130 protein-coding genes, 1 tRNA gene, 1 pseudogene, 1 riboswitch and 1 other annotated feature (1 of these 134 running past the window's edge) are annotated in these 115,343 nt (G+C 31.6%); of the genes and pseudogenes, 17 read left to right on the forward strand and 115 right to left on the reverse strand.

All coding sequences use genetic code 11. The annotated features are described in order from the left end of the window. Positions 1-208: 208 nt before the first annotated feature. From ACREV6_RS19395 to ACREV6_RS19540, 30 genes are all read right to left on the reverse strand, one after another. On the reverse strand, positions 209-559 hold the full coding sequence (locus tag ACREV6_RS19395; protein ID WP_431579693.1) for a hypothetical protein: 351 nt from the start codon (positions 557-559) through the stop codon (positions 209-211). Positions 560-688: 129 nt separating this feature from the next. Further along, positions 689-850: a CD1375 family protein gene (locus ACREV6_RS19400; RefSeq protein WP_431579694.1), complete on the reverse strand. Its 162-nt coding sequence runs from the start codon at positions 848-850 to the stop codon at positions 689-691. Between the two features lie 20 nt (positions 851-870). Continuing rightward, a complete protein-coding gene (locus tag ACREV6_RS19405) occupies positions 871-1,164 on the reverse strand; it encodes a hypothetical protein (RefSeq protein ID WP_431579695.1) in 294 nt (97 codons plus the stop codon). A 15-nt stretch (positions 1,165-1,179) separates the two neighbouring features. Further along, positions 1,180-1,938, reverse strand: a complete 759-nt coding sequence (locus ACREV6_RS19410) for a hypothetical protein (RefSeq protein ID WP_431579696.1) — start codon at positions 1,936-1,938, stop codon at positions 1,180-1,182. Beyond that, entirely contained in the window at positions 1,938-2,276 is a 339-nt protein-coding gene (locus ACREV6_RS19415; protein ID WP_431579697.1) for a hypothetical protein, read from the reverse strand. The genes ACREV6_RS19410 and ACREV6_RS19415 overlap by 1 nt, the downstream gene beginning before the upstream one ends. Further along, positions 2,276-3,136, reverse strand: coding sequence for a hypothetical protein (locus ACREV6_RS19420; protein ID WP_431579698.1), 861 nt, complete (start codon positions 3,134-3,136; stop codon positions 2,276-2,278). The genes ACREV6_RS19415 and ACREV6_RS19420 overlap by 1 nt, the downstream gene beginning before the upstream one ends. Continuing rightward, a complete protein-coding gene (locus ACREV6_RS19425; protein ID WP_431579699.1) occupies positions 3,137-4,234 on the reverse strand; it encodes a siphovirus ReqiPepy6 Gp37-like family protein in 1,098 nt (365 codons plus the stop codon). Between the two features lie 2 nt (positions 4,235-4,236). After that, positions 4,237-5,100 carry a phage tail family protein gene (locus ACREV6_RS19430; protein WP_431579700.1) on the reverse strand — a complete coding sequence of 288 codons (864 nt, stop codon included), beginning with the start codon at positions 5,098-5,100 and terminating at the stop codon, positions 4,237-4,239. Positions 5,101-5,113: 13 nt separating this feature from the next. Beyond that, a complete protein-coding gene (locus ACREV6_RS19435) occupies positions 5,114-9,652 on the reverse strand; it encodes a phage tail tape measure protein (protein ID WP_431579701.1) in 4,539 nt (1,512 codons plus the stop codon). A 1-nt stretch (position 9,653) separates the two neighbouring features. Beyond that, a complete protein-coding gene (locus ACREV6_RS19440) occupies positions 9,654-9,962 on the reverse strand; it encodes a hypothetical protein (protein WP_431579702.1) in 309 nt (102 codons plus the stop codon). Then, positions 9,929-10,273 (reverse strand): hypothetical protein, encoded by a 345-nt coding sequence (locus ACREV6_RS19445; RefSeq protein WP_431579703.1) that lies wholly within the window; start codon positions 10,271-10,273, stop codon positions 9,929-9,931. Before ACREV6_RS19445 ends, ACREV6_RS19440 begins: the two co-directional genes overlap by 34 nt. A 37-nt stretch (positions 10,274-10,310) precedes the next feature. Continuing rightward, positions 10,311-11,135, reverse strand: coding sequence for a hypothetical protein (locus ACREV6_RS19450; RefSeq protein ID WP_431579704.1), 825 nt, complete (start codon positions 11,133-11,135; stop codon positions 10,311-10,313). Positions 11,136-11,148: 13 nt separating this feature from the next. Next, positions 11,149-11,466 carry a hypothetical protein gene (locus ACREV6_RS19455; protein WP_431579705.1) on the reverse strand — a complete coding sequence of 106 codons (318 nt, stop codon included), beginning with the start codon at positions 11,464-11,466 and terminating at the stop codon, positions 11,149-11,151. Beyond that, entirely contained in the window at positions 11,456-11,848 is a 393-nt protein-coding gene (locus ACREV6_RS19460; RefSeq protein WP_431579706.1) for a hypothetical protein, read from the reverse strand. The genes ACREV6_RS19455 and ACREV6_RS19460 overlap by 11 nt, the downstream gene beginning before the upstream one ends. Then, a complete protein-coding gene (locus ACREV6_RS19465) occupies positions 11,845-12,171 on the reverse strand; it encodes a hypothetical protein (protein WP_431579707.1) in 327 nt (108 codons plus the stop codon). The genes ACREV6_RS19460 and ACREV6_RS19465 overlap by 4 nt, the downstream gene beginning before the upstream one ends. Continuing rightward, entirely contained in the window at positions 12,161-12,463 is a 303-nt protein-coding gene (locus ACREV6_RS19470) for a hypothetical protein (RefSeq protein WP_431579708.1), read from the reverse strand. Before ACREV6_RS19470 ends, ACREV6_RS19465 begins: the two co-directional genes overlap by 11 nt. A gap of 16 nt (positions 12,464-12,479) precedes the next feature. Then, a complete protein-coding gene (locus ACREV6_RS19475) occupies positions 12,480-13,676 on the reverse strand; it encodes a phage major capsid protein (protein ID WP_431579709.1) in 1,197 nt (398 codons plus the stop codon). 1 nt (position 13,677) lies between these two features. After that, positions 13,678-14,421, reverse strand: a complete 744-nt coding sequence (locus ACREV6_RS19480) for a head maturation protease, ClpP-related (protein WP_431579710.1) — start codon at positions 14,419-14,421, stop codon at positions 13,678-13,680. Beyond that, the gene (locus ACREV6_RS19485) at positions 14,422-15,585 is read right to left on the reverse strand and encodes a phage portal protein (RefSeq protein WP_431579711.1); all 1,164 of its coding nucleotides are present in this window, start codon (positions 15,583-15,585) and stop codon (positions 14,422-14,424) included. A 69-nt stretch (positions 15,586-15,654) separates the two neighbouring features. Next, positions 15,655-15,804, reverse strand: a complete 150-nt coding sequence (locus ACREV6_RS19490) for a hypothetical protein (RefSeq protein ID WP_431579712.1) — start codon at positions 15,802-15,804, stop codon at positions 15,655-15,657. Between the two features lie 42 nt (positions 15,805-15,846). Next, positions 15,847-17,511, reverse strand: coding sequence for a terminase TerL endonuclease subunit (locus tag ACREV6_RS19495; protein ID WP_431579713.1), 1,665 nt, complete (start codon positions 17,509-17,511; stop codon positions 15,847-15,849). Continuing rightward, on the reverse strand, positions 17,501-17,806 hold the full coding sequence (locus ACREV6_RS19500; RefSeq protein WP_431579714.1) for a P27 family phage terminase small subunit: 306 nt from the start codon (positions 17,804-17,806) through the stop codon (positions 17,501-17,503). Before ACREV6_RS19500 ends, ACREV6_RS19495 begins: the two co-directional genes overlap by 11 nt. 129 nt (positions 17,807-17,935) lie before the next feature. Next, the gene (locus ACREV6_RS19505; protein ID WP_431579715.1) at positions 17,936-18,247 is read right to left on the reverse strand and encodes an HNH endonuclease; all 312 of its coding nucleotides are present in this window, start codon (positions 18,245-18,247) and stop codon (positions 17,936-17,938) included. Continuing rightward, the gene (locus tag ACREV6_RS19510; RefSeq protein ID WP_431579716.1) at positions 18,247-18,678 is read right to left on the reverse strand and encodes a hypothetical protein; all 432 of its coding nucleotides are present in this window, start codon (positions 18,676-18,678) and stop codon (positions 18,247-18,249) included. The genes ACREV6_RS19505 and ACREV6_RS19510 overlap by 1 nt, the downstream gene beginning before the upstream one ends. Positions 18,679-18,694: 16 nt before the next feature. Beyond that, positions 18,695-19,174 (reverse strand): Xaa-His dipeptidase, encoded by a 480-nt coding sequence (locus ACREV6_RS19515; RefSeq protein WP_431579717.1) that lies wholly within the window; start codon positions 19,172-19,174, stop codon positions 18,695-18,697. A 265-nt stretch (positions 19,175-19,439) separates the two neighbouring features. Then, the gene (locus ACREV6_RS19520) at positions 19,440-20,081 is read right to left on the reverse strand and encodes a tyrosine-type recombinase/integrase (RefSeq protein ID WP_431579718.1); all 642 of its coding nucleotides are present in this window, start codon (positions 20,079-20,081) and stop codon (positions 19,440-19,442) included. Positions 20,082-20,085: 4 nt separating this feature from the next. Further along, complete coding sequence (locus ACREV6_RS19525) at positions 20,086-20,283, reverse strand: hypothetical protein (protein WP_431579719.1); 198 nt, start codon at positions 20,281-20,283, stop codon at positions 20,086-20,088. Between the two features lie 494 nt (positions 20,284-20,777). After that, complete coding sequence (locus ACREV6_RS19530) at positions 20,778-21,293, reverse strand: hypothetical protein (RefSeq protein WP_431579720.1); 516 nt, start codon at positions 21,291-21,293, stop codon at positions 20,778-20,780. 12 nt (positions 21,294-21,305) lie between these two features. Further along, positions 21,306-22,295 (reverse strand): site-specific tyrosine recombinase/integron integrase, encoded by a 990-nt coding sequence (gene xerA, locus ACREV6_RS19535; RefSeq protein ID WP_431579721.1) that lies wholly within the window; start codon positions 22,293-22,295, stop codon positions 21,306-21,308. Between the two features lie 159 nt (positions 22,296-22,454). Then, a complete protein-coding gene (locus ACREV6_RS19540) occupies positions 22,455-22,658 on the reverse strand; it encodes a helix-turn-helix domain-containing protein (RefSeq protein ID WP_431579722.1) in 204 nt (67 codons plus the stop codon). A 102-nt stretch (positions 22,659-22,760) separates the two neighbouring features. On the opposite strand from ACREV6_RS19540, the gene ACREV6_RS19545 reads away from it, so the two are divergent. Beyond that, complete coding sequence (locus ACREV6_RS19545; protein WP_431579723.1) at positions 22,761-22,898, forward strand: zinc ribbon-containing protein; 138 nt, start codon at positions 22,761-22,763, stop codon at positions 22,896-22,898. On the opposite strand, the gene ACREV6_RS19550 is transcribed toward ACREV6_RS19545, so the two are convergent. From ACREV6_RS19550 to ACREV6_RS19690, 29 genes are all read right to left on the reverse strand, one after another. Beyond that, positions 22,888-23,208 (reverse strand): hypothetical protein, encoded by a 321-nt coding sequence (locus tag ACREV6_RS19550; protein ID WP_431579724.1) that lies wholly within the window; start codon positions 23,206-23,208, stop codon positions 22,888-22,890. The two genes, ACREV6_RS19545 and ACREV6_RS19550, sit on opposite strands and share 11 nt — an antisense overlap. A gap of 41 nt (positions 23,209-23,249) precedes the next feature. Next, complete coding sequence (locus ACREV6_RS19555; protein ID WP_431579725.1) at positions 23,250-23,504, reverse strand: hypothetical protein; 255 nt, start codon at positions 23,502-23,504, stop codon at positions 23,250-23,252. Positions 23,505-23,537: 33 nt separating this feature from the next. Further along, complete coding sequence (locus tag ACREV6_RS19560; RefSeq protein WP_431579726.1) at positions 23,538-23,918, reverse strand: hypothetical protein; 381 nt, start codon at positions 23,916-23,918, stop codon at positions 23,538-23,540. A 47-nt stretch (positions 23,919-23,965) separates the two neighbouring features. Then, positions 23,966-24,277: a hypothetical protein gene (locus ACREV6_RS19565; protein ID WP_431579727.1), complete on the reverse strand. Its 312-nt coding sequence runs from the start codon at positions 24,275-24,277 to the stop codon at positions 23,966-23,968. A gap of 39 nt (positions 24,278-24,316) precedes the next feature. After that, complete coding sequence (locus ACREV6_RS19570; RefSeq protein WP_431579728.1) at positions 24,317-24,475, reverse strand: hypothetical protein; 159 nt, start codon at positions 24,473-24,475, stop codon at positions 24,317-24,319. Then, positions 24,456-24,725, reverse strand: coding sequence for a hypothetical protein (locus ACREV6_RS19575; protein ID WP_431579729.1), 270 nt, complete (start codon positions 24,723-24,725; stop codon positions 24,456-24,458). Before ACREV6_RS19575 ends, ACREV6_RS19570 begins: the two co-directional genes overlap by 20 nt. Before the next feature lie 35 nt (positions 24,726-24,760). Then, complete coding sequence (locus ACREV6_RS19580; RefSeq protein ID WP_431579730.1) at positions 24,761-25,000, reverse strand: hypothetical protein; 240 nt, start codon at positions 24,998-25,000, stop codon at positions 24,761-24,763. A gap of 40 nt (positions 25,001-25,040) precedes the next feature. Next, complete coding sequence (locus ACREV6_RS19585) at positions 25,041-25,289, reverse strand: hypothetical protein (protein WP_431579731.1); 249 nt, start codon at positions 25,287-25,289, stop codon at positions 25,041-25,043. 40 nt (positions 25,290-25,329) lie between these two features. Continuing rightward, positions 25,330-25,587 carry a hypothetical protein gene (locus ACREV6_RS19590; RefSeq protein WP_431579732.1) on the reverse strand — a complete coding sequence of 86 codons (258 nt, stop codon included), beginning with the start codon at positions 25,585-25,587 and terminating at the stop codon, positions 25,330-25,332. A gap of 2 nt (positions 25,588-25,589) precedes the next feature. Then, complete coding sequence (locus ACREV6_RS19595) at positions 25,590-25,793, reverse strand: hypothetical protein (protein WP_431579733.1); 204 nt, start codon at positions 25,791-25,793, stop codon at positions 25,590-25,592. Beyond that, positions 25,790-26,116: a hypothetical protein gene (locus tag ACREV6_RS19600; RefSeq protein WP_431579734.1), complete on the reverse strand. Its 327-nt coding sequence runs from the start codon at positions 26,114-26,116 to the stop codon at positions 25,790-25,792. Before ACREV6_RS19600 ends, ACREV6_RS19595 begins: the two co-directional genes overlap by 4 nt. Before the next feature lie 45 nt (positions 26,117-26,161). Further along, positions 26,162-26,320, reverse strand: coding sequence for a hypothetical protein (locus ACREV6_RS19605; protein ID WP_431579735.1), 159 nt, complete (start codon positions 26,318-26,320; stop codon positions 26,162-26,164). Positions 26,321-26,344: 24 nt separating this feature from the next. Beyond that, entirely contained in the window at positions 26,345-26,491 is a 147-nt protein-coding gene (locus tag ACREV6_RS19610; protein WP_431579736.1) for an ORF6C domain-containing protein, read from the reverse strand. Further along, positions 26,491-26,808 (reverse strand): ORF6C domain-containing protein, encoded by a 318-nt coding sequence (locus tag ACREV6_RS19615; protein ID WP_431579737.1) that lies wholly within the window; start codon positions 26,806-26,808, stop codon positions 26,491-26,493. Before ACREV6_RS19615 ends, ACREV6_RS19610 begins: the two co-directional genes overlap by 1 nt. After that, positions 26,798-27,817 carry a DUF3102 domain-containing protein gene (locus tag ACREV6_RS19620; RefSeq protein WP_431579738.1) on the reverse strand — a complete coding sequence of 340 codons (1,020 nt, stop codon included), beginning with the start codon at positions 27,815-27,817 and terminating at the stop codon, positions 26,798-26,800. The genes ACREV6_RS19615 and ACREV6_RS19620 overlap by 11 nt, the downstream gene beginning before the upstream one ends. Positions 27,818-27,833: 16 nt before the next feature. Next, entirely contained in the window at positions 27,834-28,250 is a 417-nt protein-coding gene (locus tag ACREV6_RS19625; protein ID WP_431579739.1) for a hypothetical protein, read from the reverse strand. A gap of 53 nt (positions 28,251-28,303) precedes the next feature. After that, positions 28,304-28,594, reverse strand: a complete 291-nt coding sequence (locus tag ACREV6_RS19630; protein WP_431579740.1) for a hypothetical protein — start codon at positions 28,592-28,594, stop codon at positions 28,304-28,306. Positions 28,595-28,604: 10 nt separating this feature from the next. Beyond that, positions 28,605-28,817 (reverse strand): hypothetical protein, encoded by a 213-nt coding sequence (locus ACREV6_RS19635; protein ID WP_431579741.1) that lies wholly within the window; start codon positions 28,815-28,817, stop codon positions 28,605-28,607. Between the two features lie 67 nt (positions 28,818-28,884). Continuing rightward, positions 28,885-29,139 carry a hypothetical protein gene (locus ACREV6_RS19640; protein WP_431579742.1) on the reverse strand — a complete coding sequence of 85 codons (255 nt, stop codon included), beginning with the start codon at positions 29,137-29,139 and terminating at the stop codon, positions 28,885-28,887. 19 nt (positions 29,140-29,158) lie between these two features. Next, the gene (locus tag ACREV6_RS19645) at positions 29,159-29,299 is read right to left on the reverse strand and encodes a hypothetical protein (RefSeq protein WP_431579743.1); all 141 of its coding nucleotides are present in this window, start codon (positions 29,297-29,299) and stop codon (positions 29,159-29,161) included. Between the two features lie 23 nt (positions 29,300-29,322). Beyond that, positions 29,323-29,493, reverse strand: a complete 171-nt coding sequence (locus tag ACREV6_RS19650) for a hypothetical protein (protein ID WP_431579744.1) — start codon at positions 29,491-29,493, stop codon at positions 29,323-29,325. Beyond that, a complete protein-coding gene (locus tag ACREV6_RS19655) occupies positions 29,483-30,352 on the reverse strand; it encodes an ATP-binding protein (RefSeq protein WP_431580044.1) in 870 nt (289 codons plus the stop codon). Before ACREV6_RS19655 ends, ACREV6_RS19650 begins: the two co-directional genes overlap by 11 nt. Next, complete coding sequence (locus ACREV6_RS19660) at positions 30,243-31,058, reverse strand: phage replication initiator YdaU family protein (protein ID WP_431579745.1); 816 nt, start codon at positions 31,056-31,058, stop codon at positions 30,243-30,245. Before ACREV6_RS19660 ends, ACREV6_RS19655 begins: the two co-directional genes overlap by 110 nt. Positions 31,059-31,081: 23 nt before the next feature. Then, the gene (locus tag ACREV6_RS19665; RefSeq protein ID WP_431579746.1) at positions 31,082-31,555 is read right to left on the reverse strand and encodes a hypothetical protein; all 474 of its coding nucleotides are present in this window, start codon (positions 31,553-31,555) and stop codon (positions 31,082-31,084) included. Positions 31,556-31,642: 87 nt separating this feature from the next. Then, the gene (locus ACREV6_RS19670; protein ID WP_431579747.1) at positions 31,643-31,825 is read right to left on the reverse strand and encodes a hypothetical protein; all 183 of its coding nucleotides are present in this window, start codon (positions 31,823-31,825) and stop codon (positions 31,643-31,645) included. Next, positions 31,800-31,967 carry a hypothetical protein gene (locus ACREV6_RS19675; protein ID WP_431579748.1) on the reverse strand — a complete coding sequence of 56 codons (168 nt, stop codon included), beginning with the start codon at positions 31,965-31,967 and terminating at the stop codon, positions 31,800-31,802. Before ACREV6_RS19675 ends, ACREV6_RS19670 begins: the two co-directional genes overlap by 26 nt. A gap of 27 nt (positions 31,968-31,994) precedes the next feature. After that, positions 31,995-32,297, reverse strand: a complete 303-nt coding sequence (locus tag ACREV6_RS19680; protein ID WP_431579749.1) for a hypothetical protein — start codon at positions 32,295-32,297, stop codon at positions 31,995-31,997. Between the two features lie 89 nt (positions 32,298-32,386). Further along, positions 32,387-32,740: a hypothetical protein gene (locus tag ACREV6_RS19685; RefSeq protein ID WP_431579750.1), complete on the reverse strand. Its 354-nt coding sequence runs from the start codon at positions 32,738-32,740 to the stop codon at positions 32,387-32,389. Between the two features lie 54 nt (positions 32,741-32,794). After that, positions 32,795-33,010: a helix-turn-helix domain-containing protein gene (locus tag ACREV6_RS19690; protein WP_431579751.1), complete on the reverse strand. Its 216-nt coding sequence runs from the start codon at positions 33,008-33,010 to the stop codon at positions 32,795-32,797. 218 nt (positions 33,011-33,228) lie between these two features. Between ACREV6_RS19690 and ACREV6_RS19695 the strand changes: the two genes are divergently transcribed. Both ACREV6_RS19695 and ACREV6_RS19700 read left to right on the forward strand, forming a co-directional pair. After that, positions 33,229-33,639, forward strand: a complete 411-nt coding sequence (locus ACREV6_RS19695) for a hypothetical protein (RefSeq protein WP_431579752.1) — start codon at positions 33,229-33,231, stop codon at positions 33,637-33,639. Positions 33,640-33,657: 18 nt separating this feature from the next. Then, positions 33,658-34,743, forward strand: coding sequence for a tyrosine-type recombinase/integrase (locus ACREV6_RS19700; RefSeq protein WP_431579753.1), 1,086 nt, complete (start codon positions 33,658-33,660; stop codon positions 34,741-34,743). A gap of 156 nt (positions 34,744-34,899) precedes the next feature. Here the strand turns inward: ACREV6_RS19700 and ACREV6_RS19705 are convergent, their stop codons facing one another. The 19 genes from ACREV6_RS19705 to ACREV6_RS19795 form a co-directional block, all read right to left on the reverse strand. Beyond that, positions 34,900-36,597, reverse strand: coding sequence for a penicillin-binding transpeptidase domain-containing protein (locus tag ACREV6_RS19705; protein WP_431579754.1), 1,698 nt, complete (start codon positions 36,595-36,597; stop codon positions 34,900-34,902). 60 nt (positions 36,598-36,657) lie between these two features. Then, on the reverse strand, positions 36,658-37,293 hold the full coding sequence (gene udk, locus ACREV6_RS19710; RefSeq protein ID WP_431579755.1) for a uridine kinase: 636 nt from the start codon (positions 37,291-37,293) through the stop codon (positions 36,658-36,660). Further along, the gene (locus ACREV6_RS19715) at positions 37,293-38,516 is read right to left on the reverse strand and encodes a peptidase U32 family protein (protein ID WP_431579756.1); all 1,224 of its coding nucleotides are present in this window, start codon (positions 38,514-38,516) and stop codon (positions 37,293-37,295) included. Before ACREV6_RS19715 ends, udk begins: the two co-directional genes overlap by 1 nt. A 5-nt stretch (positions 38,517-38,521) precedes the next feature. Next, positions 38,522-39,190: an O-methyltransferase gene (locus ACREV6_RS19720; RefSeq protein WP_431579757.1), complete on the reverse strand. Its 669-nt coding sequence runs from the start codon at positions 39,188-39,190 to the stop codon at positions 38,522-38,524. 93 nt (positions 39,191-39,283) lie between these two features. Further along, complete coding sequence (mltG, locus tag ACREV6_RS19725) at positions 39,284-40,282, reverse strand: endolytic transglycosylase MltG (RefSeq protein WP_431579758.1); 999 nt, start codon at positions 40,280-40,282, stop codon at positions 39,284-39,286. A 21-nt stretch (positions 40,283-40,303) separates the two neighbouring features. After that, the gene (gene typA / locus ACREV6_RS19730) at positions 40,304-42,127 is read right to left on the reverse strand and encodes a translational GTPase TypA (RefSeq protein ID WP_431579759.1); all 1,824 of its coding nucleotides are present in this window, start codon (positions 42,125-42,127) and stop codon (positions 40,304-40,306) included. Positions 42,128-42,375: 248 nt separating this feature from the next. Then, a complete protein-coding gene (locus tag ACREV6_RS19735; protein ID WP_431579760.1) occupies positions 42,376-42,828 on the reverse strand; it encodes a Fur family transcriptional regulator in 453 nt (150 codons plus the stop codon). 163 nt (positions 42,829-42,991) lie between these two features. After that, a complete protein-coding gene (locus ACREV6_RS19740; RefSeq protein ID WP_431579761.1) occupies positions 42,992-43,249 on the reverse strand; it encodes a DUF1292 domain-containing protein in 258 nt (85 codons plus the stop codon). A gap of 71 nt (positions 43,250-43,320) precedes the next feature. Next, positions 43,321-43,740 (reverse strand): Holliday junction resolvase RuvX, encoded by a 420-nt coding sequence (ruvX, locus tag ACREV6_RS19745; RefSeq protein ID WP_431579762.1) that lies wholly within the window; start codon positions 43,738-43,740, stop codon positions 43,321-43,323. 76 nt (positions 43,741-43,816) lie between these two features. Then, positions 43,817-44,074 (reverse strand): IreB family regulatory phosphoprotein, encoded by a 258-nt coding sequence (locus tag ACREV6_RS19750; protein WP_125004709.1) that lies wholly within the window; start codon positions 44,072-44,074, stop codon positions 43,817-43,819. A 180-nt stretch (positions 44,075-44,254) separates the two neighbouring features. Further along, positions 44,255-46,900, reverse strand: coding sequence for an alanine--tRNA ligase (alaS, locus tag ACREV6_RS19755; protein ID WP_431579763.1), 2,646 nt, complete (start codon positions 46,898-46,900; stop codon positions 44,255-44,257). An 89-nt stretch (positions 46,901-46,989) separates the two neighbouring features. Continuing rightward, positions 46,990-47,182 (reverse strand) — a binding site (T-box leader). Between the two features lie 85 nt (positions 47,183-47,267). Further along, positions 47,268-48,296, reverse strand: a complete 1,029-nt coding sequence (locus ACREV6_RS19760; protein ID WP_431579764.1) for an AI-2E family transporter — start codon at positions 48,294-48,296, stop codon at positions 47,268-47,270. Then, positions 48,283-48,789 carry a PRC-barrel domain-containing protein gene (locus ACREV6_RS19765; RefSeq protein WP_431579765.1) on the reverse strand — a complete coding sequence of 169 codons (507 nt, stop codon included), beginning with the start codon at positions 48,787-48,789 and terminating at the stop codon, positions 48,283-48,285. Before ACREV6_RS19765 ends, ACREV6_RS19760 begins: the two co-directional genes overlap by 14 nt. A 126-nt stretch (positions 48,790-48,915) precedes the next feature. Then, a complete protein-coding gene (locus ACREV6_RS19770; protein ID WP_431579766.1) occupies positions 48,916-49,386 on the reverse strand; it encodes a hypothetical protein in 471 nt (156 codons plus the stop codon). A 474-nt stretch (positions 49,387-49,860) separates the two neighbouring features. Next, positions 49,861-50,256 (reverse strand): Fe-S cluster assembly scaffold protein NifU, encoded by a 396-nt coding sequence (nifU, locus tag ACREV6_RS19775; RefSeq protein ID WP_503417275.1) that lies wholly within the window; start codon positions 50,254-50,256, stop codon positions 49,861-49,863. Positions 50,257-50,353: 97 nt separating this feature from the next. Then, on the reverse strand, positions 50,354-51,430 hold the full coding sequence (gene mnmA / locus ACREV6_RS19780) for a tRNA 2-thiouridine(34) synthase MnmA (protein WP_431579767.1): 1,077 nt from the start codon (positions 51,428-51,430) through the stop codon (positions 50,354-50,356). Positions 51,431-51,440: 10 nt separating this feature from the next. Beyond that, complete coding sequence (gene nifU / locus ACREV6_RS19785) at positions 51,441-51,869, reverse strand: Fe-S cluster assembly scaffold protein NifU (RefSeq protein WP_431579768.1); 429 nt, start codon at positions 51,867-51,869, stop codon at positions 51,441-51,443. 1 nt (position 51,870) lies between these two features. Further along, positions 51,871-53,055 (reverse strand): cysteine desulfurase NifS, encoded by a 1,185-nt coding sequence (nifS, locus tag ACREV6_RS19790; protein ID WP_431579769.1) that lies wholly within the window; start codon positions 53,053-53,055, stop codon positions 51,871-51,873. Beyond that, positions 53,048-53,488: an RrF2 family transcriptional regulator gene (locus ACREV6_RS19795; protein ID WP_431579770.1), complete on the reverse strand. Its 441-nt coding sequence runs from the start codon at positions 53,486-53,488 to the stop codon at positions 53,048-53,050. The genes nifS and ACREV6_RS19795 overlap by 8 nt, the downstream gene beginning before the upstream one ends. A 385-nt stretch (positions 53,489-53,873) precedes the next feature. Here ACREV6_RS19795 and hisS point away from each other — a divergent pair, with 385 nt between their 5' ends. From hisS to ACREV6_RS19810, 3 genes are all read left to right on the forward strand, one after another. After that, positions 53,874-55,190: a histidine--tRNA ligase gene (gene hisS / locus ACREV6_RS19800; protein WP_431579771.1), complete on the forward strand. Its 1,317-nt coding sequence runs from the start codon at positions 53,874-53,876 to the stop codon at positions 55,188-55,190. A gap of 93 nt (positions 55,191-55,283) precedes the next feature. Then, positions 55,284-56,468, forward strand: a complete 1,185-nt coding sequence (locus ACREV6_RS19805) for a S41 family peptidase (RefSeq protein ID WP_431579772.1) — start codon at positions 55,284-55,286, stop codon at positions 56,466-56,468. A 92-nt stretch (positions 56,469-56,560) separates the two neighbouring features. Next, positions 56,561-57,910: an aminotransferase class V-fold PLP-dependent enzyme gene (locus ACREV6_RS19810; protein WP_431579773.1), complete on the forward strand. Its 1,350-nt coding sequence runs from the start codon at positions 56,561-56,563 to the stop codon at positions 57,908-57,910. 105 nt (positions 57,911-58,015) lie between these two features. Here ACREV6_RS19810 and ACREV6_RS19815 read toward each other — a convergent pair whose 3' ends face one another. Further along, on the reverse strand, positions 58,016-58,924 hold the full coding sequence (locus ACREV6_RS19815) for an AEC family transporter (protein ID WP_431579774.1): 909 nt from the start codon (positions 58,922-58,924) through the stop codon (positions 58,016-58,018). Positions 58,925-59,102: 178 nt separating this feature from the next. On the opposite strand from ACREV6_RS19815, the gene ACREV6_RS19820 reads away from it, so the two are divergent. Further along, the gene (locus ACREV6_RS19820; protein ID WP_431579775.1) at positions 59,103-59,315 is read left to right on the forward strand and encodes a hypothetical protein; all 213 of its coding nucleotides are present in this window, start codon (positions 59,103-59,105) and stop codon (positions 59,313-59,315) included. Between the two features lie 87 nt (positions 59,316-59,402). On the opposite strand, the gene ACREV6_RS19825 is transcribed toward ACREV6_RS19820, so the two are convergent. From ACREV6_RS19825 to ACREV6_RS19860, 8 genes are all read right to left on the reverse strand, one after another. Further along, complete coding sequence (locus tag ACREV6_RS19825; RefSeq protein WP_431579776.1) at positions 59,403-60,176, reverse strand: histidinol phosphate phosphatase; 774 nt, start codon at positions 60,174-60,176, stop codon at positions 59,403-59,405. Positions 60,177-60,231: 55 nt separating this feature from the next. After that, positions 60,232-61,302 carry an ornithine racemase Orr gene (gene orr, locus ACREV6_RS19830; RefSeq protein ID WP_431579777.1) on the reverse strand — a complete coding sequence of 357 codons (1,071 nt, stop codon included), beginning with the start codon at positions 61,300-61,302 and terminating at the stop codon, positions 60,232-60,234. Positions 61,303-61,540: 238 nt separating this feature from the next. Beyond that, the gene (locus ACREV6_RS19835; protein WP_431579778.1) at positions 61,541-62,539 is read right to left on the reverse strand and encodes a Gfo/Idh/MocA family protein; all 999 of its coding nucleotides are present in this window, start codon (positions 62,537-62,539) and stop codon (positions 61,541-61,543) included. Between the two features lie 30 nt (positions 62,540-62,569). Next, positions 62,570-63,379, reverse strand: coding sequence for an SWIM zinc finger family protein (locus tag ACREV6_RS19840; RefSeq protein WP_431579779.1), 810 nt, complete (start codon positions 63,377-63,379; stop codon positions 62,570-62,572). Positions 63,380-63,396: 17 nt separating this feature from the next. Continuing rightward, positions 63,397-66,087 (reverse strand): DEAD/DEAH box helicase, encoded by a 2,691-nt coding sequence (locus ACREV6_RS19845; RefSeq protein ID WP_431579780.1) that lies wholly within the window; start codon positions 66,085-66,087, stop codon positions 63,397-63,399. Positions 66,088-66,282: 195 nt separating this feature from the next. After that, on the reverse strand, positions 66,283-67,116 hold the full coding sequence (locus ACREV6_RS19850) for an ABC transporter permease (RefSeq protein ID WP_431580045.1): 834 nt from the start codon (positions 67,114-67,116) through the stop codon (positions 66,283-66,285). Between the two features lie 97 nt (positions 67,117-67,213). Next, complete coding sequence (locus tag ACREV6_RS19855; RefSeq protein ID WP_431579781.1) at positions 67,214-68,173, reverse strand: ABC transporter permease; 960 nt, start codon at positions 68,171-68,173, stop codon at positions 67,214-67,216. Between the two features lie 136 nt (positions 68,174-68,309). Beyond that, the gene (locus ACREV6_RS19860) at positions 68,310-68,753 is read right to left on the reverse strand and encodes a hypothetical protein (RefSeq protein ID WP_431579782.1); all 444 of its coding nucleotides are present in this window, start codon (positions 68,751-68,753) and stop codon (positions 68,310-68,312) included. A gap of 269 nt (positions 68,754-69,022) precedes the next feature. Here ACREV6_RS19860 and ACREV6_RS19865 point away from each other — a divergent pair, with 269 nt between their 5' ends. Beyond that, the gene (locus tag ACREV6_RS19865) at positions 69,023-70,825 is read left to right on the forward strand and encodes a thiamine pyrophosphate-dependent enzyme (RefSeq protein ID WP_431579783.1); all 1,803 of its coding nucleotides are present in this window, start codon (positions 69,023-69,025) and stop codon (positions 70,823-70,825) included. Position 70,826: 1 nt separating this feature from the next. Continuing rightward, positions 70,827-71,399, forward strand: coding sequence for an indolepyruvate oxidoreductase subunit beta (locus ACREV6_RS19870; protein WP_431579784.1), 573 nt, complete (start codon positions 70,827-70,829; stop codon positions 71,397-71,399). A gap of 83 nt (positions 71,400-71,482) precedes the next feature. Here the strand turns inward: ACREV6_RS19870 and ACREV6_RS19875 are convergent, their stop codons facing one another. The 3 genes from ACREV6_RS19875 to ACREV6_RS19885 all read right to left on the reverse strand — a co-directional run bounded on the left by ACREV6_RS19875 (position 71,483) and on the right by ACREV6_RS19885 (position 75,483). Beyond that, complete coding sequence (locus tag ACREV6_RS19875) at positions 71,483-73,714, reverse strand: ABC transporter permease (RefSeq protein ID WP_431579785.1); 2,232 nt, start codon at positions 73,712-73,714, stop codon at positions 71,483-71,485. After that, positions 73,714-74,421, reverse strand: a complete 708-nt coding sequence (locus tag ACREV6_RS19880) for an ABC transporter ATP-binding protein (protein ID WP_431579786.1) — start codon at positions 74,419-74,421, stop codon at positions 73,714-73,716. The genes ACREV6_RS19875 and ACREV6_RS19880 overlap by 1 nt, the downstream gene beginning before the upstream one ends. 103 nt (positions 74,422-74,524) lie before the next feature. Continuing rightward, positions 74,525-74,618: riboswitch (NiCo riboswitch) on the reverse strand. Between the two features lie 139 nt (positions 74,619-74,757). After that, a complete protein-coding gene (locus ACREV6_RS19885; RefSeq protein ID WP_431579787.1) occupies positions 74,758-75,483 on the reverse strand; it encodes a YybI family spore inner coat protein in 726 nt (241 codons plus the stop codon). A gap of 133 nt (positions 75,484-75,616) precedes the next feature. On the opposite strand from ACREV6_RS19885, the gene ACREV6_RS19890 reads away from it, so the two are divergent. Further along, positions 75,617-75,709 carry a rubredoxin gene (locus tag ACREV6_RS19890; RefSeq protein ID WP_431580046.1) on the forward strand — a complete coding sequence of 31 codons (93 nt, stop codon included), beginning with the start codon at positions 75,617-75,619 and terminating at the stop codon, positions 75,707-75,709. Between the two features lie 59 nt (positions 75,710-75,768). Then, on the forward strand, positions 75,769-76,413 hold the full coding sequence (locus ACREV6_RS19895; RefSeq protein WP_431579788.1) for a superoxide dismutase: 645 nt from the start codon (positions 75,769-75,771) through the stop codon (positions 76,411-76,413). Positions 76,414-76,548: 135 nt separating this feature from the next. Here the strand turns inward: ACREV6_RS19895 and sstT are convergent, their stop codons facing one another. Then, a complete protein-coding gene (gene sstT / locus ACREV6_RS19900) occupies positions 76,549-77,781 on the reverse strand; it encodes a serine/threonine transporter SstT (RefSeq protein WP_431579789.1) in 1,233 nt (410 codons plus the stop codon). Positions 77,782-78,473: 692 nt separating this feature from the next. Here sstT and ACREV6_RS19905 point away from each other — a divergent pair. Continuing rightward, positions 78,474-78,677, forward strand: coding sequence for a DUF6440 family protein (locus tag ACREV6_RS19905; RefSeq protein WP_431579790.1), 204 nt, complete (start codon positions 78,474-78,476; stop codon positions 78,675-78,677). A 133-nt stretch (positions 78,678-78,810) separates the two neighbouring features. Here the strand turns inward: ACREV6_RS19905 and ACREV6_RS19910 are convergent, their stop codons facing one another. The 9 genes and pseudogenes from ACREV6_RS19910 to ACREV6_RS19950 all read right to left on the reverse strand — a co-directional run bounded on the left by ACREV6_RS19910 (position 78,811) and on the right by ACREV6_RS19950 (position 87,957). Beyond that, a complete protein-coding gene (locus ACREV6_RS19910; protein ID WP_431579791.1) occupies positions 78,811-79,152 on the reverse strand; it encodes a zinc ribbon domain-containing protein YjdM in 342 nt (113 codons plus the stop codon). 542 nt (positions 79,153-79,694) lie between these two features. Next, a pseudogene (locus ACREV6_RS19915) lies at positions 79,695-80,237 on the reverse strand (glutathione peroxidase); the annotation flags it as partial. A 338-nt stretch (positions 80,238-80,575) separates the two neighbouring features. Further along, positions 80,576-81,673: an ABC transporter permease gene (locus ACREV6_RS19920; protein WP_431579792.1), complete on the reverse strand. Its 1,098-nt coding sequence runs from the start codon at positions 81,671-81,673 to the stop codon at positions 80,576-80,578. Between the two features lie 2 nt (positions 81,674-81,675). Further along, on the reverse strand, positions 81,676-82,830 hold the full coding sequence (locus ACREV6_RS19925; RefSeq protein WP_431579793.1) for an ABC transporter permease: 1,155 nt from the start codon (positions 82,828-82,830) through the stop codon (positions 81,676-81,678). Positions 82,831-82,841: 11 nt separating this feature from the next. After that, a complete protein-coding gene (locus tag ACREV6_RS19930) occupies positions 82,842-83,780 on the reverse strand; it encodes an ABC transporter ATP-binding protein (RefSeq protein ID WP_431579794.1) in 939 nt (312 codons plus the stop codon). 119 nt (positions 83,781-83,899) lie between these two features. Then, the gene (locus tag ACREV6_RS19935; protein ID WP_431579795.1) at positions 83,900-84,556 is read right to left on the reverse strand and encodes a response regulator transcription factor; all 657 of its coding nucleotides are present in this window, start codon (positions 84,554-84,556) and stop codon (positions 83,900-83,902) included. Beyond that, the gene (locus ACREV6_RS19940) at positions 84,543-85,727 is read right to left on the reverse strand and encodes a sensor histidine kinase (protein WP_431579796.1); all 1,185 of its coding nucleotides are present in this window, start codon (positions 85,725-85,727) and stop codon (positions 84,543-84,545) included. Before ACREV6_RS19940 ends, ACREV6_RS19935 begins: the two co-directional genes overlap by 14 nt. Positions 85,728-85,918: 191 nt before the next feature. Continuing rightward, a complete protein-coding gene (locus ACREV6_RS19945) occupies positions 85,919-86,812 on the reverse strand; it encodes an MYG1 family protein (RefSeq protein ID WP_431579797.1) in 894 nt (297 codons plus the stop codon). A 47-nt stretch (positions 86,813-86,859) separates the two neighbouring features. Then, positions 86,860-87,957 (reverse strand): tetratricopeptide repeat protein, encoded by a 1,098-nt coding sequence (locus ACREV6_RS19950; RefSeq protein WP_431579798.1) that lies wholly within the window; start codon positions 87,955-87,957, stop codon positions 86,860-86,862. 403 nt (positions 87,958-88,360) lie between these two features. On the opposite strand from ACREV6_RS19950, the gene ACREV6_RS19955 reads away from it, so the two are divergent. Beyond that, positions 88,361-89,263 (forward strand): HD domain-containing protein, encoded by a 903-nt coding sequence (locus ACREV6_RS19955; protein ID WP_431579799.1) that lies wholly within the window; start codon positions 88,361-88,363, stop codon positions 89,261-89,263. A gap of 198 nt (positions 89,264-89,461) precedes the next feature. Here ACREV6_RS19955 and ACREV6_RS19960 read toward each other — a convergent pair whose 3' ends face one another. Continuing rightward, positions 89,462-90,085: a LysE family translocator gene (locus ACREV6_RS19960; protein ID WP_431579800.1), complete on the reverse strand. Its 624-nt coding sequence runs from the start codon at positions 90,083-90,085 to the stop codon at positions 89,462-89,464. A 351-nt stretch (positions 90,086-90,436) separates the two neighbouring features. Here ACREV6_RS19960 and ACREV6_RS19965 point away from each other — a divergent pair. After that, positions 90,437-90,521 (forward strand) — tRNA-Leu (locus tag ACREV6_RS19965). Between the two features lie 37 nt (positions 90,522-90,558). Here the strand turns inward: ACREV6_RS19965 and ACREV6_RS19970 are convergent. Then, the gene (locus ACREV6_RS19970) at positions 90,559-90,834 is read right to left on the reverse strand and encodes a hypothetical protein (RefSeq protein ID WP_431579801.1); all 276 of its coding nucleotides are present in this window, start codon (positions 90,832-90,834) and stop codon (positions 90,559-90,561) included. A gap of 297 nt (positions 90,835-91,131) precedes the next feature. On the opposite strand from ACREV6_RS19970, the gene ACREV6_RS19975 reads away from it, so the two are divergent. Further along, on the forward strand, positions 91,132-93,528 hold the full coding sequence (locus ACREV6_RS19975; protein ID WP_431579802.1) for a preprotein translocase subunit SecA: 2,397 nt from the start codon (positions 91,132-91,134) through the stop codon (positions 93,526-93,528). 178 nt (positions 93,529-93,706) lie between these two features. Here the strand turns inward: ACREV6_RS19975 and ACREV6_RS19980 are convergent, their stop codons facing one another. The 4 genes from ACREV6_RS19980 to ACREV6_RS19995 form a co-directional block, all read right to left on the reverse strand. After that, positions 93,707-94,375, reverse strand: coding sequence for a YczE/YyaS/YitT family protein (locus tag ACREV6_RS19980; protein ID WP_431579803.1), 669 nt, complete (start codon positions 94,373-94,375; stop codon positions 93,707-93,709). A 330-nt stretch (positions 94,376-94,705) separates the two neighbouring features. Next, positions 94,706-96,214, reverse strand: a complete 1,509-nt coding sequence (locus tag ACREV6_RS19985; protein WP_431579804.1) for a glycine betaine uptake BCCT transporter — start codon at positions 96,212-96,214, stop codon at positions 94,706-94,708. 185 nt (positions 96,215-96,399) lie between these two features. Beyond that, positions 96,400-97,710, reverse strand: coding sequence for a betaine reductase selenoprotein B (grdH, locus tag ACREV6_RS19990; protein ID WP_431579805.1), 1,311 nt, complete (start codon positions 97,708-97,710; stop codon positions 96,400-96,402). Positions 97,711-97,723: 13 nt separating this feature from the next. Next, positions 97,724-99,049: a glycine/sarcosine/betaine reductase component B subunit gene (locus tag ACREV6_RS19995; protein WP_431579806.1), complete on the reverse strand. Its 1,326-nt coding sequence runs from the start codon at positions 99,047-99,049 to the stop codon at positions 97,724-97,726. 262 nt (positions 99,050-99,311) lie between these two features. Between ACREV6_RS19995 and ACREV6_RS20000 the strand changes: the two genes are divergently transcribed. After that, positions 99,312-99,977: a TetR family transcriptional regulator gene (locus ACREV6_RS20000; RefSeq protein ID WP_431579807.1), complete on the forward strand. Its 666-nt coding sequence runs from the start codon at positions 99,312-99,314 to the stop codon at positions 99,975-99,977. A gap of 218 nt (positions 99,978-100,195) precedes the next feature. On the opposite strand, the gene ACREV6_RS20005 is transcribed toward ACREV6_RS20000, so the two are convergent. The 3 genes from ACREV6_RS20005 to ACREV6_RS20015 all read right to left on the reverse strand — a co-directional run bounded on the left by ACREV6_RS20005 (position 100,196) and on the right by ACREV6_RS20015 (position 105,324). Continuing rightward, positions 100,196-102,100: an alpha-glucosidase gene (locus tag ACREV6_RS20005; RefSeq protein WP_431579808.1), complete on the reverse strand. Its 1,905-nt coding sequence runs from the start codon at positions 102,098-102,100 to the stop codon at positions 100,196-100,198. Between the two features lie 32 nt (positions 102,101-102,132). Next, on the reverse strand, positions 102,133-103,470 hold the full coding sequence (locus tag ACREV6_RS20010) for an MFS transporter (RefSeq protein ID WP_431579809.1): 1,338 nt from the start codon (positions 103,468-103,470) through the stop codon (positions 102,133-102,135). Between the two features lie 75 nt (positions 103,471-103,545). Further along, positions 103,546-105,324 (reverse strand): glycoside hydrolase family 36 protein, encoded by a 1,779-nt coding sequence (locus ACREV6_RS20015; protein WP_431579810.1) that lies wholly within the window; start codon positions 105,322-105,324, stop codon positions 103,546-103,548. A gap of 190 nt (positions 105,325-105,514) precedes the next feature. On the opposite strand from ACREV6_RS20015, the gene ACREV6_RS20020 reads away from it, so the two are divergent. Next, positions 105,515-107,122, forward strand: a complete 1,608-nt coding sequence (locus ACREV6_RS20020) for a metallophosphoesterase family protein (protein WP_431579811.1) — start codon at positions 105,515-105,517, stop codon at positions 107,120-107,122. Between the two features lie 205 nt (positions 107,123-107,327). Here ACREV6_RS20020 and ACREV6_RS20025 read toward each other — a convergent pair whose 3' ends face one another. The 6 genes from ACREV6_RS20025 to oraE form a co-directional block, all read right to left on the reverse strand. Further along, positions 107,328-108,446, reverse strand: a complete 1,119-nt coding sequence (locus ACREV6_RS20025; RefSeq protein ID WP_431579812.1) for an NAD/NADP octopine/nopaline dehydrogenase family protein — start codon at positions 108,444-108,446, stop codon at positions 107,328-107,330. A 339-nt stretch (positions 108,447-108,785) separates the two neighbouring features. Next, the gene (ord, locus tag ACREV6_RS20030) at positions 108,786-109,832 is read right to left on the reverse strand and encodes a 2,4-diaminopentanoate dehydrogenase (protein WP_431579813.1); all 1,047 of its coding nucleotides are present in this window, start codon (positions 109,830-109,832) and stop codon (positions 108,786-108,788) included. A 35-nt stretch (positions 109,833-109,867) separates the two neighbouring features. Next, a complete protein-coding gene (gene ord / locus ACREV6_RS20035) occupies positions 109,868-110,923 on the reverse strand; it encodes a 2,4-diaminopentanoate dehydrogenase (protein WP_431579814.1) in 1,056 nt (351 codons plus the stop codon). A 53-nt stretch (positions 110,924-110,976) separates the two neighbouring features. Continuing rightward, positions 110,977-112,047 carry an ornithine racemase Orr gene (orr, locus tag ACREV6_RS20040; RefSeq protein ID WP_431579815.1) on the reverse strand — a complete coding sequence of 357 codons (1,071 nt, stop codon included), beginning with the start codon at positions 112,045-112,047 and terminating at the stop codon, positions 110,977-110,979. An 18-nt stretch (positions 112,048-112,065) separates the two neighbouring features. Beyond that, positions 112,066-113,451, reverse strand: a complete 1,386-nt coding sequence (locus tag ACREV6_RS20045) for a GlmL-related ornithine degradation protein (protein WP_431579816.1) — start codon at positions 113,449-113,451, stop codon at positions 112,066-112,068. 16 nt (positions 113,452-113,467) lie between these two features. Further along, positions 113,468-115,343, reverse strand: the 3' portion of a protein-coding gene (gene oraE / locus ACREV6_RS20050; RefSeq protein ID WP_431579817.1) for a D-ornithine 4,5-aminomutase subunit OraE. 335 nt of this gene lie beyond the right edge of the window; only the last 1,876 of its 2,211 coding nucleotides appear in the window; the start codon falls outside the window, past its right edge; the stop codon is at positions 113,468-113,470.

A 115,343-nucleotide genomic window follows, 5' to 3' on the forward strand; every position in this document is an offset into this window, starting at 1 on the left:
ACATCTTTTTCTATTCCTAATTCCTTTATCTTTTTAATTAACTCCTTACCTTTCATAATCACACCTCCTCTTATATTTTAAACATGAAAAAAGGACTATTAAAGTCCCCTGAGTTAGTTCAGATTATTTAACGATTTCGAATCATTGTTACCAATATATAACGTCACAAGCTTTCATTGTTTATGACGTTAATATGAATAACATGTACTTATTCTTCATCACCATAGTCATAGTAAAAATATTCCAGTTCTTGATAAGTCCTTCTAACTGACAGCATTTCATTCTCATAATCATCATCTAACTCTCTCAATCTGGGTACTATTTCTATAAATTCTCTTACACTGCATATTATTTCAATAGTATTATGACCATGTTCACTCATGAAGTCACCTTCAGCAACACCTCTTTCTTCATTAACAGTAGCAAACATATGATAACCAGGTTCAGATATTGGAGTACTTGATATTTCCAATAAAAATGGTTTCCACTTTTCAATATCATTTACTTGTTCAATAGTTACTATAACTAATTCGTCTTTGTCTAAATTATCTAATGTCATTTGTAAATCCCCCTTACAAATATATTAAAATTAACGCAATAAATTACGATTTCATCTTAATGATACCATAATATAACATAAAAACAAATATTGGGATATTTCAAATCTTTATCTCAGCATATTTTCCAATTATGCTGCTACGGGGTATGTTCCCGATATTACATATTCTGCTACAGCCTGTTGATAAGTCGCAGGAACTAATTTATTAGTACTACCTTCTACTACTTCTAAGTCATATCTACCAGCTTTAATCATTACACCATAACTCATTATTAAATAATTTTTTAACATATTAATCTACCTCCAAATTTTTATTTGTTTTCTAATTCTATTACTCTTAAGTTTAAATCTATAAGTGCCTCTGCTGTCATCAACTGTTCGTCAGTTGGTGCATTAGGGTCCACTGGCTCGGGTAAATGGACTATAACCTCTACATGTTCATGAAAGGTGCTAGTTTCCTCGTTATAATCCCAACCACATTGGATTTCTTTATTGTCGGCATTGTCAGTAATATCTACTAAAACAATATTTGGAGCAAATACAGGTTTCTCTTCTGCCTCAAAAATCCAGTGTACCTTACCATTATAAATCTGTACAAATTTCATATTTTAATACCTCCTTTAATTCCAGGATATAGTAAGTGCGCCGCAAGTACCACCCTTACCACCTTGACCACCATTTCCACCTGTGCCACCTCTGCCCCATGCAAGAACTTCAGAGTCAATACCTCCGGGATTACCCACGTCTCCATAACTACCTTCGGCACCATTGATACCACCTTGACCACCAGCACCTCCTTGACCTCCCTGACACTGTGGTTTGTTAACCCATGATGCACCGCCGTATCCACCTCGACCGCCAGCACCTCCTCGACCTCCTTGACCTATAGTTATTGGAATTACTTTGCCTGGGGTAACTAGTAATGGAACATTCTTCATTACTTCCCCACCATAACCGTAGCCACCGGAGGTGCCATCATTTCCTTTAGCTGGGGCGTAATTTTCAGGGGCTACTCCACCCTGACCACCTTGGCCACCTTGTCCTCCATTTCCACCTCCTAACCCATAATTACACCAGCCTCCTATCACATCTTCATTTTTGGCAAATAGGGTTAATAAGTCACCAAAACTAGTTGGTCCACCTTGACCTGCTTGTCCTTGACCTCCTGCGCCTCCATCAGTTCCTTTGCTTCCCATACTTGAAGTACTTCCTGATCCACCAGTTCCACCATTTCCACCATTACTTCCTTTACCTGCAGAAACTCCGGATACATTAACTACATACACATCATCGGGTACTGTCCAATAAAATGTCCCAGGTGTAGTAAACGAAACACTTTTTATTGTTTTAACAGGTTGAAAACTTACTACTCTACTCATTACGCAACTACCTCCTCTATGCCATATATAGTTATAATTACATCAGTTCCGACGTCCTGTGACATAGCAAATACTTCACCTGCACCTAAAACAATTTTATTGTCTGAAATACTAATTCCTGTATCTTTTGTAATAGGGATATTATGACTTAACCTATTTGTATTAGTGGTTCCATGGGCATATATATTAATTTTTCTATCCGTAGTTGCATTCTGATTATCTGACCATATTTCAACTATCTGAGTTCTACTGCCAGTAGGAACAGTATATAAAACTGCTACCATAGCACTTAACGCACCTTGAAACAACTTTTTAGGTGTTGCGTCTCCAATAGCCATTACATCATCCCTCCCATTCTAATTTTTCTTTTTAAATTTATCATTTGTTGTACATTATCAGCCAAATGCGAATCAAGTTCTGCGCTCAAATCATTAATTTCAAGTTGTAAATTTCCCGCTGCATCTGTACTAAGTTGCCCTTTAATAGCGTTAAACCATGCTGTAAAACTAGCCTGGAAGTCTGTTTCAATTTTAGCCACATCTATTACTTCTTTGTTTAAAACATCTGTATATGTTTGCTTTGATGTAGCTTCCCAAGTTGTAAAATCTGCATGTTTTTCAGCTGTCCAATCTATTACCTCTTTATTATATTGGGCTTGCCTATTATTTAACCAATCTTGATATTGATTAAATAGAGCTGTTGTATCAGCTTGCATTAAACTGTTTGCCCATCCGCAATAAACCGAATTTAATCTTAAGTCTGTAATATTCGCCTGACTTATGCTTGTTGCACCTCTTGCAATATAAATGTCTGCAATACCTAATTCATAAAAATCTGCATCTCTTTGCAGGACTGGCGCCACTGGTACACTCGCAAATGTTCCTTTTTTTACTATTATTTTTATATTCCTAGCAAGTGTATCAAGTCTTATTACTATTCTATCTATCCTGTTTAATACACCATCTGCAACACTTACAGGAAGTATTAAATCACTATCATTTATATAGATTTTCCCGTTTATCCATGCTTTTCCCATCTTAACTGTTATAGTCATATTATTGTTTGCTATAACTTGTAAGTTTGTGCTTGGATTAGGTAATACTCCATTTGTTAATAGGCTATTAAAAAACTCTGCAAAGTCATTAGCTTTATATTTTCTATCACCGTTTATTGAATTAAAAAAACTTGATTTTTCCACTTATCTCACCGCCTTTTTAGTTTCTCTTTTAAGTATAGTAATTAAATTAGGGATATTGGTCCCAAATGTTGCTTCAAGATTAAATCCATTTATTTCATAGATTTCTTTAAATTCAATAATTCTGCTATTCATAGTTATACCTAATTTTCTGTCTTGTGCTGTGATAATATCACCTAAGTCATAATCTAGTTCATAGTTAAAAGAGCCATAAGGTATTATTTGCACCTCAAAGCTCTTTACTTTTTTAAATTCATCTAACTTTTGTGCCCCTATAGTTTTAAGTTCTGTTACATCTTCTGCCTGAGAGCAATCCACGAATGTTTCTATTCTATCAAACCCGCTAACTTCTCCCACTTGTTGGATTAGTCTGTTTTCATTATCACCCTTGCCACCACAATAGCCCACATTTTTATAATTTAAACTGCTATCTATATAATGTCTACTTTTTAAATTATCAAAATCCACAGAAAATATAACTGGAGGCAAGAGTTCTTGATCCGCTGTTAAATCTCTACCCTGAATAACATCAAACACGAATTTGTTATTATTAAAATCAAGAATTATATCCCAACCTAAATTAGAGTATTCTCCTATTTCCGTTAGTTTATCATCTAATTTTTCATATCTAGATCGCCACTTATCCTGAATTCCTTTGTTTAAATTGGGAGCTATTACTAAGTTTTGAATTTTCCTCGAAGCATCAGTTGGATTAACACAATTCTTTTCTACAAAGTATTTCATTGTAGCTTCCTGTGAGCCTGTAAAGCTATCATAAGCACCATTAGGTGGAACCATGAGCCTTCTACTGCATAAACCTTTTATGGTAGGCCCTTTTATAAGTAAAGTATCCGTAGGCTCTCCATTTTGGTCATAAGTATTTTCTCTATGCATTATAATTCCCACTTTATTAAGCTTAGTACCTAATAAAATCAAGTTACCTTCTAAAAGTTTATCTGTATGCTCTTTATTTATATTTATGTGTAGTTCAAACTCTCCTACTTTAAAAAATCTTCTTATAAATATTAGGCTTTCATAGTTGTCAATTTCAGCGAGTAAATTAAAATCTTTATCTAGGATTCTAATAGGTAGTATGTCCATGGTTACACCCCCACATATAAATGACTATGATATATTGCACACTCTAGATTGTCAATGCCCTGATCTGCATCATATCTCAATAGATTATCACCTACGGCTAATTGTAAAAATGTAGTTTGTAAATCAATCCAATTAATAACATTTTGTGCTATGCCATTACTCTTAATTAGCTCTACTTTTTTATTAGCAAAAGACGTATTTACAACAAGCTTATCCCCTGCTTGTAAAGTACGTTTAACCTTCAAAAATTTTCTTGTATAAATATCAAATAAGCTTGGATTAACCACTGTAGCAAGTGCTGTAAATTCAATTCTCATACCGCATTCCGCATCACCTTTATTCAAGATATTAACTATTAAATTGCTTTCTCTATGGCCCATTTCTATACCTTCATCCGGTATTTCTAATTCAAATTCAAAGTCCCCAACCCATGTTGCAATTTCTTCTTTTGCTTCTTGTAACTCTTCCCAAAATGGATTGTGGCAATAAAGTTGTATTAAAAATTGTTGCACTGGCTCAATCCTGTTTTTGGGGGCTATATCTTGCACTACACATTGTATTTTATGTTCCCCAGCTCCATTTATATATGTCAAGGTTCCTGTTAGCGTAGGATTAAATATGCTATAAAGTTCTTGACGTTTCGCAAACATATCTTCGCTATTTTCGCCTAGAATAGCTATTTCAATAGGCAGTATAACCTCCTCTAATAATGTTCCACGCAAACTTTTTCCGTTTTGACCTGGGGCTTTACTTATAAGTATTGTAGCTTTTGAAGGACTTGGGTCAAATTTTTGTAATAAAAAAGGGGCGGAGTTTTTAAACTCTATACTCCGACCTCTTGAATTTGTAAATATTAATTTCTGCATATTTTACTCCTTTTTATGCGAATATTAATTTTCTTAATGTTGATTCCATATCTCGTCTTTGTTGGCTTGGAGTTTGTGCCATTGGGCTTGTTATGGCCACATTATATTCATTTTTAGTTGAGGTTGTGCTACTGGAACTGCTACTGTTCCCAGAACTATTTATTTTTGCAGAACTTGCAACCGCATTTGCATTTACTGTTTGTAATGTACTTACCGCTTCATCGTTCGCTTGAGATATTCCAGCAGTTATATTTGCTATCATTGACCTTATATTATCTATAGCTGGTTTAAATCCTTCCGCAAGTCTATCTCCAAGGGTTTGGCCAGTCAATTTATATTGATCTCCATAACTATTCAATAGTTCTATTATTCCTTTTTGGTTATTATCCATAACTAACTTTTCAGCTTCTGCTTCAAGGTTCGCTTCTTTTAATTTGTCTTCATAAAATTTCTTTACATCTTTTAACTTTTTATCAAGTATATCCTTGCTATCAGCGTATTGCTTATTAAATACTTCTTTAGTCGAATTGTAATTATTATCTAGTTCTTTTTTCTCATTTAAATAATATTTTTTAGAGTCTTCAAGTTTATTTTGTAATATTTCTTTCTTAGCTTCATAAGTTGATTTTACAGACTCTTTTTCTGTTTCTTCTGATTTATCAAGCATTTCTTTTTCTTTGCTATAATAATCTTTACTATCATCAATACGATTTTTTAAACTTTCTTTTTGAAGTTCATATTGACCAGTAACACTGTTTTTTTGTTCATCCGCAGTTGCCTTTATAGCGTCCATTTGTTTCTTTAGGTCTTCTTTTTTATCAACAGTGATTTGAGCATGTAGTCTTTTGTCACGTTCCGCTTGAAGCTTATCAACTTCATCTTGCATTCCAGTTTTATTAAAATCATTATGCTCGAATGAGATTGCACCTTTAAGATTGTTTATTTTATCTAATTCTTCTTTGTCTTTGTCTGCTCTCTCTTCTGTTTTAGTTTGTTCATCAAGGGAATCCATCTGTAATTGTAAAACTTTAATTTTAACGGATGAAACTTCCTCAACACTCTTGATCTGGCTTTCTTTCCATTTATCCAAGTTGCTTTGTTCTGCTTCAAATGCTTTCTCTGAATCAATTTTAGACTTTTCAAGAGTTTCTTTCTTTAGTTTATAAGCATCATCCATAATCTTAGTAGCAGATTCTTTCCATTTATCTAAGATATCAATTTCAACACGGATACTTTCTTCGGTTTTTTTCTCATCTGCTTCCATGAATTCTTTTTTTGAATTATATGTTTCTTCGATATTCTTAAGATTAGATTCTTTTAAATTGCCTAGATCATCTATTTGTTTTTGAATAGATTCTTCTTTCCCTTTTTCTTCCTTTGTATATTTTTCTTTAAGAGCATTTTTAATTTGATCGTTAAGAGTATTTACTTTATCTACAAAGGCTTTTTTATCAGCTAATTCTTTTTCAAGTGTTTCTTTATTTATCTTTCCAATTCTCTGTATCTCTGTAATTTCCTTATCTGCCTGTTCTTTTCTTAATTCAATTTGTTGTTTTACAGCCTTTTTTTTAGCATCATATTCATCTTTAATAGCATTTTTTTTATTACTATTTGCACCTCTTAATGCAATAGTTTCAGACATACTTAATTTATCAAATTGAGTATTTAAATCTTTTATAGCTACTGCAGTTGTATCTTTAATTTTTTTAATTTCTTTAGATACTAAGTCAGCAACTTTTTTAGCAGCTTCGGCTGGTTTATTAGATCCATCTTCAATGCCGTTTGCAAGTCCTTCATCCACAAACTTACCTATCTCATACATGACCTTGGACGGAGAATGTATGCCTAATGTTTCTCTAACAGTGCTGGAAATTTTATTAGCTACGCCTTTAACCTTATCTACTACAGCGCCAACCATATTACCTACACCGTTTATAAAACCTTGTATAAAATCTTTACCCCATTGTAGCATTTGCGCTGGTAGGTTTTTTATAAAATCAATTGCAGTAGTAAACCCACTTTTAACAACCCCACCTAAAGTACTTAATACTGAGGTAATTCCATTTTTAAGCCCATTGAATGCATTTATTCCAAGAGTTTTTAATGTTCCTGGTAGATTTCTGAAAAAATTAAGAATACCATTAAATAAACTTATAACACCGCTTTTAATTCCATTACATATATTAATCACGCCTGTTTTTAAAGCGTTCCATGCGCTTATTGCTGTGTTTTTAATGCCATTCCACAACCCGCTCATAAATGTTTTCAAACCATTAAAAATTATTTTGGATGTATTAACCATGCCAGTCCACATTGTTTTACAAAATCCTACTATTGCAGTAATTACACCAGTAAATATTAGTTTTATGCCTGCCCATATTTGTGCAAATGCCGCCTTAAGATTATTTAATATGCCTATTGCATCTGTTTTCATTTTTCCGAAATTGCCTGTGACTAAATCTATGATTAAAAGTATTGCGCCTAAAAATATATTTTTAATTACATTCCATATACCCGTAAAGTATAGTTTCAAACCCTCAAAGACTGTTGATATACCACTTTTCATGCTATTAAATATATTGATTACGCCTTGTATAAATGGAGCAAGTATTGCCATAACTACCGCCACTATTGCGCCCCAAACTGACGATAAAACTTCTTTTATGCTATTCAATACGTTACTAATTGATGTTTTAATGTTATTCCATGCGTTCGTAGTCGCTGTGCCTACACTTGTCCATAAACCGCTAAACCATGCAGGTATGCCTGTGAAAAAACCAACTAGGCTATTCCAAGCCCCAGGGATTGTAACTGTAAAAAATCCTACAAGAGCATCTACTACAATCTTAGTAGTATTCTTTATGCCTTCCCATAAACTTTTCCAAAAGTTCCTGAAACCTTCGCAATTTTTCCATAAATATATAAAACCGGCGACTAATGCTGTTATTATTAAAATCGTTATTCCAATAGGACCCGTCATAAATTTAAATGCAGCTCCCATTGCTTTTATTGCTATACCACCTGCAGAAAATGCGCCAACAACTGCTCCTACTCCTGCTACAATGCTACCTATACTGCTAATTAAAGTTCCTATAATAATAATTAAAGGGCCCAATATAGCTATCATCATTCCAATCATAACTATTTTTTTGCGTGTACCTTCATCAAGTCCATTTAAATATGTTGAAGCTGCTTTTATTTTACTTGTAATTGAAGTTATAATAGGAATTAAAGCTTTAACAATCGTATCTCCAAATTCCGCTGCAGCAATTTGTGCTGCATGTGTAGCCTTTGTAATAACTCCAGTACCATTTGCCATTTGATTTGTAGTATTAGTTACTGATCCACCAGATTTTTTTAATGCATCCACATATTCCTGGACCTCAAAACGTCCACCTCTAATTGCATCGGCTAGATCAGGTCCTGCTTTTTGACCGAACACATCTATAGCCATGGTTGTTGCCTTTGCTATATTAGGTGCTTTTTTTATAGCTTCAAGTGTTTTGGAAAATTCTTTTGCACTATCTTTGCCCGCTGCACCCCAATTACTTATAGATTTTTTCATGCCTCCAAATGCTAGCTCTGTTGTAACACCCGCTTTTTCCCAAGCGGAGAACATTGCTATACTTGTTTCTGTGTCAAAGCCAAGCGCTCTCATAGGCGCACCATACTTAGCAAGATCTGTAGTAAGTCCTTCTATTCCTATTCCACTTTTTTGTGCGGCTACTGTAAGCATATCAAGAACTCTACTATAGTCAGTTGCCTTTATACCAGCATCTCCCATAGCTCTACTTACCAAAGCAACAGATGTTTTAGCATCCATATTATTTATTTTTGCAAACTTTAAAAATTGTAATGTGCAATCTTCTGCTGCCTTACCAGTCAAATTAAATCTTGTATTCACTTCCCCGAGTGCTTGACCAATTGTAGCGAAATCAGCAGTTGAGTTTCTTCCAATATTTTTATAAGTTACTTCTAATTCCTTAGCCGCTTGTCCAGTTGCACCAGTTGCTTTTATTACTTCATCCATTCCGACTTTTACTGTTTTATAGCTTGCTACCGCTGCAGTTCCTAGTCCCGTTACTGCAGCGGAGGCAACACTAACTTTTTTACCTACATTAGTTACACCGTCGCCAACTTTTTTTATACTGTCTCCTGCGGCAACGATTGACCTACTAGCTGCAGTTCCAACATTTGCATATTGTAAAGCTAATCTTTTTAATTCCTGTTCAGTGTTTATCACTTCTCTTTGTAATGCCCGGTATTGGTCTTCACTTATTTTGCCTTGTGCAAATTTAGCTTGTGCCTGTTCTTCTGCAGCTTTTAAAGTCCCAAGTTTCTCTTTAGTATTTGTTATGCTTTTTGCTAAGAGCTCTTGCTTCTGCTGAAGAAGTACAGTATTTTTAGGATCTAATTTTAAAGCTTTTTCAACTTGTTTCAGCTCTTGCTTTAAATCATAGCTTGACTTGTTAACACCTTTTAACGCTTTGTCAAGAGGGGCTGTATTTCCATTAATTTCTACGGTTATCCCTTTTATATTATTTCCAGCCATCTTATTCCTCCTTTCTTCCCATTTTTTCTCTTAATGATTTACGATCGGGAGAAGTTTGTTCCATTCTCCAACAATTATCTAAGTATTCATTTCCACCTTCTGTTTGCTTGTAGTCATAAATTACTGCATCACGCAATAATAGCCAAAACTCAAATACTTCTAAATCCTCTAGCCTATCAAAGTTATACCCTGTATATTTACAGACTATTTTTTCTTCTAATGTGTTGACTGTAAAGTGTCCCTCATCACTGTTTCCATCATCGTAAAAAGGGATTTTTAGTTTTTTGAGGTTTTTTCTTTGCTTAACCATTCAAAGTAAGCAGTTAAAATTGCTGATAATTGATCTAAGTCTAATTCTTCCATTATTTCATTAGGTACTTTTTTTCTATCTTTATTTTTATTTAAAATCATTCTTACTGCTTCGCTTAAATCGTCAATAGCGTCTTCATCTCGAACTTTTGATAACCTGGTTATTTTCTTTAATGCTTTTATTTTTGGAGGTTCAACCTCTAATTTTAATTCAACATCTTCTTCAACTTCTTCTTCATTTATAATTTTAGTTAATGTTACTTTTAATTTAATATCCCAATATCTTTTATTTACTGTGTTTATATCAAACATTTAATAACCTCCAAAGGGGCTTTGCGCCCCCATTATTTTATACTTTTGCTACAACTGCAATCTTGCCAGCTTTAATTGCTTTAAATGTACCATCAACTTCGATAATTTCTATTTCATTTCCCGTTGTGGCTGTAATATCAACTGTCCCGTTCCAAACAGTGTAGCCTGTTCCAGTGTCACAAATATCATTTAATTCTGGGACTAAAACAGTAGTAGCGGTCTTATACATATAGCTATTACCAGCAGTAAGTACTGGTGTTACTGCTACCTTAGTCGCTCCGCTTAATGTACCAGCAACTGACGTTAACATTAAAGCTTCAATTGCTCCTGGAATAGATTCCTCATATATAATTTTAGTACCTACATCGTCGAGTGGTGCTGCTTTAAATTCTGCATCTACTATTGTCGCTTTATCTTTTGTAAATGCCATTTTAAAGCCCGCCTGATTAGAACCTACGATTGTTACTCTAACATCACCGTCTACAGCATCTTCGTGTACAAATCTAATTACATACTGCTTGCCATCTTGATTCCCTACACCACCAATTTTTACAGTTCTTTTCCCTGATACTTCAGTTACTCTTGCAGTAGTACATAGTTTAGCAAGTGTTTTGCCATTCCAAGTCATAATCCCTGACTTCAAAGTAACTTCTTCTTCTGTTAAAATTGTTTTAGCTACAAGTCCTAAATCGTCAGATACTTCAACAAATTTCGGTTTATACTCTAGTGCAGCACCACCTTCAATTAATCCTAGTAAATTAGCTTCAGTTTCAAGTTCTTTGTCGGATGGGATTGCTCCAGCAAATACAGCTGTGTATAATTTCCCACTGCCTAATGTAATTTTTTCATTTTCCTTTGACATATATAATTACCTCCTAAATTTTTTCTATTAAATTAAAATCGTACATAGTCTCAAACATCATTTCTGTGTCTAACCATGTACGATTTCTTTTATATTTTATTACTTTTTCATTTAACAAATCTTCAATTGCCTTTTCTGAGATATGGTCCACTTTTAAAGAATATAATTCAATACTAATACTTCTATCTGCTATACAATTTTTATCATCTGCACCACTTACTTCTGTACCATCCATAAAAATAACATATGGGAATGGAGGAGGTTTTAAAAATCTTTCTTCTGATACTTTCAGCCCTGTAGTTCCCAACCACGTTTTAATATCACTTAGCATTTTCAATCGCCTCCTTTGATAATTCTTGCATTCTTCTTATTGCTAAATCATTTCCAAAAATGATATGTGGAAAAGTATCTGTTCTCCCACCATTTCTTTTAGCATGTCCTTTTTCTAATAAATGCGTAAGCCTATGTTGCCCATTAGCTACGTACCATGTTTTACCTTTGTTGTATTTACCGTCATATACACTTTTAATTCTAAAAGCTTTTACATATTTTTTAGAATGTTCCGTAAAGGTAACATGTGCTTTTATTTCAAAATCAACTTCCTTAGCTACTATATCAACTGCGGCTTTAACACCATCTGTGACACTCTCAGTATAGTTTTCTAGTTCTTTTAAGATTGCATCAGCTAAGTTATCAATGCTCGTAGTAATCATATTCTCGCCTTATCTAAAGTTAAATCCATACTAAGTGGGTTAGTATCATGAATCGGTTGTACCATTTTAACCCCGTAAATAACATTATCAATTTCAACATAGTCGTAATTATCTATGTTTCCAAGTTGTGGAATCCTGATAACTCTATCTATAACTATTTGGCGAGCTGAAGCTTCAAAATATCTTTTAAAACCTAGAATTCTATTATCAAATCCCAGGTTATTATGTTTATTGGGAAGTCTTTCTTCATTCTCGTTTCTTGTAAAAATGTTACATATACCATCACTAAAGGATGTAAACTCAGTATATGTTTTAATCTTCATGTGTCACCACGTCAGGTTCCAAATTAACTTGACTGTTAATGTGTAGGGCCATAAGTTCACTAGCAAAATTCTTCTCAAACATTTCTAAAGCTTGGCTATTAGCGTATCTTACATAGTCAAATAGTAACGCCCTAGCATCATCTTCTAATTTAAAATCAAGTGGCACCCCTGCGATTTTCTGCAAGCGTGCCATTCCTCGATTAATCATGCCAGTTAAATTTTTGTCTGTTACTTCATCAACCCATGTTATATGCAAATATGCCCTTATATCTTCCAATAATCCAGCAGGCATTTAGATCACCTCTCAATTAAGCCTGTTCTTTAGTTTTAACGATGTTAGTAACTGCTACTTCTAGTACTGCTGCGGTCATTCCTGTAATATCTGCAAGTATAAACGCGTTATCATCAAGTGCTTTGCCATTACCAAACATTTTAGTGAGATAAACTCTTTGATCTTCTAAGAACTTAAATTCATCAGAAAATTCTATTTTGCCGCCATTTGTGCCTGCTCCGATACCCATTAGATACTTAGGTGCTAGCCCAAATATTGCAGTTCCAACTGTAACCGCTGTTGATTGAATTATCTTTGTTGGGTAAGGTAATACATTGTAGTTATAAGTGCCATCTATTGCTCTTATAGTTGTGTTTGGGTACACTCTTGTGAAGTAGTCTATTGGGTTAACTAACATTAATATTTCTGCAACTGGTCTTTGTTTACCATTAGGTGCTTGCGCTAATTTCCCAGCGATTGCTCCAAATGTTAACGGATTAAGATTAGATACTACCATTGCAGTTTTAAGAGGATATACACCAGCGGTTACTGTTACATTATCAGCCACACTTCTATTCATTCCAATCGGCATATCTTTTCCAGTACCATTCACAATTGCTTCTTCTGTTGCTAGTGCGATTGCTTCAGACAATACACCTCTTACATATGCGTCTATCCATTGTGGGCCAACTTCTAACATATCTTTGCTTATTGGCATAAATGCTGATAATTTACAAAGAGTTAAGTCCATAGTTCCAATTGCTCCACTTAATTCCTCTGTGATTGCTGAATTAATAGGACCCCATATTGCAAGTTGTGCGCCTTGTTTATTCACAATGATTTTTGTTAAAATAGTAGTATTGGTAAAGTTAATTGCAGCAAGTAAAGGATGCGCTTCTTTAATGTCTGAGATCACATTGTCAATTATTGTTTCAGGATATGCACTAGGTAAAGTTGTAAATGCCTGTCTAGGATCTGCTGATTTCATTGCTCCAATTACACCTTGATAAAATTTGTTTTCTTCTGCGGTTAATTGGTGGACTCCTCTCTTGGCTAAAATGCTAACATCTGCAGTTTGTTGATATGCTTTAAATTCTTGCATAACATTTTCTTGAACGCCTTCTGCAAATTGTGATAATGCCATTGCTATAGCATTTTCATCACCTGATTTCATTGCAGCACCTAAAGAATCTTTTAACGCTTGTTGTTCTAAATCTTTATTTCTAATTGTCATATTATTTTACCTCCGAGTTTTTATTTTTGAAAGCCATCATTAATTTTTCAAAATTGGTTTTTTGTACTATCAATTCTTCTGGGACTTTTAAAATTGGTTCATGTTGTTCTACTTCAAATTTCATAGCTGCATTAAATCTTTGTTTAGCTTCTGTAACTGCTTTATCTTCTTTGCCTGTTATTTTATCAGCTAGTCCATATTGTAAACATTGTTCAGCACTGAGCCATGTTTGTTCATCTAATAATGCTTTTAAAGTTTCAGCAGTTAATTTTTCTCCAGCTTTTTGAAGATAACTTGAACAACTAGCATTATCAATAACTTCAACATCATTTGCTGCCTTTCTTAATTCCGCTGCATTTCCCCATGCTCCCATGGCTGCATGATGTATCATCATTAATGTATTTGTGCCCATTATTATTTCATCACATGCCATTGGAATTACACTTGCAATTGAACATGCAAAGCCATCTATATAAGCTTTTTTATATGCAGTATGTCTTTTTAATTGATTGTATATTGCTAGTCCCTCTTTAACACTTCCACCATAGCTATTAATGTATAGATTAATATTTTTAACATCTTTAGCACCTTCAAGTTGTGCTTGCATATATTTTGCAGATGTTTCACTTTCAGTAACTTCATCCGTCCAAAAATTTACCTTATCACCTTCTACATCATCATAAATATATAAATCTAATGAATTAGTTTCAGCTATTTGTTTAATTAAAAAATTTGTTTTTGCCATTTATATTTCACCTCCTTTCACTTCTTTCCCTAATGTTTCTATTTTTTGATAGTTTTTAGTAATAAAATGTTGTTTACTATAGTCTGTATTCAATGCTACATCACCAGCTTTCACTCTTAATTCATCAATACTATATCCGCCACTAGCAATAAGTTTATCAAAAGCTTCTGATATACTAAACAAATCAATATGTTCAATTGTTGAAGTATCAATTTTCATGTAGTTATCAGCTAAAAAAGCAACTTTACCATAATCTTTTCTTATATTTTCCTCGCCTATCATGTCTGCTAAAGGATCTACACAAAATGTTAAAAAGTTAGTTGTCGTCGCTCCTATGTCTGCTATATCTCCCCTTAATAACGCGGGTGGTATTTTAAAACCTTGCGCAACTCTTTCAAATATTTCTTTTGTTATAACCGCAATATCTGCAATTTCACTAGTGGATTTCTTGCTACCTTCTCCACCCTTTTCGTCATACTTGAAACCTTTTTCCAAGGGTAATACTGCGTTTTCAGCTTCAAAGTATTTTTTAAATCTTGTGTTCATAAGCAAGTCCAATTTTTCCTGAAACTTTTTATCGTTACTAGCCACTGCATCAATATCTAATATTCCTTTACGTCCACCACTGCGATTGTATTTACCTATAGACATATTCAGCAAGTCATTATATCCACTCACTAGGTTGCTTAATAAAGCTCGTATATCTGTATTACCTAACTTGTAATAGTAAACATCACTCATATTAAAAGTATCATAAAAACTTTTCGTGCCTTTTGTTACACTAGTAAAGGTGTTTTCCGCAATCGCAAACTCTTCTTGGTAAAAACTATCTGCTATTATTAATTGATTTCCTATAGGTAATACCAGTACCTCATTCTTAAATAACAATTTAGTAATTAATTCTTGCATAAATTGTGAAGAATTTTGATTTTTATTAGGTTCTATATTCCATTTGTAATAAATATCACCCTTAAATTCAACACCTTTCATATAAGTTTTAAACTCACACTTTGAAATACTACTAGCTATTAAATTAATAGCAGAATGTATTGCAAATAATTCTATGTTTAATTTTTGTTCGGTTGAAATTGCGGTTGCGGTCATGCTTATTGTTGTTTCTCCTATGCCTAAAAAACTTTTCATCCAATCTATTAGACTACTCATATATTTTTAATCACCTCCTTTTGGGGCATAATAAAAGCACCCTAATTATTAGAGTGCTTTTAACGCTTATTAAGATTTTTTCATATTTTTTAAAACTTCTTGCTTAAATATTATGTCGGCTTTGGCAGCTTTATTCTTAGCTATTCCACTTGCAATCCCTAGTGGCAGTGCAATAAGTGTACATATCCCCATTACAAATAATAATAATATAATAATCATAATAATCATCTCCTATTAGTTATATTATACCATTAATTCATATCAATAGGTATAACACCCTAGGTCCAATTCAACCACATCGCCACTATCAACTAAATCAGTTCCACCCGCCGCCATTGCTGCAATAAATGCTTTGAATCCATCTGTCTTTCTTGACTTAGGTTCTATTTTTCCATATGAAATATTGTCGTGTGGTTCTGATTTCTTGCTTGTATTATTTGTGTACCATCTCATTAATGGAGAATCTCCCCAAGCAATATTATGATTAACAAATAAAGAATTTACAGTGGGAGCTACAAACATTTCACTAGACGGTCTTATAATCTTAATATTATTAGCACCGTCTTTTTCTACATCAAACCCAACTTCTTTCAATGCCCTTTTTAGCACACCATATCTAAATAAATCCATGCCCAAGCTAGTAATGTTGTACTTCTGTGCCTGTTCTGCTAACCATTCAGCAGGTATATTAGGGGTTACTTCTACATCATCAACAAACGTTAATAACTCCCCGCCTTCTTTGCTTTCCCATTCCCTTAACGGTGCTTTAATTCTCTTTAAATCGTTGCACTTACTGCATACCCATGTATGGGATAGCCAATAATATTTTCCTTTAAATAAAAATAATAAGCCAGCGCACACAAAATCTGTAGTCATAGCAAAATCTATTCCAGCGGTACAAGTCAATCCTTCAAGGTTTGGAATAGGTTGGTTCGTTGCTAATACATTATCCCAAGAGGTAACTTCAACATCTATATTCCCCACAGCTATATTCATACGCTTGATCATAAAACTTGAATTGCTTATTGGGTCGTCTTTATAATCCACATATTCACGCTTCATAGTTGCAAAGAGTTCAGGGAAATGATGTAATGAAGGATTTGCTTTATCCCACATCTTAGGATTATCTACTTCTTTTTCATCATCAAGACGGCTTATGAAACATAGCAATCCATTGTCTTCTCTAGCGCCCTTTAAAATATCCAAGGCCCTTATGATTAGTTTATCTAGGGGACCATCCCTTACGTCTCCATTTGTAGTCGTAATTGTTGTCCTTGGGTTTGCTTTTTTCCCAAGGCCTGTTTTAAATACTTGAATACTTTTGTAATCCTCATATTGATGGTATTCATCAAAGTCAACTTTACCAGGTCTACCACCGTCTTTAGTCTTTGCATTTGATGTTCTAAATCTAAGTTTAGATCCCGTCTTTATGCAGGTAATTAATTCTTTAGTCCATGTGAAAAATGATTTCAAAACTTTTTTATTAGCTTCAAGTACATTCCATACATCATCAAAACTTGTCTTTGCTTGCTCCTCTGCATTTGCGCAAATATCAATGTCATAATTTTTAACTGGGTTGTGATCTCCTATTAAACAAAAATCTTCAAAACTTAAATACCCATTCTTACCAGCACCACGACCAACGAAAATAAGTAGGTCAGGCCATCTTAAAATACCTGGACTAGAATATGTACAATTATGAAGAGTAAACAGAAATACCTCCCATTCAATTAAATTGAAAGGAAAGTATTTCTGTTGGTTTAAATATTTATGAAGTTGTGTTTCATCTATAAATAGATTTTCATTTTCAAAGCATTTCTCTATATAGTTAACAAGTTGGAACTGTTCTTTGCACACTTCAAATTTTCCGCTTCTTACTAAATCAATGTAATTTTGTAGTTCAGGTATTAATATCTTAGAGCTCAACTGCATCACCTACGACATTTTCAATTGTTAATCCTAGTTGCTTAAGGATTGCTAGTTTTTGTTTATTAAATGTTACTGCATTTTTTAATGATTCATTTTCCTTAATTATTGGGAACCCACTTGCTGATTTTGTTTTATAAGAGCGACCACGTGTTTTAACATCTTCTTGCATAGCCTGTTCTTCGATAAAATAAAACATATAATCATCAATTAAAGATAAAAAGTAATCTGTAGCTGCATTTTTATTTTCAAGTTGTTTGATTAATGACTCCTTAATTTTAATTGCATTTTTCATATTTTTTAATTTATCTCCTTTCCTGCAGATTATTCTCACACGTGTAATGTTTCTCCTTTGTCTTATACCCTTACCGTTTCCCGGTATCTCTAGCCGCTTTCCAAATTTTTCGACCGGGGGTATCTATTACTACCATCTTTCTACATTCAACTGCTTCTTGTACTTAATAGTATGATGTATCTGATAGTGACACTCACCACATACACATAAGATATTGCTCTTAGTTAATGCTAGTTCAGGATGTTGTCTAACCGTCTGTAGATGATGACCTACTGTAGCTACCGCAAACAATCCATTTGCTTTGCATAACTGGCATTCATTGTTTTGTTTCTCTAACATGTCTGCTCTTAGTTCTCGCCACACTGAATGCTTATAGAACTTAACTATCTCATTACTTCGTATTAGTTTATTAATCCATTGTACTAATTCCTTAGTGTCCACTACTTCAATGTAGCTTTTAAGTATAAGTATTCATCAACCCACTCTTTAGGTATTTCTTTATCAACACTCACGTATCTACCCATTGCCTGTTTTATATCTTGTAGCCTTTGTAATTGCCAAATATCGTTAGGTGTTAACCCTAATGGTGGTTTAATACTAATAGGTATTATCTTCTCTTGCTTCTCTAATATCCTATCGAGTGTAGCTTCTAAGTTCCTTAGCTGTTGCTTAGTCTTATCATAGCCCTTTAACTCTACACCTATTGTTAAACTTCCAACATTCTTACTATGCTTAGTATCATCAGCACATCTGTGTGGTACTACATGTCCCTTACACTTACTACATGATTGTCCATCCTTTGTTTTATCTGCTCTCTTTACTAATACTTCATTGCCACAATCTAAACATTTATATATCATATCTTCCCTCATTAATAATCGTTCCTCCTTATATATCCTCAGTTTTAGCATTAACCTCTTTCTCTTTAAGCTTAGTAAGCTTCTTATCATTGTCTACCTTGTTAGGATCATCTCTCCATCTAGCCTTCTCCTTATTGTTCAACCAATACTTCTCTGCTGCTAAATCAGGACCCTTATACTTTTCTATACTGCTTATTACAACAATCTCTTTAGCTAATATAGTTTCATTATCAGATGCTAATTCTTCTACTTTAACCTTAGTTGCTATTTCTTCTTTATAGTAATAACCAATTGCATTATTATATAAAGCTTGTTCTACTGCCTGATTCTTTTTAACTTTACCCTGGCTTACTATTGCCTTAAGCTCTGCATTTTCTGCTTTATACTTCCTATATGTTGAATATCCTACGTCTATTTTAACGGCAATTTCTTTATCTGTAGCACCTTGCTCAACCATAGTTTCTATAAGAGGTAAGGCATCTATTATCTTATCTTCATTCGACTTCATTTCGACCTCCTAAACATTAAGCACTCACTTTGATACCCCTGCTCAGTGTTTGTTTTTTATACTTTTTAATATTTAATATTAAAATCATATCTTAGCCATTGAAATTACTAACTTTACATTGCTTTTATTTATTATTTGTAAATCGGTAATAACATATATGATTACGGATTTATTTTTTACCTTGCTTATAACTGTAATGTTTTTTTTATTTCTCTAAAATAAGTATGCTTAACCTAATTACCGATTTTAGTATAAAAAAATATAATTATAATTTTCTAGCAGCTACCTTTGCTGCATCTTCTCTAACCTCATTATCTAACCCTAGATACTTCTTAGTTACTTCTATACTTTTATGTCCCAAGGCTATTCTCACATATTCTAAATTAGGGTTGTCTTCATATAGTCTTCTAGCATATATTTTTCTTAAACTATGACCAGTTATATTTTTAAGTTTAAATTTTTTATCCTCTGCAACTTTCTTTAAAATTTCTGAATATGCCTTTGAACTAATATATGCACTTCCATCGCCTTTCTGAGATGGAAATGCATATTCGGAATTTCTTTTACCTTTTATATATTTTTTAATGATAATTTCTAATTGTGGTTCTATACTATGAGGCCTTTTTTCTGGTTCTTTTTTTAATGATTTAGGATTTTTCCTAATATGAGTCTTCCATGCTCTATACTGTTTTTTCTCTTGTATTTCAAATTGTCCATTATCTAAGGCTTCTTTTATTTCTGCTATAGTTAGATCTACTAAGTCTTGCATTCTATATCCTGTTGCAACTCCCAATAAAAATAGCGTTAGATTTCTTTCTGCCCACACATTGCTAATTTCTTCTAATTTATATTTAAATCTTTCATAATGAGTTTCTGGTATAGGCTTTGCAGGTTTTTTCTTGCTCATTTCATCATCTCACCTGCCTCACCTTGCCATTAACTCTTTTATAAGAACTTTCATTCATGCATTCTTTTAGATTACTAAAAGGATTGTGTGTGAACTCCAATACCTCACATGTTTTGAATCTATCGCAACATGGATTTCCAAATAGGCATGCACATCTTAACCCTTCTTTGTTCCACCTGGTATTAAATTTATATTTACTCACACCCTCACCTCTCAGTACTTTAATTTTATTTAATAGAGTAACCTACTCTGTTAATCACTTCATCCGCCACAGTAACCGCACCTTTTACATTTTCCATTTTCTAATTCGCCACCACAGTTAGGACACATCTTCTCACTTCCTTAAAATGTAAGCATTCCACTTATCAATTATTATATTGAGTGCTTACAATATCTGTATTGATTTTCAACGAACATTGTTTGTTTTATATTAGATAATATTCGTATCAAGCCGAACCTTACCCTATTTCTTCATTTTCTTAAGATATAATTTTATGCCGAATGTTCCCCTTTTTTTACTATTTAAAAATAAAAACAAGCACCAGTTATTACCAGTGCTTGTTTTTTTAAATCGGAGGGAAACTTTTTTCTTTAGTATCTCGCAACTCTTAAACTTTTGATAATACTATTATATATCTTTAAATTGATTAAAACTGCTAATTTTCTGCTAATTTTCGTAGTGTTTTCTGCTAATTTTCAATTAAATGTACTTTTTAATGGTGTAATTATCTGTAATAGGTTTCCAATAGCTTGATTATTTATATTTCTGACTTGACCACTTGTAATTTCATTTTTATGTTTAAATTGATTGTTAAAATTCATTTCTATATTGCTCCAGTTCATTTTTTCAAAATACTTTAACCCTATAATATATCTTTCTTGTTCTGTAAGACCATTTAAAGCACCTTCAATTATATTTATTTGTAAATTACATTTGTAAATTCTATTTTTATCTTCTGCTATCCACTCTCTTATTATCTCTATAGTTAATAATGATTCACATACTTCTTTTTCTACGGTTGAACTTGTATTCCTAAGTGGTGCTCCTGGCATTCCTAACTCTCTGCTATTAATTGAATATCCCCATGAACTTATTAGTTCCGGATTATCAATTGCTTCTGTATAAGCTTGTATTCTTGCTTTTGTTATATCTACTATAGATTTTTTAGTTTTATATTCTTTTAGTATTTTTTCTAATTGTATTTTATTCAAATTTATTCCCCCTTAAGAAATCTTTTTATATTCATGTTTAACATTTTCCTCACTAAGCTCCGCATATATCATCGTAGTCGCACTATCCTCATGGCCCATTAAATGTTGAAGCACTGGCAAAGACATTCCACTGTTTAAATTATGTGTAGCATAACTATGTCGAAACAAATGAGGAAATACCGACTTGTCAATTCCAGCTCTTACAGCAATTTTTTTAATTTCATTCTCAATACTTCTTCCTCCAAGCCTATTATGAGTTCCTTTACTTGCTACAAATAAAGCTTGATTGCAATCCTTCCTAGTGCTTATATATTTCTTTAATAAGATTTTAGCCTTTATGCTAAAATAAACTTTTCTTTCTTTATTGCCTTTTCCAATTACAAATAAGCTCATTTCATACCAGTCAATATCATCTTTATTTACTCCAACTACTTCTGATAGTCTACAGCCTGTACTTATTAGAAACTCTAGCAAAGCTTTTTCTCTATCCTTTTTAGTGGCCTGTCTTAATAATTCAAGCTCTTCTTGGCTTAGCGCATGCCTTAATCTCTTAGGTTCTTTAGTACTTTTAATTTTGCTCATAGGATTTTTAGGAATATATTCTTCATCAAATAGCCAACCGAAAAATGATTTCAGAGTGGATATTTGTGTATTTGTTGAACCTGGCTTTAAATTTTTACATCTATTAGCTAAATACATTCTTAGATCTGTTGTCGTTACTGCAGCAATAGGTTTATTTAAGTATCTTGCAAATATCATTAATTGATATTTGTATCCTTTAAGGGTTTTCATGCTTAATCCATCTAACTTTTTAACCGCAAAATACATCATTAGTCTATCTTCAATGTCTGAGGTTACTAGTCCGACCTCTTGTGGTACCACATCATATTTATACAAAACTTCCTCTGCAATCATCCTCACTTTTAATTGATCTATGTCTGGGAACTCTAATGTTAATTTACCAACCAATCTTATTATTATTTCATTATTTGCTATTGACATAATACTTACCTCCTAAATTTTTCATTTGTTTTGAAGGAGATATAAGATATACTATTTATATCTCCTAGTTGAGATTTAAGATGGCTGTTTACATTTGATGGTGTGCAGCTCTCTTTTTATTTTTTTGCTTCGTCTAATTTGGATAGTGTGTAACAAGTGTTATATACTAACATCTTCCATAAACTTGTCCAAATTGACCCCAAATGATTTACAAATTGTAATAAAGCTTTTTAAATCAGGTGTTCGCTTTTCATTTTCATACTGGCTTATAGCAGGAGCAGTAAGTCCACTTTTCTTTGCAAGGCCTCTCTGACTTATTCCTAATATGTTGCGATAAAATATTATCTTTTGACCTACAGTCATATAATCAGCTCCTATTTATTATAATTTTTACATTAATGTTTAAATTGTTGCAGGATTTTACAAAATAGTATTGAATACTTACAGTAAAAGGAGATGATATTAATGTATTCAACAGGAGAAAAACCAGGTAAAGGTCATTACAAATGTACAGCTTGTGGGGAAGTAATTTATTTAGATCAAGATTCCGACACACTACCTCCCTGCCCTAGATGTCAAAAAACTACTTACACTAGAGTTTAGGCTTTAGAAAATCTTTAATTGCTTCATCCGAATAACCAAAGGCCTTGCCTAAAACCCAATGTTCAAAATTTGTCTTTGGTTCTTCGGGAAGTAATTTTATTATTTCTAGCATATAATCATCTTTATAAATCCAAACTGTTTTCCATTCTTGACTTAGTTTATCAATATAGGTTTTTAAGTTGGACATTCTATGGACCTGTTCAATAACTTCTTCAATATTACTATTTTTAACTGCTTCGCATGCGCATGGCTTACCCCTTTCCACCATATAACAAATCGAAATAATTTCTCCCAATATAACATCATTCATTCTTTCACTCCCCTTCGCTAATTTTGGAAACTGTGAATTAACTAATCACCATTATATAACTCACAATCGTCATCTTCATCCCAATCCTCTTCCATAAAATCGAATTCTCTAGGTTCATATTTATCTATTGATTCTCTTAATTCTTTTTGTTCTTTTTTAAATCCATCCCATATCTCTTGTGTAAGACCCTTACTTTCAGTAGTTATAGCACAAGGACAACATCTTTCACAACATTCTAACCAGTAGCCACAATCATAATCTATTTCTATTTGGTCAAACTTTTCTTGACTTATCATGCTTTACCTCCTATTTTTTTTGGAAGTACACAACTATTCTATAAATTCTTTTCCGATTTCCTCATAGTTAGGTTTAATAATTTCAGCTACTTCATGAATGAGATTATAAAAATTTGTACTTTTCATATCTCTGAGATAATGAGCATTATTAATTTCTTTCCAAATAGAATTTAAATCAGTTTTCAGTTGTGCGTTTTCTTTATTTAGTCTATTAATTGTCTGTATTAGTATATATCTTTCATTTTCTTTCAATAGTTCTTCGTGAAAATCTTCATGGTCTTTCTGCTTTTTAGCTAATATTCCATCTTCCATTGCTTTAATACTGGCTCTAAAAGCGTATTTTATTTCATTGGAAATGTATTTATTGTTTAATTCTTGTTTCATAATTTCCAAAGAATATTTATAATCATACATTCTTGTACCCTCCCTTTATTGCTGCGGATTGTTTTGGTATTGCGAATTTAAATATACTTTCTTTTCATACAATCACCCTCATTGCTCCTAAGTAGATCACCTTCATAATGGCACTCTTGTGAGCCATCATTATATATACAATATTTTTCATTACATTTACAATTAAATTCTTTATTGCCATAGCTTCTGTCTAATGGACAATCCTTACGACAACCATCCTCGGGGCATTTAAGTCTTCTTGATAGACCATAGCAAGCTATAACAGATTCGCCATTCAAATCAAGCCCCTTAGTACCACTTAGCATACATTTTTCGCATACTGGTTTTTCTGCAAAACTTAACTCTAATACATATTTCATAATTAAAATTCTCCTTTCATCACATCTTGGAACTGTAATTTACTTGTTGTCAAAGTCTATAATCATTTCTTTTGTTTTATCCCTACTCATAACTTTTATCATTTTTCCTTTTAATCCAGTCTTTAATGTTGCATCTAATACGTTACCAAGTAATGCAAAATAATCTTTTTCAGAGATATTAATAAGTTGTATTTTCATTGCTACCTCCAAAGTTGTCGCACACATCACAACCTCTACATTGATGAATATTGGTACAATCCCTTTGTATTTCATCATCTTGTACTTCTATTTCTAAAAATTCATCATCTATTGGACTACAATCTATTTTTAACTTCCATGCTTTCCTAAATAATTTTCTTCTTTTATAAAATGAATCATCTTCATCAAGTGGAAAGAGTTTAATATTTGTTGTAGCAGCTCTACTGAAAGCCTTTTGATATATATTCATTACTGGCACCTCTCTTTATAAGACCTATATTTGGATTATCTTTTAACTTCGTTCCATTTTTCAAAAATACTATCTATTGCAATACTTAATTTTTTAAATGTAATTAAAAGCTGCTCATGTAAGGGTGACTTCTTAAATAAGTTTATTTGTTCAATAGCCTGGTCTATTTGTTCAAAATTGTAACTTCTTAGCATAAGTTTTTGTTGGCTATATCCTATTCCTAATGCAGCCATCTTTTTCAATCTTTTTTTCTTTTCTCTTTGATATTTATTCATCTAACCCTCCGATTGCTACCTGATATTATTGAATTACGTATTACTTTTGCAAATCAACAATATCTAATACCTTAGTTCTAGCTTCCGTTTCTGTTAATTTAGTATAAAAATCATAATCCTTATCTTCTAATACAAATAACATTTCAACCCAACCAAGACCTCCGCGTTCAGCTAATCTCTTCAATGTTTGAGTGTGATTTCTAATTGCTTGCTCTCCATGTAGATTTACTATATCTAACGGGATATATTCTTTTGGTTTTGAACCGAGTATTGGAAATTTAGTTTTCACCTTAATTCACTCTCCTTCACACTTTATTCAGAATCCGTAACTATTTATATGCTGTAAAATCCTCACCCTTTGCTAAATCTATACCAATGTAATAGCCCTCTTTATCTTCTTCAATGTTATTAATTTCTAAAAAAGTTCTGTACTGCTCTTCATGTTCTTTAGGTTCGAATTTACTTAAATATTCAACTCTCCATTTTAATACTTCTATTTCATTCTCCTTGCCCCTTAAATCAGCTTTCAACTTTTCATTTTCATTAGATCTACTAATCAAGTCATTAATTGTTTTAAACTTCTCCATTTTTACTCCTCCATTACCTCAAATTCAATTCCACAAATCTTTTCTGTGAAGTTAAGCCCTACTCCACCATAATCAAATTTAAGTCCTTCTCTTTTTAAAAGTTCCCCTACTTTATTTGCAATGTTTGTTAAGTTTTCTTTAGGTATATTATTAATTTCTAAGGACATTTTGCTTGTCCATTCTTTTGAAACTTCTCCAGCTTTCACTTCTTAATCTCCAGCAACTCTTTGTCTTGATCCTCATATTTCATTAACCGTTGTCTTACCTCAGCAAATCCTACACAAACCATATAAAAGGCACTAACAGAACAATCACAATCCATTACCTCTCCAAATGTTTCAGCATTCCAATCATCACTATACTGTGCATCACATTCTGCCTTGCATTCTTTTTTACAATAGTCAACAAGACTTATATCTTGTCCCTCTTCTCCTAAATTGCGTAACCAAACTTCTTTATCTTTTGCAAATACCATGTTCATCATATTCTCTATCATAGTTTCAGGATTATTTGTTGTTAATCTTTTCATATTTAAATCTCCTTTCAGTAGTCAAGGATACCTTGACTACTCCTTTCATTCCTTTACCAATACTAAACATGGATGTCCTTCATTTCTGCACCATTCATCATCATAAGCATAGCAATCATATATCTTCTCTTTAACTTCAATTTCAATACCATCTTCATCATCAAACTTCTCTAATAACTTTTTAAGGTCCTTAACTTTTAACATTTTTTTACCTCCAGTAGCTAATAATTAAATAACCCTCTTTATAAAACTTATTTGGCTATTTGCACCCTTAATCATTAATTCAAGTTCTCTATCTGGCTCCCAATTATTTAAAAATTCTTTTCCTTTTTCAAACTCTGCAACCGCCGTATTTCTGTAACTATTAACTTGCATTACTCTCTTATATTCTTTCCATATTGCACTAAATGTTTTTTTACTTTTTTACTTAATTCCTTGTATGCTGGTGATCCATATTCTAATGCTTCAACTGCTACTTTATTAGCCAAAGCTCTTAACTCTTCTTGTTGTGAGTAATCTATTGTCATTTCATTAGTTAACTTTTCTACTTTCATGCTGATTTTGCACTGTGAATCTGCAATCTCTTTAACTTGGTTTTCAATTGCGCCTAATCTTTTTGTCATTATTCGCTCCTGCAGCACTTGAAGTTCATCAGAAGTACATTCATCTAAGTTTATTAATTTATTTTCCATTTTCAATTACCTCCGCATCTATATATTTTTCATTATCTAATAGCAGATACATTTCACTGCACCAGTCTTGGACTCTTCCAACTATATCTTTTAAATTTCTTTGAACTATTTCATCATTCTTTTGTTCTTGTATGGCCCTAGAATATTTTACTGGTGCAAGTTCTTTTTTCAAGAAATCTTCAACTTTTACTACTAAGCCTGAAAGTTCTGTAACTGCTTTTATTTCTCTACTAAAATCATTCTTTTGCTTTTTAAGTAACTCTATCTGATTTTTTAAATTCTTATATTCCGCAGCTTCTATTTCATCTAGTTTATTTTTTCCTTCAAGCTCCGCTAATTTTCTTTTAATCCCTTCATAATCTGCTGGTATAACTTCTTTAATTACCTCTTTTTCGATCACTTCTGGCTTTTTATCCATAACTTCTTTGAGTTTAATCTTATGTGCTTCAAGTGCATTTGATTTAAGATTAAGTTTTTTTTCTAAATCCTTATAAGTTTCTTTGCCTAAATTGTATTTATGTTCTACGAATAGCATTTGTTCTTTTGCTTCTACCGCTTCTGCTTCAACTTTTTTTATCTTCAATTCTGTTTCTTCTTGAATTGATTTTAGTTGTTGCTCTACTTCTTTCTTTTCTTTTATTGCCTTTTGGAGTTCTCTTGTTGTCATATCTTCTACTGTTTTGGTTTCTCCATTTACCTCGTGTGGCTCTGCTATAAATGTTTCTCGTTGTTCGGATGGAACTTCTAGCATCAGGAATAGTTTTCTTGTGCCCAAATTCTTAATCGATTCAGAATTTGAAAACTCGCTTGCTATTCTCATAAACTGTCCTGCTGTATTTTGACTAAGTTCGACCTTTCCCTCTAACCACTTTCCCCACTCACCATGCTTAATTAGTGCCTTAGCTTCAATTAATCTTTTCCCAATCTCAATCGTATTACTTGCAAATTGGTTTTTATAAAAATCTATTTCATTTTCTATTTGCTCCAATGGTCTTATAATTTCGTTCACTGTCTCACTCCCTCATTTAAGCTATTTTAAAATGTTTCTCAATTATTTCAAACACTTTTCTATAACTATGATTTTTGCTTATATCATCTAAAACTTGTTTCTTTTTAAACCCCTGTCTGCTGTATTTGCTCTCTCTTATATCCCTCTGTATTTCTTCCTGACACCTATTAGCAAAGAATGTATTTAAAAAATATATATCTCCATGAGCATTAACATTGTATCTACTTCTTATTTCAAAATTTGCAGAATAAAAAGGATCACTATGTTTTAAATCTTCCAAGTTTCCAAGATTATTACTTTTATATAAATCTAATTCCTTTGTGCAATTTTGCATTTGTTTTATAAATGTTTCTTTATTAAATTCAACTACGACATAGTGGCGGTCATGATAATATTGACTTATTATCACAGTGTATTTATAATCATTATCCACTTGCTACCTCCTAATTTTTATTACAGATTTTTTAGCAATTGCGACAATCATTATTATTTAATAGTAAATACATCATCTTTACATCGTGTAATAGTAACAATTCCGCCATCGCCAGCAACTTTTTTTAATCTTTTTACTACATTTTCAAAAACCTTAAATATTTTAGTTGATGAACAATTTCCCTCACGTTTTAAGTAATCACAAAAACTAAGAGAATGTTTAGTTATTTCTAGTACGTCTGTTACCTCAATTTCAGCTAAACTATTACATACTTTTAAGAGTACATAATCCGCTATTTCCGAGTTTGTCATTGTTTCTAAAACTATTTTTAATTCATTATTCATAATTACCTCCTTAACTAGCTTTTTCTATTCTCTTACCCAGTACCTGAGCTAACATGCAATTATCATTGTCCTTTCCTTTAATCGCCCTGGTATATTCTTCATGCACATAATTTATTGCTGCCTCTACTAATTCTGTTGCGGTACCATCATTAACTAATTGAAGCTCTTCTATTTGTTTAACTACTTTCTCACTTAATCTATAATTCTTAAGGATTTTTGCCATCGTGCATTCCTCCTTTGTACTCATATTGTAAAGACAACGTAAAGACATTATATTTAGCAATTGCGAACTAACTATTAAATAATTTCTTTATCTTATTTTTGATTTTTTTCTCTTCTAAACTTTTGATATGCTGGTCCAGCTTAGCTAGCTCTTGATTGGCATTGTCTAGCAAAAACTCCAAACTATCTATGCTCACTTGCTTACATTGTCCCTCTTGTTTCAAAAAAATTATTTCTTTATCTTTTTTTAATGATGTATTAAAGCTTAAACTTGACTGTAATCTCATTATTTTATTTTTTAAAGCACTTATTCTGCTACTCATATTCCCATACCTCCATTTATTATTCTCTTCTTTTCCTACAAGATTTTTTTATATATCTGTCCGCATCCTGTTGTCCTTTGAGTGCCAATGCTTTTTTATTTTTAATATAATTTACGGTAAACTCAACTTTTTCTTCTATAGACAATTCTTCGAAACACATTTTTTTCACCTGCTCTCTTTTTTTTAAATCTCATATTCTTTTTTTATACGATTAATTATCCTCATAATATTCAAAAGATTAGGTGCACTACTGGGACTATATCTAGTTGCTACTTTCATACACATTGCATAGTCTGTAACTATGCTTAATGTTTTTATAAGTTCTTTGATGTCTTCTAGTGATTTATTTTGCATTGTTTAAATATCCTAATAGCATGTCCTGCAAACTCTCATTTTCCTTATATGCTAAACATTTTCTTATATCTTCTTCAGGCATTTTAATTGGTATACACATCTTTGTTAATCTGCTTTTTAGTCTTTCATCATGTTCTAATTCTTCCACACTACAATTACTCGTAAATATCGTTACCCTGTTATATTTCATCCTATTATCTAAGATGCTAAATAACATTTCATTTACCCAGTTTGTAGGCTTTTCAACTCCTATATCATCTATTATTAATATATTTACTTTGTTAATCGAATCCACTAACTGGCTCTCACTATATTTAGAGTCCTTGTTATAGGTGTTTTTTATTTCTTTTAATAAGTCACTACAAGTTATAAATTTAACTTGTTGCTTTAAATTTCTTAGTAGTACATTCCCCAGACTTACTGCTAATCTTGTTTTCCCACTTCCCTTTGTTTTCGAATAAAAATATATTCCTTTACCTATGTCTTTAAATTTAGAAAAGTTCTTAATATAATTAGCTACCATAGTTTTTGAGTTTTGCGCTATTACTTTAGATTCTGCTCTTTTATATAAAGTTACGTTAAATGAATTGACTGTTAAACTCTCAAACTCTGCAGGTATATTCGCAAATTTCAATCTATCACTATATATTTTTTCTTCTCTGCATTTACAATATTGTGCTTTAAATTCTCCTGTTTCCTCATTTATCATTTGCATTAAACCGCTACCATCACATTTTTCATAGCAGCAATCAGAACTCGAGTTCAGTATCTTCCACTGGTTGTCCAAACTTTTCGACTGCTCTTCTTGCAAGTCTATCGCCTTCACTTTCTGTGTTACTTTGTTTTTCACTTGTTCCATTATTTTGTCTAGTCCCTCCATTTTTGCCCTCCTTTAGCGGAAACACACCCTGCCAACTATTTGCTATGCTTTGATTTAAAATTAATATTTGTTCATTTTCATTAGTTGATAACTTATTTAAATTAGCTAAAGTTAAACTAACTGCTCTATCTGTCATAGGTTTTTTTATTAGCTTTCTCATTTTTTTAAATTCATTTAATGCCTGTGTAAATAAATCATCCTCTATTATGTTTTTATCTTTACTTTCTTTTTCTTTACTTTCTTTTTCTTTACTTTCCTTTACTTTACTTGTTGAACGGTCGTTGTTTTCTCGTTGAACGGCCGTTGAACGTTCGTTGGATATTTGTAGTAATTTTCGCTTTTCTGCTGATTTTTTACCAGCTTCAACTCTTTGTTGTCTTGAAATTTCCAAATATTCCATTCTGTCCATTAAGCTAATTGAAAAGAAAAATTCATCCTCTGTAATTTGGAATAAATCATAGGATTTTACTACAGTTTCAACCTTTTGAGTTGTTGAATTGTATCGTCTTGCTATTGCAGGTAACAAAGCTAATGGATATTTGTAACCTGGTTGATCCCTTAGTGTTTCAACCAAAATCCAAAATATTCCGTACCCTTCAAGTCCTAGCTGCTCTATCAACAATACACATTTGGGATCATCTTTTGAGTTGCTATCATGACTAAAGTAATATGCATCCTTTTTCATCCGTTGCCCTCCATGGTGATTTATTAATATTTAAATTTTTTTGTAACTAATTTATTTTTGACCTGTAACTTTCTAATCATTTGGACTTGATTTTTATTACATTGTGCAAGTTCAAAATTCACTTTTATAAGTTTATTATTATGATTCATTAATACATTACAATTGCTATCCAATGCTTCATTATTATTAGTTAATGCCTTTACTCTCTTATGCAAGTTATTTTCAATCTCATTCATGTTTTCGCAACTCTCTTCAAGTTCTAAAATTCTCTTCTTAAGGATTGTATTTTCTATAGCTATCTTAAAAGCTAATATTGATACTTCTTTATTTTCTTCCGGAATGTCAATTATAAATTCTAGTAAGTCCGTAAACTCTTCTTTAAATGCTTGAAATGAGCTAGTCGATGTAATTGGTGCCTCACTTGCTTTTAGTCGCTCTATAGTCCTTGAATAACTATTAATAACGCCAGTAATATATCCTGTTATTTGTTTTTTCATTTTCTACCTCCATTGATTTATTTATCTTTGTAATGTTATAATGTTCTTGAATTATTTACTTAGGGCCCTCGCCAAAGGGTTCTTTTTTTATAAGCAACTCCTGAATATTTTTGTAGCTCTTACCGCAATATCCAATACATACTTTAAACTTGTACACCTCTTAAAATTAACTCTATTTGCTTTTAAATCATCCTCAGTTATTCCACATACTATTGCAAATTCTGAATTGCTTAGGTGACCTGTTCTACTTTCTAATGCTTTTCTTAACATTATTTTTCCTCCTAACACAATTTTCTATTACTATATAATTTGAAAATGCTTCCGTTGTAATGTTTACACATCTTTTGTACTTCTTCATTAACAATTTTTTCTCTATATCATTTTTAACTGGTATAACTTGTACAAATTGCATCTTGGTTAAAACCTCCTTATAATTTTATTACCCTACATTACCACCATCGTACAAATAACTATATTTTTCGCCATAATGAAGAATGAATTTTCCTGATTCTCTTTTTATTTTTGTAGGCCTTATTCCCTCTCTTGCTTCTAGTCCATGGCCATTTAAAAACATACAAATTAATCGTTCAGCTTTTACTTTATCTCCATCAGATAGTGCTTTGAATCCTCTTATTGTCCTAAAATCATAGCCTAACACCTTTTTAACCTCTAGTGCATTTGCGAATTGATAACTGTTAATTCCTGCTTTTGTATACTTATTTGCGGTTTTGTTATAATCCATAAATTTTACCTTTCCTCCTTAAAAATTATTACCCTCTGCTGGGGCATGTACACCAACGTGGTTAGAAATGTTTGGATGTAGAAGTGTGATTATGCTTCGTTAGCAATATTGAAAACGAGTTGAGTTGTGATTAATTGAACCTTTGCAATAGCAGCTTTTAATTTTGTAATTTCTTCATCCTTTTGGGCCATTGTTCTTTGCAATCCTTCAACTTCTCTTTTATATCTTCTTTCTCTTGGAGTGCTAATATTTTCTTTATCAAATAAAGGTTCTTTTTCCATTTCTTCAATTGCAATAAGCGGGAATCTATTTTTATTGCTTGATAGCTGCGGTAATAACCCCATATTGTTATCCTCATAAACCTTAGTAAGACTTATTTGCCAACGTGCTGATAATTGTTTAGGTGTTAATACTGTTATTTTTTCAGCTAAAATATTATTCATTACTTGTCCTTCTTTTCGACACTATTCAACAATTCAAGAAGCAATTTAGTGTATTCAACATCCTTTTCCATTTGACTTTGTCTCCTCCCATGCTTTCATTATTAGTAAAGGCTCAACGTTAAATTTTTTTGATAGTTTTTCAATTCTTCCAGCATTCATTTTTCCTTTCCCTTTTTCGATGTTACTGTACTGTTGCCTACTAATTTCAAGTGTTTCAGCCAATTTTATTAGTTTAATTCCTGTGTCTATCCTAAGTTGTTTAAAGTTCATTTGCTCACCGCCCTTCGTTTCATTCGATACACTTAATATAACCCTATTTGCTAAATAGCAAAGTCTTGTTTTTGACCATTAAATGAATTTATATCACTCATTCTTCAATTTACTCGAAATTACTCGAATTTTAGCAAATTTTCTTTTTAGCAAATATAGTTTACGCACTTTACTTTTATGTAAAATCATATATAATAGTAATTGAGGTGATTGTGTTGTTGACTATAGTTGATAGATTAAAAAAATTTAAAAATGAATTAGGCATAGAGAACAATAAAGATATGGCTACTCTATTAAAGATAGGTGAATCTTTCTACAGTAGTATTGAGAGTGGCAAGAAGCCAGTTTCTAAGAATGTGCTACAAAGATTGGTTGTATTATCTAAGCTTCCCGAAGAATACTGGAGATACGGAATAACGGATGAAACGGAACGTATAGAAAAGAGAGAAGAATTTAAATGCTCAAAAGATGCGTTCAAGCAATTAAGTGACATAGGATTGATAAAGGTTGGCAAAGAATTTAGTGATGGAGTTAAGGAGGTAATGCTTGCAGCTGCAATAGCAGATTATACTCACAAGCTTGAAAAGCAAGAACTTGAAAAGAAGGTCAATCCCGACACAATTAAATAATATGAAAGGAGTGATAAAATGCAAAATAATATTACATATAGAGAAAAGGACAAGGGAATCCAGTTCATCATCTCTTATAAAGACGCTACCGGAAAATGGAAACAGAAAAGTAAACAAGGATTTAAAAGCAAAAAAGAAGCTAAAGCTGCAGCTGATGAAACTTTAGATAAATTAAAAAAAGAAGTTATAGAATATGAGGATCTTAATGAAGAATACAAAGGAATAACTTTTGCTGAATTTAAAGATATGTATTTAGAACATGAGAAACTCTATAGAGAAGAAAACACGATTGAGATTAAACAATATGCTTTTAAAAAGTTTAAAACTTTAAACAAATTAAAACTTGAAGATATAAAAAATATACATATACAGAAATGTATTGATACGATGGTAAAGGATGAATTGAGCTTACAAACAATAAAAAACTATCTAAGTATGCTAAAAGCTTTGTTCAATTCGGCGATTGATGAATTTAGCGTTTTAAAGATTAGTCCCGTTAGAAAAATTAAATTGCCAGAGTTGAAAGTTAAAACAGAGAAGAGAGCTCTAACCAAAAGTGAATTTGAAGACCTTATTTCTAAGATTGAGAATTATAAATTATATGTTATTACTTTAATTGCTGGTAGTTGCGGTTTACGTATAGGTGAAATTCTTGGGCTGACGTTGTCTGATTTTGACGATATTAATATGACACTTACAATAAGACAACAATTTAAAAGAGTGGGCTTAAAAGCTAAGCATGGAGTAGGTACACTCAAAACTGCAAATTCTTATAGACAAGTACCCATATCAGCAAAAATGTGCGAAGCATTATTAAAATACATAGATAAATACCCAAAAAACATTGATGGTAGAATATTTAATCTTACCAATACAAGTTCTTTGGGTTCTAGGTTATCTTCTTTATATAATTCGCTTGGCTATGATATTAGCATACACGAATTAAGGCATACTTATGCCACCTTATTAGTAAGTAATAACAGAGACTTAAAGACGGTAGCTAAACTAATGGGTCATTCAGTAGAACAAACTATAAAAACTTATAGCCATGTAACTGACGAAATGATGGAAAAAGCTGCTCAAACTATACGTGATATTTTCTAGTTTATTTTTTTATAAATAATTTTTGACGTTTTTTTGACGAATCATATAAAAGTGTTGGTATTGCAAGGGCTATCCTCCTAATAGTGCTTATTAATATAATATGATTTATTTTATTAATATTGCCTGTACATTAAAATATTTATTTTAAAAGATGATTTAATCTATAGCTTTAAGTGCATTAACTACTTCTTTAAATATTGGTGCGGCAGTATCTCCACCGCCTTGACTATTTAGACCTTCTTCTTTACTTAGCTCTATGTGTTCCACAAATACAACCATAGAATAACTTTTACCCCGCAAATTGAAAAAGCCTACAAACCATCCATCAGAATACTCTTTGCCATTTACATAATACTCAGTAGTGCCTGTTTTTCCACCTATACTCATATCTTTAATGTAAGCCTCAGTTCCTGTACCTTTCTTTACTACATTCATCATATGAAGTTTCACGGTTTCTGCAGTTTCTCTTTTTAATACCCGGGTAGTTTCGGAGGTGAATTCCTCTATAATTTGATTATTGTCATTTACATATGCATCTATTATGCTTGGCTGAACATATATTCCATTGTTTATGATAGTATTAGGAATACTAATGGCTTCTAAAGGTGTTATTCTAGTCTTCTGACCAATAGCGGTGTGACTTTTTTCACCAGGGTCACTAGTTGATACGTCCACCCCAAAGGTGCCAATATCCTCTTGCTGAAAATTTAATACTTTACGAAATAGCCCTTGTTTTTCTGCATAATTATACATATTTTTAAGGCCTACCCTCCGACCTATTTGGGCGAATGTATTATTAGAAGAATATGTTAGTGCCTCTCCAAGTGTATATTGTTTTATTAATGTCTCATGAGCCTTTGGGAAATAAGTTCGATTCAGTGGAAATATTTCATTTTTGTCTATTAAATTCATATCCAGCCCAGCTTCTTCCACAACCACTTTAAAAATCGATCCTGGAAAAGCACCATTAGTAGTCGGAATTCCTAAATTTGCATTATAGGTACTATCATCTTTTTGTGCCATCGCTCTTATTTTTCCATTTTTACTCTCCATTAATATAATACCAATTTGGTCATACTTTTTGTATTTATCCGAATGAAGAATATCTAAAGCGCTATCCTGGATTTCTTTATCTAAGGTAAGTCTCACATTAACATTGTTTTCTGGTTCAATAATTTTGCCTTCAGAAATTTCACCATCAATGCCTTTAACAAACTTAATTTTTGTAAATTCATTATTTTTAGTTTTATTATATATTTGCATTTCTATAGAGCTATCGCTTTTAAATATGGGATCTTTAACGCCCTCTTTATAATATTTTGGATTTGAGATTAAATTTTCGATTTTCCATACCCGCCCAGCCATGACATCATTAGCTGCATAAATATAAAAACCTTTTACCGATTTAATATCCTTGAGCTTATCATAAGTATCTGAGTCAATTTTATATCTTATTTTCTGACCATTACCACTACTTTTTATCTTTTCTAAATCATAGTCGCTATTAAAACTTCTTAAAGTAATAGCTAAAGCTTGCAAGTCGTATTTGCTAGTATACTCATTAAATCTTAAATAATCAACTGGATCAATAATTGCATAATAATTTATAGCATAATCTAAAAGAGGCATACCTTTACAGTCAGTTAAACTATATTGTGAACCGTACTTTTCCTCTATTGTATATTGAGCATTAGCCATAGTTTTTAGTGGTTCAGCTTTAAAATACATGTAATTTGTTATTTTCCAAATAAAAAAACAAAATAGTAAGATAAATACACTCATTATTGTCCAAGTTCTTTTTTGAACTTCTTTTCTTTGGTTTGAACTACCAAATATACTATTTCTTCTATACATAAAAACACCTCACTTAGCCTAATTCTAGCCTTAAATGAGATGTTTTATACTCAACAATTGTTATTTTTGTGTTTCTTGATTCTGAAGTGATTGCCTTATATTTGAAGTAATTATATCTATAGCTACCTTGTTATGTCCACCCTCTGGTATAATAATGTCCGCATGCCTTTTGGTAGGTTCAGTAAATTGTTCATGCATTGGTTTAACAACATTTAAATATTGATTTATAACAGATTCGGTTGTTCTACCTCGCTCATTAATATCCCTAACAAGCCTTCTTATAAATCTCACGTCTGCATCCGTATCTACATATATTTTAATATCCAGCATATCTCGAAGAACCTTTTCCGATAGCACAAGAATTCCTTCAACTATAATAATTTCCTTTGGCTGCACAGAAACTGTTTCATGCATTCTATTATGTATTTCAAAATTATATATAGGCTTTTCAATAGCCTGTCCTTCTAAAAGAAGATTAAGATGCTCCACTAGTAATGAAGTATCAAAAGCATCTGGATGATCATAGTTTGTTTTTATCCTTTCTTCAAAAGAAAGGTTACTTTGATCCTTATAATATGAATCTTGTTCAAGCATTGCAATACATGTGTCATCAAACTGTTTATAGATTTCTCTTGCAATGGTGCTTTTTCCTGATCCCGTTCCTCCAGTTATCCCTATTGAAATCGGACGATGCATTATTTTTCCTCCTTGCATTTTATGAGTATATCATTCTCATGAAGTTTTTCCAAAATATTTACAGTAAATAACATCTGAGCATTTGGAGCAGAAGCTATATTCTCTCCCTTAGAATTTCTCATATCATTAAGCACAATTATTACATTATCACCCACAGGTCTTAATACTTCAACAGTATCACCTTGGAATACCTTATTTCTTTGCTCTATTGATGCAATATTAGTTTCTTCATTATATTCGTGTACAACTCCAACAATATCATAATCTCTAATATATGAAGAGGATTCATATATTTGTTTGTTTGGATCTCCAAAATAAAATCCAGTATAATATTGTCTGTGGCTAGGTTTTAGAAGATTATCCATCCATTTTTGCTCAAATTTATAATTCAATGGATCCTCTATGTATGCATCCACAGCTTCTCTATAGGATTTGCATACAGAAGCAACATAATATGAGCTTTTCATTCTTCCTTCTATTTTAAAAGACATTATACCGGTTTCTACAAGTTCTGGTACATGTTCTATCATGCATAAGTCCTTTGAATTCATTATGTAAGTACCTTTATCATCTTCAATTACAGGGAAATATTCTCCATCTCTTTTTTCTTCCATTAAAAAATATTTATATCTACATGGCTGAGCGCATTGTCCCCTGTTAGCATCTCTACTTGTCATATAATTTGACAAGAGACATCTTCCAGAATAAGACATACACATAGATCCATGAACGAATGCTTCCAGTTCACAAGTATCCGGTAATTTTTCTCTAATTTCTTTAATTTCTTCTAATGATAATTCTCTTGCAAGAACAATTCTTTTTACCCCTTGCTTATGCCAAAAAATAGCTGATTTATAGTTCACATTATTAGATTGAGTACTTAGGTGAATTTCTAAATTTGGTACAACTTCTCTAGCTGTCATAATAATTCCTGGGTCAGACACAATTATAGCATCCGCTCCTAGTTCATATACTTCTTTTAGATAATCCTCCAGTCCTTGCAAATCCTCATTGTGAGGGATTACATTTAAAGTAACATATACCTTTTTTTCTCTAGAATGAGCGAAATCTATACCTTCTTTTAATTGTTCATTAGTAAAATTATCTGCAAAAGCTCTTAAATTTAATTTGCTTCCACCTAAGTAAACTGCATCTGCACCAAAATTTATAGCTGCTTTTAATTTTTCTAAATTACCTGCTGGTGCAAGTATTTCTGGTTTCATTGGTTTCATTCCTCCTTGCTACTCTCTGCACATTTTCTTACCGTAACTGAGATTCCATCTCCCATTGGTATTACAGAAGTTATAAGTTCATCATTATTAGATACTAATTCTAAATAGCTTTTCATACGTTTTATTATAGTCACTTTCCTACGTGTTGCAAGCTCTTTTGACGCAACCATTCCTCTAAAAAGAACATTATCAGCAATAAGAACTCCTTGTTTTTTTAGAAGCCTAAGGCAGTGCGGAAGAAAATGATTATAGTGTCCTTTACCAGCATCCATAAAAATCATATCATATTCACCCTTAAGATTTTCTAAAATTTCTAGGCAATCCCCTTGTAGAATAGTGATTTTATTTTGTAATCCATATTTTTCTATGTTAGCCTTTGCAAACTCTATCATTTTTTCATCTCTTTCAATAGTGGTAATCTCACTTAAACCACCAAGAGTTAGATTCATTAAAATTGCAGAATATCCTATTGCAGTACCCAGTTCCAATATCTTTTTAGGCCTATTCATAGTTATCATTAACTCTAAAAATTTAGCAGTTTCTTTTTGAACTATAGGAACTCTATTTTCTAGAGCAAAATTTTCTAAATCTTCTAAAATGCCAGTATTGCTCGGAATCAATTCTCTTAAATATTGTTCCATATAATCATGTGTTACGCCACTCATTTAATTTCCTCCAAAAATTGATTAAGGCACATGAAAATAAATAACAAGTCAAAGCTGTTAGTCTATTTATTTTCATGTGCCTAACACAGTTAACTAAAATCCTTGTGTTACAGCTTTAACTTTTAAGAACTCCTTATAGTCATCTGTAAAAAAATGTTTTCCATCATTATCTAAAACAAAGTATAAATAATTTGTTTTAGCAGGAGACAGAACTGCTTTAATAGATGCTTTTCCTGGGTTACAAATTGGTCCTACAGGAAGGCCTTCTACTTTGTATGTATTATAAGGCGACTTAACTTCTAAATCACTATTATATAGTTTTGCTTTATGTTTACCTAGTGAATACAAAACAGTTGCACAAGATTGTAGCTTAATATCTTTATCTAATCTATTATAAAAAACCGATGCTACCTTATTACGTTCAGTTGCATTACTAGTTTCTCTTTCAACAATTGATGCCAATATTATTATATCATCTAATTTTTTCATATCTATAGGCTTTTCTTTATTTAATTCATTTATAGTGCTGTAAAATTTGTCCACCATTAATTTTATTATTACTTTTCCGCTCATACCAGCTTTAAGCTCATAGGTAGCTGGAAAAAGAAAACCTTCCAAGTTAAAATTCCGGTTTTCTTTTTCAGGTATATAAGTTGGTAGCTTATAAGTTTTACAACTCTCTATAAATTTATCACTATTTATTACACCTTTTTCTTGTAGTACCTTTGCTATTTCATTTATATCAAAACCCTCGGGCACCGTTACTTTAATGATATCTTCCTCATTTCCTACAGTTGATAAAATAGCTATAAGCTCATTAACTGTAGCATCTTTTGGTATAAAGAACTTCCCTGTGTGTATATTGGATTTGACTCCATTTCTTTTGATATAAAACTTTATAATACTTGAGTTTTTTATAGCCCCATTTTGGTTTAAATCATCTAGTATACTATATAAAGTGTCTCCATCTTTAACATTAACATGGATTTCTTTGCTAGTTACAATAGGATGTTGTATTATTTTCTTATACTGAAAAATACTAGCTAATACACAAACTATTAAAACCCCAATTAATAGCCCCATCTTTTTCATTAAACCACCCCATATTTAAAACTATTTGTTTGATTTACTAGATGCTCTTTTTCTTTCTCCTGAGTCTAATAGTCTTTTTCTCATTCTAATGTTTAGAGGAGTAATTTCAACTAACTCATCTATAGCTACAAATTCTAAGCACTGCTCTAGTGACATAGGTTTTAGTGAAGTTAATTTTAGTGCATCATCTGCTCCTGAAGATCTAGTGTTTGTTAATTGTTTCTTTCTACATACATTTACTTCTATGTCTCCAGCTCTTGCACATTCCCCTGCAACCATTCCTGCATATACAGGTACTCCTGCTCCTATGAAAAGAGTTCCTCTTTCTTGTGCATTGTATAATCCGTAAGTTACTGATTCTCCGCCTTCAAATACAATTAGTGAACCTTTACTTCTATCTGGAATTTCTCCCCTATACTTATCGTAACCATCTAGAACGTGATTCATTATGCCATTACCCTTAGTATCAGTCATAAGTTCACTTCTAAATCCAATTAATCCTCTTGAAGGTACTTTGAACTCTAATCTAGTATATCCATTTATAGCAGAAGTCATATTAATCATCTCTGCTTTTCTAGGTCCCATTTTTTCCATTACTACGCCCATAAATTCTTCTGGCACGTCAATTGTAAGGTGCTCAATTGGCTCTGTTTTATGGCCATTTTCCTCTTTGTATATAACATTTGCTTTTGACACTTGGAATTCATATCCTTCACGTCTCATAGTTTCTATTAGAACTGAAAGATGAAGTTCTCCTCTTCCACTTACTTCAAAACCATCGTCAATTTCTTCTACTCTTAAACTAACATTAGTTTCAAGTTCTTTCATAAGTCTATCTCTTATGTGTCTTGATGTAACATAAGTTCCTTCTTGGCCTGCAAAAGGAGAATTATTAACCATGAAATTCATAGTTAGTGTAGGCTCATCAATTTCAACGAATGGAAGAGCTTCTGGTTCATTAATATCAGCTATTGTTTCTCCGATGTTAATATCTGGAATACCAGAAACTGCTACGATATCACCAAGCATTGCTTCTTCAGTTTCTTCTCTTTTAAGACCATTGTAAACAAAAAGGCTTGAAACTTTAACATTGTTTATTGTTCCATCTTTTCTTATAAGTGCTATTTGTTGATTTTTTTTGATTGATCCTCTTTCAATTTTTCCTATTCCAATTTTTCCAACATATTCATTATAATCAATAGTTGAAATAAGCAATTGAAGTGGCATATCTAAATATCCTTCTGGTGCTTTTACATTCTTTACTATAGAATCAAATAATGGTTCCATATTGTCACTTACATCATCAATTTCAAGTTTTGCAAATCCTTCTCTAGCAGAAGCATATACCACTGCAAAGTCTAATTGTTCATCATCTGCTCCAAGTTCAACAAATAGGTCAAAGACTTCATCAAGCACTTCTGTAGGACGACCATCTTTTCTATCAATCTTGTTTATAACAACGATAGGTTTAAGATTTAATTCTAATGCTTTTTTCAAAACAAATTTAGTTTGTGGCATAGGGCCTTCATATGCATCAACTACAAGAAGTACACTGTCAACCATCTTAAGTACTCGTTCTACTTCTCCACCGAAGTCAGCATGACCTGGAGTATCAACTATATTTATTTTAATTCCATTATGCATTACCGCTGTATTCTTAGAAAGAATTGTTATTCCTCTTTCTTTCTCTATATCGTTAGAGTCCATTACTCTCTCTTGTACTCTTTCATTTTCTCTAAAAACATGGCTTTGTTTAAGTAGACAATCCACGATAGTCGTCTTGCCGTGATCTACGTGCGCAATTATTGCTATATTTCTAACATCATTTCTTGTAAATAAATTCATATTAATCCTCCAATTTTTTTTTCGTAAGTTTACACATTTTGCACAAACAAAAATTGGATACGCCTTGAAGTATCCAATTTTCGCATTTACTATACTTATTTTAATATTATCTTGCAAAAAAGTCAACTAGTTCTATTATACATTATTACCAAAAGATAAGTCTACCCAATTGTATCATTTAAATTTTTATCTAAATAATACCATTTAACCCAAGTATTTCATCTAGTTAAAAGTTAAAACATTTTACATTATTTATCTAAACACTTATCACAAACACCATAAAATTTTAAACTATGATCTTCAACCTTAAAATTATATTTTTTTTCAACAATAGTTTCCAGTTCATCAAGCAAATCTCCCTGCACCTCTAATACTTTACCACAGCAATTGCATATTAAGTGATGGTGTTGATGGTTCTCATCTTCATGGATAAGCTCGTATCTACTACATCCATCATCTAAATCTAGCTTTCGAATTACATTCATTTCTTCTAAAAGTTGAATTGTTCTATAAACTGTAGCAAGACCTATTTCTGGGCAGTCAGATTTAACCAGGTCATATAGTTCTTCCGTAGTAAGATGGCTACCTTCACTCTTAATTATTCCATTTAAAATAGCTCTTCTCTGCGGAGTAAGCTTATATCCCTCTTTTTTTAAGGTTTCTTTTAAACTTTCAATTGTCTCTGGAGATAAATTTGACATATATGTACCCCTCTTCCACTAATATCATTTGGCCCAGCAAAATAAAATATATTTATTATAGTACTATAATACTATTTTAATACTTTATTGTGACATTGTCAATTGATAATCATTTAGTTCCAAGAAAACAGGCTAGTTCGTATAAATTTCTACTAGAAATCGGTTAGTCTTCTTCAGAAAAAAGTGTTTCGTAAGCTTCTGAAATCATTTCAAACTCTTCATCGTCTTCTATGGTTACTAAAATATCTTTACCCTCTGCATCCTTATCAATTCTTAATGCTATTGCATCAATATCCTCTTCGCCAGTTGGTGCAACTACAAGGTATTCTTTATCTTCAATGTCTAATTTAGTTAGTACATCAAATTCTATTTCATTTCCCTCTTCATCATTTAATAATATAGTTTCAACATTGTTATCCATTTTATTTTCTCCTTTCGATTATATAATTATTGATATTTTATTTTAATTGCATATTTTGCAATTAAATTATACTATAGACGAGTACCTAAACTATCTAAATATCCTTGTAAAATAAATGTAGCTGCAATTTTATCTACAATTTTTTTTCGTTTCGACCTAGATAAATCGCCCTCTAGCATTACTCTATTAGCAGCTACTGTAGTTAATCTCTCATCCCACATTTTTACTTCTAAATCCAAGGTTTCTTTGAGCGCATCACAAAAACGTTGAACCTTTTCACCTTGTGGTCCTATAGTTCCATTCATGTTTTTAGGAAGACCTGAAACAATGGTTTCTACATCATATTCCTTACATATTTTAGCAAGTTCTACAATATCTAAAACTATGCTTTTCCTTTTGATGGTTGTGATCCCTTGTGCTGTTAATCCTAGTGGATCACATACAGCTACTCCTATTGTTCTATCTCCAATATCTAAGCCCAATACTCTCATTCACATTCTCCTTTAATAATAGCTTAATTAATCTATTGCATTAATTTTTAAAAAACAAAATGCCCATATGGGCATTTTATTTTTTAATGTCTAGATAAGATTTCAAAACTTCTTCTAAGATTTCATCCCTCTCTAGCTTTCTTACTAACGCTCTTGCTCCATTGTAATTCGTTATATATGTGGGATCTCCTGAAATCAAATAACCTACCATTTGATTTACAGGGTTATATCCCTTTTTTATAAGTGAATTATATACGTCAGTCAAAATAGTTTTTGTTAAATCTTTTTTATCTTTTACAAAATCAAATTGGACTGTATTTTGATTAGTATCCATTCTATACACCCCTTTCCTTATCATAATCCAAATACTGTGAATCACACAATTAAAATATCAGAAAAAAGTTTTCTAATGGTGCACAGTTATTCAATTACAATAAGTTCCATAATTACATACTAACGATAATTAATTTACCTATTCTAATTATATTATAAAACAACTGTTGCAAAAAGTATACTATTTTACAAATGTTTCAACTATAAAAGGCACATTATTTATTGCTTCCTCTAATTTTCCTGGGAGCTTTCCACCTGCTTGAGCCATGTCGGGTCTACCACCGCCACCACCACCAGCAATTTTAGCAACTTCTTTAATTATTTTTCCACAGTGGATACCGCTATCTATAGCAGACTTAGATGCCATTGCAACAAATTCTACTTTATCATTCACAGAACTTCCCAGTACCACTATACCATCACCAAGTTTATCACGAAGCTTGTCAGCTAACTCTCTTAATGCATCACCATTTATACCCTTGACAACGCCACAAATAACTCTAACACCCTTAACGTCTTTAATATCATCTGAAATTTCATCTATTGAAGATGCAGCTAATTTTCCTTTTAGTGATAGTATTTCTTTTTCTTTGTCTTTTAATTCTGCCAATTGAATTTGCAATTTATTTGTTATGTCTTTTTCTGAGCATTTTAATGTACTAGCGATTTCTTTTATTAAGTTATTTTTTTCTTCTAAATATTTTATAGAATTACTACCTGTTATTGCTTCAATCCGTCTAACTCCAGCAGCTACTCCTGCTTCAGACAAAATTTTAAATAGTCCAATTTCTCCTGAGTTCCTTACATGAGTACCACCACAAAGTTCCTTGCTATATGCTCCCACAGATACAACTCTAACATCTTCTTGATACTTTTCATCAAATAAGGCTATGGCTCCACTTTCCTTAGCTTTCTTAATAGTCATGATATTAGTTTCTACCTTATATGATTGCATAATATTCTTATTTACAAGCTGTTCAACTTTAATTATTTCTTCTTCTGTTAATGCAGAAAAATGTGTAAAGTCGAATCTTAACCTATCTTCATCTACATAAGAACCCGATTGATGAACATGATCACCTAAAACTCTTTTTAATGCTTCTTGTAGCATATGAGTTGCAGTATGATTTCTACAAATTTCAGTTCGTCTTTCCTTGTCAACCCTTAGAGTTAATGATTCATCTGTTTTTAATGTTCCTTCTAGCATCAAGACAAAGTGTACAACTTTACCAGAAGCATTCTTTTGACAATCATAAACCTCAGCCTTAAAATTATCATTAAAGATTATTCCTCTGTCGAAAATTTGTCCTCCCATTTCAGCATAGAAAGGAGTAACTTCTGTTACAATAATACCTTTTGAACCCTTTGTTAGCTCTGCAACAACTTCTTCGCCATTAATTAAAATTTTAGCTACCGATTGCAACTCTGTTTTATCATATCCGTTAAATTTTGTTTCTATATTTTTAGGGATTAAATTTAATTGATTTTCTCCATTGCCCATATAATTTGAATGTCCTCTAGCCGACCTCGCTCTTTGTCTTTGACTTTGCATTTCACTGTTAAAACCTTCTAAATCAATTCCTATTCCCGCATCTTCTAGTATTTCTTCTGTAAGCTCATATGGAAAACCAAAGGTATCGTATAATTTAAAAGCTTTATCTCCACTTAGAATTTTGTTGTTATTGCTTTCAAGTTCTTCTATATAAGTTTTCAAAATATCCATACCAGAATCTAAAGTTTCTGAAAATCTTTCCTCTTCAAGTTTTATAACCTTTTTAATATAACCTGCTTTTTCTTTTAATTCAGGATATGCTTTAAAGGAAGTTTCAATAACAATATTACAAAGTTTATTTAAAAAAGCATTTTTAATTCCAAGTAATTTACCATGTCTTGCTGCCCGCCTAATTAGTCTCCTAAGAACATAACCTCTTCCTTCATTAGATGGAAGTACCCCGTCACTTATCATAAATGTTGTGCTTCTAACATGGTCTGTTATAATTCGGAGTGATATATCCTCCGTGCGAGTTTCCCCATATTTTACTTTTGATAACCTTGAAACTTCTTCTAAAATATTGTTTATAGTATCTACTTCAAAGATACTTTTTGTGCCCTGCATTGTAGCAGCTATTCTTTCAAGACCCATACCTGTATCTATATTAGGATTCTTTAATTTGTTATAGTTACCCTGTTCATCCTTGTCAAATTGTGTGAATACTAAATTCCATAATTCTACTACTCTATCTTCATTTCCTGCTTTTATAAACTCTTCTACAGTTTTTATTTGCCCGAGTTCTACATTTCTATCATAGTGTATTTCTGAACTTGGGCCACAAGGCCCCTCACCTATTTCCCAGAAGTTATCTTCTTTTCCTAATCTAAAAATACGCGTCGGATCAACATCTGTATTTTTACTCCATATATCAAAAGCCTCATCATCCTCTAAATATATAGTTACATATAAATTTTCTTTTGGTATGTTTAAAACATCAGTCATATATTCCCAAGCCCACGGGATAATTTCTTTCTTGAAATAATCTCCAAAAGAAAAATTTCCTAGCATTTCAAAAAAAGTACCATGTCTTGAGGTCTTTCCTACATTCTCAATATCTCCTGTTCTAATACATTTTTGACAATTAGTTATTCTTGTGCTAGGTGGTGTTTGTATTCCTGTGAAATATGGTTTAAGCGGTTGCATACCTGCATTTACAAGTAATAGACTAGCATCATTCTTAGGTACTAGAGGAAAACTCTCTAGTCTAAGGTGCTCTTTACCTTCAAAAAATTTGAGAAAGGATTCTCTAATTTCATTTAGTCCTAATTTTTCCATAATATCTCCTCCGTTTATTAATTATATTTTGTTGTAAAATTTAAAAGCTTATAATTTTCTATAATAAAAAAAAACTTTACTCCCCTAAAACAAGGGACGAAAGTTTTCCGCGTTACCACCCTAATTATACCGCTATATAATTAATAACAATTAATTACACTGCAATATCTCTCAAGAAAAACGGTTCAAAGACAGCTTCAATATATCTAACAAGAAGTTTTCACCATCCACTTCCTCTCTAAATGCAAAAATATATTTACTAGTTCTTATCATTACCAAGTATTAAATTATACAACTACATTATAGCATATTTTACCTTAACACATCAATATATACTATATATAAAAAAATAATATATTTATAATTTTTAAAATAAATAATAGTTTAGGTCCTCGTATATAACTTTAATCACTACTCCTAGTGGTACTGCAAGTATCATGCCTAAAATTCCGCCAACTTTACCGCCTAAAATTAATAATAATATTACTGTTAAGGGATGCATACTTATACTTTCTCCAATTATTTTTGGAGACAATATATTCCCTTCAATTTGTTGAAGTACAAATAGCCACAATGCTGTATATAACGCTATTTTAGGTGAATCAAGTAGCCCTATTAAAATTGCAGGAATTACGCCAAATATAGGTCCAAAATAAGGTATTATATTAAAAATTCCATTTATTAATGAAAGTATAAGTGGAAAATCAACTTTCATAAATATTAAAATGAAAAAAGTAGCAATGCTTATAATCCCACATAAAATAAGTTGACTTATAATATATCTTCCCAATACTTTATCAATATCCTCTATGATTTTTTTTATTATGTTTCTGCTTTCAGGAGGAAAGACTATCAATGTCTTATTTATCATATTTTCACTATCACATAAAAAATAATAAATTATTAGAGGCGAAACCATATAAGTGATTATATTCTCACCAAGCCCCATTATAGACTCAAATATATTATCAAATATTACAAGTATTTGAGCATTTAATTTGTGGTATATGGTATTCATAACACTACTCATGAACTTGTTAGTGCTTAATATTTTAAATTTCATATTTGCATTGGTCAAATAATTTTCTAAATCATATATCGCCTTATTTATGTTTAAACCTTCTCTAAATATTGATGGAATTAACACTATAAAGGTTAAAAATATTAAACCTATTAGTGCCACTATTATTAGCGAAGACGCTACTTTTTTATTTACACCTTTCCCAATTAAAACCATATACAGTGGTTTTAGTATATATGCCACAATAAAGGAAATGAACACCAAATTTACTAATTGTTTAATTATAGGTATTCTTATTGCAATAATGAATATCACTACAAAAATAATAATACTTATAATAGTCATAGCTAATTTTTTTTTACTAATTTTCTTCATGTGCTTTACCCTCTATAAAGAAGTTATGTGGCATACTTTTCAAAAAAGAATTATGGCAATTTGGAAGGTATAAAATATTCTCTTCTCCAAGTATTAATTCATTTATTAGTATTATCATCTTCCCTCTAAGTAAATTTGTAATAAATCCAGAAGAGACTATAATTCCTTTAATTTCAAAAGTATCATATGCAAAAGTAATATCTTCAACCATACCAAATACATTTCTACATTTATCTATAACATCCATATTAACAAAGCTATGCAAAGGTAGATATTTATTTCTCTCAATCTTTTTCACTACCATATGTTTATTAAAATATATAATGTCTTCCCTTAATACACTTACGTTTTTATGGAAAAGTTTATAAGGAGATACTTCAAATCCAATTACCTTACCCCTATTAAAATCGATTAAAAGATCTTTGATAAATCCTATTTTCTTACCCTTCACACTGACAACGTCCATAAATATAAAATCTTTACTTTTAAACATAATATCTCCTAAATGAAAATAACTTAATTATTTTTAGTTATAGTTATGTTTTCCAATCAGTATAAAAATTATTACATAAACTAAAGATATTTGTTAAAAATAAGTATTTTGTTATTTCACATTAAATTACTCACAAATTTTCAAAGCAAAATCATAGACTTTTTTAGCTACTTCATCAGGCTCTTCAACACTTGTATCAACAAACAGCTTTACATCTATGTTTTTCCAATCCATTAGCTGTCGTTCTATCATTTTTTCTACTGGTTTTGGTATATTTCCTTTCATTCTTTTGGAAAATCTTGATTTAATGATTTCTAAGCTAGCTGTGAATTTTATTGTAACGGCATTCTCAAGAGATTGAATTTTTGACACATCATTCTTTTCTGAGATAATATAAACAATTGATTGAGAATTTAAATCTTTATTATTTGAAGCTTCCTTTAATTTTTCATTGAAAATTTCCCAGGCCTCATATTCATTTTTCACTATACGCAAATAATCTTTGCCAGTATAAATTTGTACATTAATAAGTTTTTTTAACTCTTCTGCCGCAGATGATTTACCTGAGCAACTTGGTCCCATAAATATATATAACATAAATACTGCCTCCTAAAATATTTAATACTATTTTTAAATTCACAAGGATGAATAATTTTCAGCGAACAGAAGTTGTTCGCTGTTGTTTAAATATTCAATAAGTTACATTTTATTCCTAGCTCCAATTATAACATTATTCCAATATATTGTATATTGTTTTGCAAATACTAGTTTTTTTTGCTTTAAAATCAGTTTTTTTGTATTCTTCTAGGACAGATACCAATTCACCACTGTTATCCTCCCACTTATAAACATAAGAGACTTTCCTTTTTATGACGTTCATCAACTTCCACTTAAAAAAATTGATGTTATACATAGTAAATTTAATTCTATGAGTTATATGAAAAAAATTAGGTAAGCAATATATCTATGTTAAGTATTTGAATGATTATTAATATACTTTATAAATGAATAAAGATGCAGTTGCATATGAGTGTATGGTTAACTATTTTTTCTTAGCCTTATTAAATATATTTATTTTAAATCATCTTTCCAAAGTTCAAGATTTTGTAACCCTCTATAATTATTTATTGCATTATGTATAGTTTGTTCTGCCAGCACTGAGCAATGCACTTTTGATGAGGGTAATCCTTCCAGTGCTTCAATAACTGATTTATTGGTTAGTTTCCATGCCTCTTCTGTGGTTTTGCCCTTTACAAGTTCTGTGGCAATGCTAGAAGACGCTATTGCAGATCCGCAACCAAAAGCCTTAAACTTAACACTCTTTATTATATTGTTTTCAACTTTTATATATATTTTCATTATATCCCCACAATTAGGATCTCCTGCCTCTCCAATACCGTTAGCATCACCTAATATTCCCACATTTCTTGGACTATAAAAATGCTCCATAACCTTATCACTATACATCATAATTATTCTCCTTTTCCACATATAAATACAGAGGGACACCTAGCTTTTTAGCTAGATATCCCTCTGCTTAAATTATCTACCAAAGTAGCTTTACTTATAAAACTTCCTCTATTATACCTCCACCAACTACTAGGTTTTCCGAATAAAAAACTACTGATTGTCCTTTGGTTATAGCTCTTTGCTTATCATCAAAAACAAGTTTTACCCTGTTGTTTTCTAATGGAATTAAAGTAGCAAGTTGTGGCTTTGCAGAATATCTAATCTTAGCTGTAACTCTTAAACTAGCCTTAAGTTTATCAAATAAAATGAAATTTAAATCTTTTGCTATAAGCTCAGTTTTAAAAATATCTTCTTCGTCACCTAAAACCACTCCGTTAGTTAGTGGATTAATATCAGTAACAAAAACAGGTTTCCCTAATGCTATACCTAGCCCTTTTCGCTGACCTATAGTATAGTACACGATTCCTTTGTGTTTTCCTAAAACTTTTCCATTCTTATCAACAAAGTTACCTGATTTTATTTCCCTACCACTATACTTTTTAATATAAGCCCCATGGTCATTATCAGGTATAAAACAAATTTCTTGGCTATCTTTTTTTCTGAAAACTTCTAATCCTATTTTCTCTGCAATATTGCGTATTTCTGGCTTTGAATAGTCTCCACAAGGCATTAAAGTATGGCTTAATTGATATTGAGTTAAACTATACAAAGCGTAAGTTTGGTCTTTTTTATTATCATCAGCTTTTTTAAGCACATATCTTTCTTCTTGTTTTTCTATTTTAGCATAGTGACCTGTAGCTATATAATCAGCTCCAAGAGCCTCAGCTTTTCTTAAAAATTCTTTGAATTTAATATCCTTATTACACACAATACATGGGTTAGGCGTTCTGCCTTCCATATATTCATCAATAAAGTTATCAATAACATTTGTTTTAAAAGCATCCTTAAAATTCATAACATAAAAGGGTATATCTAATACATCTGCAACACGCCTTGCATCATTTGCAGCAGAAATAGAACAACATCCACCTTCATTTTCTTCATAATCAGGATTATCCTCAGAGAGCTTCATCATAATTCCTATAACTTCATAGCCTTGCTCTTTCAAAAGATATGCAGCTACAGAGCTATCTACTCCTCCGCTCATTCCAATAACTACTTTTTTTTTCATAAAATATCCCCTATTCTCCGTGCACCTCGGCATGTATATCATCGTGTTCTGTGTAATCCCATACTTCAAGTCCAGCTTTGCTTCTATAATCATTAATTGCTTTGTGAATAGCTTCTTCAGCAAGGACTGAGCAATGCATTTTTATTGGTGGAAGTCCGTCTAGAGCTTCAGCTACAGCTTGATTTGTTAATGTCCATGCGTCATCTACAGATTTACCCTTAATAAGTTCAGTCGCCATACTTGAAGATGCTATAGCAGACCCACAACCAAAAGTTTTAAACTTTGCATCTACCACTATATTCTTTTCTACTTTTAAATAAACCTTCATAATATCTCCACATTTAGCGTTGCCAACTTCACCAATTCCATCAGCATTTAGAATTTCTCCTACATTTCTTGGATTTGTAAAATGATCCATAACTTTTTCACTGTATATCATATTATTTTTCCCCCTTCTTTAAGTAGTCATCGTATAATGGTGACATATCTCTTAATCTTTGAATAATTCCTGGCACTGTTTTTAACACAAAATCTACTTCTTCTTCAGTAGTTTCATCACCTAAAGATAATCTTAGAGATCCATGAGCTATTTCATGCTCCAGGCCTATTGCTAGTAAAACGTGAGATGGATCTAAAGACCCAGATGTACAGGCACTTCCGCTAGAACCTGCTATACCATTGGCATCTAACATAAGTAGTATAGATTCGCCTTCTATAAACCTAAAACATACATTTGAATTACCGGGAAGTCTATTTTCTCCTCTTGGCCCATTTAATCTTGTATATGGTATTTCTAATAATCCATTCATAAGTTTATCTCTTAAATAAACCATCTTTTTATTGTTTTCTTCCATGTTTTGAGTTGCTATTTCAATAGCTTTACCAAAACCTACTATGCCAGCCACATTTTCAGTGCCGGCTCTTCTATTTCTTTCTTGTCCACCACCATGTATTAAATTATCTATTTTAATACCTTTTTTTACATATAATGCTCCAACACCCTTAGGACCATAAAATTTATGAGCAGCTATTGATAATAAATCTATGTTCATTTCTTTTACATCTACTGGAATATGACCTACCGCTTGAACTGCATCTGTATGAAAAAGTATTTTCTTACTTCTGCATAATGCGCCTATTTCTTTTATTGGCTCTATTGTTCCAATTTCATTGTTAGCAAACATTACTGATACTAGGATAGTTTTATCTGTAATAGCGCTTTCCAAATCCTTAATATTAATAAGACCATATTCATCTACTGGTAAATATGTAATATCATATCCGTTTTTAGCTAAATATTCACAAGTATGTAATACAGCATGATGTTCAATTGTTGTTGTTATTATATGATTTCCCTTTTGCTTACACGCAGAAGCTATTCCCTTTATTGCCCAATTATCTGCTTCTGAGCCTCCACCAGTAAAGAAAATTTCATTTTCATTAGCATTTATAGCTTTTGCAATCTTATCTCTTGCAACATCAATGGCTTTTTTAGTTTCTCTTGCTAGAGTATAAATTGATGATGGATTTCCAAAGTATGTTGTGAAATAAGGAATCATCGCATCTAAAACTTCCGGTTTAGTATAAGTGGTTGCAGCATGGTCCATGTAAATTGATTTATTCATTATCTTTCACTCCTTTATTTAATGTTATTTCATTATAATCATCAACAATATCTTGCAGCGTTATTGAAGTAGTCACGCTATCTATACTGTTTTTTATTTTTTTCCATAATAATCTGGTAGCACAACAATCAATATTATTGCAGGAGCCTTCTTCAAGACAATCCGAGATTTCAATTGGTCCTTCAAGTACATTAATAACATCATATATAGTTATTTCCTCTGGGGCTCTATTCAGTATATACCCACCTTGAGCTCCCCTTACACTTTTAATAAGTTTGGCTTTTCTAAGAGAAGAAAATAATTGCTCTAAATAATATTCAGAAATACTTTGTCTTTCGGATATACTTTTTATAGATATAGGTTGTTCTCCATAATTTATAGCTAAATCTACCATAGCTTTAACACCATATCTTCCCTTAGTAGATAATTTCATATAATCACTCCTTCAAAGTAGGGTGTTTTACTATACTTTCTAAAATTATAATATCAAACCCTAGTAAAGTTGTCAACTATAAATATGGCGATTTTTCAATATTTTTTACATCTATAAGCTAAATTATTGAATTGTCCATTAATAACCCTCTTATATATCCATAATGCTCTTAATTACATATTATAAAGCACGAAAATCGGAAAATTATATTGTATAATGATAGTTTAAAATAATATTTTCGACTTAAGCACTAAGGAAATTTATATTAGCTGTTGAAGAATTTAATTATATATAGTATAATTTTTAAAATGCTTTTGAAGAATTCCACCCACGTAGGTTCATCACTTACGGGGGGTTTTTTATATTTTAAAAGGAGGTATTAAAAATGAAAATTGACATGGTAAAACCATCAATTTTGCCTGGCTTTATGGAGTTACTGCCAGGGGATCAAATTCAGTTCAACAAATTAGCAGATACAATAAGGACGACTTATGAAAGCTTTGGATTTATGGCTATAGATACACCAGTAATAGAGAAATCTGAAATCCTACTGGCAAAAGGAGGAGGAGAAACTGAAAAGCAAATTTATAGATTTTTAAAGGGTAGTACTGACTTATCTCTTAGATTTGATTTAACTGTGCCCTTAGCCAGGTATGTGGCTCAAAATTATAGTTCTTTGACTTTCCCTTTTAGAAGATACCAAATTGGAAAAGTATATAGAGGAGAGAGAAACCAAAAGGGGCGCTTTCGTGAATTTTACCAATGTGACATTGATATTGTTGGAAATGGCAATTTAAATATTTTAAATGATGCTGAAATACCTAGTATTATTTACTCAGTATTCAATAACCTAGGCTTCCAGGATTTTACTATAAAAATAAACAATAGAAAACTGTTAAATGGATTTTTTGAAGCACTAGAAATTCAAGATAGTTCAGATGTTTTAAGGGTTATTGATAAGATTAATAAAATTGGGACATCAAATGCCACCCAGGAGCTATTAAGTTGTGGCTTAAGTAGTGAAATTGTAGAAAGAATCTTTGAATTTATTGATATAAGTGGAAGCAATCATGATATTTTATTATTATTAAATAATTTAAATATTTCTAATACAAACTTTAAAGATGGTGTTGAGGAGCTTTCAATAGTTACTAAATATGTAAAACTATTTGGAGTTCCTGATGATAATTTCAAAATAGATTTAAAAATAACCAGAGGTCTTGATTATTATACAGGAACAGTTTATGAAACATTTTTAAATGAATACCCGTCCATTGGTTCTGTGTGTTCAGGTGGACGATATGACAATTTAGCAGAATATTATACAAAACAAAAACTACCAGGAGTGGGCATATCAATCGGCCTTACTAGGTTATTTTATCAATTAAATGAGGCTGGATTCTTTAAAAATGATACTAATAAGTCTATAACAAAAGTCCTAGTAATACCACTTGATAATAATATTGATTATGGAATTTCTCTTGCAAATTTTTTAAGGGATAAGGGAGTAATCACAGAAATATACCTTGAGGAGTCTAAACTAGTAAAGAAACTTGGATATGCAGATAAATTAGGTATTCCTTTTGTAATTTTAATTGGTGAAAAGGAAGCTGAAAATAAAACAGCCACTATAAAAAATATGGTTACTGGTGAGCAAATAAATATTGATTTTAATGCTGCTTATGAAATAGTTAATGCATAAACCAAGGTCTAATAAAAGATATAATTATCTCACAAATACATTATATTTTGTGGGATAATTATAGGTATAAGATTAAACAAAGGAGATTAATCTATGGATTCAAATAGAGATACAAGGTGGTTAGAGGATATTAATTTCTTCTCTTGTGAACTTCCTTTAAAACATAAAAATTTATTTTTTCAAAAAAGCAAAGCGGATTTTTTCAAGGAAATAGACAGTTTGAAAAGGGACATTGAATCCCTCAGTGACTATGAAATAAAGTTGCAAATTGCTAAAATCGTTGCCTCCATTGGAGATGCTCACACCTATGTACCCTTAAATATTAATCTCTTGCTTCCCTTAGAATTGTATTGGTTTGCTGATGGAATCTACGTAATAGTAGCCCCGCAGCAGTACAAGGAAATACTGTATTGCAAAATAATAAAAGTAAATAACATCGATATAGAAGAGGTTATTTATATTTTAAGCTCAATCATTTCCTATGAAAATGAAACCTATTTTAAATCACAACTGCCTAAATACTTCCCTGCTATTGAATTACTATACGATTTGGGACTTGTTAATGATATTGATAGCTTAGAATTGACATTTGAAGATAAAAACAGGAAAGAAAGAACTTTAGAAATAAAATCTATGCCTCTTCGAGAATGGAAAGAATTGTACAGTTTAATTAATAATGATTTAATGTATAGCACCAATTTACCTCTTTATAGAAGAAATAGCCACAAAAATTACTGGTTCGAATACATAGATGTTTCTAATATTGTGTACTTTAAATACAATGCTTGCAAAGATATGTCGACTAAAGATGTGGTTACCTTTTGCAGTGAACTCATCAATTTTATTGAAGCACATGTCGTAGAAAAACTCATAATTGATTTGCGAAATAACTTTGGTGGTAATTCTTCATTATTAAATCCATTTATTGAGGATATAAAAAATTGTGATAAAATCAATAAAACTGGTAGGCTTTTTATAATAATAGGACGAGAGACTTTTTCCTCGGCTCTGTTAAATTCCTTTTTCTTAAAAGAAAATACCTCAGCAATATTTTTAGGTGAACCCACTGGTGGAAAGCCAAACTGCTATGGTGAAGTGCAACGGTTTATTTTAAAAAATTTTGGACTTACAGTTTGTTATTCTACTAAATACTACAAAATTATTAAAGATGATACCCTGCCATCACTTTTTCCAGATGTTAACATAGCGCTTACCATACAAAATTATGTTAATAATGAGGATCCGTGTTTTGAATACATTAACAAGAAAGACTCATAAAGTCTTTGCTCCCCATATTTATGACTTTTTATCACCTTTTCCTCCTAGAACTAATACTATATACTGTGAATAATTTTACGAGGAGGAGTATTATGTCCTATAGAGAGGATAGTACAAGCTACAGAGATTTAATCCTTGGCATAAACAAAAAGGTACCTCTTATATCTGGGAAAAGCGTTACTGCAATTAATTTTGATAACGCAGCAACCACACCCCCTTTTAAGTCTGTTATGGAAGATGTTGTGAGATTTGCTCCTTGGTATTCCTCCATTCATCGTGGTGAAGGATTTAAGTCTCAACTTACTACTAAATTATATGAGGAGTCTAGAAATATTGTCAGCAAGTTTGTTAAAGCTGATTGTAATAATACAGTTATTTATGTTAAAAATTCCACTGAAGCCTATAACAAACTTTCCAATTTATTATACGAGCCCTCTAGTAAAAATGTTATTTTGTCAACAGCCATGGAGCATCACTCTAATGACCTGCCTTGGAGAGATAAATTTATTGTAGACTATATATCTACAGATGCATCTGGTAGGCTATCTTTAGAGGATTTAGAAGCTAAGTTAAATAAATATAATAATTATATAAAGCTAGTTACAATTACAGGTGCTTCAAATGTAACAGGCTATAAAAATCCTATTTATAATATAGCCAAATTAGTTCATAGATTTGGTTCAAAATTACTTGTGGATGGCGCACAATTAATACCCCATGCTCCTTTTATTATGAATAATAAAAACTCAGAATATAATATAGATTTTTTAATTTTCTCTGCCCATAAAATGTATGCCCCCTTTGGCATTGGAGTATTAATTGGACCGAAGTGTGTTTTTGATAAGTGCAACCCTGATTTGGTAGGTGGTGGAACAGTAGATATTGTAACTCATGATTTTATAAAGTGGAATGAATCTCCCCAGAGGCATGAGGCTGGCTCCCCAAATGTTATCGGCGCCATAGCTCTGACATCCGCTATTAAGACTTTGAATAAAATTGGTATGAATAACGTGGAGCATGTAGAAAAGAGATTGACAGCCTATGCTATTTCTCAAATAAAAAATATTCCAAATTTAAAAATATATTGTGACACTTCTAAAGAAGTTGAGAGAGTTAGTCTAATTCCCTTTAATATTGATGGAATTCACCACGCTACAGTCGCAAAAATTCTTTCTTATGAATGGGGCATTTCGGTAAGAAGTGGATGTTTTTGTGCTCAGCCCTACATGGCTTCACTTCTAAATATTTCTAGTGAATTTTCAAGTAATCTCATAGCAAATCCTGACTTAAATCGTCCTGGAATGGTTAGAATAAGCTTTGGACTATATAATAGCTACTCAGAAATTGATATATTAGCTTATGCCCTAAATAAAATTTCATCCAAAAGAGATTATTACATTTCGAAATATCAAAATATGAAAAAAACTCTTTTTGATAAATAATTTTTATAACCATTTGCAAATAAAAATAGTGCACAGGTAAACACTGTGCACTATTTTTAGATTACCACTTATAGAGATACTCACAATATAATCAATTTAATTATTTTATAAAAATAATATTACTATAGGTATAGTTATTACAGAAATTATTGTAGTTATAAATACACACTGTGAGGCAAGCAAACTATCCCCACCATGTTTTTCAGCAATTATTGCAGTTATTACTGCTGCAGGCATTGCTTGCAGTATAACACATATGTTTGTTAATAATTCATCAACCTTTAAAAAATTAAACACTACATAAACAATCATTGGAACTATCAAAAGCCTAACTATTGTAACATAGTATATAGACAAATCAGAAAAAATATTTTTAAATTCAATTTCCGCCAGCATTGAACCAACAATTATCATAGATATTGGTGTTGTGGTAGATCCCATTAGTTTTAAGGAATTTTCAATAGGTAATGGTAATCTTATTGAAAATGCAAATAAAATCAAACCGATGATGACAGCTATAATCGCTGGGTTTGTTATTGCTTTCCTCATGGATTTAAAATCCTTCTCTCCAGTGTATAGCATAACACCTACTGTCCACACCAAAAGGTTAAAAGGAATATTGAATATTGCTGCATAAAAAACACCTATTGATCCATAAATGCTTTCAAGCACTGGATAACCCATAAACCCTACATTGCAAAAAATCGTTATAAACCTAAATACCTGTTGTTTATTACTCGGAAACTTAAAAAAGAGCATCTTACTAATAAATACTAAACTTATGTGTATTAAAAAAGAGTAAATTAAAAGCTTTTGAGCATTACTAACCATGGTTGCTTCGTATTTAATATTAAATGATGTAACTATCATAAAAGGCAAAGTAATATTTAATAGCAATTCCGATAGACCTTTATCAACAATATTATTAAGAAACTTTTTTTTCTTAGCATAAAAACCTACCATCATAATAATAAATAATACCATAACTTGATTAACTAACTGGCTATTTCCCATTTTTGTTCTCCTTAATTCAAAACATACTAGTAACCTATCTTAACATTAACTGGAGAGGGTTAACAACTACTTAAAATTAATTATAAGTAACAATTGATTATTAACCGTCCCCCACAATCATATACTTTATAAAGAATTAATTAAAGAAGTTATTGTTAATGAAAAGGGGGAATTAAAAATGTATATTAATATGGACCAATATATGTATGAAATTTATAAACAGGCCGAATATTGTAAATACAATATGATGTATACCAATACCTTTGATGATGAAATTTTTTATAAAAATTCACTTAATAAAAAACTCCGTGAAATAAGTGATTTACTAGAAAAGGATTTTAATTTTTCAATTAAAACGCCCTCGGAAAATATTACAATTTTTAAAATTTAGTTAAGTGTTTTAATTTTAAAAAAGGCACCTTCAAATAAATTAGGATTAAAGGCTTGTCTATTTATTTGAAAGTGCCTAAAATACATTTTATAACAAGGACATATACTCCATTTTTCTATTTTTGAAATATACAGGTTTTAAGTTACATATCTCGCATATCCTATTAGCTAACACAAAATTGTTACCAATATCTTCTGCATGATGAGCATCTGAACCTATAGTTACGTATTTACCACCTATTTGTTTATATGCACTATAAACATGAATTAAATTATTATATGCTTCCACACTGCCCAGTCTTCTAGTATTAATCTCCATTACTTTTTCATTATGTACTATAGCTTTTAACACTTCATCTATATAATCTTTAAATTCATGGTAGTATATTTCATTGTCTTCATAAGTCGCATATCTGGATATATAGTCGATATGTCCTAAACTATCAATAAAGTCATACTGTTTTACGCAATCTACCATACTTGAAAAATATTGTTCAAATACTTCTTTTTTAGTTTTACCTACATAAGTCTTTGGATTGAAAATATCCGCTCCATCAGCTGCATGTATAGATCCTATTACATAGTCAAAAGGATATTTGCTTATTATATCTCGATTTTCCTCTAAACAAACCTGTTGCATTCCAATTTCAATTCCAAGCATAAAATTACTACCCCTATATTTCTCATAGTCATTAAAATACTTATCTATATCAAAAGTAAAATCTGTTCCTGTTGGAAATTTAAAATCTAGATGCTCTGTAATAGTCATTCCTAAACCAATCTTTCTCGCATGGTCCAGACCGTTTTGAAGTTTCATTTCAGAGTCTGCAGAAAACTCTGTGTGTATATGTGAATCAATCATAAGTAATTCTCCTCCTATTTATTTCTATTTTTTAAAAGCACCTTATTTATAAACCCTAATCCAAATAGTATTTACTAACATAAGTGGAGGTAGAAGATTGCATTAAACAAGCATAGTTCATATTAAAATCTACCACATCACCCACCCTATAGTCTTTTTCACATCCAGTAATGTCTAATATTAAATGATCACTACTTGCACCTAGAATTTTAATTTTTTCATCTAAGGGGAATATCCCATCAACTTGAATATCTTGTCTACCTAAAGCAATAATAGCTCTTCTTATTATACCATTATCTTGGAAATCAGGTTTTTTCCCAAATGCATTCATACCAATTGTACCCGTTGGAACTGATGGTTTATTCTTAACTTCTATAATTTCTCCCTTAAGTATAAAACAGTCACTATGACAATTATCTATTTTATGCCCATAAGCGGTTTCTGTGCCTAAAACAATTGCCTCACCTACTCGAAGCTGGTTTACACCACTAGGAATAGTATCATTCATCACTAATGGAAGGGAACTAGAATTTCCACCTGACACAATAGGCAACTGAATTCCTAACTCTTGCTGAATTTTTTCTTTAATTTTAATTAGCTTACCTAAATTATCTTCATCTGGGATAACTCCTCCATAACAAGTTAGATTCGTCCCCACTCCTATAAGCTTTATATTATCAATAGTAATAATTTCTTTTACAATATCTAACACATTTTCTTCAAGTACACCTTCTCTTAAATCTCCTAAATCAATCATTAATATAATACTATGGGTCTTTTTCATTCTCTTTGCAGCTTTAGAAATTTTTTTAATAGTATCTATTTCTGAATTAAGACTTATATCAGCATACTTTACTACAAGACCTGCATTACTTCCCATTGGAATTCTTAAAAGTAATTTTTCACATTGTATATCTTTAGCCTTTTTCAGATTCATTATTCTTGCGTCAGCAATACCCTTAATACCACCTTTAACCATGGCTTTTGTAACCGGTGTATTGGCACAATAAGATTTTGTAACCCCAAAAACTGCTATTCCTTTTTTTTCGCACATGTTTACAATTTCAGAAGTGTTATGTGTTACTTTGCTTAGGTTTACCTCTATACATGGATAGTTTCTTCTCATAATTTAAGACTCTCCTTTAGTTGCATAATTACTACCTTTTGTTTTAGGTGCTATTTTTGCGAGAATACTATTACATTTTATCTCTTAAGCATCATCAACTTTAATTGTAACATACTACCCAAAATAACAAAAAACATTAGGTGCCACCCACGCAGCTTGCACTTTTTAATATTATAAATACCTAAATTAATATTTGTATTATTCAGAGTAAAATAATAAATTCAACAATAAAACGGTATTACTGCAAGTCTGCTGGAAAAACCAAGCCAATCTGTTTCCTTACTTCATCCATCGTCTCCATTACCCACTTTGAAGTTTGTAATAAATTGGAGCTACCCTCTATGTCACCATTTTTAATCATGGTTATAAAGGTATCTATTTCATAGCACATATCATGTTCATTATGAAATTGTGTTAGATCTTCTTCTTTTCCATCTCTAAAAACTATTTTTACCTTTTCAAATTTATTAATATTTTCAATTATTATATTCCCATCTTCTCCTTGAATCTCCGAATACAATTTTGAATTTGTTATTTTTGAATACATAGCTATAGCATCCATTTCATCATACTTAAATATTATGCTACCTTCACCATCAACACCAGATTCTAAAATTAAAGCAGTTGCTTTTATTTCCTTAGGTTTACCAAATAAATTTATCATGGGATGAATACAATAAACACCAATGTCCATCAACCCACCATTAGATAGGTTTTGATTAAATGCATTTAATACTATTCCTTCTCTATATTTATCATATCGAGAAGAATATTGACAATAGCTCCCAAAATATTTCCTTACCTTACCTATTCTATGTAGATTCTCTTTAATAATTTTAAAATTAGGTAGCTCTGTTGTTTTCATTGCCTCCATTAAAATAACCTGGTTATTTTTTGCAGCATTTATCATGCTAATTACTTGTGATGCATTTGATGCAAAAGCTTTTTCACATAACACATGTTTTTTATGATTTAGAAATACTATAGCTTGCTCTGCATGAATTGCATTTGGGGATGCAATATACACCGCATCAATTAAATCACTTTTGGCCATTTCAAATAAATCAGTAAAAACATTTTCTACATTATGTTTTTCTGCAAAGGCTTTTCCTTTTTCTTCACTTCTTGAATATACCGCTGTTAAAATAAAATCTTTTACCTGAGAAGCACCATTTAGGAACCAATCTGTAATATTATTTGTTCCTATAACCCCAAATCTTATAACTTTCTTATTCATTAAGTCCATCTCCTTGTACATATCAAAATTTTATTTAACTTTACTTTTTGTATTACTTCCTTCTAATTTATTTTTTCTAGGTTTAGATTTTTTAACCTCATCTTCACCTTGAACTTCCATATCAATTCCAAACATATCAAATATATCTGTTTCTTCAATAACCCTACGACCTTTAGCTTTAGATTTTTCAAGCAAATTCTGTGTTTTTTTGCTTATAGCTTCTGAAATAAGGTCATTTATATTTACCTGTCTTAAAATAAAAAACAGTTCTGGTTCATCATCAAGTTTTGCTCCAACGCCATATAAAACCGCTGCTAGGTGCTTGCACATATTTGCCCAGTCAGGGCAGTTACATTTTAAATCTATTTCACTGGGTGCTGGAAATAGTCCATTACCTTTTGATGTAAACAAATCAGCCAGTGTTTTGGGGAATTTTCCTTCAATTAGTTCCTCAATAGATTCTATTTTTCCTAAGCATTGATTTATAATATCTTCCCAAATATTCTTTGGTAGTGCTTTTATATTAATATCCAGCTTATATGGTTTTGATCCACTTCCTTGCACCAGAGCATTTATATTTCCCTCCGTTATTTTAAGATCTAATACTGCTCCATTTTTCACATAACTACGTCCGCGAGCGATTCGATTAGCATAATCTGCATAACTTTCCAAGTTCTTGTTCCATGCTTTCCCCCACCAAGTTTTTGCTATAGTTTTACCTGTTATAACTACTGGCGAAATATCCGGGTTTTTCTTTTTTAATTTTTTAACACTTTCCGCTGCACGCTCTTTTCTCTCGGCTACTGGTACATAGGCAGGAAAGCCTCCGTAATAAGACATATCTTCCCCTCCAAAAATTATATTTGTAATTTAAATAAATCCATTATCTCATTATTGGTCATCTCAGTAATAAAACTTTCTTGAATATCCGGAACAATTTCGCTAGAAAGTTTAATTTTATCTTCAATCATCATATCTATTTTTTCTTCAATAGTGCCTTTAGTTATAAATTTATGAACTATAACATTTTTCTTTTGCCCTATTCTAAACGCTCTATCTGTTGCTTGATTTTCAACAGCTGGATTCCACCATCTATCAAAATGAATAACATGATTAGCTGCTGTAAGGTTTAATCCTACACCCCCAGCTTTTATTGAAAGCACCATAAAAGGTACATACTCCTCACCTTGGAATTTATCTACAAGTTCTTTTCTTTTTTTAATTGCTGTCCCTCCATGTAATATAAGCCCTTTATGTTCAAATACAGTTTCTAGAAAATCACTAAGTGGTTTTGTTATCTCTTTAAATTGTGTAAATATAATAACTCTTTCTCTTTTTTCGTAAATAGTTTCACATATTTCACGAAGTCTTGCATATTTACCACTTTCATTTTCCATGTAAGAATCTTGACCTAAATACTGTGAGGGATGATTACATATTTGTTTGAATTTCATAAGTGATGAAATTACTATTCCCTTGCGCTCTATTCCCTCTTCTTTAGATTCAAGTTTTTGTTTTAAATCAATTACCAACTTATTGTAAAGCATAACTTGTTTTTTAGTAAGAGTTGCATAAGTTTTCATTTCTATTTTTTCTGGCAAATCATCAATGACTGTTTTGTCCGTTTTTAATCTTCTAAGAATAAATGGACTTACAACCTTTTTAAGTTTTGAATAGTCCATCTGACTTTCCTTAAGTTTCTTTATAAATCCCGAAAATTCCTTTGCACTTCCTAAAAGCCCCTTATTTAAAAAGTCAAATAATGACCACAAATCTGAAAGTCTGTTTTCTATTGGTGTACCTGTCATCGCTATTCTATATCTAGCTTTTAATTGTTTTACTGTTTTAGTTTGCATGCTTCCTGGATTTTTTATAGCTTGAGCCTCATCTAAAATCACTGAATCCCAAGTTATATTTTTTATCCATTCAAACTTTGAAATCATAGCATATGTAGTTATAAAAAGATCATAATTCGCCATATACTTACTATCATCTTCCCCTAAATTTTTATTTTCAGAAGGGTGTATAACATAATACCTTAGCGAAGGTGCAAATTTTTGAATTTCACTCATCCAGTTACCAATAAGTGATGCTGGAATAATTAACAATGTTTTTTCTTTTTTATTTGTCCTAATATAATTCAAAAGTGCAATAACTTGCACTGTTTTTCCAAGTCCCATATCATCTGCAAGACATGCTCCAAGGCCTAGTGATTTCATAAAATGAAGCCAACTTATACCACGCTCTTGATAAGTACGTAAGTTAGCATTAAAGTCATCTCCACAATTAATTTCTTCTATTCTTTCTGGATTACATAACTTGTCAACAACTGAATTAAGCCACTGTCCATTTGTAACTTCAAGGTCAAAGGTATCTTTGGAAATATTCAATACTTTTTGAGCATTTAACTGAAACTGCATTGCTTCAATCATATTTATGTCTTTGCTTTCCATAAGTTTCTGTGCCTTTTCAAAAGCCTTCAGCATTTGTTTTAGTTTTTCATGATTAACCTCTACCCATTTTCCTTTTATAAAAGCTAATCCCTCTGCTTCTGACAAGAGCTTTTTTATTTCATCAGCGGTAATTGTTTCTTCCCCTAGAAATAGTTTTGCATCAAAATCCACTAATGCTTCAAGATTTACTCTTGAGGGTGTAGAGTTCCCTACACTTACAGACATCCTTAAGGATTCTGATTTATTCTTCCACCATCTTGGAATACGACATAATATACCTGACTCCTCATACAGCGGTATTTCTTTTAAAAATGTGTACGCTTCCGTCGCATTTAAACCTAAGGGATGAAATATTTCACCTGTATCAACAAGTTCTGAAATCAGCTGGCTTTTTTCTGATGCCTTGTTTACTGTTGACAATAAATTTAAAAGTTTTTTGTTATTTTCTCCATATTCAATGAGTGCATTCTTTAATGGAAGATGCTTTGATGTGCCACTTTTTGCATCATTTACTGAGTAAGTTGCTAAAAATGCAAAAGGATAGCTATCCTTCTTACTCTCAACTAAATGGAAAAATATACGTCCAACTAAGTTAATACTAGTGCTGAAAGAAGAAAAAAATTCTGAAACGCTTCCTTTATAATCCTCTATCATTTCACTAAAAGAGTTATTTAACTTCTGCCATAGTTTTTCAATCCACTCACAATTCAAGTATTCTAGACCAGTCAAATAAGGCGCACTATCAAGTAAGTCTTTAATTTCATCTTTTTCTATATCCACTATAGTTTTTTCACGTAAAAGTTCAATATCTGGATTCATAGATATTTTTTTTATAAAGGTGCCTATAATAAGTCTTAAATACGTAACAGAATCTGTTAACCCCTCTGTTTTTTCTGAAAATCCAAGAAAAAAAACACCTTGATTTTCATTTTGTGCAAAAGCATTATCTATTTCTTCTTGAATTGCAATTTGCTCTTCACTTAATTTTTCTTTTGTTGCTTGAAAGTCAAATTGGAAAGTCCCCTCTTGTTTAAATATTACAATTAATTCTTTTCGCTGATTTTCTAATGATTTTTCTTTGTTGTTTATTTCCATTAAGCTTATCCTTCCTCAGAAATCTATTGTTATTTTTAATTATTACCATGGTTCTATATGTATAATCAATTATATATTAACTCTATTTTAAGGCATATTAAAAAAGATAACAAGTATACTAATATATTGCACTTGTTACCTTTTTCATATTTCTAATATATTATAAAATGAACACAGCATAATCCACGACTTTGGCTATCCTTCGTCATTAACCTTAGGATCTAATGCCATTCTTAATACATCTCCTAATATATTAAAGCTTAGTACAGTTAACAATATTATTATACCTGGGAACAAGGATAAATATGGTATATCGAGTATATTTTCTTGCGCTTTTTGTAGCATACTTCCCCAGGATGCCATAGGTTCTTGAACCCCTAGCCCTAAGAAGCTTAAGGCTGATTCTGAAAGTATTGCACCTGCTATGCTTATACTAGATATAACAATAATAGATGAAATTAAGTTAGGAATTATATGTTTTTTAATTATGTGTTTATTGCTAGCGCCTAGAGACTTTGATGCCATAACATATTCCCGCTCTTTAAAGGATAATGTCTCTGAACGGACAATTCTCGCGGTACCCATCCAACCAAATATACCAATGATAACTATTATATTTATAATACTTGAACCTAAGTAAGCATTAGCTATAAGAATTAAAAAAAAGGTTGGTATGCACATAAACACATCTATTATTCTCATATTTATGCTATCAACTATTCCACCTACATATCCGCTAATAACCCCTACTAGCGTACCAATGATAACTGATACAAACATGGAAGCAAACCCTACTGTTAAAGATACCCTTCCCCCATAAAGCACCCTAGTAAAATAATCTCTTCCCAATTCATCTGTTCCAAAAAAATGATTCAAATTAGGTGATAAAAATTTTTCTGATAAATTAATCTTGTTAGGGTCATAAGGTGATAAAAAAGCTAACAAGGAGCTCACTATAATTATAAATAGAATTACTAATGAAACTAGCGCAAACTTATTCTTTTTAAATTGAAGCTTTAAGTTAATCATAGCCCTGTTTTTAAGAATATTTTCATTTTCAACAATGTCTGTATTTTCAAGGATATTTATTTTTTCCCACTTTTCCTCACTATTCATCTCTTTACTATTACTCATGTCTATCCACCACCTTTATTCTAGGATCAAGAGTTGTATATAGTATATCTGATATTAGATTCCCTAAAATAAGTAATATTGAAGTAATCATAGTAATTGCCATTATAGCTGGATAATCCCTATTAAATACTGAAGTTACTCCAAATCTTCCCATGCCTGGCCACCCAAAGATACTCTCTGTGATAAAAGATCCTGAAATAAGCTCTGGTAAACTCATTCCTAATATTGTTACAAAAGGTATCATTGAATTTTTTAAAACATGTGAAAATAATATTCTATTTCGAGACGCTCCTTTACTTATAGCCGTTATTACATAATCTTCTTTTAACTGACTTATAGCACTGGACCTAACATATCTAGTTAACACAGCTATATTGGGAAAACTAAGTACCATACAGGGCATAATGCTGTGCCTAATTAAATCTATATTTGTTTCTATCCCTATAGCTCTCATACCTATAGATGGCAATATTGAAAGTTTTACAGAAAAAAGAACTATAAGCATCATTGCAAACCAAAATTCTGGAATTGATATTCCAACATAACATACAGCTGTAACAATGTTATCAAATAACTTATTTCTCCTAAATGCACAAAGCATGCCTAAAGGAATAGAAATTATAATTGATATAAACATTGTAATACCCATTAAACCTAATGTAACCGGTACTCTAGCTGCAATTTCCTCTGAAATTGGTTGATGACTTATAAATGAATACCCAAAATCTCCTTTTATAATATTTTTAAGCCACCGCACATATCTAACCGTTATAGGTTTATTAAATCCCAATCTTTCCCTTGTTTCTGCTCTCTGAATTTTATTCATTCTAGGCGTTACAAAAGCGTTTGATGGGTCTCCTGGCGCTAAATTCATAATCAAGAATGAAATCATTGAAATTGTTATAAGCATTGGTATTGCTTGAACAACTCTCTTAAACACATATCTTTTCATTTAAACTTCTCCTATCTCAATTTAACTAAAAAGAGATATGCAAACTCTTAATTTTGAGCTTGCACATCTCTTTTTTTAATCTTACAAACTTGCCAAATTAATTCCGTGATAATATTGTTTAAATAGTTTATTTCAACTATTTTTCTATCATATATAATTTTGATAAATCTTCAAACATATATATAGGTACTAATTTAGCTTCCTTAACGCCACCAATATTTGCTGCTGTTGAAATATAAGAAGTCTTATAGTCAATATTATATTGAACTGCATCTTCTGCTAATTTCTTTTGAAGTGTTTCGTACATTTCTTTTCTCTTAGCATCATCTGTTTCCATTGAAGCCTTTTTCCAAATTAAATCTAATTCTTTATTCACATAGCCTGTCCAGTTCATTGAGCCTTTCTCTACATACAATCCTGAATAAGAATCTGGATCTGTAGTACATACATAAGCATTTAATACTAAGTCAAATTGTTTTTTCATTGTTCCAAATAACTGTGCAAAGAAAGCTTCTTCTTCTAATGGGATCCCCTGAATTTTAACACCAATTTTAGTTAATTGCTCTTTCATTACATTCATTTGATTTATATCTTATATTGTTTTCAGGAAATTATTAGAAATAATCCAAGTTTCTTTTTATACGTATTTTAAATTCAGAAATATAGCTTATTGTTCGCCTTTAAATAATTTCAATTTTTTGAAAATTATGATATACTATTCTTAGATAATTATTATTTTATGAAAATTATTATTCTAAATTTAATTTGGAAAATATAAAGAATTTCAAATCACGATTTTGCCAATTTCACTAAGTTTTCATTTAAAAATAAAATGGATGGGGTGGTATTTTGAGTAATAAAAAAATTCTAACAGGCAATGAAGCAATAAGTAGAGGCTTTTGGGAAGGTGGCGGAATGATTGCTTCCAGCTATCCAGGATCACCTACTGTACAAATCTTAGATTCTTTAAAACAATATGAGGAAATTTATAGTGACTGGGGAACTAATGAAAAGGTAGCAATGGAGATCGCAATGGGCGGTAGTATTGCAGGTGCAAGATCAATGGTTTCTATGAAACACGTAGGCGTAAACATTGCAAGTGATCCATTTATGACTTTTACACAAACTAAAACAAAGGGCGGATTATTATTAGTTGTAGGTGATGATCCAGGACTTTCAAGTTCACAAAACGAGCAGGATAGCAGATTTTGGGGTAAGTTTGCAAATATCCCCATCTTGGATCCAAGCAGTCCTCAAGAAGCAAAAGATTTTGCAATAGAAGGCTTAAAACTTAGTGAAAAATTCCATACACCAGTGCTTATAAGAATGATGAGTAGGTTATGTCATTGTAGGTCAGCTGTAGAATTAGGTGACCGAGAAGAATTTGTCCCAGGCGGGTTTATACCAGAACAAGGACGATACAGCATGCTTCCCCCCTACTCTAATGCGCAACAATATTTTATGAAAGAAAGAATGGACAAACTCCAAAACTTTAATGAAGATTATGAATATAATTATTTAGAACAAGGAAAAGGCAAGGAATTTTTAATCATTACCTCTGGACTTATATATGAATCTTTAAATGAATTAGAATTAGAAAATATAAGTATACTAAAATTGGGTATGATTTGGCCTCTTCCTATAGAAAAAATTAAAAATTTGGGTAAAGAATATAAAAATGTAATCGTTCTCGAAGAAACGCTGCCATTTATGGAAGACCAGCTAAAAATCAATGGAATTGCAGCAAAAGGCAAGGAGTACTTTTCTTTTACAGGAGAACTCACTATTGAAGATATAAAAATAGGTTTAAAAAAAGCAGGGGTTTTGATAAACGGTTCAGAACTAGAAGTAGCACAAAAGGAATCAATTATTACAAGAACGCCTATGCTATGCGCAGGATGCCCTCACAGACCTATTTTCCATATTCTAAAAGCTAACAATGCAACGGTTATAGGGGACATAGGCTGTTATTCTCTAGGGATACAAGAGCCTTTTGAAGTTCATAAAACTAATATAAGTATGGGAGCGTCCCTTGGAATGGCTCTTGGAGTTGCTACTGTTCATTCAAGAATAAACAAGCAAAAACCAATAGTAGCTACAATTGGAGATGGAACCTTTTTTCATTCTGGAATGACTGGATTTATACAACTTGCAAAAACCACAGAAAATATAACAGTTATTATAATGGATAATAGGACTACTGCCATGACTGGTGGCCAAAACACTCCAACTACAGGCGATTATTTTAAAGAAGAGCTTGGATATCATGTGAGCATACCTGATATTTTAAAATCTTTTGGTATAGTTGATATTACTGTGGCAGATCAATTTAAATATAAGGAAACTAAGGAAATCATCAATAATGCAATGAAAAGATCAGGACTTTCTGTAGTAATAACAACTCGTCCTTGTGCCTTGAATTTCAAAATTAAAAGTCCTCATTATTATGTAGATGAAGATATATGCATAAGTTGTAGAAGTTGTTTGCGTTCCAACTGCCCGCCAATTTCCATGAAAATGTATCCTGGGAAGGAAAAGAAAAATTCTTATATAGATCCAGACATGTGCGTTGGTTGTTCCGTATGCTCTCAAGTTTGCCCTGTGAGTGCAATAAAATGCAGTAGTGAAAACATACAGAAGGGGGTGAACTAATATGGGCGTTACAAATATTTATATGGCTGGTGTTGGTGGACAAGGACTAGTACTTACCACAGAAATAGTAGTAGAGGTTGCTTTCTTAGAAGGCTATGAAGTAAAAAGTAATGATGTAATTGGACTATCCCAAAGAGGTGGAAAAGTTTGGGGAAGCGTAAGATTTGGTGAAAAAGTACATTCTGCTTTAATTCCTGAAGGAGAAGGAGATCTTCTCCTTGCAATGGAAGAACTAGAAGGTTTAAGATTATCCACTGCTTTAAAAAAAGGTGCAAAAATTATATTTAATGAGGAAATCATTTTTCCAAATAGAGTACTTATTGAAAAGGATGTATATCCAGAAAATATATGTGAAAAATTAGTAGAAAGTGGCTACGAGGTTATTTCTTTAAATGCAAAAGAAATAGCTAGAGGCCTTGGTAATATTAAAACAGAGAATATTGTTCTTTTGGGCAGGCTGTCTAAATATTTGCCTTTCAAAGAAGAAACCTGGTTAAAAGTTATAGAAAACAAAGTCCCAGCAAAAACTGTAGGAGTGAATTTTTCTGCCTTTAAATCTGGCAGACAAACATAAAAAAAAACAGGGAATTCTAATTTGGAATTCCCTGCTTTTTTAGTTTTTAAAATTTCTATATTTGGTATCATATTATTTTCTTATTATTCTCTTGCCTTTAAACTTTCTACCATATTTATATTTAATACTCTTTTCTTACAAATAAAAAGCGTAATGTAATATATTAATAAAATAAATAGAAACCCTGCAAAAATCTGATTAGCCTCTAGTTGTGGTTCAAATGCAAAATACATATTTGCTGTGAGTTTGTTAAAAAAGCTTTGCATAATTCCCTTGCTAAAGGGTATAGCTATTATGAAACCAAACCAAACTAAAAGGGAAGTTGAGTTAATAAGAATCCTTGAAATTTCACGTTGATGGTAGCCAATTACTTTTAACATAGAAATATTCTTACGATTTTCTTCAACTAACATTATTGTTACTATATATATTACTATGACGCCTATGATTGCCGCAAAAGCTGCCATTACATATAGGAAGGCTTTAAATGCATTAATTGACGATTCCATACCTGCTCTACCCTCACTCTTTGTGGATTCCACCTTAATATCACTTTTATTGACATCCAGCTTTTTATCTGAAAACAGACCGATATATGTGCTATCCGGTATACTCAGCATCTTGTTTAAGTTTGCTCTACTTATGTAGATGCTATTTCCCACACTTATATTTGCAATATCGTCAATTGTTATATTATATTCTTTTAAGTTTGAGAGACTTTTTATAATTATACTTTCGCCTTTACTAATTTTTAGTTTTTTTGCAACGCTTTTGGCCATAACAATTTTGTCCTTAGAAATGCTTTTTCCATTATCATCCGTTAATATAATGTATTTAGAGTTTTCTTCAATACCATTAAGTGTTATACTATTTTTTTTACCATCCTTGGCATATTCGAAGGATGACAACATGAAGGGTTCTCCCTTTAGTGGACTTTCGAATTTAGGCGTTGTGTAAATATATTGATAATTATACTTATATATTTTGTCAAAACTATTATCAAACAGAAAGTTTATAGAACTATCAAGAATGAATCCTGAAAGAATAAATAATGATGCCACAACAATACCAATTAACATTAATGCACTTCTTGGTATGTTGCATAATATTTCTTTCAACTTGAATCTTAACCTAAAAGATCCACGCTTATATGGCACAATTTTTGATAATAATCCTTTTTTTTGCTGATTAGAATTTGCCTTAAGCAATGCAACTATATTGAGATTTAACGCTCTAAATATTGAAAAAGTTGCGGCTAAGACATTTAAAATCAATGGAAGAAGCAAAACAAATAAAACGTTTTCCCATTTAAAATCTAGTTTTACTGCTGGAATGCTATATTCAGCCTTTGAAATAATTTCCATAGGTTCTGTAAGTATATATCCAAGTCCAAGCCCTGAAATTGATCCAACAAATGATATTATTATTGGTAGTCTCAAATAGTGAGATAATATTTCTACTTTCTTATATCCCATTGATATTAATGTACCTATATAGCAATATTCCTTTTTCAACATTCTACCCATTACTACAGCCATTATTATGCAGCTGACTAGCATAATAAATAGTGGTGCAAGTTCACTTACCTTTATTATTGCATCGATCTCACCATTAAACGCTGCGATTCTCATATTATTATTAATATCTGTCCATCCAACTATTAACCCTAACTGTGACAGTTCTTTTCTAAACTCCATAACGCTAGATTCATTGAATTTAACACTATAAAATAATTTTTCATTCCCTATTACACTTTTATATGCATCCTCACCAACAACTACAAGTCCAAATTTAGAACCATTTGTCATGTAGTCTGTTTCCTCCTTTAGCATTGCCAAATAGTCAGGTACTGCAAGGATGCCAGAAACATTAAATTGTATATCATTTAATGCTAATTTATCCCCAAAGCTTAACTTTTGAGCATTAAAGAAAAATCTATCTACAAGAATATCACTACTTTTATTAAGATCTTTTCCAGAATAAACTGAATGTAAATTTAGCTTCTGATTAACTGATCTAACCCTAACAATAGCGTTATTATAGGCAACCTCCTTGTATCTGCTTTCCTGAAGTATAAAGTTATATTTCTTTTGAAATTTTGATATTTCCTTTGTAGTTAATTTTCTTGAAAATGTAAAATTGGCATCCTCAATTTTAGAGTTTATTCTATCTTCTTCAACTGATTTTTTTATGCTGGTAGTAGCTGTTTTCATTGATAAAAATAAACTTGTTGAAAATATAATTAGTAGTATCATCCCTATATAGAAAGCCTTATGCTCAAAAAATATTCTTTTTGTACGTTTATTTATTATCATTACCACTCAATCCTTTCTACTGGAATAAGTTCTGTGTTTAGTTCATTGTGTGTTATTTTCCCGCCTCTTAAACGCACAATTCGATTACTCATTCCTGAAATTGAATTATTGTGAGTAATTATAATAATTGTAGTATTATACTTTTCATTTATACTCTTTATTAACTTTAAAATATCCAGAGAGGATTTATAATCGAGTGCCCCGGTAGGTTCATCACATAGTAACAGTTTGGGATTTTTAACAAGTGCCCTTGCTATGGCTACTCTTTGTTGTTGTCCACCAGATAGTTCAACAGGATATCGTTTAGCAAGCTGTGCAATATCCAGGTTTTTTAGAAGTTCTTCTATATCAAATGCACTTTTACAAATATCTGCAGCAACCTCAACATTTTCATAGACATTTAAGTTTGGAATAAGATTGTAAAATTGAAACACAAAACCAATAAAATCCCTTCGATAATTGGTTAGTTTTGAGCCTTTTAATGCTGTAATCTCGTTTCCATCTATTACTATACTTCCACTATCAGCTTGGTCAATACCACCAATAATATTTACAAGAGTGGATTTCCCAGAACCTGATGGTCCGAGTATTGTAACAATTTCGCCCCTATTTATTGATAAACTAACATCATCTAATGCCTTTAATTCTTCGCTACCACATTTGTACACTTTGCAAAGATTCTTCACCTTAATAAAAGATTTTTCCATTTTTAATACCCCATTTCTTTAATTATATATTTTGATATCTCAATGGCGTTGCAATCTTCAGACGCATTCTAGAAATGGGCATAAAAAAGCCCGTAGAACATTTTACTGTCCCACAGGTATATAATCATCCTGTTGCCAAATATGGCCCAGCCCCACGAACTTTTTTAAAAGTTCATCGCCTGCTCAGTTTGTACTGTAGATTTGTATGCAGCGCAAATTGATTTAGTTTATTTTATCATATAAACTAATATCTGTATATGATTATTTAACTTTAATTATATATATTAGCTTTTGATAATTATAATGACTCTTTTTATAATTTTAATTTATATATACTTATACTTGTGTTCCAAAAATAGCTACATTTTGATTATCCAAAACAAACATATTATCCTTCCATTTTAGAGTATTCAAAACATAGCCTAAAGCATCTGCATTATATCTACCGGCTATTTTTTGATATGCCAATAGCTCATATACTCCATTCGAATCAAAATCCACAGGATATAAACCACTTAACGGATTTACAAATCCGCTAAGTGGATTCTTTAGTTTTCCATTTTTATCGTATATTTCATTTAAATAATCTGCATCTTTATTGGATATATCTATAATGTATTTTTCATTATTTTTCTTGCTAAAAACGCAAACCTTGTAGTTGTCTTTATAAGTAATATCGTATTCATATTGCTCATTATATAAATTAAAATCAAACAGTAATTGTGCTGTATTGTTAATAAAGGAATAAATGTAGTGGTACATTATTCCACCACTACCACCGGTGGTAATACCTATTAAGATGTCATTCACACCATCTCCTGTAAAATCCCCTAAAAATAATGTAGGGTTGTATCCTGCATTTTCACTGAGTGGTATACTAGTAAATCCACCTGTCATTCCATCTTGTATTACAAGGGTAATATTTTGAGTAAATGGACTATCTGGTGTTTTTCTACCTGTTAAATACACATTATCAGGTATTCCATCGCCGTTTACATCTCCACTTGCATAAGAGACAATTCCGGGATATATCATATTAGCTCTAAAATAATAATTATACATAGCAGCTCCTTTTCAATATAAGCATTCTATAATAGCTTACTATGACTTTCAATAATATGTTACAGGTATCCAATATATTTAGAGATATAAATAAATTTTTTGATAATACTTTAATAATAACTCTGATGGAGGAATTGATCCAAGTACTAAATTTGATGATATACCTGAAGATTGGGTTTACCCTTTATGTGGAGTTGGTAAATCAGATTTTGAGAAAATAAAATAGTAATTTAAATAGCATATTGGTACATATAATATAATATAACATTTTTTAGAAGGGATTTAATGTATAATTTGAAACCGGAAATTTTTGATTTTAAATCGGTCAAAGGCATTTCTATGAAGCAGCTTAATGAACATTATAAGTTGTATTCAGGGTATGTAAGCAAATTAAATGAAATTTGGAACACTCCTTATATACCTGATAATTACACTGATAGCAATGCTACTTATTCCAAAATGCGCAGCTTAAAACTAGGGGAAACATATTCACTGAACGGCGTAAAACTTCATAATCTTTATTTTGAAAACATAGTCGGGGGCAATAACCTTCCTTATGGGCCCGTATTTAATGCTATAATAAATCAGTTTTCATCTTATGATGCTTTTATCTCTTACCTTACAAATGTAGGTTTATCCATGAGAGGTTGGGCAATTCTTTCCTTTGATTTGCTTGATAACAAACTACACATAATAGGAAGCGATTTACACGATACTGGTGCGGTCTGGCTTTCTTATCCAATATTAATCATGGACGTTTACGAACATGCATATTTCATGGATTTTGGAACAGATAAAAGAAAATATATTTCCACATTTGTTGAAAATATAAATTGGAAGGTTTTAAATGCTAGATTAGAAAAATACGTTTCAACGACACAGTTTATGGAAATGAACCAACATAGATATTTTCCATATAGATATTTTTAAAAGGTTATTTTCTAGAATCTATGATAAGAATGATTTAAAGAAATATTTCTTATTAAAATAAAAGCCCTCTATGGCAGATTATTAACTGCCATAGAGGGCTTTTATAATTGTAAAAACAACACTAGGATTTAGTTTCTATTTATTAATAATAATTTCTTTTCCTTCTTTACGCCACTTAGCAAATTCAGCAGTTGCTGTGAAAAGTGCGTCTGTAGATGAGTTAAGTGCAGTTTCAAAAGAGTCTTGCAGCACACCTACGATAAAACCTACACCAACTACCTTCATAGCAATGTCATTTGGAATGCCGAATAAACTACAAGCTAGAGGGATAAGTAATAGCGAACCTCCAGCTACTCCTGAAGCGCCGCAAGCGGACACAGCAGAAAGTACGCTGAGGATAAGTGCCGTAGGCATATCCACTTTAATACCAAGGGTGGTAACAGCTGCAAGTGTCAGAACAGAAATGGTAACAGCTGCACCAGCCATATTGATGGTAGCACCTAATGGAATGGACACCGAATACGTATCCTTATCTAAACCTAATTTTTCACACAAACTCATATTTACAGGAATGTTTGCAGCTGAGCTACGTGTAAAGAATGCCGTAACACCACTTTCCTTTAAGCACATAAGCACAAGTGGATATGGGTTTTTACGAATATTAATGTACACAATGATTGGATTGACAACAAGAGCCATAAAAACCATACAACCAAGGAGAACTGCAAGTAATTTTCCATAGCTTTTAAAAGCGCCAATTCCATTTGTAGAAATAGCTTCAAATACTAGACCCATAATTCCAAGTGGGGCAAAGTCTATGACCCATCTAACCATTTGAGTTAATGCATCCGAAAAATTATTAATCATAGTTTTTGTAGTATCAGGAGCATTTTTTAAAGCAAAACCAAGAAGTAACGCCCAAGACAATATACCGATATAATTGGCATTAAAAAGTGCTTTAACTGGGTTATCAACAACATTTAGAAGTAATGCTTTGAGAACCTCTACGACACCCCCAGGAGGTGTAACATTCTGAGCGCTTGTTGCAAGTGTTAATGTTACCGGGAACACAAAGCTTGCAATAACCGCCACAAGACCGGCTAAGAATGTTCCTAAAAGATAAAGGACTATAATGGATTTCATATTGGTTTTGTGGCCAGTCCTATGTTGAGCTATAGCCGACATTACCAAGAAGAATACCAATATAGGTGCAATCGCTTTCAGAGCACCTACAAATAAAGAACCAAAAATAATGACTGGTTTTGCTTGTTCTGGAATAGCTAAAGCTAAGGCAATACCAATCAATAATCCTATAATTATTCGTTGTACCAAGCTCATTTTATTCCAAATTTTCATTAGTTTTTTCATAATCTTTTTTCCTCCTATAGTTAAAATTGAAATCAAACTGCGCACAGCCACTTTAGATAAACTATGATTCGACTTATTATTCTCACAACTCTGCGATAAAAATAATTCTACCACAGATTTTAGCTGATGGGAAGCAAAATTTTAGCACCATAATTTTAGCAAATTACCACTCTAACCCTAGTTATACTACAACTTTACCTATAATGTAAATTTTTATATTTGTTAATAATATGAAGTTTGATATGATTGCAATTAAAGTCTAATATTAGGAATAAATAGATGAATATTAATGATAAAAAGATACAAAAACTTATATAATTCCCATTTATTTCATCTTTTGTTCTGCAGATATGAATAGCCTTAATTTTTTTCCTTTTATTTCAGGGTGTCTTACAAGAAATATAATAAACCAACTTGTTAGTATTAAGCCTTTTAGGATGATGCTAAGGCAATGCCAAAACTAACAATTTTTCCTATATGTCGCCAATCAGGTTTTTGCAGAAAATTTAATCCAGCAAAATAATCAGTTTTCTTTGTGATGACATAAATAAATATTATTGTTACAACAAACTGCGCAAAAATTGTTGCAACAGCCTCTCTTAAATTCTCACTTATACTATTTAAAGTTTATGGATATAATATTTAAGACAAATTCATATAATATTACCGCATGTAAAATATAGGAGGAAAAAATGTTTAATAAAAAGGATAAAAATCAAAATAATAGATTTAAAGCTATAGATAACTATGCTGATGCATTAGCCGTACATAGTAAAATAATTGTAGATAAAGGGACAATAACAAACTATTTAATTAATATTGAAGATTACGCTGGAGGAATCACTATATTATTAGATAAAGATGGAAATGCTATGCTTTCACAATTAAAGTTATAATATTTTTAAACTAAAGTACAAAATAACACGCATTGTTAAGTTATGAACCCTAAAAATGGGTATAAAAAAAGTATCTGCATTGGCAGATACTTTTTTATTACTAAATACCCATACTAGGCACATTAAACTAAATTTACATTTTTTTAACAAATTCAGATTTTAGTTCCATAGCTCCAAAACCATCAATTTTGCAATCAATATTATGATCTCCATCAATTAAACGTATGTTTTTTACTTTTGTACCCATTTTTATGGCTAATGAACTTCCCTTTACTTTAAGATCTTTGATTATTGTTACAGAATCGCCATCTTTTAAAAGGTTTCCATTTGCATCTTTAATAATCTTTTTATCTTCGCTATTTTCGATTTCTACTTCTAAATTCCACTCATGACCACATTCGGGGCATACAAAAAGGCTTCTATCTTCGTAAGTATATTCTGAATTACATTTTGGACAATTTGGCAAATCTAACATAAATTCATTTCCTCCATTCGTTATTGTTAATTCTACTATATAAGAATTATTTTAAATTTCTTTTTACAACTTTATTCAAAAGCCCATTTCTTTATATGTGGAATTTTAGTACTCGTAGGAATAACAATTACGAACTTAAAATCTACAAAAAAATATAGGGGGGTTCCTTATATGCTTATATATTATCATAGTCTTCTCATATTGACAAACCCTCCTCTACCCTCTAGATTTTAAATTCTCTAACCTATTAATGTTCATTACCTTTTTTCTTGTAACCAACAATGTCACATAGTATACAACGAAAGAACTACCGAAATATATTTATATATTTCGGTAGTTCAATTAGTAACGCAGTGGACAATTTCTATTTGCTACATATTTTGTGTTTTTGTATTATTATACATAGCATCCAAAGGTTTTCCCTCAATGTTTAAATTCTCGTCACCAGGTTCACCAATATGAGTTTTCTCAATAAATGTTTTCTTATTATCTTCTTCATTTTCAACTTTTTCAGTTCCAATATGATTTTTCTTTGATTCCTCTACAAGTTTATCAATATCTAATGCTATGGCTGCTGGTTCAGTTGTGGGTTCATATCTGTTAACTATATCGCCATTCCTGTCAATAAGGAATTTGGTGAAATTCCATTTCACTGAATTCTCTTCCAAGAATTTGGGGTAGTTTTCCTTAAGAAAGTCATTGAATTTTTTTTCATTTGGTTGGTCTAGATCAAACCCTTTGAAAGTTGTTTTTTCTGTCAAATATCTGAAAATTGGCTGAGCATTTTCTCCTCTCACATCACTCTTCTTAAACAGTTGAAAACTCACTCCATAATTAAGTGTGCAGAACTTCTTAATTTCCTGGCTTTCACCCGGTTCCTGCCCTGCGAATTGATTGCTTGGAAAACCCAATATTTCGAAGCCTTTATCCTTGTACTGTTCATAAAGTTTCTCCAAACCCTCGTACTGTGGTGTAAAACCACACTCACTTGCTGTATTAACTATAACCAGTACCTTTCCCTTATACTGTTCCATAGATATTTCATCGCCATCAATTGTAATTGCGTTAAAATTATAAATTGACATATATTATCCCTCCATCTCATATAAATTTAAGCACTTTCATTTATTTTATCATACCCATTATAAAAATCTAGTAATTGATATAAACCGGCTTTGCAAACTCTCTACAGAAGATTCAGAATATTCTTACTTCATTATACCATTGATTCCATTATATTTCAACATTTTTAGACTAATTGTCTTATTTAAAGATATTTATTTCTTTTTTGACTTACCACTTTACAAACTTAACAGCATATCATTTCTACACCATCTTTGATTACCTCATAATTAAATGCGTTATCCTGACCTAAGTAGCTATAAACATTGTCTCTTGTTTTCTACTCTCTCAGTAAATGATATTATTCCTTAGCAAAACTTGAGTATCGTATACTTCCAGCACTATAAAAAGTTAATGCTATTAATAACAATACAAAAACATTAGGAAACAATATTGATTTTTCTATACTTCCAAGTGACCAATAAAAGGGAGTAAACTTGCTTAAGGTTACAATTATTTTTGGAATCTTAGTTGAAGTTTCTCCAGTAACTCCTCCTATATATACGAAAAACATTATTAATGATATTAAAGTTATAACTAAAGCTCCAGCCCCTGGATTTTTAAAAATCCTGTTAACCATTATGGCGAGGCTTATGGATATCATACTCATTAAAGCAATATTCAATACTAAAATTCCAAAATTTACAAAATCAATCTTAAATAATAACTTCATTACCAAAAATGAGGATGTATACATTATAATTTGTGTTATTATCATAGAAACATAAATACTTCCTATTATTGCATATCCTTTATTAGCAGTAGATAAAAATCGCTCTAATATTTTTTCTTTTCTAAGCTTTAATAAATCTGTACTTATATTACTTGAAAATGAAAGTAGAAAAAACATTATCATAACAATTGGCATAAATTCATCTGCAGAAGCTACCTTTTTTTCCATGTTATATTGAAGCTTTACAACATTTTTATTTAACTCCTTATCTTCCCTTATAATATTGCTATTTTTTAGCATTTGAACCTTAAATAATTCATTTACCTTCTGCTCTATCTGCATTTCAAATATTTGTATACCATTTCCTTCTTCTAATTTATAAGAGTTTATGGTTGGTTTTTTATTATCATTTATTTGCTGAGTAAAATTTCCAGGTATTTCATATATGGCAATTACATTATAGTTCTTTAATGATTCTAAGGCTTCTTCCTTATTATCATAAACACTAGGTGGTTTTATTTTTTCTACTAACTCCCTTCCTAAATGTCCACTATCTAAATTCACCACCGCCACTTTTAAATTCATATTTTTACTGTTGGATTGAGGCTCTGAAAAACTATTCGAAAAAAGGACAACTGCAATAGGAAGTATAAACATAAAAATAATGCTTTTATAATCCTTAAAATACTTTTTACAATTAACTAATACCATATATAAAAACTTCATACTTATACCTCCCATCTTAGTTTTACTTTTAATATGCTTATGAAATATGCTATTGTGGATACTGATAGCATAATAATTAAATACTTGCTAATAGTGCTAAAGGAATTGAAAAGCATACAATTTGTATAGGCTTCCGAAATAATATTTCCTGGTGAAAATTTTGAAATACTTACGAATATCTTACTATTTATTTCTTTTAATGGGACAAAGCCACCGCCAAATATAATATGAATATACATTAATACTATGACTATGGTATTAGCAGCATTTTTACCGAAAAACGCTATTATAATCCCTGCTACACTTGTTATTAAGAGACTTTGACATATTAATATTGCTATTATATTTAGTGGACTTACTCCTATAAAAGCTAATCCTGTTATTCTAAATGATACAATGTACAAGATTCCGTAAACTAAGCTCATTAAAAAGAAAGACAATAAATCTAAATTAAAAAAATCACATTTTGTCATAGGTGTAGATACCAATCTTTTATTGCTTCCATTTGATTTATCCATATTAAATCCTGTAATACAACTTATTATCATTGTAAATACCATAAGTGTCATCAATGTTGCAGCTTGATTTTCAAAGGATGTTAGAACTCTTTCTCCTTTAACTAAATTCTGCTGCAAGGTAGCCACAGATGAATTTTTGTTTATACTCGCAATAACCTCATTAAATAGCTTTTCTTTTTCCATTATGCCCATAGTATTAATCTTATTTGAAATCACTACAGTTTCTGTTAATCTTTTTCCGTACTCTTCTATAACACTTTTTATAATTAATTCGTTTATACTTGAAACTCTTTTCTTCTCGTAAGCCACTATAGTTGTTTCTTTTAGATTAATTACATCTTTCTCATAGCCCTGTGGGATAGTTATTTCATATTGTGACTTATCTGTAATATTAAAAATTTCTTTTATCTCTTTTGTTTCAAATAACTCTTTAAAGTTTTTAGAGGTTTTACTATTATCCTTATCTATAATGTTAATGCTGATTTTATCTCTATTGACATCTGGCTTAAACATATCCTTTTGAGTAGTCCCCATAAGTGCAGCAATTATTAAAGGGAAAATAGAAAACATTAATACTAATATTTTCCATTGAGCTAACATCCCCTTAAGAATAACTTTTATTGTAGCTTTTATTCTCATTTTCACTCCCCCTAATCCCTTAACTTCTTCCCTGTAAGTGACAGAAATACTTCCTCTAAGGAGGCTTCTTCCACATTAAATTTCTTGATTTTTTTATGCTCCCTAGTTAATAACATTAGTAGCTCTTCTAAATTAAAGCTCTCCTCATTTACATAAATTGAAACCTCTTCATCATTAATAAAGCAGTCCTTAACTCCTTGTAGTTTCTTTATCTTAAGTAAGAATCCATCATCATTCTGCTCTAAAATAAGTTTAATAGTTCCATGAATATTTGCCATAGACTTAATCATTGATTTTGTTCCGAAAGCAATTTCGGATCCTTCATCTAAAATAAATATATTGTTACACAGCTGTTCAACTTCTTCCATATAGTGAGAAGTGTATATTACCGTTGTATTGTTCTCCTTATTTATCTTTTTAATAAATTCAAAAATGTAGTTTCTAGATTGAGGATCCACTCCCACTGTTGGCTCATCTAATATAAGAATTTTAGGTCTATGCATTATTGCTACTGCTAAATTTAATCTTCTCTTCATTCCTCCTGAGAATTTTTTAACCTTTACTTTTTTCTTTTCATTTAATCCTGTTACAGTAAGTGCCTCTTCAATTCTTTCCTTTAAAAGTTTTCCGTAAAGTCCATAGAAAGCTCCAAAATACTCAAGATTATCATAAGCGGATAGTGCTTCTATTAATGCTAGTTCTTGTGGCACAAGCCCTATAAGTTCTTTTGCTTTTATTGGATCCACTGATATGGAATGCCCCCCCATAATAACGTCTCCGCTATTTCCTTTAATGAGTCCCGTCATAATATTTATTAATGTGGATTTCCCTGCTCCATTAGGTCCTATTAATCCAAATATATCTCCCTGTTTTATTTCAAAAGATATATTATCTAAAACTAATTTATCATCAAATCTTTTTGTTACATTTTTTACAACTATATTATTCATAAAAATTTTACCCCCTTAATCTCTCTATTTATATTCTAGAGGAATTAAGGGGGTATTACCAGTACCAGGAGTAACTGTAAAAGTTACTCAAGTCACTTTTCAGCTTATTTATTGCTTTTTTAATTCACTATGTTGTTTTTAAATGCAAATATGGTAAGTTGAGTTCTATCTCTAAGGGAAAGTTTTTGTAGTATACTACTTATGTTATTTTTTATGGTACCCTCAGATAAAAATAAATTTTCTGCAATCTCCTTATTAGCTAAGCCATTAGCTACTTCTCGAATTATATTTATTTCTTTATCGTTTAAATCATTATTGCTTTTTATCTCTTCTAAATCGCTTTTCTTATTATAATCTATATTTTCATTAAGGATTTTATATGCCACCTCTGGATTTATAACCACATTCCCCTTAAAACACCCTTTTATTCCCTCATAAATCAAATCATAATCACTATCCTTTAAAAGATATCCCGATGCACCATATTTTAATGCTTCATGAATATATTCCAAATCATTAAAGGTAGTTAAAATCAAAATTTTGATATCTTCAAACTCCTTTTTAATTAGCTTTGTCCCAAGTACCCCATCACACTTAGGCATTCTAATATCCATAAGCACAACATCTGGCTGATTTTTTCTGCATTCCATTAAAGCTTCTTCACCATTTGCTGCAGTACTTATAACTTCAATATCTTCATAGGTACTAAGTATCATATTCATACCTGTTCTAATAAGTTTTTCATCATCCACCATCATTACCTTAATCTTCTTCATTATCTTCCTCCTGCGAATGAATTTTAAGCTTTTCCACCTTATCCAACTCTATTTTTACTAAAAATCCGTCTCCGCGCTTTGTTATATACTCAAAAATACCGCCTATTTCTTTTACTCTCTCTCTCATACCCTTAAGCCCAATTCCTTCTACTAAGTTGTCCATTCCTATGCCGTTGTCTTTTAATGTAATTACCAATTTATAATTATTAAATGCCATGAAAATTTGAATCAATGTAGCCCTGCCATTCCTTACACTGTTAGCTAAAAACTCCTGAATTATCCTATAAATCACAAAGGCTTGATCTGGGTTTAAAGGCCATTTTTCCTTTGTAAAAGCAAGTCTAACCTCTACTCCTGTCAGCTTCTTGAAATTTTTTATAAGCTCTTCAATTATTAAAATACCCTCATAATTCTCAAATTCTTTAGGTTTTATTTCCCTTACAGCCATTCTAACCTCATTTAAACTGCTTTGAGTAAATTTTCTAAGTTCTTTTGCTACTTGTTTTGCAGTTTGTTGATTTATTTCTATTGTTCTTTCAATAGCTCCTAGTTGTATTACTATTACTGATAATGCATGTCCTACACTATCATGTATTTCTCTTGAAAGCCTGTTTCGCTCTCTTAATAAAGTTAATTCCTCTATAGAACTAGCATAAATTTCTAGATCCCTATTCGCACTCTTTAGTTTTTCTTCTGAAATTCTAAGCTTATCATAAAGCATCTGTGCTTCAATCTTTCTATCACTCTCATCTTTTATTAAGTATAATATAGCAACAACAACTATTAATAAAGCTACGTTTATAAATTTAAATTCCAGGGTTTCATTTAAAGAAAGTACTACACCTTGTAAAATTATAGCTAAATTAAAAATATGCTTCACTGGTTTTTCAAAAAATATGTTATTATCTAAAGCAAGTAAAATAAGATAAGTAATAAGGTATCCACCAATCCATTTATAAGCAAAAACTATGAATATAAACTCTATCACAAAGGATACTATTTTATAAAACGTTTTATTTAACGAAAAAAATCTTATCTGATTATTTATTAAAAATACAAATATAAATATTATCATTGATGTAGTTAAATTTATTCTATTTATAACTATTCCTGATATCATTATCAATATCAAAAAATACCTTATAAAAATAAGCAAACTTTTATTCCACATAAATCCTCCTGAATATAATCGCATTTAGAATTTATCTTTGGTGTCGCATTTTCACCTCAATTTAAGATATTCTATTTTTCATTGTAACATTTCATACTATATATTTCCATAAAATTGTATACAGTAGTAATCTAAATTAAAGTAGCTCTGAGTGTTCTTCAAAGCTACTTTAATTATTCTTTATGTAAGTTTTAAATTGATGATTTTGCTATTTTTAAAGCACTCTCCATGCTTTTAGCTGATGCTATAAACCCTGCTTTGTGACAAAATATAGCATCATCTATTTTAATTATAGAATTTATTTCTTCACTTGATTTTCCTCTAATGGATTCTAATATATCTTTTCTTGCTTCAAAAGTATCAGCAGATTTCTTTACAGTCTGTATCTTATACTCTGCATTATTATCATCTGGAGAAATAACGAATAATACCTCATTATTTATATCTATTTTAAGTAACTGTTGGAGCCAAGGACAACCGTTTTTTAAAACCATTATTTCATTAATATTTCTATTTTGAAAGGCCTCGTTTACTATAATTCTTGCTTTTATAACAGAAACCTGTCTAGTTATTATTCTTTTTATAACCTCAGTAGCATACCCAGTAGCTTCTTCAAATGCTTCATCCTTGGAGTCAACAGAATCCCATGTAGGATTAAACCCTTGGATAATATCACTTATGGTCGTTACTTTAATTTCTGATTTTATATCCATGCCATTATCTGTAGCGTCAATACCCTGCACTAAATTTTTATCAACATAATCGAAAATTGATATTATATCGTCTTCATCAAACTCCGAATTAAACTTTTGTATTACTCGAGGGCCAAACTCTCTCCAAACTAACCCACAAGCGGCATAGGGTATATTATTTTCTCTTATTTCTTTATTTAATTGGTGATGGTCGAATTCTCCTAGAGATATGTCATAAACAAAGTCTAGTTTTCCAAGTATATTTTCGTCTCTTGTTCTTATTACCTTAATATCCCCTAGTAGTAAACTAAGTATAGCAGTAGCCATAACATCGTCTGCATGAAATTTCCCGCTATGTGTTCCTAAAGTTTTAATATTATTTTCATTAATCATAATTTACCTCTTTCATATTCATATTATAAATATATTTAATACCATTGCTATTTGTTTGAAGTCAGTTCTAATTTCATGCCAATAGCATCTTTTCTAAAGTCTTCGTCAGCGGTACCCTTTATAATAAAGTCTAAACATTTAATTGCCTGCGTGTCATCTTCTAATGCATTATATGCATAAACTTTATAATAATAAATACTACAAGTTGATTCTACGTCGCTTTTATCTACTACCTGTAGCATTCTATCACAAATGTTAACTGCTTTTACAAATTGATCAGTATTCATATACAGACATAGTAAATAATATAATGAATCATTTTTATCCCCTTCCATAAGTATAGTATTTTCAAAAGCTATTATAGCTCTACTAAACATATTCAAACCTATTAGTGACTCACCTACTCCAAATAGAGCATCTGCAGTATCATTAATTTCCCTTGCAGTGTTGTAATGAAGAAGTGCATTGTAAAATTCTTCCTTATTAACTAATTTCTCACCTTTGTCTACAAGAGGTTGATACTCCATAGATGCAACGCTTAAAGTCTTTTGAAGCAGTTCTTCTGAATAGACTGTATTTATAAACCCTCCTTTGTATGATTCCATAAACTCTAAAACTTTTGGAATAAACATTGTTTTAGCATAACCCGATTCTGCATACCATATATTTGACTGCACCATACCCATATCTTTTTCAGCAACTGTAGATCTAGGTATTTCAAATATTCTTTCTGATTCAGGCAGCAAAAAACAATCTTTACTCCATGCTTCCATACTAAAATATAAATCTCTGCCTATCCCCCCATAAAGGTAACATTCTTGCGAATATCTGTATAAAATGGCATTTTTGTACCAACCAACAATAACATTTTTCCCTGTTTTGCTTTGTTTTGCAACCCATATTACAAGCACATTCTCTACGCTATCATCGTTTACTGTTGCTTTTTCAAATCTTTCTAAATTCAGAGAACCGCCTCTATTCGATACGTATCCATAACATTTACCGTTATAATCTTGGAAGTTATATGATTCATGAGCCTCATTGTTTTCACCTTTGGCCCCTCCACCAGTTTTGATCAGTTTATCATCATCATTTACTCCTATATAATTTTTTAACCATGTAATGTTACAAAATATAATCCTCATTTTATTACTCCCCTACATCTCAAATTTACTTATCTGATAATCTAAAATAAATTATCATGTTTTTCTCTATTATACATAAAAATACCCTCTAGGGTAGACTTTTTTTAAAATTATGAACTGCTTTATATGATATATTTTAGAGTTATCTTAACTTTTTTCGATTTGTTTTTTCTGCTTAAAAACCTCTTGTTATGAAAAATTACAAATTTTGTGCGAAAAGCCTACTCCTTCAGGTGTGGGATGGATAGCGCTTGACGATAGACAAGAGAATAATTGTAAATAGCGATAAGCATATAAAAATATTTATAACATACAAAAATAGCACTATAATAAGTATTATTGTGCATATTGTCCAAGGTATTGGAGGTATGCTATAATTAAATTCAACTAATGGAGGTAAAATATGAATACAAAAGAAAAATTTTTATGCGATATAAAAAGTGAAAGTAATATAAAAATATCATTAATGGTAATGAAAATACTAGTCAAAGATTCTTCTAAGGTAGTATGCATATTAGTTGATAAAAGCGGAGAAATAAAAGCTAATATGCCAAGTAAAAATGGAGATATTATTGAAGGTAGCGTACTAGCAATTGAAGGTTTTAAAGATAAAAATCTAGATGTGAAAAAATATAAATTCATTTCAGATTATAATCTTTCTGATTATCTTCCAACCGTAAAAAGACCTATTGAAGACATCATGAATGAAATTGAATTGTATACCAATAAATATATTATTTCAAATGAAGGTAAGGCATTAAACGACTATTTCTTTAAGAATGAAATAGTTTTAGATAAATTTAAAAGATGCATAGGTGGAGTGTCTATGCATCATAATTATATAGGTGGTCTTGCAGAACACACCCTTAATGTTATGTACTTAACTGCTATACTTTGTGAAAGATATGAATGTAGGAGAACAGAAATAGCCTTACTTGCAGCAAAACTTCATGATATCGGGAAAATTTATGAACTATATTATGATGGTCCTTTTAAATATACCCTTAGAGGTGAAATGGAAGGTCATATTGTTATTGGAGTAGAGTTACTAGATAAAGCAATTAGAGAAAATCCAACATTATATTCGGAAGATTTTATTACCAGGATAAAAGGTTGCATTGTTCAACATCATGGAAAGCTTGAATTTGGATCCCCAAGAGGAATGAAAATGGAAGAATCATTTATAGTTAATTATGCCGATTCTATAGATGCTACTATGAATAAGATTTCTCAAGTAAAGAATAAAACAGAATCTGGTAATTGGTCAGAATATGATAGAAGAATTGAAACTAAATTATATTTATAAGTACTTATGTTTTTTAGTTACTTTTACCTAAAATAAATATTTTCGAAAAAAGAGGATATGAAAATAGTAATGAAACAAATTCACATACATGCTACTTATGAAAATTTTAAAAAGGCTAGAAATTTTTAAGGAACCCATAAGGGTTCCTTTCCTATATTTTATATTCTAATAAAATTTTCCAATTATTTTTCGTGAAATTTATAAATAAAATCTTGTTGTTCCCTTTATAATGCTAAAAACACCAAATAAAATAATAACTATACCAATTATTTTATCTATAAAGATAAAGCACTCAAATTTATATTTCTTCTTAGATTCCTCTATTAAATTGGTGGTGATTAACCATTGAATAGAAGAACCCACAAAAATCAATATAACAAATATTATATGCTGCAGAAATGTACCTCCTTCAACATATATACCTATTTTAGTAAATATAACATAGAAAATTAAAAATGTCATAGGATTAGATAACCCCATGAAAAAATGAACAAAAAACGGATGTATCCCCTCTCCCTCTTTATCTTCTTTATTTTTTATTTTTCCTGCTCCGCTACTGAGAATACTAATTCCAACTATTACAAATAAAATTCCAGTTAACCCACTAATAACACATCTGTGCTTGTTTACAAAATTATCTATAAAGCTTATCCCTAAAATTGCTAAGGAAGAATAAATCAAATCTGATGCAGCTGCACCAACAGCAGAAATAAAACCTATTTTCCACCCCTTATTTATGGTTCTTTGTATAGACAATAACCCAAGTGGCCCAATAGGAAAAGAAACAAACATACCTATAACAATTCCTTTCAATAAAAACATACCTTTATTAGTTCACCCCCTGCTAGCAAAAGAAATTGGTCATAATCATTCATTAATATATTGAATAATTATATCATTTGTTATTATATAAAATCCTTCGCAATCTGAAATCTTATTCCCATGAAGCATTACTGCAATACACATCATATCATAAAAAGTTATCTTTATTTAATTTTAATTTCTCAAAGCTCTAAACAACTGCGCCGTAAGAAATTTTAGAAATTTCAGAAATATTTTACACATAATTAGATAAAAGGTATATAATGTACTTAACCCGGCTTTGGTTTTTTCACTATTTTAAGCTAAATAAACTATTGTAGATGTTTAATTACCCTATAGGTTACCATTTATGCAGATGTGGCGGAATTGGCAGACGCACTAGAATCAGGGTCTAGCGCTTTACGGCATGCAGGTTCGATTCCTGTCATCTGCACCAAAAAAAACACTCATTTTACGAGTGTTTTTTATTGTTTTCATAAAGCTCGTCTGCCGTCAATTAATTTATTTTTTATGTACTTAAAACTTAAACTATTTTTATAAATTTCTGCATTATGTAAATGCTCTTCTTGTTTGTGTATATTGCAAACTTCTTCTATAAGGAAATTATGGACAAGACTTATATTATTAAAATTATCTTCATTGACATTTAAAATACCTTTCCATAAACTATCGCTAATTTCATACAATCTTTTTTCTAAATTAATACATGATGAATGATATTGTATCATTTTTAAGTTTTTCAACTTCATTAATCATTTCTTATCATCTCCAGGTTCGATCTATGTTAAACTAACGCCATCAACGTTCCCAAATTCATTAATATCTTATTTTTACATAATTCGATATAAGTCTAATATTATCCTTCAACATTTGTAGATTACTGTAAATATCTTGAGATATTCTAATTGTTACTTTCTGGATTGTTTTGTTAAGAAAAGAAGCTCCAGCAACAAAATTTTAGATATCTCACTGGCAAAAATATGATATAATTTCAATAAAGTTAAGATACTATTGTAAAACATAATGTGGAATAATTGTAACCTAAATTGTTTTATATTGAAAGAGTGGTGATTCATATTTCCATTAGTATTAGAAAAGAATTTTATAATCTAGTAAATAAGTCAGAATATAGTAGCTACAAAAAAATAGTAGAACAAATAAATCGTATTAAATTTGATTCATTGGATAATGCAGGCTTTCTAAATAAATCACATGAGCTCAGAAGTAAGATTTTAGAGGGTACACCTATGGATGACATAATTATAGAAGCTTTTGCACTTGCTAAACAGGCTGTTAAAATATTACTAGGCCTCACTCCTTACGACGAGCAACTAATTGCTGGCATAGCTATGCATAAAGGAAGATTAATAGAGATGCAGACCGGTGAAGGGAAAACTTTAGCCGCTGTGTTCCCTGCATTCTTAAATGCACTTACAGGTCATGGGTGTCACATACTGACTTTTAATGATTATTTAGCGCGCAGGGATGCAACTTGGATGGGTCCTGTATATGAAATGCTTGGATTAACTGTGGGGTTCGTACATGAAACTATGAAAAGTCATGAAAAGCAAAGAGCCTATGCCTGCGATATTACATATGTAACTGCCAAGGTAGCTGGATTTGATTATTTAGTGGATTCACTTTCTTATAAAAAAAGTGAAATTATGCTACGGCCATTTAATTTTGCCATAGTAGACGAGGCAGATTCCATATTAATTGATGAAGCCAGAATACCATTAGTTATTGCAGCAGGAGGAGACCCTACTGATAATACTCTTTGTTTAACAATGGAGGCTCTAAGAAAACTGGAACCTGAAGTGGACTATGACAAGGATGAAGTTAAAAGAAATGCATTTTTAACACCATCAGGACTACTTAAGGCAGAAGCTATGCTTTGCTGTGAAAATTTATATGCAGAAGAAAACTTTAAATTACTTAGTGAAGTCCACAATATTATCCATGTAATTGCCTTACTGAAGAAGGATATAGACTACATTGTTAGAGACGGTAAAATTGAAATGGTAGACGAATTTACTGGACGTGTAGCCACTAATAGACGTTGGCCAGATGGTATTCAAGCAGCCCTAGAGGCTAAGGAGTGCCTTACCCCTAAGTCAAAAGGACGTATAATGAATCAGATAACTTTACAGAGTTTCATTTTGCTTTATAAAAAAATTGCAGGGATGACTGGTACAGCAATGGACTCATTAAATGAAATAAGCGATATGTATGACATGGAGGTGCTAGTAATTCCACCACATATACCTTGTAAGCGAATTGATTATCCCGATGTAATATTTACACACAAAGAAGCCAAATACAATGCTTTGACCTCAGAAATCAAAAGAGTACATGACACGGGACAACCTATTTTAATCGGCACTTGCAGTGTATCAGAGTCAGAATATTTAGCTGAAGAATTAAATAAGCTAGGCGTTAAACATAAAATTTTAAACGCAAAAAATGATGAGCTTGAAGCGCATATTATTGAACAAGCAGCTACTCTTTATGCAGTTACTGTTTCAACTAATATGGCTGGCAGGGGTGCTGATATAAAACTTGGTGGCCTAGATGGAGCTAATAGAGATAAGATAGCTTCCCTTGGAGGATTATATGTTATAGGTACTAATAGGCATGAGAGTATTCGCATTGATAAGCAGCTTAAAGGAAGAACTGGTCGTCAGGGTGATGTTGGCATGTCAAAATTCTTTATAAGCCTTGAAGATGACCTTATTAAAAGATATGGTATCGATGAAATAATACCCGCGGCAATTAGACCAAAGCTGCAAGAAGAATCTTTGATGAGTCCTAGGATAGCAAGTAAAATAGAACATGTGCAGAGAATTATTCAGGGCCAGGATTCTGATTTACGTAGAGCATTATGGCAGTATTCCTCTTTCTTAGAAAATCAACGACTTGAAGTTTACCAAAGAAGAATGGAAATAGTCTATGATAGTTTACCTTTTAATATATTAAGCCTAGAAAATCCACAGCTATTTACAAAATTAATTAACTTCTTTAGTGAATACACTGTCAATGAACTTGAAAAACAAGTAGCACTATATAATATTGATGAAGTTTGGGTTGATTATCTTGCTCATGTAGCATATCTTCAAGATGGAGTAAAATTAAGTATACTCCAGCGTAAAAACCCACTGCAAGAATTTCAACTGGAAACAGCTAGTGTATTTCAAAATTTACAGCAAGAGATACAAAAGAGAATCTTACAAGATTTTGAAGCGTTGGATTTATCAAAGCAGGGACTCATTAGCTTAAAGGGGCGGATAAAGCCACCTTCTTCAACTTGGACCTATCTTGTTAATGACAATTCCCTAGTAGATCCACTTTCTTCATTATTTATTAGTAACGCAATTGCGTCCATCGGAATATTAATCGCTTGGCCCCTTCGATTTGGAACTTGGATTTACAAGAAAATTTTCTAGCAAAACAAATTGTATTCACAATTTTAATTTAGGCATCTTCAAAAACCAATCTAATCAAAGTACTTTTTAACATCATCTAATGATTTATATGTTATCTGCACAAAAAAACACTCATTTTATGAGTGTTTTTTATTTTCCAATAAATTTATCATTTTAGTAGTTAGACTCACCTATAAATTTAAGCACCTAAAGATATATCTTCTTCTGTTTCATCTTCAACTTGATTTTTAACAATAACGTTTACGAATTTTTCTCCATATGGAAGACAAAATTGTATGAGTGGACCTGTTAATAATGCAGATATTATTGTACCTATACCAAATATTCCGCCCAGGGCAAAGCCTATTATTAAAAAGCTAACATCTAATGCCATACGAATCCAACGATATTCTAAATTAGTTTTATCTTTTATTATAAATGCAATAATATCATTTGGTGCAACCCCTAGATTACTTGCTGAAAGTATAGAAAATCCAATTGCAATTAGAATACAGCCGAATACAACTAACAGTATTTTTATGGCAATATTTGAAGATGCAATTGGGAAAAATGAAACAGCTTTTACTCCAAGGTCAATAATAGGTCCTACTCCAACCACGCATATAATTGTTCCTATCTTTATACGAGTTCTTTCAACTAAAAGTATTATGCAAAACAATACAAATAAAATAATCATATTAGCATTTCCAGGTGTTTTCTTTAACAAAAATGCTAATCCTTGAGTAAATAAAGTAAACGGATCAGAACCAATATTAGTTTTTAAAAACAAAGCTACTCCAATCTGTATTATACTCATTCCTATAAAAAATAGAATTAGTCTTTTAATTAGATTTATTTTTTTAGTCATATTTTTCATCCTTTTCTTTATATTTTATAGTTGTTCTCTATAATATTTTCAAGATTTTTATTATAAACTAACCAAAACAGCAATTTTCATTATACAATGATACAAATTTTTATACAAGCATATATTAGAATAAATCACATTTCATACCCGGTTCCCATTTATCACATAAACTTTGCGATTTCCCATTAATAATATTTAGGTATATACTGTTCCACAATTATCCTTCAACCCTGGACAAAAAAATTAAAGTCCCCGGAACATAACTTCCAGGGATTCTTTAACCATTTTTTAATTATATAAAATACTATCACTAATTTTATGCTAATTAGATTAAGAACTTATATCTTCACTTTTTAAAGCTTTCCACAATGATATACATGCGAATATCATTACAAATATAAATGGGAAAGCTGCCGCCACAGAAATAGTCTGAAGCGCCTTTAATCCTCCAGCAAGTAACAAACTGCCTGCCAGTAAGGCTTGGACCACTCCCCATACTATTTTCTTTTTATTTGATGGGTTTAACTCTCCACCAGATGTAAGCATTCCCAAAACAAAGGTAGCCGAGTTTGCCGATGTAATGAAGAAAGTTCCTAGCAAAAATACTGCAATAAATGATAATACTGTTCCTAGCTTATACTTAGCCATAATAACAAAGAATGCCGTTTCAGGCGAGGCTGCAATTTGTTTTAGCGCATCCATACCTAACACTCCTGTAGTTCCTAAGTTTATTCCTGCTGTTCCAAATACGGAAAACCATATAAATGATGCCACAGATGGAGCAACAACAACCCCTAAAACAAATTCTCTTATGGTTCTACCCTTAGATATTCTTGCTATGAATGTTCCTACAAATGGTGCCCATGCAATCCACCATGCCCAATAGAATATTCTCCATCCATTTAGCCAAGAATTATCTCCAAATGCATTAATTGATAAACTATCTTGTAATATATTATTCAAATATAAGCCCATGCCATCAGTAAATGAGTTTATTATTTTTAGTGTTGGTCCCACTAAAAATGCAAGAACTAATAAAGCTAATGCCAAATATAAATTAACATCTGAAATTAACTTTATACCTTTATCAATTCCACTAACTGCTGTCCATATATAAATTATGGAAATTATTAATATTATTAGTATCTGCACAGTTTGAGTTTCTGGAACATTAAATAGATATTTAAGCCCACTGTTTATTTGCATAGTTCCAAGGCCTAGTGATGTAGCTACACCTGCCACTGTGGCAAATACTGCAAGAATATCTATAGTTTTTCCTATAGGACCTTTTACCCCTTTTTCTCCTATAAGTGGTTCAAATATACTACTTATAAGACCAGGTTTGTTTTTTCTGAATTGAAAATATGCTAAAGAAAGTCCTATAATTGCGTAATTTGCCCAAGGATGGAATCCCCAATGCATAAATGAAGCCTTCATTGCAAATCTAGCTGCTTCCTCAGTTCCTGGCGTTATACCAGGAGGTGCAACAAAATGTGATATGGGTTCTGCCACTCCCCAAAATACAAGTCCTATGCCCATTCCAGCTCCAAACAACATTGCAAACCAAGACGCATTACTGTATTCCGGTTTAGAATCATCTGAACCTAGCCTTATTTTACCATACTTACTAAATGCCAAGGTTAAAGAAAATACAACAAATATAACCATTGATATAAGATATGACCATCCAAAATTTTCTGTTAAAAACTTAAGTAGGCCATTAGAAATGTTGGAAAAATTATCTTTTGCAACAATTGCCCAAATAACTACAATAAAGGTTATAGCTAGAGATATAAAATAGACGTCTTGTCCTTTTGCCTTTTCATTACCCTTTTTCATACATTTCCCCCTTTTAGTATTGTTAAGTAAATCACAAATGATTATAACCAATAAGCCTCACTTTTTTATAATGAGGCCTATTTGGTTAAATCATCATCTGCGATGCTGCAATTAACGACTCCAGAAGGAGATTTAGACCCCCACTTATAGACGTGGGCGACTTCCTTCTGAAATGTCGTTAAACTCTACAATTTCACTTTAAATACTGTTTGCTGCTCAATGTCTGTAGCAAGAGCATCTAATGCTACACCTACTCTATGATACCGTAATTTCCATTGTTCCATCTTACTAGTAGCTGGATGTCCTAATGGATAGGGTATTGATATAGTAGGAACTATTCTATTTGCACCAACAGTTGTTGCTACTGGTACTAAGTTACACATTTGAACAATAGGGAATCCTTCTCTTTCAAATTCTTTTACCATGGTTGCACCGCAACGAGTACAAGTTCCTCATGTTGAAACCATTATAATTCCATCCACTTTTGCTGCTCTCAAAAATGGTATCATTTCCTTAGCCATTCTAGCGGCTTCAGCTTGTGTGGTTCCTGTTCCTACAGTTGAGTAAAAATACTCGTGTAGTTTTGATATTTTACCTTCTTTTTCATAAGCTCTAAGTGCATCTATAGGAGCCACTACATCTGGGTCTGCATCTGCAGCTGCAGGATCAAATCCAGCATGAATTGTCTTATAAACTCCACTTAGCAGATCATCTATTCCTCCTACATTATATCTACCCCATCTTGTTGCCGAAGCAGATTGAATTCTATCTGGGTTATCTATTGGAACTATACCACCTGTATTAACAAGTGCAATATTTGCCTTACTTAAATCTTTTATGGCAGCTGCTATTGGTACTCTATCAAGTTTTGGAATTGGAAGCTCTGTATCAAATGCTTCACCCTTTAACTTTTTGATTAGCATTTCTACAACTCTTTCTGCTGCGGTTTTTTCGTCAGTTCTCCAGACCTGATGTCTAATTCCCCTAGCATAATACCCTTCAGCATCTGCTCCTAGAATTTCTTCTCCTTTTAAAAGTTTGTTTCCTAAATTTGCCATAGCCTTTATGTCATTTCTCATTTTTGCAGCACTATGTCCGCCTTTTAGTATGTACATTTCCTTTTTAAACATTTCCACACCAGGATTTTCTATATGCATTGAAGTTACAACTGGTACATTAAATCTTTCTTTTACTGCCTTACATATAGTTCCACAAGCTACTCCATATCTTCCTGCTTGAAATGCTGGACCTGCAAAGAATATATCAAACTCCTTATCCTCTAAAAATCCAATAATAGATTTCACTGCCTCCTCTGTGTTTGAGCCAATGAAATTATCGCCACATATAATTGTATGTGTAACCTCTGCATCCATTTGTTTATTAAGCTCCATAGCAGGACCAACTAAGCCTGCCTTTACTACAGGAGCAAAATCCGCCTTGTCTTCTCCACCAATTTGGCCGAAGAATTGATTTGTGTACATAATAGCTTTTTTCATTTATAGCACCCCCTTAAAATTCTCTCATTGTTTTAGTTGACCAACCTATTACCTGGTCTCCGCAGAACATGGCGTTGTTTTCCATAATAATTGAGCCATCTGTTCTTACAGAAGGTCCTATTATTTCATCATTTGCCCATCCGCCAGACATACCATCTCGTCCTAAAGCCTCAAGTTCTCCTAAAACCGTTTCCATTGCAGGAAGTTCAACAAGTTCTGATACATTTCCACAAGATACTATTGCATCTAATTTTATATCTAAAGTTACTAGTGGTTGTGACTGACCATCTCTTCCTGTACATTCATTAGTTATTCCCACGGTTTTTACGCCTGCATCCTCTAATGCAACAGTGCAAGCTACAAAGTCAGCATCAGGATTTCCGTATCCTTCTTCAGCAACTATGGCACCATCCGCTCCTAAAGATTTTGCTATTTGAGCTACAAACAATGCAGATCTGTTTTTTTGCTCAAGAGCCACATTTAGATTTGACATTATAACTCCTAAAAAGTTAATAGTTTTTCCGTGTTCTGAATATAATTTTTTTATTGTAGGACAATTTTGGAAATCATATGTAGCCCACTTTGATGAACAAGGCATAAAGCTTCCTGATACCAATGCTCCATCAAGTATTTCATTTGGATGCATATAAGTTGGCAACATATGATTTGCATCCCACCCATATACTAAGTCATTGTAACCGTCTACTTCCATTTGTGATTGAGGTTGCATTACATACACCATGGATGGAAGGGCCTGAACTTCTGCTGATCTTTTTGTGATTGCACCGAGTTCATAAGTTTCCACAAGCTCCGGTTCCATGTCTTTTACACATAGTGCTATGAACTCAGCAAGCTTATGTCCTGCTTCCCTTAATGCCTTGTTTTTCTTCTGCTGTTCATGTTTTTCAAATTCTTCATCAGTGGCCGCCACAAGAACTATATTTTTAAGTTGTGAGTAGTAAGTAAATTTAGCTCCTTCTCCAGCCATATCAATAACCCCATCTTGGAATCCCCCCCAATGCTTTCCAACTACAATTAAGCTACATTCTTTTAAAGCATGAGTTCTCCCGTTACCTGCTTGTACCAAATCTCCAGTATAGCCTGGGAAAAGTGCATCGCCATTTACTTTTACTCTAGGCTCTATAGCTTCCTTTACAGGACAGAGCCGAACCATATCACCAGGTTTTACAATGTGTAAATCTGCCTCAGTAATATGTTCATCTTGCATAACAAAGTCTAAAGCCTCTTTTTTATTAATTGTTAAAACACCCTTAGTGTAAGATGTCTTTTCTCCGAAAACTATGTCTTTGACATAAAAGTTTCCTATTTCTAATTTCATACTTGGCACCCCTTTCTAAAATCCTCTTATTATTTTGTTTTATAGAAGATACATGTCCAGCTTCTAACTTGCAATAATTTTCAATATGAAAACGTTTAATATGTTGGAATATTCCATTGACATCATTTTAACACAAACATGATTATAAAGTAAACATGTTTATAGTAAAAATATTCTAAATTTTCATTCTTTCTCACTTAGCTTTATTTTTGTGCTATAATATTTTAGGCGAATTATTAAATTTATAGGATTGGTGATTTTATTGGACAATAAAGAGATACAAAAAAGAAGAATGATGGTATATTTCCTTGAAGCTACAAAAACAATAATAGAAACAGATGGTATTTCAGCGGTAACTATAAGAAAAGTTGCTAGCATGGCCGGATTTAATAGTGCTACTGTTTATAATTATTTTGAAAATCTTAACCACCTTATTTTTTTTGCTTCTTTAAGATATTTGAAAGACTATGCAGAAGCTTTGCCTAAATACACTATGAACTCCAAAAATTCTTTTGAAAATTATATTAATGTGTGGAAATGCTTTAGCTATTACTCCTATTTAAGGCCTGAAATATACAATCTTATTTTCTTTAGCAGTTTTTCACATACAACTGTCAATTCTTCAATAAAGACTTATTATTCTATTTTTCCTGAAGAAATAGGGGAAGAAACTAAAAAATTTTTACCAATGCTTTTTGAAGACAATATTAATGTAAGAGATTATACCGTATTAAAAGCTGCTGCTGCTGAAGGTTTCTTTAAAGAGGAAGACTTAAATGAAATTAATGAAATGAATGTCCTTATTTATGAAGGCATGTTGTCTAGATTGTTAAGTGGGAAAAATGACTATACAGTAGAAAGTGCAGTTGAAAAAACTTTAACATATATTGAAAGAACACTTAAGGCATATAGGATTGATATCTTATAACCGTTAATTATTATTAAATTTAGTTCATTAAGACTTTTTATCCTAAGCAAAAACGTAACCCACGATTTCTAGGAGTGGCTGTGATGAACATCACAGCCATATTCCCTCCCCACCTTATTCATATGACCTGTAGAAAATTAAAAGTCCAACTATTGATTTAGCCCCTTTGTAAATCAAAAATTATAGTGATGTATAGCGAACTTCTTATGCCATTAAATCTAATTATTTACACTATATATTGTAGCCTCATACGCTCTAAGCTTTTTTCCCTTTTCGATGTAATTCGAGAGTAACTCTTTGCAATTACTACTTTTTTTGGGTATTACCTTTTCTACATTTGATAGGTTGATTTCAATATAAAACTTAACACCATCGAGTTGTCTATAATAACAAAATACGTCTTTAGTTTTTTCTTTTACGGGTATAAAATCACCATAAATCAGGGCTTTGTTTTCTCTGCGTAAAGCAATAATTGCTTTGTAAAAATTAAAAGTAGAATGCTTATCCTTCAATTGAATATCAGCATTGCAATCTGCGAAATCTGTGTTTCCCTGAAGCCAGGGTTCTACCGTCGTAAACCCACCATTTAGCTGCCCATTCCATTGCATTGGTGTTCTAGCATGGTCGCGACTTCCTGCATTTATTTTCTTTAGGGCACTTTCTTCACTCATACTTACTACTAATTCATTATAAAGTTGAATGCTTTCTATGTCTTTTATTTGATCTATAGACTTAAAATCAGAATTAATCATGCCTAGCTCTTGTCCTTGAAAAATAAAAGGTGTACCTTTTAAAGTGAATTGAATTACTGCTAGCAGTTTACTTATAGCATAACGATACTTTGGACCAGGATTGATTTTTGAAATCATTCTAGGATTGTCATGATTTTCAAAAAATAGTGCATTCCAACAGCTGTTACCATAATTTAATTGCCAATCACTGAATATTTTCTTAAGATAATTTAAATCATATTTATAATCATCAAATCTCACTTTGCCAGGGTTTTCAAGATGATCAAAACTAAATACCATATCAAGCTCTTTACGGTAATCAGCAGTTAAAAGTTTACTCATTTGCATACCAGTACCTGGTGATTCACCCACGGTAAACACATTGAAATTGTCAAAAGTCCTACTTCTCATTTCTTTAAGATACTCGTGAAGTCTAGGACCATAGAAATAATGTTCTATACCGCAGTAACCCATCATTTTCCCTATAAGAGAATTTCCCTCTGGTAGTCCAGGTGCTTTAGAAATATAACTTATAACATCTAATCTAAAACCGTCAATACCTTTATTTAGCCACCAATTAATCATGTCATATAGTTCAGCTCGTAGTGCTCCATTTTCCCAGTTTAAATCTATCTGCTTTTTTGAGAATAAATGCAAACACCACTGATCTTTTTCACTGTAGTAATTCCACGCACTTCCACTAAAAAACGAAGTCCAGTTATTAGGTGGTCCATCAGGTTTTTCTGATTTTTTCCACAAATAATAGTCTTTATAGGGTGAATCATCATCTTGCAATGCACTTTTAAACCATGCGTGTTCATCTGAGGTATGATTAATAACCAAGTCCATAATGATTTTTAGTCCACAACAATGGGCTTTTTTAAGCAGATTGTTAAAATCCTCCATAGTACCGAATTCACTCATTATGGCATGATAATCACGTATATCATAGCCATTGTCATCATTTGGAGAGTCATAAATTGGAGATAACCATATAACCTCAACTCCAAGAGTTTTTAGATAATCTAGTTTATCAGTTATACCATTAATATCCCCAATGCCATCACCACTCGAATCCTTGAAACTTTTAGGGTATATCTGATAAACTACCGCTTCTTTCCACCAAATCTCTTTGATTTTTAAATCATTTAATAATGGTGTGTCATTTTCACTGTTAAGCAAAGTTAGTAGTGTGGAGATAAAATCCTTATTCACAATTTTAGGCGCTAGAAGGCTTAATTGCTTTAGGCGCATATTACGAATAATTGGATTATTAACAAGAGTCATGCTCTTGCCCGTTTGTTGTAACATTTTGGCTATTATATCATGACCAATAGGACTTTGTAGTAGCTCTTTTATACGACTGTTAGAAGTATATTTAAAGCTATTCATTATAAACCACCATACCTTTATTAATAGTTTATTTACTCCTTTGCTGAAAGTTCTCTTAACTGGTTAGACACCATCATTTCAGCCACTTGCTTTTCACTTAGATTGTAGAAAAAGGTCATAATTATAATCATTACCAAATAACCAGCAATAGGAACTAGATTCATTATAATCCATATTCCATGCAGTGCACCTGAGGTTTGAGTACTTGATTTGGCTACATAACCGAATAAGCCCATCATTTGCAAACATAGGGTTACACATAGTGCTCCCGATAGCTTTGTCATAAGTGTTTGCATTGAAAAGGCAATGGCCTCTGTACGCTCTCCATTTATGAATGCACCATATTCAATACAATCTGCTGTAAACATACCATAAATAAGTAGTGGTAATTGCATAAATATAACTCTTACAGTTGCTATTGCTAGAAAAAGGTTAAAGTTACTATAACCAGCAAAATATTGTATTATGCACATAAAAACAGCCATAATGCAGGAAAATATCGTAATATTTTTCTTTCCGAATTTTTTAATAAGCATTGGCAACATTGGGGCTAGTATAATTACAGGAAGTATTGTTATACCCAATATAATAGTAACTAGTCCCGTGTCCCCAAGATTGGAGTTGGCAAAATAAACAGCCATAGTTTGTAGTGAATTAGTAGAGCTAATTGCCAAAAATCCCGTGTAATAGATTAGTAATTTTTTATTCTTAAATAAAAAAGTGAATATTTTATGAAAAGTAATGTTCTTGCTGCGTTTATACTGTATGCGTTCTTTACAAAAAAACTGCAACGGAAGCATTGTAAAAAATGATATAAGTGCGTAGATGCCAATGGAACCTGTCCAACCAACTGCACCTTGCAGTGACATAAAAACTGCGCTGGTAATAACTCCAAGTGCTGCTGCAAGTCTACCATAGGAAATCAACTTGTCACGTTCAAAAATCTTGTCTGTCATAGCCGTAGACAGTGAAAATAGTGGAGAGTCTGACATTGTGTAGAGCATACCCCATATTATATAGGTGACATAAGCAATAATAAGTTTTGCATTATAAGTACGACCTAAGTTGAAGAATACAAAAACAAGAGTAAGCGGAACTGTATAGGTTACAATTCGAAGCCATTGAAGGTACTTACTATTCTTAAATGGATGTTTATCAACAAGTGCCCCCATAAATGGGTCATTAAAAGCATCAAACACACGTGCGATAAGTAGTAATAATGATGTAGATGCAATTGAGAGACCTACACTTTCTATATAATAAAAGCTTAGAAACTGAAATTGCAGTGTATAGATAACATTTTGTCCAAAAAAATAACCACCATAAGACACTCGTTCAAGTTTAGTGGTACGGTAAGTTTGCTCCTTCATTTTATAATTCCCCCTACACTTAAATTGGTTTAAGAGAGCAATATATGACTTTTCAACATGCTGTATGAATTTGAACTACAACATAAATATATTTGTACTTTCCATGTATTTTTTTTCTAAGGTCTCCGTTTTTATAAGGCATATAGATTCATAAGGTTCTAGCGTTATTATGGTATTTTTATCAATTAGCCCTTTCTCTCTGCTAATGTAACTTCCAGCTTCTATTTCTACATCAAGCTTATTCGCTTTTAAATTACTTAAAAATAAATATTCATTGCTATCAATCATAAATTTAATTCTAATCACATCAGAAAAAGATACATCCATAATTGTTTTTTCTCTAATAGGAAATATAGATTTGTAAAGTTGCATTTCTTTCTCACTATATTCGCTAATATTATCTGAAGTAAATACAAGTCCACCAAATATAAGATTTATCAGAAGCAAAGTGTATCTCTGATTTTGAGTTAATTTATTATTTTTACTTCTTATAATAAAAACATCAGGGTCATTTATAAAAGCGTGATTATTTAAGTGTCTTCTACCAATCGTGCTCTCTATACAATTTATTGTTGACACTCTTTCTCTATAGTGAAGACTACTCAGAATCTTATCCTCCCAGGAAAGGGACACATCACTTCCTATTCTGCAGTAATCTGTGAGCCCAAATGCTGAGCCAAGGGGTACCCCACAACCTAAAATAATTTTGTCTCCACATATCTCTCTTAGAAATTCCATAGCCTCATACATTATCTGACCTCTCGTTTTTTCTTTTCTAGGTATTAAGGCCACTGCATAAAGAAAATCCAACTTTACCATATCGTAGTTCCATATATTAAGGACTGTATGAAATACTTTTTTAATATAGTTTCTTACTTCCTCATTGTAAAAATCAAGAACATAGAAAAAACCATTCCAACCAGGATTAAAACCTACCTTTTTCAAAATCCAAGAGGGATGCTGCTTATAAATCAGTGATTTTTTATCACATACAAAGGGCGCAAGCCATATCCCCGCCTTATATCCTGATTTTTTTATTTCACTTGCTATAAATCCCATACCACTAGGAAATTTTTTATTTACATGAAGCCAATCCCCCAAAGCCTCTTGATATCCATCATCTATCTGAAAAATCTCTATAGGTATGTCCCTCTCTTTAAAAGCATTTAAATTATCAATGACTATTTTTTCTGTAATTTTTGTATAATAATTATACCAACTAGTCCACCCGCTACAATGTGGAACTTTTGGTTTTGGTAACTTCATTGCTTGAAAATATTTATCAAAAGAGTAATTCTCCTCGCCTTCTATAAAAAACAAGTCAAAGGCTTCATATTCTGCTTCTATTACAAGCCCGCTACAATCCTTTACTACCTTTATATTTCCTTCTTTGTTATCATATTCAAAAATAGTGTAACCCGTCTTTTCAGAAATTGATCCAAACAACTTAATATTATTTTCCCCTCTAATATAAGTGTATGTAAAGCTTTGTAGTTTATTATGATTCGAATCATAAAAAACATAATCTCCATACACACTCATTATAGGCCATGCAATTTTTTTCAGCTTCGGTATGCACTCCTCTAAATTAAATTCGCGGCTATTAGTCCAGGTTTGATATCCATTAATAAATACCTGACTTTTGGCTTCTATTTTTTCATCCATTTCAATTAAAAAAGTAATAATCGTAAGTTTTTGCTTTGGTATAATTTTTACATTTATCCTTAAACCGTCAGATTCAACAGAGTTATTAATAATGATTTTAAAATCTTCCTTATCCATAGTGCTATAAAAATTATATTCCTTTCTTTTGTTATTCAAAGTATAAACAATTAATCCATTTTTAATATTCATAAATTAACTCCCCCTAATAACAGTTTTGAGCCTTCCTGTGCTAGTCTAGGTATTAACTTAATCTTAATTCTATTTTCCATATTTTACAAGTAATTATTTTATTTAAAATATTTTTTTCTTCATTAATTAATTAGCTTCTTTTTATAATAATCAAAGAGTAAACTATAACATTAATAATAAGGAGGCAAAAATGGAAAGTAAGTTTTCAAAACCACTAATTATTATTTTCTTTACCTCTACTTTAACTTTATCTTTCTTTAATATCTTGACTTTTCTGTCTATGAGACCCTTTTGGTATTTCATAGATAGGGATACCAAGACGCCCTTTCATGATAAGTTAGCATTTTCCACCCTGTTATTTGCCTTATATACTGGATATTTTATATATTCCCTTATGCTTTTTATTGCATTAATTAACAACAAAAAAAAATTTATTAAACCTCTTGCTATTGTGAATATAGTATTTCCAATTATTTTCGGAGTATTATTATCAGCTATTACTATTTACTTATTTATCAGAATGGAGGGTTCACAATATCTAGTAACTTCTTACCTAAAATCCCCCACTCCTTATTTGTTTATTATTATGCTATTTTTTATTCTTGTTTTTTTTAGTCCCGCTTTAAAAATCAGCCATATTCCTATATTTTATTACTCCGCTATAATTGTTGCTTGTATATTATTATTCATAAAAATCATGGATTTTGGGGATGTAAAAATAACCTCTGGTCCAAATATTCAAGTTATAGCTAATAACAGTATTGCAATACTTTGGACCACAGACAAAAACAGCACTTCCTATGTAGAATATGGGCCTGATAAAGATCATCTTAAGAAGGCCTTTATGTCTACTAATGGACTAATAGATGCTAACACAAAATACCATAAAGTAGTAATACCTTCACCAAAGCATAGTTCAATAATTTATAGGATTTTAAGTACCAAAATAAATCATAGTTATCAAAATAACGTAAACTATGGAAACACAGCCCTAAGTAACTTTAAAGTGTATAGTGATGCAAGTTTAAATGATAAATTAGTATTTTATACACTAAATGATGTACATGAAAATAAAAATATATATAATAAATTCTTATCAAAGGGTAATTATGATTTTGTTGTTTTAAATGGTGACACTGTTAATACATTAGACAGTACTTCTGACATAATAGGTAAAATTTTAAAACCTCTATCCATCGCAACAAATGGTGAAAAGCCCTTCTACTTTGTTCGAGGTAATCATGAACCAAGAGGTGGGGCCGCTAGAGATTTGCCTAACTATTTAGCTCTACCTAATAATCAATACTATTATACCTTTAGCTTTGGTCCTATTTTCGCAGTGGTTCTAGACTCCGGAGAAGACAAACTAGATACAGACAATGAATATAGTGGATTAGCAGATTTCGAAAATTATAGAAAACTCCAGACAAAATGGTTACAAGCTATATATGAAAGTGATGCATATAAAAATGCAAAATACAAAATTGCTTTTGTCCATATCCCATTAAATACTAATACTACTGGAGTAGCTTCTTTAGAAATCTATCAAAATGATTGGCGTGATTTATTAAATAAAATGAAGATAAATGTAGTTTTTTCAGGTCACACCCATGTTCCCACAGTAGTAGCTCCTGATGATAAAAAGTTTACCTTTGCAACAATCATAGGTGGAGGACCCACTGAAAACCAAGATAAATATATTGCAATTAGGACAGAAGTAACAGAAACTGAAATGAAAATTTTCTTTGTTAGCTTTGAGGGCATTTTTGCAGAAGTATATACCATAACAAAGCATTAATAGTATAAGATAACCCTGGACAAATTAGTTAGTCCAGGGTTATCTTATACCTTACAATAGATTTTAATATTGAATATTTTACAGTCTTTAATGTTTCCCTATCCATAGCCTATATTTTCCGAGACAAATATTTAGTAGTCACTTAAAAGTTATTTGTTGTGCATATTGTATTTTATCTATTCACCAAGTTGCGGGTAGCACTAGCTTATCTATAATATGCAATAATATCTTCCGGTGAGTTTATCCCAAAATTTTGTGGTAGCGGAAGAATTTTCAAATCTTTTCCTTCGAATTTACCATCCACATAATATTCAACCCCAGTGACTTTCTCAAACCACATAAGAATTTTATCGATTAATGGAATTTCAACTCCAAGTATTTCAGAAAAGCTCTTAATAATACATAGTCCAAATGGGAAATCCTCCATAAAGTATCTTGATTTAAAATCTGGAATATACCCATCCTCAGTTATTACCATTGGGGACTGGATATTTTTAAGCGCAATAATATTGCTGATCTTAGCAGTCATCTGCTGAGGTGTTTCTGCTCCAAAATACGCTTTTACAAAACCAACTCTTTTCAAATCAATTGTAGATATCTTACGGCACAATTTTTGTACCTCTTCATCACAGGCAATTAGAATTGTTGAGGCCTCATCTGTCCATTCAGTATAGAAGCTAATCATTTTTTCCCAATAAATTTCTTCACTATAATTATGAAACATTTCATAAAGTCTTGCAGTATGAAGGATTGGATTAGCTGGTGTAAGTGTAACATGAAGATAATTTGCTAGTGGACTACACTTCACATTAAATATATCTTCCACTACCTCGCATACTTCTGATGTGTTGCAGGCGGGTATAGCTCCTATAAAAAGTTCTTTTTTCTTGCCTAGGTCATACACAGATTTTCCGTACTCCTTTATTCTAGCTATACCGTAAACCCTTTGAAATCCAAACAGTGTGCAACCACTTTCAATAAGTTCGTTGCAATAGAATTCGCTGCCACCATTACCTGGCATCATGCCAATCCACACTCCTATTTTAAGAAAAGGCTTTATTTTCTGTATGATTCTATTAAACATATAAGATGGAAGCGTAGATATAATGATGTCTGCATCACTGATTACCTCCTCTGGATTACTTGATATTATATCCACCTTTCCTGAATATTTAAATATTCCATCATTATCGCAAACCTCAATTATATGGTTCCAATCATCTGGTCTTGAAGTCAATAATCGAACAGAAATATCTTCCCTTCGTCCGATATCTCCCATTACAAGTGTACCTAAATTTCCACCACCTAATATACATATATTCATATTTTCTCCTCCTAAATTCTATTTACTATTTTCATTTAATCTATTAGATTGCACCTAATGGATACAAAAAATCTTAAAATACTTTTATAGTTATTATTGACGCTATTCCACTATTATATCATATAAGCTCATATAACCCCAGGATAAATAATTATATTAAATCAGCTTAGTTTTTCTCTGTTTTACTTAATATTACAACCTATACGGACATTTATTAGCAATAAATACAGTAGTTATATATGCAAATATTGGTAATGTATACATGTAAGCATTTTTAATCTTATAAAACGACAAAAAATAACACCGTTATCAATCCGGTGTTATTTGTAAATATCTAAATTATTCTTTGTAATAATTTACTTGCTCTGCAAAACTATTTTCTATATTATGAGGAATTGGCAAATCCATCATTGTTTTAAGTCCTGCTCTGCTAGCAATAACTTGTGGAATCATGTTTACAGCTATAGCTATAGTTCCTATTCCACCAGGTGTTTCAGGTTTTATTGCTAAATGGAGATCTGCATCACCTTTTATATATATATAATCGCCAGTTTCCACTGCTTCACATTCTGGATGTATTTGTAATAGATGTTCTAGTGTTATAATTTGTTTCCCGTTTTTTGTAGCTATAGCTCTATGATCACACCCAGCTACCATACCTGGCTTAACCTTAACACAGGGAGTTTCTCTATGAGTATTTGATACTATTGGTTCGAGAGTTTGAGTTATCTCATCATACTCAAGGCCTAAGGCTTTTGCAATCATTGGGATAGATTGTGCAAAGCCTATATGACCAACTATGGAGCCATTTTCAATGCCCGTTTCAAACTCTTCTATAGTTAACCCCACACCTTGAGTTCTCATTATAGTTGGACCATATGGAGACAAATCATTTATCCTTTCTGCTCTTATAGATGCTACATTTCTGCAGCTAGAAGATAATGTAATAATTAATGTATCTAAAACAAATCCTGGATTAACACCTGTACCTAAAATTGTTACATTATTTTCTTTTGCAATTCTATCCATTTCATTAGATAACTTTTTTTCCACGGCAAAAGGATAAGTCATTTCTTCTGCAATAGTAATACAGTTTTTACCACTTTCTACTATGGTTTTTATTGCTGGATATACACTTTTCACAAAGGAATTAGTTGTAAGGAAAACTATGTCTGCCTTTGTTTCTTCCATTAGTGCCTCTGCATCATCACTAACAATTACTCCTAAATTTTCAATGTTTAAAACTTGACCTAAATCTTTCCCTATTTTTGAAGGATCATTATCTGTGGCACCTACAATTTTAATACCTTTTTTAGTAAGTATCATTTTACCAATACCAGTTCCCATTACCCCAAGTCCCCATATAATAACTTTTATATTTTCCATCTAAATATCCCTCTCTTAATAGCTTCTTACTCTTACTATTTTCTTACCTTTATTAAATCTCTAACATCTCCAATGATAGCTCTTGGAACTGGTAAATCTAGCATTGTTTTGAGGCCTGGCTCTGAATTCATTACAAGTGGAATCATATTAACACATATAGCTATTGTAGCAATTCCTCCTGGTATTTCTGGTTTTATTTGAAGGTTTAAGTTTGGAACTCCTTTAATTGTTATATAATCTCCAGTATTAATATTCTCCATTTCTGGTTTGATCTGTTGAGGATGTTCCATGGTTATAAACAATTTATCTCCTAAATTTGCATATCCCATTTGTTTACATCCAGCAACATCACCAGCATCTACGGAAACAATATCTGTGCTTCGTGGAATAGTTGTAAGAATTGGTGATTTTTCTTGTCTAACATTATTTAGCTTAATATTAAATGCTTCTTCAAACATTCCAAAGGATTGTAAAAATCCAACATGTCCATCTATTGTATTGTCTTTAACTCCTTGTATAAATGCCTCTTTTTTGAGCCCAATACCTTGCTCAACCATAACAGCTTTTCCAAAGCAAGCTAGGTCATTAACTCTAGTAGCATTTATGCTATCAACGGTATCCGAAACTCCTGTAAGCATTATTGCAACTAAATCCATAATAAATCCAGGATTTACTCCAGTTCCTAATATGGAAATCTTATTTTCTTTAGCAATTCTATCCATTTCATCCGACAATTCTGGGTCTAATGCTCTTGGGTAGGACATTTCCTCAGCTGTTGTTACAATATCCATGCCAGCAACTGCTGCCATTTTTATTAATGGGAATACCACTTTTGTAAAGGAAGCTGTAGCCATAAGGCAAACATCTGCATAGCCTTTTTTTATTACATCTTCAGCATTTTTTGTAATTATACAGGAATTATCTTCACTCTCGTCTACTCCTAACACTTCATAAAGCTTTTTACCAACTTTACTAGGATCCATATCAATAGCACCTACTATAGTAAATCCTGCTTTACTAAGAACCATTTTAGCAATACCGCTACCCATAACGCCTAGTCCCCAAACTACTACTCTTATCTTGTTTTTCATAATGTTTTCCTCCTCAAAATTTAATATTCTAGTTATACCTTTTAAACTTAGTTTTAATTATTATAATATTTTTCAACATAAGGAGATGTCATTGCTGCCATCAAACAACCATAATCTACGTTAAAATCTATTATATCCCCGACTAAAAGCTCTTTTTTGCATTTGGTTATGTCTAAAATAAGATGATCACTACTTGCACCAAAGATACTTATATCAGAGTCCACTGGAACTAACCCTTCAAGCCTTATATCCTGTCTTCCTACTGCTATAATAGCTCTTTTTCTTATTCCTTGATCTTCAAAATGAGGAATATTCCCAAAAGCGTCCATCCCAATATTACCTGTTGGAATCGTTGGTTTATTCTTTATTTCAACTATTTCACCCTTTAAGATAAAAGCATCTTCATAGCAATTAGCTACGTGCTTTCCATAAGCAGTTTCTCTACCAAGAAGTATTGATTCTCCAATTCTTAGCTGATTAATTTCTTTTGGCATAGAATTATTAATAACCATATAAAGACTGCTAGAATTCCCTCCTGAAATTACAGGTAAACTTATACCGAAGAGTTTTTCTATATCTCCTTTTAAAGCTATAAGCTTTCCTAAGTTTTCATTATCAGGAATTACTCCACCATAACAAGTGACATTGGTGCCTAGTCCAATTAAATTAATCTTATCTAATTTTAATATTTCGCGCACAGTGGAAGCTGCATCCTTGATTAGGACACCTTCTCTTAAATCACCTATATCTACCATTAGAATAATATTGTGAGTTTTATTTAAATCTTTTGCAGCTACTGATAAGGCCCTAATTGTAGCAAGCTCTGAATTTAAACTTGTATCGCTATACCTAACAATTTCATAAGCTTCGCTAATCATTGGAATTCTAATCATTAATTTGGTGCAGTTTAACTCTTTAGATTTTTTCAAATTTGTGATTCTTGAATCCGCAACACTCTTAATTCCAGCCTTTAGTATAGCTTCTGTAATGGGACTTTGAGCACAAAACACTTTAGTCACTGCGGCAACCTCTATATTCACTTTGTTACACATATCTGTGATTGTTTTTGCATTATGTGTTAATTTCCTTAAATCTACGTCCACACAAGGGTAAATCTTTTTCATATAGCTACTCCCCTTTTTCTAAACTGCTTTGCTAACTTCATTAATTTCCATATCCACGGTTATGCCTAAACTTTGAATTAATAATGCTTTGGCAACTTCTTTATTTTCTCTACTTAAAACTCCTGCACAAGCCATAATATAGTTTTTATCTAAAAGCACCTTAGCACCTTTTTTAGGAAGCATTGTAACTTCATCCTTTAAGTATCTTATTCCTAGGAGCATAGCTTCACCTTTAGGAAGTCTTGTTAATGCGCCTCCAGTGCCTATTATATATTTAACTTCTGATAAATCCTTACCATAAGCCACAAATCCGCTTTCCCCATCATATTTCCTTTTTATAAATCCTACATGCCTACTTATTGCAACATCTAGTGCTTTTTTAGTTAGCAGGCTACTTGCATTTATGTCATCCTCTTCTATGGGTATTGGTTTTATATGCTGAGTTATGTGTTCCTTAGTAAATTCGCCTAAATCACGTGTATCAAGTAAATCTATTAGATTTTTACTATTAATGAAAACTCCAAGATCTCCTTCTACGGTTCTTTTAGCCTTTGGTTCAGGATTTACTAGCATATCTAAAACCAAAGTACTTCCCTCAGTAACAGAATGTACATCTGTGGTAGCACCGCCTACATCAAAAACTACGAGGTCTCCTATAATATCATATAAAACTTTTGAACTTTCCATAACTGCTCCTGGAGTTGGCATTATGCTCCCATTCACCATTTCTTTTATTTTATTCATTCCAGGTGCTTTTACGATATTCTTTTCAAAAGCCTCTTGTATTATTTTTCTTGCTGGTTCCACATTTAAGCTATCCACCATTGGATAAACATTATCAATCAAATAAATCTCTTGTCCTTCAAATATGTCTTTAATTTCTTCTTGATTTTCAATGTTTCCACAGTACACTATAGGTTTATTAAATTTTTCTGCACTTATAAGTTCTGCATTATAAAGAGCAGTTTCCCTTTCACCATAATCAATGCCACCAGCAATCATTATCATGTTGGGGTTTATATCATGGATTCTCTTTAAATCACTTTTTCTCATCTTGCCAGCAGTAACCATTTTTATGATACCACCTGCACCCAAAGCAGCTTCTCTAGCAGCTTTAACAGTCATCTGTTCCATTAGTCCATGAACAGTTATTCGAAGACCACCTGCAGCACTTGAAGTTGCTAGCATCCTGTCCCAGGTAAGTGATTCTCCAATTTGATTTTCTATATCTTTTACTGCAGTTTTGAGTCCCATAGTTACATCACCGTCTAAAACTGTAGTACAGCTTTTACCTTGAAAAGGTATATCTACAACAACGTGGCCTTTATCATCATAGATGGTATTAAAAGCTGTAACCAAAGTAGTTGTACTACCTATTTCAGCAACTAGATAATCTACTTTCAAATGAATTTCCTCCCTTTTATGCTTCTTCCTCTTCAATATCCGGAATACCCATTAACCTTTTAATTATGAAGGATGCAACAGCTGTACCATTTGATCCACGGCCAAATCCAACATCCATACCATTTGCTTTTGCTATATCATCTGTTACTTGTGTTCCACCAGAAACAAGTATAATTTTATCTCTTACTCCTTTTTCGATGCAAAGATCATTAAGCTTTCTCATGTTCTTTATATGCACATCATTATGAGAAATTATTGTACTACATAGTATTGCTTGAGCTTTTGATTCTATAGCGGCATCTACTAATTTTTCTATCGGGCAGGAGGTTCCAAGATAAACTGCTTGTATACCAAATCTTTCAACTCCACCATGTTTTATATCAATAACTTCTCTTAGCCCTACTGAATGTTCATCTTCACCTACAGTAGCTGCGGCAACTTTTATTGGGTGCTCTTTTACATAATCTTTCATAACTTGATTTGATAACACTTTTCTTCTCTTAGGAAGTACTAATTCATCACGTTTTACAGGAGTAAAATCGCAAACACCCTTAATTTCTACAAGACAACCTTCAGCTTTTTGCAAAACTTGTTTATGAAGAACTTCAACATTTTTAAGGTTCATTCGTTTGCCCATTTCAAGGGCTGCAGCCTCACTAATCTGCTCATTTTCTGGTATAAATAGAGTAACCTTCACATACCCGTCTTTTGCCCATTGAACTTCAGGGATAATAGTGCCATCTTCCTTAACTTTTTCCATTCTCTTAAATACATTATCATTTTCATCTAATTCATCAATATATTGAATTTTTGAATGGTTGCATAAGGTACATTCATGGATTGCATCACAAGCTTTTTTATATTCACTTGGAACATTATTAAAGCCAAAATGACCACAAACTGGTGCAAAATAATCAATGTCTCTTAAAACTATTGTATCCACAGCATCTCCGCCATCCATCTTTCTTGCAATACCATCATCATTTCTTTCAGGATACTCGCCTGAATCTATAAAGAATCCAGCATCAACTGATTTAAAATAACCGCCTACTTCTATCATTTCTTCAAGGAACATTATGGCTCTTTCTTCTATTTCCCTAGCTTTTTCAGGTAAATATCCGGTCTTCTTAAGTTCTATCATGTCCATTAGACCATCCATACCTAAAAAAGATTGTTTTGTAGTATTTATAGCATGAATATTATTATAATGCCATGGAACATTACGTCCTTCATCAGGAGTTATAGTACTTTGAATATCAACAGAAGTTAATTCTGATATTAGCAAATTTAGTGTATGACCAACTGTAGCTTCTCTTTCACAAGATTCTACATATTTTGTATTCATCTGAGCTCTCATTTTGTACTTTTTAAAGAAATGTCTAAGTGCTACTGCATAAGGCAAGTCATATCTCATACATGGAGCTGGTGCTGAAGTTGGTGGTACAGTAGATAATGCAATATTTTCTGGCTTCATTCCTACCATTTCTGAAAAACAAGAATTTATAGCATGTTGTACCATAAGCTCTGGCATTACTTTATAACCCTTCATTGCTGTAGCATTTGCATTATGTGCACCATCTATTTGAAGGATATTTGCCCAGGTCATTACACCTTTTGCTACTGCTGCATCTACAAAGGATCTATACATATTAATATTTCTATAAAGTACATTGTATTGTGGATCTTGATGAGCTCCATTAACGCCTTCTTCTGCGAACATAACTGATACATCAGGACCTGCCACACCTGATACATAGGAATGGAAATTAATTCTTCTTCCTACTTCTTCTTCTATTAAATCTATAGCTTTTCTTGTTGCTCTAACTTCTTTTCTAGTTATTGGAACGCCACCTATACCTTCTGGGCTTCCTTCAAGTAATCCATCAAAATGA

Origin of the sequence: Clostridium sp. (assembly GCF_050717515.1) — a bacterium.
Classification (GTDB): Bacteria; Bacillota; Clostridia; order Clostridiales; family Clostridiaceae; genus Clostridium_AD.

What these genes read in the sequence shown, in the direction of transcription:
- ACREV6_RS19985 (WP_431579804.1), bottom strand. Translation starts at nt 96,214, where the DNA reads ATGAAAAAGGGTAATGAAAAGGCAAAAGGACAAGACGTCTATTTTATA.
- ruvX (WP_431579762.1), bottom strand. Translation starts at nt 43,740, where the DNA reads ATGAGAGTATTGGGCTTAGATATTGGAGATAGAACAATAGGAGTAGCT.
- ACREV6_RS19565 (WP_431579727.1), bottom strand. Translation starts at nt 24,277, where the DNA reads ATGAAATATGTATTAGAGTTAAGTTTTGCAGAAAAACCAGTATGCGAA.
- ord (WP_431579813.1), bottom strand. Translation starts at nt 109,832, where the DNA reads ATGGAAAATATAAAAGTTATTATATGGGGACTTGGGGTAATGGGAACT.
- ACREV6_RS19835 (WP_431579778.1), bottom strand. Translation starts at nt 62,539, where the DNA reads ATGAATAAGAAAGTTATAAGATTTGGGGTTATAGGAACAAATAATATT.
- ACREV6_RS19510 (WP_431579716.1), bottom strand. Translation starts at nt 18,678, where the DNA reads ATGAGGGAAGATATGATATATAAATGTTTAGATTGTGGCAATGAAGTA.
- ACREV6_RS19980 (WP_431579803.1), bottom strand. Translation starts at nt 94,375, where the DNA reads ATGACTAAAAAAATAAATCTAATTAAAAGACTAATTCTATTTTTTATA.
- ACREV6_RS19935 (WP_431579795.1), bottom strand. Translation starts at nt 84,556, where the DNA reads ATGAAGAAGATTAAGGTAATGATGGTGGATGATGAAAAACTTATTAGA.
- ACREV6_RS19580 (WP_431579730.1), bottom strand. Translation starts at nt 25,000, where the DNA reads ATGAATAAATATCAAAGAGAAAAGAAAAAAAGATTGAAAAAGATGGCT.
- ACREV6_RS20015 (WP_431579810.1), bottom strand. Translation starts at nt 105,324, where the DNA reads ATGAATATTAAAAATGGATTAATTGTTTATACTTTGAATAACAAAAGA.
- ACREV6_RS20025 (WP_431579812.1), bottom strand. Translation starts at nt 108,446, where the DNA reads ATGAATATATGTATATTAGGTGGTGGAAATTTAGGTACACTTGTAATG.
- ACREV6_RS19435 (WP_431579701.1), bottom strand. Translation starts at nt 9,652, where the DNA reads ATGGCTGGAAATAATATAAAAGGGATAACCGTAGAAATTAATGGAAAT.
- ACREV6_RS19440 (WP_431579702.1), bottom strand. Translation starts at nt 9,962, where the DNA reads ATGGTTAAGCAAAGAAAAAACCTCAAAAAACTAAAAATCCCTTTTTAC.
- ACREV6_RS19765 (WP_431579765.1), bottom strand. Translation starts at nt 48,789, where the DNA reads ATGTTTAAAAGTAAAGATTTTATATTTATGGACGTTGTCAGTGTGAAG.
- ACREV6_RS19445 (WP_431579703.1), bottom strand. Translation starts at nt 10,273, where the DNA reads ATGTTTGATATAAACACAGTAAATAAAAGATATTGGGATATTAAATTA.
- ACREV6_RS20010 (WP_431579809.1), bottom strand. Translation starts at nt 103,470, where the DNA reads ATGAAGGAGCAAACTTACCGTACCACTAAACTTGAACGAGTGTCTTAT.
- ACREV6_RS19635 (WP_431579741.1), bottom strand. Translation starts at nt 28,817, where the DNA reads ATGGCAAAAATCCTTAAGAATTATAGATTAAGTGAGAAAGTAGTTAAA.
- sstT (WP_431579789.1), bottom strand. Translation starts at nt 77,781, where the DNA reads ATGAAAAAACTAATGAAAATTTGGAATAAAATGAGCTTGGTACAACGA.
- ACREV6_RS19640 (WP_431579742.1), bottom strand. Translation starts at nt 29,139, where the DNA reads ATGAGTAGCAGAATAAGTGCTTTAAAAAATAAAATAATGAGATTACAG.
- orr (WP_431579777.1), bottom strand. Translation starts at nt 61,302, where the DNA reads ATGAGAAGAAACTATCCATGTATAGAGGTAAACCTAAGCAAAGTAACA.
- ACREV6_RS19675 (WP_431579748.1), bottom strand. Translation starts at nt 31,967, where the DNA reads ATGCAATTTGTACAAGTTATACCAGTTAAAAATGATATAGAGAAAAAA.
- ACREV6_RS19855 (WP_431579781.1), bottom strand. Translation starts at nt 68,173, where the DNA reads ATGAAAAGATATGTGTTTAAGAGAGTTGTTCAAGCAATACCAATGCTT.
- ACREV6_RS19750 (WP_125004709.1), bottom strand. Translation starts at nt 44,074, where the DNA reads ATGGATACTAATCAAAATACAGTCCAATTTGATTTTGTAAAAGATAAA.
- typA (WP_431579759.1), bottom strand. Translation starts at nt 42,127, where the DNA reads ATGAATTTATTTACAAGAAATGATGTTAGAAATATAGCAATAATTGCG.
- ACREV6_RS19400 (WP_431579694.1), bottom strand. Translation starts at nt 850, where the DNA reads ATGTTAAAAAATTATTTAATAATGAGTTATGGTGTAATGATTAAAGCT.
- ACREV6_RS19705 (WP_431579754.1), bottom strand. Translation starts at nt 36,597, where the DNA reads ATGTATAGAAGAAATAGTATATTTGGTAGTTCAAACCAAAGAAAAGAA.
- ACREV6_RS19860 (WP_431579782.1), bottom strand. Translation starts at nt 68,753, where the DNA reads ATGAATGTAATGAAAGAGCAATTAACTAAAATTGGTGTTAAAATTCAG.
- ACREV6_RS19590 (WP_431579732.1), bottom strand. Translation starts at nt 25,587, where the DNA reads ATGGAGAAGTTTAAAACAATTAATGACTTGATTAGTAGATCTAATGAA.
- ACREV6_RS19470 (WP_431579708.1), bottom strand. Translation starts at nt 12,463, where the DNA reads ATGCCTGCTGGATTATTGGAAGATATAAGGGCATATTTGCATATAACA.
- ACREV6_RS19895 (WP_431579788.1), top strand. Translation starts at nt 75,769, where the DNA reads ATGTATAATTTGAAACCGGAAATTTTTGATTTTAAATCGGTCAAAGGC.
- xerA (WP_431579721.1), bottom strand. Translation starts at nt 22,295, where the DNA reads ATGTCAATAGCAAATAATGAAATAATAATAAGATTGGTTGGTAAATTA.
- ACREV6_RS19840 (WP_431579779.1), bottom strand. Translation starts at nt 63,379, where the DNA reads ATGTCTTATTACGGAGGCTTTCCTGCCTATGTACCAGTAGCCGAGAGA.
- ACREV6_RS19455 (WP_431579705.1), bottom strand. Translation starts at nt 11,466, where the DNA reads ATGCTAAGTGATATTAAAACGTGGTTGGGAACTACAGGGCTGAAAGTA.
- ACREV6_RS19720 (WP_431579757.1), bottom strand. Translation starts at nt 39,190, where the DNA reads ATGAGTGGCGTAACACATGATTATATGGAACAATATTTAAGAGAATTG.
- ACREV6_RS19905 (WP_431579790.1), top strand. Translation starts at nt 78,474, where the DNA reads ATGTTTAATAAAAAGGATAAAAATCAAAATAATAGATTTAAAGCTATA.
- ACREV6_RS19960 (WP_431579800.1), bottom strand. Translation starts at nt 90,085, where the DNA reads ATGTTTTTATTGAAAGGAATTGTTATAGGTATGTTTGTTTCTTTTCCT.
- ACREV6_RS19845 (WP_431579780.1), bottom strand. Translation starts at nt 66,087, where the DNA reads ATGGAAATAAACAACAAAGAAAAATCATTAGAAAATCAGCGAAAAGAA.
- orr (WP_431579815.1), bottom strand. Translation starts at nt 112,047, where the DNA reads ATGAAAAAGATTTACCCTTGTGTGGACGTAGATTTAAGGAAATTAACA.
- ACREV6_RS19575 (WP_431579729.1), bottom strand. Translation starts at nt 24,725, where the DNA reads ATGAATATATATCAAAAGGCTTTCAGTAGAGCTGCTACAACAAATATT.
- ACREV6_RS19500 (WP_431579714.1), bottom strand. Translation starts at nt 17,806, where the DNA reads ATGAAAAATGCAATTAAAATTAAGGAGTCATTAATCAAACAACTTGAA.
- ACREV6_RS19660 (WP_431579745.1), bottom strand. Translation starts at nt 31,058, where the DNA reads ATGAAAAAGGATGCATATTACTTTAGTCATGATAGCAACTCAAAAGAT.
- ACREV6_RS19490 (WP_431579712.1), bottom strand. Translation starts at nt 15,804, where the DNA reads ATGATTATTATATTATTATTATTTGTAATGGGGATATGTACACTTATT.
- ACREV6_RS19740 (WP_431579761.1), bottom strand. Translation starts at nt 43,249, where the DNA reads ATGGATAACAATGTTGAAACTATATTATTAAATGATGAAGAGGGAAAT.
- ACREV6_RS19715 (WP_431579756.1), bottom strand. Translation starts at nt 38,516, where the DNA reads ATGAAACCAGAAATACTTGCACCAGCAGGTAATTTAGAAAAATTAAAA.
- ACREV6_RS19610 (WP_431579736.1), bottom strand. Translation starts at nt 26,491, where the DNA reads ATGCAAGTTAATAGTTACAGAAATACGGCGGTTGCAGAGTTTGAAAAA.
- ACREV6_RS19465 (WP_431579707.1), bottom strand. Translation starts at nt 12,171, where the DNA reads ATGAAGATTAAAACATATACTGAGTTTACATCCTTTAGTGATGGTATA.
- ACREV6_RS19870 (WP_431579784.1), top strand. Translation starts at nt 70,827, where the DNA reads ATGGGCGTTACAAATATTTATATGGCTGGTGTTGGTGGACAAGGACTA.
- ACREV6_RS19615 (WP_431579737.1), bottom strand. Translation starts at nt 26,808, where the DNA reads ATGGAAAATAAATTAATAAACTTAGATGAATGTACTTCTGATGAACTT.
- ACREV6_RS19645 (WP_431579743.1), bottom strand. Translation starts at nt 29,299, where the DNA reads ATGTGTTTCGAAGAATTGTCTATAGAAGAAAAAGTTGAGTTTACCGTA.
- ACREV6_RS19945 (WP_431579797.1), bottom strand. Translation starts at nt 86,812, where the DNA reads ATGATTAATGAAAATAATATTAAAACTTTAGGAACACATAGCGGGAAA.
- ACREV6_RS19885 (WP_431579787.1), bottom strand. Translation starts at nt 75,483, where the DNA reads ATGTATAATTATTATTTTAGAGCTAATATGATATATCCCGGAATTGTC.
- ACREV6_RS19910 (WP_431579791.1), bottom strand. Translation starts at nt 79,152, where the DNA reads ATGTTAGATTTGCCAAATTGTCCAAAATGTAATTCAGAATATACTTAC.
- ACREV6_RS19815 (WP_431579774.1), bottom strand. Translation starts at nt 58,924, where the DNA reads ATGGGAAATAGCCAGTTAGTTAATCAAGTTATGGTATTATTTATTATT.
- nifU (WP_431579768.1), bottom strand. Translation starts at nt 51,869, where the DNA reads ATGATATACAGTGAAAAAGTTATGGATCATTTTACAAATCCAAGAAAT.
- ACREV6_RS19690 (WP_431579751.1), bottom strand. Translation starts at nt 33,010, where the DNA reads ATGAACTTTAAACAACTTAGGATAGACACAGGAATTAAACTAATAAAA.
- ACREV6_RS19825 (WP_431579776.1), bottom strand. Translation starts at nt 60,176, where the DNA reads ATGATTGATTCACATATACACACAGAGTTTTCTGCAGACTCTGAAATG.
- nifS (WP_431579769.1), bottom strand. Translation starts at nt 53,055, where the DNA reads ATGAATAAATCAATTTACATGGACCATGCTGCAACCACTTATACTAAA.
- ACREV6_RS19430 (WP_431579700.1), bottom strand. Translation starts at nt 5,100, where the DNA reads ATGCAGAAATTAATATTTACAAATTCAAGAGGTCGGAGTATAGAGTTT.
- ACREV6_RS19995 (WP_431579806.1), bottom strand. Translation starts at nt 99,049, where the DNA reads ATGAAATTAGAAATAGGAAACTTTTATGTCAAAGACATAGTTTTCGGA.
- ACREV6_RS19880 (WP_431579786.1), bottom strand. Translation starts at nt 74,421, where the DNA reads ATGGAAAAATCTTTTATTAAGGTGAAGAATCTTTGCAAAGTGTACAAA.
- ACREV6_RS19600 (WP_431579734.1), bottom strand. Translation starts at nt 26,116, where the DNA reads ATGAAAAGATTAACAACAAATAATCCTGAAACTATGATAGAGAATATG.
- ACREV6_RS19605 (WP_431579735.1), bottom strand. Translation starts at nt 26,320, where the DNA reads ATGTTAAAAGTTAAGGACCTTAAAAAGTTATTAGAGAAGTTTGATGAT.
- ACREV6_RS19770 (WP_431579766.1), bottom strand. Translation starts at nt 49,386, where the DNA reads ATGTTATATATATTTATGGGACCAAGTTGCTCAGGTAAATCATCTGCG.
- ACREV6_RS20005 (WP_431579808.1), bottom strand. Translation starts at nt 102,100, where the DNA reads ATGAATAGCTTTAAATATACTTCTAACAGTCGTATAAAAGAGCTACTA.
- mnmA (WP_431579767.1), bottom strand. Translation starts at nt 51,430, where the DNA reads ATGAAAAAAAAAGTAGTTATTGGAATGAGCGGAGGAGTAGATAGCTCT.
- ACREV6_RS19460 (WP_431579706.1), bottom strand. Translation starts at nt 11,848, where the DNA reads ATGATTACTACGAGCATTGATAACTTAGCTGATGCAATCTTAAAAGAA.
- ACREV6_RS19485 (WP_431579711.1), bottom strand. Translation starts at nt 15,585, where the DNA reads ATGAGTAGTCTAATAGATTGGATGAAAAGTTTTTTAGGCATAGGAGAA.
- ACREV6_RS19650 (WP_431579744.1), bottom strand. Translation starts at nt 29,493, where the DNA reads ATGCAAAATAAATCACTAGAAGACATCAAAGAACTTATAAAAACATTA.
- ACREV6_RS19405 (WP_431579695.1), bottom strand. Translation starts at nt 1,164, where the DNA reads ATGAAATTTGTACAGATTTATAATGGTAAGGTACACTGGATTTTTGAG.
- ACREV6_RS19820 (WP_431579775.1), top strand. Translation starts at nt 59,103, where the DNA reads ATGTATATTAATATGGACCAATATATGTATGAAATTTATAAACAGGCC.
- ACREV6_RS19480 (WP_431579710.1), bottom strand. Translation starts at nt 14,421, where the DNA reads ATGGCAAAAACAAATTTTTTAATTAAACAAATAGCTGAAACTAATTCA.
- ACREV6_RS19810 (WP_431579773.1), top strand. Translation starts at nt 56,561, where the DNA reads ATGTCCTATAGAGAGGATAGTACAAGCTACAGAGATTTAATCCTTGGC.
- ACREV6_RS19395 (WP_431579693.1), bottom strand. Translation starts at nt 559, where the DNA reads ATGACATTAGATAATTTAGACAAAGACGAATTAGTTATAGTAACTATT.
- ACREV6_RS19475 (WP_431579709.1), bottom strand. Translation starts at nt 13,676, where the DNA reads ATGACAATTAGAAATAAAGATTTAGAACAACAAGCGTTAAAAGATTCT.
- ACREV6_RS19515 (WP_431579717.1), bottom strand. Translation starts at nt 19,174, where the DNA reads ATGAAGTCGAATGAAGATAAGATAATAGATGCCTTACCTCTTATAGAA.
- ACREV6_RS19570 (WP_431579728.1), bottom strand. Translation starts at nt 24,475, where the DNA reads ATGAAAATACAACTTATTAATATCTCTGAAAAAGATTATTTTGCATTA.
- ACREV6_RS19805 (WP_431579772.1), top strand. Translation starts at nt 55,284, where the DNA reads ATGGATTCAAATAGAGATACAAGGTGGTTAGAGGATATTAATTTCTTC.
- ACREV6_RS19415 (WP_431579697.1), bottom strand. Translation starts at nt 2,276, where the DNA reads ATGGCTATTGGAGACGCAACACCTAAAAAGTTGTTTCAAGGTGCGTTA.
- ACREV6_RS19665 (WP_431579746.1), bottom strand. Translation starts at nt 31,555, where the DNA reads ATGAAAAAACAAATAACAGGATATATTACTGGCGTTATTAATAGTTAT.
- ACREV6_RS19875 (WP_431579785.1), bottom strand. Translation starts at nt 73,714, where the DNA reads ATGATAATAAATAAACGTACAAAAAGAATATTTTTTGAGCATAAGGCT.
- ACREV6_RS19760 (WP_431579764.1), bottom strand. Translation starts at nt 48,296, where the DNA reads ATGAAGAAAATTAGTAAAAAAAAATTAGCTATGACTATTATAAGTATT.
- ACREV6_RS19680 (WP_431579749.1), bottom strand. Translation starts at nt 32,297, where the DNA reads ATGGATTATAACAAAACCGCAAATAAGTATACAAAAGCAGGAATTAAC.
- ACREV6_RS19450 (WP_431579704.1), bottom strand. Translation starts at nt 11,135, where the DNA reads ATGTCAAAGGAAAATGAAAAAATTACATTAGGCAGTGGGAAATTATAC.
- nifU (WP_503417275.1), bottom strand. Translation starts at nt 50,256, where the DNA reads ATGTATAGTGATAAGGTTATGGAGCATTTTTATAGTCCAAGAAATGTG.
- alaS (WP_431579763.1), bottom strand. Translation starts at nt 46,900, where the DNA reads ATGGAAAAATTAGGACTAAATGAAATTAGAGAATCCTTTCTCAAATTT.
- ACREV6_RS19850 (WP_431580045.1), bottom strand. Translation starts at nt 67,116, where the DNA reads ATGATTAACTTAAAGCTTCAATTTAAAAAGAATAAGTTTGCGCTAGTT.
- ACREV6_RS19550 (WP_431579724.1), bottom strand. Translation starts at nt 23,208, where the DNA reads ATGAATGATGTTATATTGGGAGAAATTATTTCGATTTGTTATATGGTG.
- ACREV6_RS19970 (WP_431579801.1), bottom strand. Translation starts at nt 90,834, where the DNA reads ATGAAGTTGAAAAACTTAAAAATGATACAATATCATTCATCATGTATT.
- ACREV6_RS19940 (WP_431579796.1), bottom strand. Translation starts at nt 85,727, where the DNA reads ATGTGGAATAAAAGTTTGCTTATTTTTATAAGGTATTTTTTGATATTG.
- ACREV6_RS19700 (WP_431579753.1), top strand. Translation starts at nt 33,658, where the DNA reads ATGCAAAATAATATTACATATAGAGAAAAGGACAAGGGAATCCAGTTC.
- ACREV6_RS19670 (WP_431579747.1), bottom strand. Translation starts at nt 31,825, where the DNA reads ATGTTAAGAAAAGCATTAGAAAGTAGAACAGGTCACCTAAGCAATTCA.
- ord (WP_431579814.1), bottom strand. Translation starts at nt 110,923, where the DNA reads ATGAAAAACAAGATAAGAGTAGTAGTTTGGGGACTAGGCGTTATGGGT.
- ACREV6_RS19410 (WP_431579696.1), bottom strand. Translation starts at nt 1,938, where the DNA reads ATGAGTAGAGTAGTAAGTTTTCAACCTGTTAAAACAATAAAAAGTGTT.
- ACREV6_RS19735 (WP_431579760.1), bottom strand. Translation starts at nt 42,828, where the DNA reads ATGTCAAATTTATCTCCAGAGACAATTGAAAGTTTAAAAGAAACCTTA.
- ACREV6_RS19930 (WP_431579794.1), bottom strand. Translation starts at nt 83,780, where the DNA reads ATGAATAATATAGTTGTAAAAAATGTAACAAAAAGATTTGATGATAAA.
- ACREV6_RS19425 (WP_431579699.1), bottom strand. Translation starts at nt 4,234, where the DNA reads ATGGACATACTACCTATTAGAATCCTAGATAAAGATTTTAATTTACTC.
- mltG (WP_431579758.1), bottom strand. Translation starts at nt 40,282, where the DNA reads ATGAAAAAGATGGGGCTATTAATTGGGGTTTTAATAGTTTGTGTATTA.
- ACREV6_RS19630 (WP_431579740.1), bottom strand. Translation starts at nt 28,594, where the DNA reads ATGAATAATGAATTAAAAATAGTTTTAGAAACAATGACAAACTCGGAA.
- ACREV6_RS19685 (WP_431579750.1), bottom strand. Translation starts at nt 32,740, where the DNA reads ATGAATAATATTTTAGCTGAAAAAATAACAGTATTAACACCTAAACAA.
- ACREV6_RS20020 (WP_431579811.1), top strand. Translation starts at nt 105,515, where the DNA reads ATGGAAAGTAAGTTTTCAAAACCACTAATTATTATTTTCTTTACCTCT.
- ACREV6_RS19545 (WP_431579723.1), top strand. Translation starts at nt 22,761, where the DNA reads ATGTATTCAACAGGAGAAAAACCAGGTAAAGGTCATTACAAATGTACA.
- ACREV6_RS19540 (WP_431579722.1), bottom strand. Translation starts at nt 22,658, where the DNA reads ATGACTGTAGGTCAAAAGATAATATTTTATCGCAACATATTAGGAATA.
- ACREV6_RS19520 (WP_431579718.1), bottom strand. Translation starts at nt 20,081, where the DNA reads ATGAGCAAGAAAAAACCTGCAAAGCCTATACCAGAAACTCATTATGAA.
- ACREV6_RS19555 (WP_431579725.1), bottom strand. Translation starts at nt 23,504, where the DNA reads ATGATAAGTCAAGAAAAGTTTGACCAAATAGAAATAGATTATGATTGT.
- ACREV6_RS19795 (WP_431579770.1), bottom strand. Translation starts at nt 53,488, where the DNA reads ATGAAATTATCTACTAAGGGAAGATATGGTGTTAAAGCTATGGTAGAT.
- ACREV6_RS19955 (WP_431579799.1), top strand. Translation starts at nt 88,361, where the DNA reads ATGAATACAAAAGAAAAATTTTTATGCGATATAAAAAGTGAAAGTAAT.
- ACREV6_RS19950 (WP_431579798.1), bottom strand. Translation starts at nt 87,957, where the DNA reads ATGAGGATTATATTTTGTAACATTACATGGTTAAAAAATTATATAGGA.
- udk (WP_431579755.1), bottom strand. Translation starts at nt 37,293, where the DNA reads ATGCATCGTCCGATTTCAATAGGGATAACTGGAGGAACGGGATCAGGA.
- ACREV6_RS19920 (WP_431579792.1), bottom strand. Translation starts at nt 81,673, where the DNA reads ATGAAGTTTTTATATATGGTATTAGTTAATTGTAAAAAGTATTTTAAG.
- ACREV6_RS19925 (WP_431579793.1), bottom strand. Translation starts at nt 82,830, where the DNA reads ATGAGAATAAAAGCTACAATAAAAGTTATTCTTAAGGGGATGTTAGCT.
- ACREV6_RS19655 (WP_431580044.1), bottom strand. Translation starts at nt 30,352, where the DNA reads ATGGAACAAGTGAAAAACAAAGTAACACAGAAAGTGAAGGCGATAGAC.
- hisS (WP_431579771.1), top strand. Translation starts at nt 53,874, where the DNA reads ATGAAAATTGACATGGTAAAACCATCAATTTTGCCTGGCTTTATGGAG.
- ACREV6_RS19560 (WP_431579726.1), bottom strand. Translation starts at nt 23,918, where the DNA reads ATGTATGATTATAAATATTCTTTGGAAATTATGAAACAAGAATTAAAC.